General features: G+C 36.3%; 121 protein-coding genes and 8 pseudogenes (1 of these 129 running past the window's edge). 97 read left to right on the top strand and 32 right to left on the bottom strand.

Annotation, left to right across the window (positions count from 1 at the left end):
• Together O1A01_RS23890 and O1A01_RS23885 are read right to left on the bottom strand one after the other, a co-directional pair.
• A protein-coding gene (locus O1A01_RS23890; protein WP_066421819.1) for a hypothetical protein crosses the window boundary here: on the bottom strand, positions 1-380 show its 5' portion. 49 nt of this gene lie to the left of the window's left edge; only the first 380 of its 429 coding nucleotides appear in the window; the start codon lies at positions 378-380; the stop codon falls past the left edge of the window.
• Between the two features lie 2 nt (positions 381-382).
• Positions 383-574 carry a helix-turn-helix transcriptional regulator gene (locus O1A01_RS23885; RefSeq protein WP_066421821.1) on the bottom strand — a complete coding sequence of 64 codons (192 nt, stop codon included), beginning with the start codon at positions 572-574 and terminating at the stop codon, positions 383-385.
• Positions 575-641: 67 nt separating this feature from the next.
• Here O1A01_RS23885 and O1A01_RS23880 point away from each other — a divergent pair, with 67 nt between their 5' ends.
• Both O1A01_RS23880 and O1A01_RS23875 read left to right on the top strand, forming a co-directional pair.
• Positions 642-1,517, top strand: coding sequence for a class I SAM-dependent methyltransferase (locus tag O1A01_RS23880; RefSeq protein ID WP_270065208.1), 876 nt, complete (start codon positions 642-644; stop codon positions 1,515-1,517).
• Between the two features lie 147 nt (positions 1,518-1,664).
• A pseudogene (locus O1A01_RS23875) lies at positions 1,665-3,131 on the top strand (IS1182 family transposase); the annotation flags it as partial.
• Between the two features lie 172 nt (positions 3,132-3,303).
• Here O1A01_RS23875 and O1A01_RS23870 read toward each other — a convergent pair.
• Positions 3,304-3,759, bottom strand: a complete 456-nt coding sequence (locus O1A01_RS23870; RefSeq protein WP_270065207.1) for a VOC family protein — start codon at positions 3,757-3,759, stop codon at positions 3,304-3,306.
• A 333-nt stretch (positions 3,760-4,092) separates the two neighbouring features.
• Here O1A01_RS23870 and O1A01_RS23865 point away from each other — a divergent pair, with 333 nt between their 5' ends.
• The 8 genes from O1A01_RS23865 (at position 4,093) to O1A01_RS23830 (ending at position 12,915) form a co-directional block, all read left to right on the top strand.
• The gene (locus O1A01_RS23865) at positions 4,093-4,719 is read left to right on the top strand and encodes a TetR/AcrR family transcriptional regulator (RefSeq protein WP_066420268.1); all 627 of its coding nucleotides are present in this window, start codon (positions 4,093-4,095) and stop codon (positions 4,717-4,719) included.
• A gap of 19 nt (positions 4,720-4,738) precedes the next feature.
• On the top strand, positions 4,739-5,146 hold the full coding sequence (gene spx / locus O1A01_RS23860) for a transcriptional regulator Spx (RefSeq protein ID WP_270065206.1): 408 nt from the start codon (positions 4,739-4,741) through the stop codon (positions 5,144-5,146).
• 30 nt (positions 5,147-5,176) lie between these two features.
• The gene (locus tag O1A01_RS23855) at positions 5,177-5,830 is read left to right on the top strand and encodes an NAD(P)H-binding protein (protein WP_270065205.1); all 654 of its coding nucleotides are present in this window, start codon (positions 5,177-5,179) and stop codon (positions 5,828-5,830) included.
• 236 nt (positions 5,831-6,066) lie between these two features.
• On the top strand, positions 6,067-6,639 hold the full coding sequence (locus tag O1A01_RS23850) for a TetR/AcrR family transcriptional regulator (protein WP_066420278.1): 573 nt from the start codon (positions 6,067-6,069) through the stop codon (positions 6,637-6,639).
• Positions 6,640-6,724: 85 nt separating this feature from the next.
• The gene (locus O1A01_RS23845) at positions 6,725-8,968 is read left to right on the top strand and encodes a YhgE/Pip domain-containing protein (protein ID WP_270065204.1); all 2,244 of its coding nucleotides are present in this window, start codon (positions 6,725-6,727) and stop codon (positions 8,966-8,968) included.
• Positions 8,969-9,904: 936 nt separating this feature from the next.
• Positions 9,905-10,942, top strand: a complete 1,038-nt coding sequence (locus O1A01_RS23840; RefSeq protein ID WP_270065203.1) for a Delta(5) desaturase DesA — start codon at positions 9,905-9,907, stop codon at positions 10,940-10,942.
• A 174-nt stretch (positions 10,943-11,116) separates the two neighbouring features.
• Positions 11,117-12,241, top strand: coding sequence for a sensor histidine kinase (locus tag O1A01_RS23835; RefSeq protein WP_066420287.1), 1,125 nt, complete (start codon positions 11,117-11,119; stop codon positions 12,239-12,241).
• Positions 12,242-12,321: 80 nt separating this feature from the next.
• Positions 12,322-12,915, top strand: coding sequence for a response regulator transcription factor (locus O1A01_RS23830; RefSeq protein WP_066420288.1), 594 nt, complete (start codon positions 12,322-12,324; stop codon positions 12,913-12,915).
• 116 nt (positions 12,916-13,031) lie between these two features.
• On the opposite strand, the gene O1A01_RS23825 is transcribed toward O1A01_RS23830, so the two are convergent.
• Positions 13,032-13,331: a hypothetical protein gene (locus O1A01_RS23825; RefSeq protein WP_270065202.1), complete on the bottom strand. Its 300-nt coding sequence runs from the start codon at positions 13,329-13,331 to the stop codon at positions 13,032-13,034.
• A gap of 161 nt (positions 13,332-13,492) precedes the next feature.
• On the opposite strand from O1A01_RS23825, the gene O1A01_RS23820 reads away from it, so the two are divergent.
• Positions 13,493-14,182: a DUF421 domain-containing protein gene (locus O1A01_RS23820; protein WP_270065201.1), complete on the top strand. Its 690-nt coding sequence runs from the start codon at positions 13,493-13,495 to the stop codon at positions 14,180-14,182.
• Between the two features lie 218 nt (positions 14,183-14,400).
• On the opposite strand, the gene O1A01_RS23815 is transcribed toward O1A01_RS23820, so the two are convergent.
• From O1A01_RS23815 to O1A01_RS23770, 10 genes are all read right to left on the bottom strand, one after another.
• Positions 14,401-14,952, bottom strand: coding sequence for a hypothetical protein (locus tag O1A01_RS23815; protein WP_270065200.1), 552 nt, complete (start codon positions 14,950-14,952; stop codon positions 14,401-14,403).
• Between the two features lie 158 nt (positions 14,953-15,110).
• Positions 15,111-15,518, bottom strand: coding sequence for a DUF6516 family protein (locus O1A01_RS23810; protein ID WP_270065199.1), 408 nt, complete (start codon positions 15,516-15,518; stop codon positions 15,111-15,113).
• Positions 15,496-16,266 (bottom strand): hypothetical protein, encoded by a 771-nt coding sequence (locus tag O1A01_RS23805; RefSeq protein ID WP_270065198.1) that lies wholly within the window; start codon positions 16,264-16,266, stop codon positions 15,496-15,498. The genes O1A01_RS23810 and O1A01_RS23805 overlap by 23 nt, the downstream gene beginning before the upstream one ends.
• A 239-nt stretch (positions 16,267-16,505) precedes the next feature.
• Positions 16,506-16,826, bottom strand: a complete 321-nt coding sequence (locus O1A01_RS23800; RefSeq protein WP_270065197.1) for a thioredoxin family protein — start codon at positions 16,824-16,826, stop codon at positions 16,506-16,508.
• A 91-nt stretch (positions 16,827-16,917) separates the two neighbouring features.
• Positions 16,918-18,093 carry a M20 family metallopeptidase gene (locus tag O1A01_RS23795; protein WP_270065196.1) on the bottom strand — a complete coding sequence of 392 codons (1,176 nt, stop codon included), beginning with the start codon at positions 18,091-18,093 and terminating at the stop codon, positions 16,918-16,920.
• Between the two features lie 19 nt (positions 18,094-18,112).
• On the bottom strand, positions 18,113-18,871 hold the full coding sequence (locus tag O1A01_RS23790; protein ID WP_270065195.1) for an amino acid ABC transporter ATP-binding protein: 759 nt from the start codon (positions 18,869-18,871) through the stop codon (positions 18,113-18,115).
• A complete protein-coding gene (locus O1A01_RS23785) occupies positions 18,840-19,499 on the bottom strand; it encodes an amino acid ABC transporter permease (RefSeq protein ID WP_066420305.1) in 660 nt (219 codons plus the stop codon). The genes O1A01_RS23790 and O1A01_RS23785 overlap by 32 nt, the downstream gene beginning before the upstream one ends.
• A 538-nt stretch (positions 19,500-20,037) precedes the next feature.
• A complete protein-coding gene (locus O1A01_RS23780) occupies positions 20,038-20,796 on the bottom strand; it encodes a basic amino acid ABC transporter substrate-binding protein (RefSeq protein WP_270065194.1) in 759 nt (252 codons plus the stop codon).
• 473 nt (positions 20,797-21,269) lie between these two features.
• Positions 21,270-21,443, bottom strand: a complete 174-nt coding sequence (locus O1A01_RS23775; RefSeq protein ID WP_270065193.1) for a hypothetical protein — start codon at positions 21,441-21,443, stop codon at positions 21,270-21,272.
• A 44-nt stretch (positions 21,444-21,487) separates the two neighbouring features.
• Positions 21,488-22,090: a hypothetical protein gene (locus tag O1A01_RS23770; protein ID WP_270065192.1), complete on the bottom strand. Its 603-nt coding sequence runs from the start codon at positions 22,088-22,090 to the stop codon at positions 21,488-21,490.
• A gap of 400 nt (positions 22,091-22,490) precedes the next feature.
• On the opposite strand from O1A01_RS23770, the gene O1A01_RS23765 reads away from it, so the two are divergent.
• Genes O1A01_RS23765 through O1A01_RS23755 form a run of 3 tightly spaced genes read left to right on the top strand, consistent with a single transcriptional unit; the run spans position 22,491 to position 24,462 of the window.
• Positions 22,491-23,315 carry a flagellar hook-basal body protein gene (locus O1A01_RS23765; protein ID WP_270066461.1) on the top strand — a complete coding sequence of 275 codons (825 nt, stop codon included), beginning with the start codon at positions 22,491-22,493 and terminating at the stop codon, positions 23,313-23,315.
• A gap of 15 nt (positions 23,316-23,330) precedes the next feature.
• Entirely contained in the window at positions 23,331-24,164 is an 834-nt protein-coding gene (locus tag O1A01_RS23760; protein ID WP_270065191.1) for a flagellar hook-basal body protein, read from the top strand.
• 19 nt (positions 24,165-24,183) lie between these two features.
• Positions 24,184-24,462, top strand: coding sequence for a DNA-directed RNA polymerase subunit beta (locus O1A01_RS23755; protein WP_270065190.1), 279 nt, complete (start codon positions 24,184-24,186; stop codon positions 24,460-24,462).
• A gap of 94 nt (positions 24,463-24,556) precedes the next feature.
• Here O1A01_RS23755 and O1A01_RS23750 read toward each other — a convergent pair whose 3' ends face one another.
• From O1A01_RS23750 to O1A01_RS23735, 4 genes are all read right to left on the bottom strand, one after another.
• Complete coding sequence (locus O1A01_RS23750) at positions 24,557-24,745, bottom strand: hypothetical protein (protein ID WP_270065189.1); 189 nt, start codon at positions 24,743-24,745, stop codon at positions 24,557-24,559.
• 159 nt (positions 24,746-24,904) lie between these two features.
• Positions 24,905-25,171, bottom strand: a complete 267-nt coding sequence (locus tag O1A01_RS23745; protein WP_270065188.1) for a YesK family protein — start codon at positions 25,169-25,171, stop codon at positions 24,905-24,907.
• Between the two features lie 98 nt (positions 25,172-25,269).
• Positions 25,270-26,178, bottom strand: a complete 909-nt coding sequence (gene murB, locus O1A01_RS23740) for a UDP-N-acetylmuramate dehydrogenase (protein ID WP_270065187.1) — start codon at positions 26,176-26,178, stop codon at positions 25,270-25,272.
• A gap of 11 nt (positions 26,179-26,189) precedes the next feature.
• Positions 26,190-26,531 (bottom strand): hypothetical protein, encoded by a 342-nt coding sequence (locus tag O1A01_RS23735; RefSeq protein ID WP_270065186.1) that lies wholly within the window; start codon positions 26,529-26,531, stop codon positions 26,190-26,192.
• Positions 26,532-26,639: 108 nt separating this feature from the next.
• Here O1A01_RS23735 and fabZ point away from each other — a divergent pair, with 108 nt between their 5' ends.
• A complete protein-coding gene (gene fabZ, locus O1A01_RS23730) occupies positions 26,640-27,068 on the top strand; it encodes a 3-hydroxyacyl-ACP dehydratase FabZ (protein ID WP_270065185.1) in 429 nt (142 codons plus the stop codon).
• Between the two features lie 237 nt (positions 27,069-27,305).
• Positions 27,306-27,572, top strand: coding sequence for a hypothetical protein (locus O1A01_RS23725; protein WP_270065184.1), 267 nt, complete (start codon positions 27,306-27,308; stop codon positions 27,570-27,572).
• A gap of 490 nt (positions 27,573-28,062) precedes the next feature.
• Here O1A01_RS23725 and O1A01_RS23720 read toward each other — a convergent pair whose 3' ends face one another.
• Positions 28,063-28,521 carry a hypothetical protein gene (locus O1A01_RS23720; RefSeq protein WP_270065183.1) on the bottom strand — a complete coding sequence of 153 codons (459 nt, stop codon included), beginning with the start codon at positions 28,519-28,521 and terminating at the stop codon, positions 28,063-28,065.
• Positions 28,522-28,844: 323 nt separating this feature from the next.
• Here O1A01_RS23720 and O1A01_RS23715 point away from each other — a divergent pair, with 323 nt between their 5' ends.
• The 8 genes from O1A01_RS23715 to O1A01_RS23680 all read left to right on the top strand — a co-directional run bounded on the left by O1A01_RS23715 (position 28,845) and on the right by O1A01_RS23680 (position 36,184).
• On the top strand, positions 28,845-29,588 hold the full coding sequence (locus O1A01_RS23715) for a YveK family protein (RefSeq protein WP_270065182.1): 744 nt from the start codon (positions 28,845-28,847) through the stop codon (positions 29,586-29,588).
• Positions 29,578-30,285 carry a CpsD/CapB family tyrosine-protein kinase gene (locus O1A01_RS23710; protein ID WP_270065181.1) on the top strand — a complete coding sequence of 236 codons (708 nt, stop codon included), beginning with the start codon at positions 29,578-29,580 and terminating at the stop codon, positions 30,283-30,285. Before O1A01_RS23715 ends, O1A01_RS23710 begins: the two co-directional genes overlap by 11 nt.
• A 153-nt stretch (positions 30,286-30,438) precedes the next feature.
• The gene (locus tag O1A01_RS23705; RefSeq protein WP_270065180.1) at positions 30,439-30,579 is read left to right on the top strand and encodes a hypothetical protein; all 141 of its coding nucleotides are present in this window, start codon (positions 30,439-30,441) and stop codon (positions 30,577-30,579) included.
• Positions 30,580-30,599: 20 nt separating this feature from the next.
• Positions 30,600-32,444, top strand: coding sequence for a polysaccharide biosynthesis protein (locus tag O1A01_RS23700; protein WP_270065179.1), 1,845 nt, complete (start codon positions 30,600-30,602; stop codon positions 32,442-32,444).
• Between the two features lie 451 nt (positions 32,445-32,895).
• Positions 32,896-33,255 carry a four helix bundle protein gene (locus O1A01_RS23695; protein WP_270065178.1) on the top strand — a complete coding sequence of 120 codons (360 nt, stop codon included), beginning with the start codon at positions 32,896-32,898 and terminating at the stop codon, positions 33,253-33,255.
• A 99-nt stretch (positions 33,256-33,354) separates the two neighbouring features.
• Positions 33,355-34,236, top strand: a complete 882-nt coding sequence (gene galU / locus O1A01_RS23690) for a UTP--glucose-1-phosphate uridylyltransferase GalU (protein ID WP_270065177.1) — start codon at positions 33,355-33,357, stop codon at positions 34,234-34,236.
• 181 nt (positions 34,237-34,417) lie between these two features.
• On the top strand, positions 34,418-35,545 hold the full coding sequence (locus O1A01_RS23685) for a DegT/DnrJ/EryC1/StrS family aminotransferase (RefSeq protein WP_270065176.1): 1,128 nt from the start codon (positions 34,418-34,420) through the stop codon (positions 35,543-35,545).
• Between the two features lie 3 nt (positions 35,546-35,548).
• Positions 35,549-36,184 carry a sugar transferase gene (locus tag O1A01_RS23680; RefSeq protein ID WP_270065175.1) on the top strand — a complete coding sequence of 212 codons (636 nt, stop codon included), beginning with the start codon at positions 35,549-35,551 and terminating at the stop codon, positions 36,182-36,184.
• 252 nt (positions 36,185-36,436) lie between these two features.
• On the opposite strand, the gene O1A01_RS23675 is transcribed toward O1A01_RS23680, so the two are convergent.
• A complete protein-coding gene (locus O1A01_RS23675) occupies positions 36,437-37,870 on the bottom strand; it encodes a DDE-type integrase/transposase/recombinase (protein ID WP_270065174.1) in 1,434 nt (477 codons plus the stop codon).
• 163 nt (positions 37,871-38,033) lie between these two features.
• Here O1A01_RS23675 and O1A01_RS23670 point away from each other — a divergent pair, with 163 nt between their 5' ends.
• From O1A01_RS23670 to O1A01_RS23625, 10 genes are all read left to right on the top strand, one after another.
• Positions 38,034-38,570, top strand: coding sequence for a GNAT family N-acetyltransferase (locus tag O1A01_RS23670; RefSeq protein WP_270065173.1), 537 nt, complete (start codon positions 38,034-38,036; stop codon positions 38,568-38,570).
• Positions 38,557-39,504 carry a 1-aminocyclopropane-1-carboxylate deaminase/D-cysteine desulfhydrase gene (locus O1A01_RS23665; protein WP_270065172.1) on the top strand — a complete coding sequence of 316 codons (948 nt, stop codon included), beginning with the start codon at positions 38,557-38,559 and terminating at the stop codon, positions 39,502-39,504. Before O1A01_RS23670 ends, O1A01_RS23665 begins: the two co-directional genes overlap by 14 nt.
• Positions 39,491-40,498 carry an ATP-grasp domain-containing protein gene (locus O1A01_RS23660; RefSeq protein ID WP_270065171.1) on the top strand — a complete coding sequence of 336 codons (1,008 nt, stop codon included), beginning with the start codon at positions 39,491-39,493 and terminating at the stop codon, positions 40,496-40,498. Before O1A01_RS23665 ends, O1A01_RS23660 begins: the two co-directional genes overlap by 14 nt.
• A gap of 3 nt (positions 40,499-40,501) precedes the next feature.
• Complete coding sequence (locus O1A01_RS23655; RefSeq protein WP_270065170.1) at positions 40,502-41,668, top strand: glycosyltransferase family 2 protein; 1,167 nt, start codon at positions 40,502-40,504, stop codon at positions 41,666-41,668.
• A gap of 41 nt (positions 41,669-41,709) precedes the next feature.
• Positions 41,710-42,513 (top strand): glycosyltransferase family 2 protein, encoded by an 804-nt coding sequence (locus O1A01_RS23650; RefSeq protein WP_270065169.1) that lies wholly within the window; start codon positions 41,710-41,712, stop codon positions 42,511-42,513.
• A gap of 100 nt (positions 42,514-42,613) precedes the next feature.
• Positions 42,614-43,525 (top strand): glycosyltransferase family 2 protein, encoded by a 912-nt coding sequence (locus O1A01_RS23645; RefSeq protein WP_270065168.1) that lies wholly within the window; start codon positions 42,614-42,616, stop codon positions 43,523-43,525.
• Between the two features lie 31 nt (positions 43,526-43,556).
• Entirely contained in the window at positions 43,557-44,732 is a 1,176-nt protein-coding gene (locus O1A01_RS23640) for an O-antigen polymerase (RefSeq protein WP_270065167.1), read from the top strand.
• Entirely contained in the window at positions 44,722-46,074 is a 1,353-nt protein-coding gene (locus O1A01_RS23635) for a lipopolysaccharide biosynthesis protein (protein ID WP_270065166.1), read from the top strand. The genes O1A01_RS23640 and O1A01_RS23635 overlap by 11 nt, the downstream gene beginning before the upstream one ends.
• Positions 46,019-46,744, top strand: a complete 726-nt coding sequence (locus O1A01_RS23630) for an acyltransferase (protein WP_270065165.1) — start codon at positions 46,019-46,021, stop codon at positions 46,742-46,744. The genes O1A01_RS23635 and O1A01_RS23630 overlap by 56 nt, the downstream gene beginning before the upstream one ends.
• Before the next feature lie 64 nt (positions 46,745-46,808).
• Positions 46,809-47,975 carry a nucleotide sugar dehydrogenase gene (locus O1A01_RS23625; RefSeq protein WP_270065164.1) on the top strand — a complete coding sequence of 389 codons (1,167 nt, stop codon included), beginning with the start codon at positions 46,809-46,811 and terminating at the stop codon, positions 47,973-47,975.
• A 978-nt stretch (positions 47,976-48,953) separates the two neighbouring features.
• On the opposite strand, the gene O1A01_RS23620 is transcribed toward O1A01_RS23625, so the two are convergent.
• Together O1A01_RS23620 and O1A01_RS23615 are read right to left on the bottom strand one after the other, a co-directional pair.
• Positions 48,954-49,880 carry an IS3 family transposase gene (locus O1A01_RS23620; protein WP_157729300.1) on the bottom strand — a complete coding sequence of 309 codons (927 nt, stop codon included), beginning with the start codon at positions 49,878-49,880 and terminating at the stop codon, positions 48,954-48,956.
• On the bottom strand, positions 49,781-50,107 hold the full coding sequence (locus tag O1A01_RS23615; RefSeq protein WP_270065163.1) for a helix-turn-helix domain-containing protein: 327 nt from the start codon (positions 50,105-50,107) through the stop codon (positions 49,781-49,783). The genes O1A01_RS23620 and O1A01_RS23615 overlap by 100 nt, the downstream gene beginning before the upstream one ends.
• Positions 50,108-50,350: 243 nt before the next feature.
• Between O1A01_RS23615 and istA the strand changes: the two genes are divergently transcribed.
• Genes istA through O1A01_RS23600 form a run of 3 tightly spaced genes read left to right on the top strand, consistent with a single transcriptional unit; the run spans position 50,351 to position 52,719 of the window.
• On the top strand, positions 50,351-51,640 hold the full coding sequence (istA, locus tag O1A01_RS23610) for an IS21 family transposase (RefSeq protein ID WP_270064575.1): 1,290 nt from the start codon (positions 50,351-50,353) through the stop codon (positions 51,638-51,640).
• Positions 51,633-52,400 carry an IS21-like element helper ATPase IstB gene (gene istB / locus O1A01_RS23605; protein ID WP_066417888.1) on the top strand — a complete coding sequence of 256 codons (768 nt, stop codon included), beginning with the start codon at positions 51,633-51,635 and terminating at the stop codon, positions 52,398-52,400. The genes istA and istB overlap by 8 nt, the downstream gene beginning before the upstream one ends.
• Before the next feature lies 1 nt (position 52,401).
• Positions 52,402-52,719: a hypothetical protein gene (locus tag O1A01_RS23600; RefSeq protein WP_066417896.1), complete on the top strand. Its 318-nt coding sequence runs from the start codon at positions 52,402-52,404 to the stop codon at positions 52,717-52,719.
• Between the two features lie 832 nt (positions 52,720-53,551).
• On the opposite strand, the gene O1A01_RS23595 is transcribed toward O1A01_RS23600, so the two are convergent.
• Positions 53,552-53,830, bottom strand: coding sequence for a helix-turn-helix domain-containing protein (locus O1A01_RS23595; RefSeq protein WP_270065162.1), 279 nt, complete (start codon positions 53,828-53,830; stop codon positions 53,552-53,554).
• 258 nt (positions 53,831-54,088) lie between these two features.
• Between O1A01_RS23595 and O1A01_RS23590 the strand changes: the two genes are divergently transcribed.
• The 3 genes and pseudogenes from O1A01_RS23590 (at position 54,089) to tnpA (ending at position 57,440) form a co-directional block, all read left to right on the top strand.
• Complete coding sequence (locus tag O1A01_RS23590; protein WP_270065161.1) at positions 54,089-54,769, top strand: hypothetical protein; 681 nt, start codon at positions 54,089-54,091, stop codon at positions 54,767-54,769.
• Positions 54,770-55,072: 303 nt separating this feature from the next.
• Positions 55,073-56,539 (top strand): annotated as a pseudogene (locus O1A01_RS23585) (IS1182 family transposase); the annotation flags it as partial.
• 418 nt (positions 56,540-56,957) lie between these two features.
• Positions 56,958-57,440, top strand: a complete 483-nt coding sequence (gene tnpA, locus O1A01_RS23580; RefSeq protein ID WP_270065160.1) for an IS200/IS605 family transposase — start codon at positions 56,958-56,960, stop codon at positions 57,438-57,440.
• Positions 57,441-58,226: 786 nt separating this feature from the next.
• Here tnpA and O1A01_RS23575 read toward each other — a convergent pair.
• Positions 58,227-59,563, bottom strand: a protein-coding gene (locus O1A01_RS23575) for an IS3 family transposase (RefSeq protein ID WP_270065159.1) whose coding sequence is annotated in 2 segments (ribosomal slippage) — positions 58,227-59,182 and positions 59,182-59,563 — 1,338 coding nt in all. Because the reading frame shifts where the segments join, the coding sequence is not laid out codon by codon here.
• 302 nt (positions 59,564-59,865) lie between these two features.
• Here O1A01_RS23575 and O1A01_RS23570 point away from each other — a divergent pair.
• On the top strand, positions 59,866-60,180 hold the full coding sequence (locus O1A01_RS23570) for a hypothetical protein (protein WP_270065158.1): 315 nt from the start codon (positions 59,866-59,868) through the stop codon (positions 60,178-60,180).
• Between the two features lie 3 nt (positions 60,181-60,183).
• Entirely contained in the window at positions 60,184-60,543 is a 360-nt protein-coding gene (locus O1A01_RS23565) for a hypothetical protein (protein ID WP_270065157.1), read from the top strand.
• 714 nt (positions 60,544-61,257) lie between these two features.
• Here the strand turns inward: O1A01_RS23565 and O1A01_RS23560 are convergent.
• Both O1A01_RS23560 and O1A01_RS23555 read right to left on the bottom strand, forming a co-directional pair.
• Positions 61,258-62,661, bottom strand: coding sequence for an IS110 family RNA-guided transposase (locus tag O1A01_RS23560; protein ID WP_094366217.1), 1,404 nt, complete (start codon positions 62,659-62,661; stop codon positions 61,258-61,260).
• A gap of 215 nt (positions 62,662-62,876) precedes the next feature.
• Complete coding sequence (locus O1A01_RS23555; protein ID WP_270065156.1) at positions 62,877-63,467, bottom strand: hypothetical protein; 591 nt, start codon at positions 63,465-63,467, stop codon at positions 62,877-62,879.
• A 151-nt stretch (positions 63,468-63,618) separates the two neighbouring features.
• Between O1A01_RS23555 and O1A01_RS23550 the strand changes: the two genes are divergently transcribed.
• The 43 genes and pseudogenes from O1A01_RS23550 to O1A01_RS23335 all read left to right on the top strand — a co-directional run bounded on the left by O1A01_RS23550 (position 63,619) and on the right by O1A01_RS23335 (position 93,226).
• The gene (locus O1A01_RS23550) at positions 63,619-64,083 is read left to right on the top strand and encodes a hypothetical protein (protein WP_066419914.1); all 465 of its coding nucleotides are present in this window, start codon (positions 63,619-63,621) and stop codon (positions 64,081-64,083) included.
• A 136-nt stretch (positions 64,084-64,219) separates the two neighbouring features.
• Entirely contained in the window at positions 64,220-64,705 is a 486-nt protein-coding gene (locus tag O1A01_RS23545) for a hypothetical protein (RefSeq protein ID WP_066419913.1), read from the top strand.
• 403 nt (positions 64,706-65,108) lie between these two features.
• The gene (locus O1A01_RS23540) at positions 65,109-65,429 is read left to right on the top strand and encodes a rhodanese-like domain-containing protein (RefSeq protein WP_066419911.1); all 321 of its coding nucleotides are present in this window, start codon (positions 65,109-65,111) and stop codon (positions 65,427-65,429) included.
• Between the two features lie 20 nt (positions 65,430-65,449).
• Positions 65,450-66,022, top strand: coding sequence for a sulfurtransferase TusA family protein (locus O1A01_RS23535; protein WP_066419910.1), 573 nt, complete (start codon positions 65,450-65,452; stop codon positions 66,020-66,022).
• A gap of 16 nt (positions 66,023-66,038) precedes the next feature.
• Positions 66,039-66,428, top strand: a complete 390-nt coding sequence (locus O1A01_RS23530) for a DsrE/DsrF/DrsH-like family protein (protein WP_066419909.1) — start codon at positions 66,039-66,041, stop codon at positions 66,426-66,428.
• 15 nt (positions 66,429-66,443) lie between these two features.
• On the top strand, positions 66,444-66,680 hold the full coding sequence (locus O1A01_RS23525) for a glutaredoxin family protein (protein WP_066419908.1): 237 nt from the start codon (positions 66,444-66,446) through the stop codon (positions 66,678-66,680).
• 13 nt (positions 66,681-66,693) lie between these two features.
• On the top strand, positions 66,694-67,830 hold the full coding sequence (locus tag O1A01_RS23520; protein ID WP_066419907.1) for an MBL fold metallo-hydrolase: 1,137 nt from the start codon (positions 66,694-66,696) through the stop codon (positions 67,828-67,830).
• An 11-nt stretch (positions 67,831-67,841) separates the two neighbouring features.
• Entirely contained in the window at positions 67,842-68,069 is a 228-nt protein-coding gene (locus O1A01_RS23515) for a sulfurtransferase TusA family protein (RefSeq protein ID WP_066419906.1), read from the top strand.
• A gap of 60 nt (positions 68,070-68,129) precedes the next feature.
• The gene (locus tag O1A01_RS23510; RefSeq protein WP_066419905.1) at positions 68,130-68,909 is read left to right on the top strand and encodes a sulfite exporter TauE/SafE family protein; all 780 of its coding nucleotides are present in this window, start codon (positions 68,130-68,132) and stop codon (positions 68,907-68,909) included.
• A 344-nt stretch (positions 68,910-69,253) separates the two neighbouring features.
• Positions 69,254-69,634 (top strand): rhodanese-like domain-containing protein, encoded by a 381-nt coding sequence (locus O1A01_RS23505; RefSeq protein WP_066419900.1) that lies wholly within the window; start codon positions 69,254-69,256, stop codon positions 69,632-69,634.
• A 13-nt stretch (positions 69,635-69,647) separates the two neighbouring features.
• The gene (locus O1A01_RS23500) at positions 69,648-69,911 is read left to right on the top strand and encodes a metal-sensitive transcriptional regulator (RefSeq protein ID WP_066419899.1); all 264 of its coding nucleotides are present in this window, start codon (positions 69,648-69,650) and stop codon (positions 69,909-69,911) included.
• Positions 69,910-70,098, top strand: a pseudogene (locus O1A01_RS23495) (DsrE/DsrF/DrsH-like family protein); the annotation flags it as partial. The gene O1A01_RS23500 and the pseudogene O1A01_RS23495, both read left to right, overlap by 2 nt.
• Positions 70,099-70,143: 45 nt before the next feature.
• Complete coding sequence (locus O1A01_RS23490) at positions 70,144-70,506, top strand: rhodanese-like domain-containing protein (protein ID WP_066419897.1); 363 nt, start codon at positions 70,144-70,146, stop codon at positions 70,504-70,506.
• A 15-nt stretch (positions 70,507-70,521) separates the two neighbouring features.
• The gene (locus tag O1A01_RS23485) at positions 70,522-70,818 is read left to right on the top strand and encodes a rhodanese-like domain-containing protein (RefSeq protein WP_066419896.1); all 297 of its coding nucleotides are present in this window, start codon (positions 70,522-70,524) and stop codon (positions 70,816-70,818) included.
• Between the two features lie 59 nt (positions 70,819-70,877).
• Entirely contained in the window at positions 70,878-71,453 is a 576-nt protein-coding gene (locus O1A01_RS23480) for a sulfurtransferase TusA family protein (RefSeq protein WP_066419895.1), read from the top strand.
• Positions 71,454-71,471: 18 nt separating this feature from the next.
• Complete coding sequence (locus O1A01_RS23475; RefSeq protein WP_066419892.1) at positions 71,472-71,705, top strand: glutaredoxin family protein; 234 nt, start codon at positions 71,472-71,474, stop codon at positions 71,703-71,705.
• Positions 71,706-71,717: 12 nt separating this feature from the next.
• Positions 71,718-72,110, top strand: coding sequence for a DsrE/DsrF/DrsH-like family protein (locus O1A01_RS23470; RefSeq protein ID WP_066419891.1), 393 nt, complete (start codon positions 71,718-71,720; stop codon positions 72,108-72,110).
• A gap of 51 nt (positions 72,111-72,161) precedes the next feature.
• Entirely contained in the window at positions 72,162-73,289 is a 1,128-nt protein-coding gene (locus tag O1A01_RS23465; protein WP_066419890.1) for an MBL fold metallo-hydrolase, read from the top strand.
• A 27-nt stretch (positions 73,290-73,316) separates the two neighbouring features.
• Positions 73,317-73,544 carry a sulfurtransferase TusA family protein gene (locus O1A01_RS23460; RefSeq protein WP_016204393.1) on the top strand — a complete coding sequence of 76 codons (228 nt, stop codon included), beginning with the start codon at positions 73,317-73,319 and terminating at the stop codon, positions 73,542-73,544.
• A gap of 50 nt (positions 73,545-73,594) precedes the next feature.
• A pseudogene (locus O1A01_RS23455) lies at positions 73,595-74,370 on the top strand (sulfite exporter TauE/SafE family protein).
• Positions 74,371-74,423: 53 nt separating this feature from the next.
• Positions 74,424-74,771 (top strand): DsrE/DsrF/DrsH-like family protein, encoded by a 348-nt coding sequence (locus tag O1A01_RS23450; RefSeq protein WP_066419888.1) that lies wholly within the window; start codon positions 74,424-74,426, stop codon positions 74,769-74,771.
• Positions 74,772-74,785: 14 nt separating this feature from the next.
• Positions 74,786-75,166 carry a peroxiredoxin family protein gene (locus O1A01_RS23445; RefSeq protein WP_270065155.1) on the top strand — a complete coding sequence of 127 codons (381 nt, stop codon included), beginning with the start codon at positions 74,786-74,788 and terminating at the stop codon, positions 75,164-75,166.
• A gap of 322 nt (positions 75,167-75,488) precedes the next feature.
• A complete protein-coding gene (locus O1A01_RS23440; protein ID WP_066419886.1) occupies positions 75,489-75,881 on the top strand; it encodes a rhodanese-like domain-containing protein in 393 nt (130 codons plus the stop codon).
• Positions 75,882-76,104: 223 nt separating this feature from the next.
• Positions 76,105-76,767, top strand: a complete 663-nt coding sequence (locus O1A01_RS23435) for a hypothetical protein (RefSeq protein WP_066419885.1) — start codon at positions 76,105-76,107, stop codon at positions 76,765-76,767.
• Positions 76,768-76,786: 19 nt separating this feature from the next.
• Positions 76,787-77,512 (top strand): cytochrome c biogenesis CcdA family protein, encoded by a 726-nt coding sequence (locus tag O1A01_RS23430; protein WP_084380655.1) that lies wholly within the window; start codon positions 76,787-76,789, stop codon positions 77,510-77,512.
• Complete coding sequence (locus tag O1A01_RS23425) at positions 77,509-78,069, top strand: peroxiredoxin family protein (protein WP_270065154.1); 561 nt, start codon at positions 77,509-77,511, stop codon at positions 78,067-78,069. The genes O1A01_RS23430 and O1A01_RS23425 overlap by 4 nt, the downstream gene beginning before the upstream one ends.
• A gap of 26 nt (positions 78,070-78,095) precedes the next feature.
• Positions 78,096-78,695, top strand: coding sequence for a class I SAM-dependent methyltransferase (locus O1A01_RS23420; RefSeq protein ID WP_066419883.1), 600 nt, complete (start codon positions 78,096-78,098; stop codon positions 78,693-78,695).
• Positions 78,696-78,744: 49 nt separating this feature from the next.
• Positions 78,745-78,894, top strand: coding sequence for an SHOCT domain-containing protein (locus O1A01_RS23415; RefSeq protein WP_157076699.1), 150 nt, complete (start codon positions 78,745-78,747; stop codon positions 78,892-78,894).
• Between the two features lie 239 nt (positions 78,895-79,133).
• A complete protein-coding gene (locus tag O1A01_RS23410; protein ID WP_270065153.1) occupies positions 79,134-79,427 on the top strand; it encodes a hypothetical protein in 294 nt (97 codons plus the stop codon).
• A 123-nt stretch (positions 79,428-79,550) separates the two neighbouring features.
• Positions 79,551-80,459 (top strand): annotated as a pseudogene (locus O1A01_RS23405) (IS4 family transposase); the annotation flags it as partial.
• Positions 80,441-81,523: an MFS transporter gene (locus O1A01_RS23400; RefSeq protein WP_270065152.1), complete on the top strand. Its 1,083-nt coding sequence runs from the start codon at positions 80,441-80,443 to the stop codon at positions 81,521-81,523. The pseudogene O1A01_RS23405 and the gene O1A01_RS23400, both read left to right, overlap by 19 nt.
• A gap of 73 nt (positions 81,524-81,596) precedes the next feature.
• A pseudogene (locus O1A01_RS23395) lies at positions 81,597-82,032 on the top strand (NAD(P)/FAD-dependent oxidoreductase).
• A 502-nt stretch (positions 82,033-82,534) separates the two neighbouring features.
• Positions 82,535-82,777, top strand: coding sequence for a hypothetical protein (locus O1A01_RS23390; RefSeq protein ID WP_270065151.1), 243 nt, complete (start codon positions 82,535-82,537; stop codon positions 82,775-82,777).
• A 142-nt stretch (positions 82,778-82,919) separates the two neighbouring features.
• Positions 82,920-84,181 (top strand): annotated as a pseudogene (locus O1A01_RS25470) (putative bifunctional diguanylate cyclase/phosphodiesterase).
• Between the two features lie 445 nt (positions 84,182-84,626).
• Positions 84,627-86,417, top strand: a complete 1,791-nt coding sequence (locus tag O1A01_RS23375) for an SLC13 family permease (protein ID WP_270065149.1) — start codon at positions 84,627-84,629, stop codon at positions 86,415-86,417.
• 920 nt (positions 86,418-87,337) lie between these two features.
• A pseudogene (locus O1A01_RS23370) lies at positions 87,338-87,973 on the top strand (reverse transcriptase domain-containing protein); the annotation flags it as partial.
• Positions 87,974-88,139: 166 nt separating this feature from the next.
• The gene (locus O1A01_RS23365) at positions 88,140-88,421 is read left to right on the top strand and encodes a hypothetical protein (protein ID WP_270065148.1); all 282 of its coding nucleotides are present in this window, start codon (positions 88,140-88,142) and stop codon (positions 88,419-88,421) included.
• Between the two features lie 80 nt (positions 88,422-88,501).
• Entirely contained in the window at positions 88,502-88,726 is a 225-nt protein-coding gene (locus tag O1A01_RS23360; protein ID WP_270065147.1) for a hypothetical protein, read from the top strand.
• A 193-nt stretch (positions 88,727-88,919) separates the two neighbouring features.
• Positions 88,920-89,885 (top strand): RNA-dependent RNA polymerase family protein, encoded by a 966-nt coding sequence (locus O1A01_RS23355; protein WP_270065146.1) that lies wholly within the window; start codon positions 88,920-88,922, stop codon positions 89,883-89,885.
• Between the two features lie 126 nt (positions 89,886-90,011).
• Positions 90,012-90,137 carry a hypothetical protein gene (locus tag O1A01_RS23350; RefSeq protein ID WP_268874269.1) on the top strand — a complete coding sequence of 42 codons (126 nt, stop codon included), beginning with the start codon at positions 90,012-90,014 and terminating at the stop codon, positions 90,135-90,137.
• 105 nt (positions 90,138-90,242) lie between these two features.
• The gene (locus O1A01_RS23345) at positions 90,243-90,356 is read left to right on the top strand and encodes a putative holin-like toxin (RefSeq protein ID WP_220096662.1); all 114 of its coding nucleotides are present in this window, start codon (positions 90,243-90,245) and stop codon (positions 90,354-90,356) included.
• A gap of 575 nt (positions 90,357-90,931) precedes the next feature.
• Positions 90,932-92,458, top strand: a complete 1,527-nt coding sequence (locus tag O1A01_RS23340) for a YifB family Mg chelatase-like AAA ATPase (protein ID WP_066415165.1) — start codon at positions 90,932-90,934, stop codon at positions 92,456-92,458.
• Between the two features lie 6 nt (positions 92,459-92,464).
• The gene (locus O1A01_RS23335; protein ID WP_066415162.1) at positions 92,465-93,226 is read left to right on the top strand and encodes a transposase; all 762 of its coding nucleotides are present in this window, start codon (positions 92,465-92,467) and stop codon (positions 93,224-93,226) included.
• 146 nt (positions 93,227-93,372) lie between these two features.
• Here O1A01_RS23335 and O1A01_RS23330 read toward each other — a convergent pair whose 3' ends face one another.
• Positions 93,373-93,543, bottom strand: a complete 171-nt coding sequence (locus O1A01_RS23330) for a hypothetical protein (RefSeq protein WP_157076631.1) — start codon at positions 93,541-93,543, stop codon at positions 93,373-93,375.
• A gap of 387 nt (positions 93,544-93,930) precedes the next feature.
• Between O1A01_RS23330 and O1A01_RS23325 the strand changes: the two genes are divergently transcribed.
• A complete protein-coding gene (locus O1A01_RS23325) occupies positions 93,931-94,350 on the top strand; it encodes a YbjN domain-containing protein (RefSeq protein WP_270065145.1) in 420 nt (139 codons plus the stop codon).
• Positions 94,351-94,675: 325 nt separating this feature from the next.
• On the opposite strand, the gene map is transcribed toward O1A01_RS23325, so the two are convergent.
• Together map and O1A01_RS23315 are read right to left on the bottom strand one after the other, a co-directional pair.
• A complete protein-coding gene (map, locus tag O1A01_RS23320; protein WP_270065144.1) occupies positions 94,676-95,422 on the bottom strand; it encodes a type I methionyl aminopeptidase in 747 nt (248 codons plus the stop codon).
• 260 nt (positions 95,423-95,682) lie between these two features.
• On the bottom strand, positions 95,683-96,105 hold the full coding sequence (locus tag O1A01_RS23315) for a hypothetical protein (protein WP_270065143.1): 423 nt from the start codon (positions 96,103-96,105) through the stop codon (positions 95,683-95,685).
• Positions 96,106-96,280: 175 nt separating this feature from the next.
• On the opposite strand from O1A01_RS23315, the gene manA reads away from it, so the two are divergent.
• Positions 96,281-97,231 carry a mannose-6-phosphate isomerase, class I gene (gene manA / locus O1A01_RS23310; RefSeq protein ID WP_270066459.1) on the top strand — a complete coding sequence of 317 codons (951 nt, stop codon included), beginning with the start codon at positions 96,281-96,283 and terminating at the stop codon, positions 97,229-97,231.
• 65 nt (positions 97,232-97,296) lie between these two features.
• Here manA and O1A01_RS23305 read toward each other — a convergent pair whose 3' ends face one another.
• Positions 97,297-98,049, bottom strand: a complete 753-nt coding sequence (locus O1A01_RS23305) for a MurR/RpiR family transcriptional regulator (RefSeq protein WP_270065142.1) — start codon at positions 98,047-98,049, stop codon at positions 97,297-97,299.
• A gap of 262 nt (positions 98,050-98,311) precedes the next feature.
• On the opposite strand from O1A01_RS23305, the gene O1A01_RS23300 reads away from it, so the two are divergent.
• The 5 genes from O1A01_RS23300 (at position 98,312) to O1A01_RS23280 (ending at position 108,440) form a co-directional block, all read left to right on the top strand.
• The gene (locus tag O1A01_RS23300; RefSeq protein WP_270065141.1) at positions 98,312-100,285 is read left to right on the top strand and encodes a fructose-specific PTS transporter subunit EIIC; all 1,974 of its coding nucleotides are present in this window, start codon (positions 98,312-98,314) and stop codon (positions 100,283-100,285) included.
• 15 nt (positions 100,286-100,300) lie between these two features.
• Positions 100,301-102,964 carry a glycoside hydrolase family 38 N-terminal domain-containing protein gene (locus O1A01_RS23295; protein ID WP_270065140.1) on the top strand — a complete coding sequence of 888 codons (2,664 nt, stop codon included), beginning with the start codon at positions 100,301-100,303 and terminating at the stop codon, positions 102,962-102,964.
• Between the two features lie 15 nt (positions 102,965-102,979).
• On the top strand, positions 102,980-104,674 hold the full coding sequence (locus O1A01_RS23290) for a sugar phosphorylase (protein ID WP_270065139.1): 1,695 nt from the start codon (positions 102,980-102,982) through the stop codon (positions 104,672-104,674).
• An 80-nt stretch (positions 104,675-104,754) separates the two neighbouring features.
• A complete protein-coding gene (locus O1A01_RS23285; protein WP_270066458.1) occupies positions 104,755-105,894 on the top strand; it encodes a glycerate kinase family protein in 1,140 nt (379 codons plus the stop codon).
• A 2,228-nt stretch (positions 105,895-108,122) separates the two neighbouring features.
• Entirely contained in the window at positions 108,123-108,440 is a 318-nt protein-coding gene (locus O1A01_RS23280) for a hypothetical protein (RefSeq protein ID WP_270065138.1), read from the top strand.
• A gap of 268 nt (positions 108,441-108,708) precedes the next feature.
• On the opposite strand, the gene O1A01_RS23275 is transcribed toward O1A01_RS23280, so the two are convergent.
• Entirely contained in the window at positions 108,709-109,206 is a 498-nt protein-coding gene (locus O1A01_RS23275; RefSeq protein ID WP_270065137.1) for an LURP-one-related/scramblase family protein, read from the bottom strand.
• Positions 109,207-109,744: 538 nt separating this feature from the next.
• Here O1A01_RS23275 and O1A01_RS23270 point away from each other — a divergent pair.
• The 4 genes from O1A01_RS23270 to O1A01_RS23255 all read left to right on the top strand — a co-directional run bounded on the left by O1A01_RS23270 (position 109,745) and on the right by O1A01_RS23255 (position 113,895).
• Positions 109,745-110,701, top strand: a complete 957-nt coding sequence (locus O1A01_RS23270) for an ABC transporter ATP-binding protein (RefSeq protein WP_270065136.1) — start codon at positions 109,745-109,747, stop codon at positions 110,699-110,701.
• Positions 110,694-111,656: an ABC transporter permease gene (locus tag O1A01_RS23265; RefSeq protein WP_066415123.1), complete on the top strand. Its 963-nt coding sequence runs from the start codon at positions 110,694-110,696 to the stop codon at positions 111,654-111,656. The genes O1A01_RS23270 and O1A01_RS23265 overlap by 8 nt, the downstream gene beginning before the upstream one ends.
• A gap of 125 nt (positions 111,657-111,781) precedes the next feature.
• Entirely contained in the window at positions 111,782-112,486 is a 705-nt protein-coding gene (locus O1A01_RS23260) for a response regulator transcription factor (protein WP_066415122.1), read from the top strand.
• 2 nt (positions 112,487-112,488) lie between these two features.
• Positions 112,489-113,895, top strand: a complete 1,407-nt coding sequence (locus tag O1A01_RS23255) for a sensor histidine kinase (protein ID WP_270065135.1) — start codon at positions 112,489-112,491, stop codon at positions 113,893-113,895.
• Between the two features lie 258 nt (positions 113,896-114,153).
• Here O1A01_RS23255 and O1A01_RS23250 read toward each other — a convergent pair whose 3' ends face one another.
• A complete protein-coding gene (locus O1A01_RS23250) occupies positions 114,154-114,939 on the bottom strand; it encodes a cupredoxin domain-containing protein (protein ID WP_066415119.1) in 786 nt (261 codons plus the stop codon).
• Between the two features lie 110 nt (positions 114,940-115,049).
• Between O1A01_RS23250 and O1A01_RS23245 the strand changes: the two genes are divergently transcribed.
• The gene (locus O1A01_RS23245) at positions 115,050-115,220 is read left to right on the top strand and encodes a hypothetical protein (protein WP_157076629.1); all 171 of its coding nucleotides are present in this window, start codon (positions 115,050-115,052) and stop codon (positions 115,218-115,220) included.
• Positions 115,221-115,343 lie beyond the last annotated feature (123 nt).

Here is a 115,343-nt window from a genome sequence, read left to right as displayed (position 1 = left end):
ACCAGAAATAATAACAAGCTAGCAATTAATGAAACCATTACACTATCAAATATCGGACGCCCGACTATTAAGGATGCAATCATCATGGTAATAAAAAAACTAAGTGAGCGTGTTAAATTACGCTTTTTTGCCGTTTTTATTTCGTCTTCTGAAAACACATTCGCATATTCAATACCAGAAAGTACATAGCGTAAGAAAGTATAAAATAAGAAAACTAGGAATGGGGCAAGCAGTAAAAATAACGGCTCTATATTTGTATTTAAATATAAGATAATCATGATAAAGGATGAAATAAATTGAAGTACAGCCCCTTCCACGATAAACTTAGAAATTTCCCGCTGTTTATATTCATCATTGGATAACCATTGTAAAACACTCACTCTTATTCCTCCCAAAATAAATCATTTAATGTTTTGTCTAAAGCTTTAGCGATTGAAATACATAATTGAAGACTTGGATTGTAATCTCCTTTTTCAATTAAGCCTATCGTTTGCCGAGTGACGCCAATTATTTTAGCTAACTCTGTTTGTGTTAAACCCTTTTCCATTCGAGCAATTTTAATACGATTAACCATTGTTTTCTCCTGTGTGTATGATATATATTGCATTTGTCATTTATATATTACATTGGTATTTAACAAAATGCAAGTGTGGACAGAGGGACAGGTACCGTGGACAAGGGACCTGTCCCTCCGTCCACAAAAAGGGATTCAATCCATTTTTATAGAAGTAAGTATTAGAGAAACGACGGAGGAAGTGATCTTAATGCTAAAATATACAGAAATGAACGCGAGAACAATTGATAAATGGGTGGAAGAAGGTTGGGAGTGGGGGAAGCCGATTAGCCACGAAATTTTTAAACAGGCACAAAATGGTGATTGGTTTGTACTTTTAACCCCTACAAAGCCTGTGCCTAAAGAGTGGTTTTGTGAAATGAAGGGGGCAGAAGTGCTCGGGCTCGCTTCTGGCGGCGGCCAGCAAATGCCAATCTTTACTGCACTCGGAGCAAACTGTACTGTGTTAGACTACTCAGAAAAGCAGCTTCAAAGCGAACATGAAGTAGCCGAACGAGAAAACTACAAAATTACAACAGTAAGAGCGGATATGACAAAACCGCTACCGTTTGAAGACGAGTCTTTCGATTTAATTTTTCATCCAGTATCAAACTGTTACGTCGAGGATGTACTTCCAATTTGGAAAGAATGCTATAGAGTATTGAAAAAAGGCGGCATTTTACTTGCTGGACTCGATAATGGCATGAATTATCTTTTCGATGAGGACGAAACAACGGTAAAATACAAACTACCATTTAACCCTTTAAAGGATAAAGAATTGTATGACGATTGTATTAAAAACGACTGGGGAATCCAATTTTCCCACACAATCGAGGAACAAATCGGTGGGCAACTACAAGCAGGCCTCATGCTAACTGATATTTTCCAAGATACAAACGGGGCCGGCAAACTACATGAACATAATGTTCCAACATTTTATGCCACCCGTGCAGTTAAAAAATAATGTGGACAGCGGGACAGGTCGAGACCACTGAAAAACCCCTCCTAATAAATGTAAATAAATAAAAAAAAAACCTTCCTTTATCAAAATTTGGTATAATTAGAAACGACCAAGAATCTAATTATCAAACGAAAAGGAAGGTTTTCTTCTATGCTTAAAGAAAAAGATATGCAGTTAAGCATCTACTCCGAATTATACTATAAAATCCCCAAAAATCATACACTCAAACTTGTCAGAGAAGCAGTTGATTTTTCTTATATTAACAAAGTACTGGAAAAATCGTATTGTAAATACTATGGTAGGCCTGCCAAAGAACCAGAAATGATGGTTAAATTACTCGTTCTTGGATACCTTTATAATCTTTCTGACGAAAGAGTAATAGAAGATGCTTCCCTTAATCTAGCTTATATGTACTTTCTAGATATTAATCCTGAAGACACACTACCACACCCCAGCCTGTTAGCCAAGTTTAGAAAACACAGACTACAGGATGTCTCGTTAGATGATATTATAGCCCTATTTGTTAAACAATGCGTCGATAAAGGGATTATCAAAGGTAGTTCCGTAAGTATTGATACCACTCATACAGAAGCTAACACGTTCAAAGCTACACCCGAACGGGTGATGAAAAGATTAGTTAGTAAGATGTTTAAAACATTAAAAGAGGAAGTAGAAAAAATTCCAAGTGATATCAATCAAGAAATCCCGGATTATAAAGAAATTGAAGACCCTAAAGTTGCGAAAGAAACAATGAAAGCCTATGTTGAAGAAACTATCACCACAGTAACAGAAAACGTAGACGTAGAAACTACACCCAAGACAAAAGCAGTGATTGAAAATGCGAAAGAAATACTATCCGACCCAAAGTTTTTAGCCCAAAAAGGGGTACGTTCTATTGTTGACCAAGAAGCAAGAGTTGGGCACAAAAGTAAAACTTCCAACTTCTTTGGATATAAAACAGAATTTATGATTACAACAGAAGATAGAATTATTACTTCCGTAAGGGTAGGCAATGGGGCATACGTGGACGGTAGTTTTTTTGACGAGCTATTACAACTCACTATAAAGTCTGGTATTTCGGTTGAAGAACTATATGGAGATAAGGCATATTTCAAAAAAGTAATTTTGGACAAATTAAAAGAAATAAAAGCAGCTGCCTACATACCTGTAAGTGAAATGGCTTATAGAATTAATGAAGAGTTATTTAGTTATAACAAAGACGCTGATCAATGGAGTTGCGAACAGGGGAATACGACTATAAAAAAATATTATAAGAACACCAAAAACAGACAATCGTACAAATATTACTTTGATAGAGAAAAATGTAAAGCCTGTCCAATCAGGACAGATTGTATTAAAGGAAAAAATGTTGGAAAAATCTTAGAAGTTGGAATCAACACACCAGAATTCTATGAATATAGCCAACAACAAAAACAACCAGAGTTTAAAGAAAAGTATAAAAAGAGAGCATGCCAAGAATGGAAAAACGGCGAAATGAAATGCTTTCACGGGCTAGATCGTGCCAGGGGGTACGGTCTCAAAAGCATGTCTACACAAGCAAAATTAACTGCATTAGCAGTTAATATAAAGAGGATAGGAAAGATCCTATCCTCCAAAACAGGGTAAAAAACACTGGTTAGCATCAAAATAGGACAACATTTTCCTTATTGAGGGGTAAAAGTTGTCCTTATTATTTTTTTTGTTTCAAAAAAAGGGACTTTTTCAGTGATTTCGGACAGGTCCCTTGTCCCACCAAAACTAGGTGGGAAAGGGACCTGTCCACGCCTCCCTACATCAACAACTCTTCCCATTCCTCAACCAAAAACTTCTCCTGCCTGCCTTTAAGTACAGGTGGTACATCTACAAAACACATAAACTCTAAACTATTTCCATCTGGATCTTGAAAATAAACGGAAGCATTGCCTTGATTAGGTCGGACGAACGGCTCAACGGAAGTCCGTTTTCCAAAAGGGACGGCCTTAATATTTCTTTCTTCCAGCCAGTTCAAAGAATCCTTCATAAATTCATAATCTACCCGGAAGGCAATGTGCCTTAGCGACGGGTGATAAGGAGTTTCCACTTCTTCTCCTTCCCAAAGCCCCAACCAACTTTTCTCCTTCTCGATCCAAAAAAAGGCGGTGTCTTCATCTTCCCATGCCAATTCTAGGTTTAAACTTTTGTAAAACTCTTTCGCCTTCTCAAGATTGCTAACCGGTAAATGTGCCTCAAATAATCCTTTAATCATCGTATCTCCCTCCAATTATTGTTCTACTAATAGCATATCAACAGTTGAATGGATACTCTTCGGCCATTGGTGAGACACTATCTCGGTAATTAGTCTTAGATGAGGCGGAGTGACTTCCCGAACGTAATTCGAACCCTTTTAGTTTCTAAAAAAATGTGCGGTTGAGGGCTGTCGTTCCGCCTTAGAATTTCCAAAAAATGTGTGGACGCGGAACCTGTCCCTCCGTCCACGGTATGTGTCCCGGTGTCCACGCTTGACAAGTGACACGGTGTCACATTATATTGTTAATAGACATATGACACGGTGTCATATTATTAAACTGAGGTGTTATCGTTGCCAAAACAAACGTTTTTTAATTTGCCTGAACATAAAAAGAAAAAACTTCTAGAATCAGCGGAAATGGAGTTTGCTAGAGTGCCTCTATTTGAAGCTTCTATCGCAAATATAATCAAAATGGCTGGCATATCTAGAGGTAGCTTTTATCAATATTTTGAAGACAAAGATGATATATATATTTATTTAGTAGATGAAAAGGTAAAAACGGCCATCATATACTTTATCGGTTTATTAGAAAAACATAATGGTGACCTTATTGAGGCACTAACAGAAATGTATTATTACTTCTTATATTCATTTTCCGATGAGGAAGAAAAGCATCTTTTAAGAAACGCCTTACTTTTTACAACATATAGAGTCGAAAGTTCGTTTACTAGTATGTTGGAGAAATACTTGCAAAACGAACACTTCAAGCTAGTGGAAGGATTGATTAATAAAGATCGCCTAAATATAAGTGAAGATAAAGACTTGTTACATATCTTCAAACTAGTCTCTGGATTAGCCTTTAACAATCTGATTGAAAAAACAGTGAAAGGGCTAACGGATGAAGAGGCGATGGAATCCTTTAAACGTAGTATGTACTTAATAAAACATGGCATTTACAAGCAAGAGAACGAAAAATAAAAATAGAGGTGTGAGTGAAATGGCTGTAACGATATATGGACTAGGATGTAAGTCGACAAAGAAAGCAAAACAATGGATGATCAACAACCAAATTCCTTTCGTGGAGCGAGATATTAAGAAAGAACCACTAACTGTTCCGGAACTTCAAGACATATTACGATTGACGATGGAAGGGACAGATGACATTATCGCAAAACGATCAAGTCACTATCAAAAAGTAGAAGTAGATTTTGATGATCTATCACTAGTAGAATTACTTGAAATGATTCAAGAACAACCTAAGTTTCTAAAAAGCCCGATTATAGTAGATAGGAATAAACTGCAAGTTGGATATAATGCAGACGAAATTCGACAGTTTTTACCGAGAAAAACTCGTAAGTTCCAGTTGTTGAATTGGACACAAGACCTTAAACCAATCGAATGGTAATAAAAAGCGACTATATGAAGGGGGAAAATAATGCGAGCATTAATAATAGGCGCAACAGGCGCAACCGGTAAAGACTTACTAGATTTATTATTAAAAGACGATTCGTTTCAACAAATAGACATTTTTGTTAGACGTGACGTTGACATTCAACATGAAAAATTAAACATACATGTTATAGACTTTGACAAGCCTGAACAATGGAAACATTTAGTGAAGGGTGATGTGTTGTTTTCTAGCTTAGGAACAACTTTGAAAGCAGCGGGAAGTAAAGAAGCGCAATGGAAAATAGATTACGATTACCAATACGAGTTTGCGGCGGCAGCTAGAGAAAATAATGTGAACCATTTAGTGCTAGTATCTTCCGGTTTTGCATCACCGAATTCGCGTATTTTTTATACAAAAATGAAAGGGCAACTGGAGGAAGCGGTAAAAGCTTTAAACTTTCCAAAGCTAACAATCTTCAACCCACCTGCATTAATACGAAAAAACAGTGATCGAACGAATGAAGTTACCGGAGTGAAGCTCATCCAGGCTCTTAATAAAATCGGCCTATTTCGCTCTCAAAGACCGCTATCAACCGAAACATTAGCTCAAGCCTTAATTAATACGGCGAAAAATGAGGGAAACGGCATGGCTGCGATTAGTGGTGAAGAGATTTGGAAGTGGGCTGGAGTGAAAGGGTAGCTAAATAGAAACGCGGAGTTGCTGAAAAGTTAGCTTCTGCGTTTTCGTTTTTTTAAAAAGCTACACTCGTACTTCTTCCAATCCGACAACTTGGAATTTCCAAAAAATGTGTGGGCGAGGGACCTGTCCCTCCGTCCACGGTTGAAAAGAAATGAGGATGATGGTAAAATCACATAGTAAATAAACTGACCGTTTTTCTCATTTGGTCACGAGCGTAGCAATCGGGGGTGGAGTTAGTGTCAGTAGATCGTAAAAGACAGATTTTGGAGGCGGCGGAGAAGTCGTTTTCGATGTTTGGGTATAAGGCGACGACGATGGATCAAGTGGCGAAGATGGCGAATGTCGGCAAAGGGACGATCTATCTTTTTTTCAAAAATAAAGAAGAGCTGTTCGATGAAATTATTTCAGCTCTCATTACTGATATGAAAACGATAGCGGAAGAAGAAATCGATGATAATCTTACGTTCAAAGAAAATGCCCATCGTGTGTTATATCGATTACTTGAATTTCGAAAGTCGCACCAGCTCACGATTAAACTTTTTCAAGAAGAAAGAGACATCGGAACAAAAGCGGTTGTCGACGTAGTGCAACGACTAGAGCAGGCCATTATTCAATATATGAAGGTGATTATACAAAAGGCGATGGACGATGGTGAAATTAAACCGTGCAATCCAGAAATTACGGCTTTTGTCATGATCAAGCTATACGTATCCCTCATTTTCGATTGGGAACGAAACCGTGAAGCATTAGAAAAAGAAGAGATCGCAAAACTGTTCGAGCTTTACTTTTTTGACGGATTAGCAAACTAGGGCTATTAGAGTGAGCCCTCTTTATTTTCACTAAAATGACCAAATGAACAAAATGGTCATAAATTTCAACAGGAGGAAAACACATATGAAAGAATCTTTATTTTTAGCAGAATTAAAACAAATTTTTCGAAACAAAAAAATGCTCGTTTCGATAATTGCGGTGATGATCGTCCCGCTTATGTATGCAGGTATGTTTTTATGGGCGTTTTGGGACCCGTACGAACAGATGGAGCAGTTGCCGGTTGCGATTGTTAATTTAGATGAGGGCGCTGAATTTGAAGGGACCGAATTGCAAATCGGAAACGAATTAGTGGAAAAGCTCCGAGAGAATAAAGTGTTCGACTTTCATTTCGTCGATCAAAAAGAAGGCTATGCTGGACTAAACAATCAGCAGTTTTACCTACTAGTAGAAATTCCGCCGAACTTCTCGGAAAACGCAACAACATTACTGGAAGACGAGCCTGAAAAATTAACACTAAAATACGTCCCGAATGAGAGTGCCAATTTCCTTGCTGGGCAAATAGGGGAAACGGCGATAAATGAAATTAAAGCAGAGATTTCTAAAAATGTAACGGCAACGTATGCAGAGACGTTTTTTGACCGAATTACCGAAATGGCAAGTGGGTTAGAGGAAGCGAGTGACGGGGCTTTTCAAATAAATGATGGAGCCTCGAAGGTAACGGATGGCTCGAAATCTATCGCAGAAAACTTGCAACTACTCGCAGAAAAATCAATCGAGTTTAACAATGGAGTGAACAGTGCGTCCTCTGGTGCACAATCGCTAACAAAAGGAACCGAGCAAATCACTACTGGCCTCGGTACGATTACGGAAAAAATGCCACAACTCATAAATGGTATGGGTGAACTGAAAAATGGTGTCGAACAAATACAACAACAGCTCCCAGCTCAAATTGCGGGGCAAATGACGACTCAATTAGAAGGTAGCATAGACGGATTAAATCAAAGCATCGATGAATTTAATGGTGCCCTTAGCACACAACTTTCAGCTGGGTTAACAGAGGGCATCGCGGACTCTCTTTCAAAAGCATTAGCCGAGCAAACCATTGCGTCCCAAGCAGCGCAAATGGAACAGCTGAAAGAAGCGCTAATCGGAAATAAAATTTTACCGGAAGATCAAGCCGTCGCTTTTATCGGACAAATGGCAGCAGGGTCTCCGACGAAAGACCAACTAGAAAACCAGTTTCAACAACAGTTGCAAGCACAATTGAGTACACCAATTTCCTCAGAAGTTCGCTCTGGAATGAACGAAGGTTTTGCTCAATTTAAAACAGAACTAGGCAGTCAATTATTAGGAAGTACAGCTGGTTTAGAGGAAAAAATTCAAGGAAACACCGATCCAGTCTTTGGTCAGTTATTAGCGGGAGTGGATGCATTACAAACTGGGCAAGGCGAGTTGCAAAAAGGTGTTCAACAGTTATATGACGGCTCGACTGAACTAAATAGCGGAGCGAATGAGCTATCGAACGGAATGAATCAGCTTTCCAGCGGGTCGTCCCAACTACTAGATGGGACAAATCAGCTTGCAGCAGGGTCGAAAGAGTTACAAACGGGTGCTTCCGATTTAACTGCTGGTACCGAGGAGCTCGCGGACAAACTGTCAGAAGGAGCAGAAAAAGCAGGCTCTGTCCAAGGAAACGAAAAAACGTACGACATGATGGGGCAACCTGTTCAAGTCGAAAAAGGCGAAATTAATAAAGTGCCAAACTACGGAACAGGCTTTGCACCATACTTTATCTCGCTAGGGTTGTTCGTAGGGGCCCTACTACTTTCTATTGTGTATGCGTTGAAAGAACCGGCAATCCAACCGAGAGGCGCACTACAATGGCTGTTCAGTAAGTTCGGCGTCATTGCAGGGGTCGGCATCATTCAAGCATTTTTAGTAGATGCGATATTACTTTTCGTATTAAAAATAGAAGTAACAAGTGTCCCACTATTTATCGTGACGTCCCTTATTACGAGTTTTACATTCATTGCACTAGTCCAAATGCTCGTAACGATATTAGGAGATCCAGGCCGATTCATCGCGATTATCGTCCTAATCCTCCAATTAACGACGAGCGCTGGAACGTTCCCGTTAGAATTAATTCCAAATGCATTACAACCAATTAGCGCACTGCTACCAATGACATATTCCGTCCAAGCGTTCAAAGCAGTCATCTCAAGCGGCGACTACTCATTCATGTGGCAGCAAAATGCAATTCTTCTAACATATATGGCAGCGTTCATGACAATCACGTTTATCTACTTTAAAGTGAAAATGAAAACAACAAAAATGAAAGAGGAAAATGTAATAGCGGTAGGGGAATAAGTGTGACTCCCTCATTTAAGGCAAGCGGAGGAAAACGAGATGTTTTTCTCCGCTTTTTTTGTATTGTTGTCAAAAAAGATGCGACTTTGCGGTATGCGAACCTCGTTATGCGCCACGAGAAGTACTATATGTGCCAAGCGCCATCCCTGTTACTTATGTCCTTTTCCAAAAAATGTGTGGACGACGGACCTGTCCCTCCGTCCACGGCATGTGGAAGGCGGCGCCGAACATGTAGGTGGATAGCACGGTTAAGGGTATAACGATAGCATTTCTTTTCTTTAGTAGGTGTGTGTATAGATACATTTTGAAATATAGAAGCCACGTCCATAATAAGTTCCAGCCATATTGATAGGTGATCATGTTCAATCTTAGTGCAAGCCATTCAACCAATGTTGAGTATATGGCCCATTTAATCAAATATGGAGTTAAATGTTTCTTTGGCAGTTTACATAAAAATAAAAGCAGAAATAATGGCGTAGTAAAGATAACATTAATAATTCGAATAAATAGCATACTGAAATGAGGGTCACGAAAATCCCAGACAAGCTTTCGGTGACAGAGTAAATAGTACACAGCATTCATACCCATGACATAAAGAATTGCATCTGAATGCTTTTTTACCTTTTTCCAACTATGGTTTTTACAATTTAGGAGAAAAAATATGAGAATAAGTAATATATGCTTCATCCAAACAGCCCTTACGTACATGATTTTCTTTTAGTTTTTCCTAGTGGGCAAAATTTTTACAGGCAAAAATTACCATTGCATATCCCCGAATCCTCAAACCCCCATAATCTCCAACAAACACCCGGCTCGTCCCAACCAATATGACATTTATCACATCCACATATATGACATTTATGACTTATAAGACCTGCCCCTAATACTTATACTTATATTTAGATAAATGAAAGTCTGTAAGGAGGAATTTCAAACATGTCACAAGCAAAAAAGATTTCAGAACTGAAAAAAGAAGTTGCCCCTTTTGAAAAAACAGATACGAAGGCGAGCGTCCTTCAACTAATTAATACAATAATACCGTTAATTGCACTTTGGACGATAGCCTATTTAACATTAAGCGTTTCATACTGGATCACACTGCCGATCGTAATTTTGGCTGCTGGGTTCTTAGTAAGAACGTTCATCATTTTCCATGATTGCTGTCATCAGTCGTTTTTCAATAGTAGAAAGGCGAATGACATCGTTGGAACTATTACAGGAATTTTAACACATGTACCTTACCGTCAATGGAGATATACACATAACGTCCATCACCGCACAAGTAGTAATTTAGACGAGCGCGGCACTGGTGATATGTGGTTATTAACAGTAGAAGAGTATGCAGAAGCACCTTGGCACCAAAAGTTTGCATACCGCGCATATCGTAACCCGCTTGTCATGCTTGGACTAGGTCCGATAGCAGTATTCTTAATACAATATCGATTCAATCGTCGAGGGGCAAAAGCGAAAGAACGTATGAACACGTACATTACGAACATCGGTATTTTCTCGCTACACGGTGGGATTATCCTATTCCTAGGTTGGGAAGCATTTCTACTAGTACAATTACCGGTCGCACTTATTGCTGGTCTGATGGGAATTTGGTTGTTCTACGTACAACATCAATTCGAAGATTCATATTTCGAGCATGATGAAGAATGGAGTTTCGTACAAGCAGCTGTAGAAGGAAGCTCTTACTACAAGCTACCGAAGCCATTACAATGGATCACTGGTAACATCGGCTTCCACCACGTGCATCACCTAGCACCACGTGTACCGAACTACATGTTAGAAAAAGTACACAACGCAAGTGAGCCGTTACAAAAAGCAACAACGATTACGCTAAAAACGAGCTTAAAGTCGATTCGTTTCCGCCTATGGGACGAAGAAACAAAATCATTCGTAACGTTCGGGGAAGCAAAGAAAATATTGAAGCAACGTGACTCTATGGTCAACGCAACCGAAAACGTGTAAAATAAAGTAAGAGAACTTCGTCGATTGCTCATACGCAATCGGCGTTTTTGTGAACATACAAGTGGACAGCGGGACACATACCGTGGACGCGGGGACAGGTCCCGCGTCCCACCAATAACTGGATGGACAAGGGACCTGTCCCCCTGTCCACATGGAAGGAGTTGAAATACGACGATGAAACTAAAAGAGAGGTTTCGAAAGAATACGGGGTTAAGTCCGTTCGTATGGATCGTATTTTACATTCTTCCTTTTTATTTTATTTTTCCAACATCATCGATTCCCCAAATTGTGTTTGGGATTTTAATGATTATCTTATTTTTCGTCTTTTACGTATTATCGTTCGTTGCGAAAGGATGGCTCGTTTATTTTTGGACGAGTTTGCAGATTGTCATATCCACCATTATGGGGATTTTCTTTAGTTACATATATTTCTCATTATTCCTTGCCTTTTTTATCGGCAATTTAAAAAATCGCGTTGCGTTTTGGATACTGTACGGAATTTTAATTGCGACAACGGTCGGCTCTATTAACGTCGGCTTCATTTTAAACAGCCGTGTTTTTGTCACGCAGCTTCCATTCGTCATTCTTAGTACGCTTGCGGTCATTCTTTTACCAATCGGCACGTACAACCGCAATAAAGAAGAAAAGCTGAAAGAGCAGCTCGAGAATGCAAACAAGCGAATTGCCGACCTTGTGAAAATGGAAGAACGTCAACGAATATCCCGTGACCTTCACGACACGTTAGGCCAGAAGCTATCGCTCATCGGAATGAAAAGTGACTTAGCAAGTCGCCTTATTTCAAAAAATCCAGCGCAAGCACAGATCGAAATTAAAGACGTCCAACAAACCGCTCGCATTGCCTTAAAAGAAGTACGCGAACTCGTCACAAAAATGCGTGGCACCCGACTGGACGATGAAATTAAACGAATCTACCAAATTTTAAAAACCGCACAAATTAAGTTTCGACTCAAAGGTGACACTCATTTGAAGAACACCACGCTCATCGCAGAGAATGTCGTATCGATGTGTTTAAAAGAAGCAGTCAACAATGTTGTCAAACATAGCCAAGCAACAGAATGCACGATAACGATCAATCCGAAAGAAAAAGAACTAGAAGTAACCGTTGAAGATAACGGAATAGGTCTCGGTGACCGCGACGAACGAAAAGTAGGCAACGGAATTCAAGGAATGCGAGAACGCCTCGAATTCGTAAACGGCACCCTCGAAATCGAATCCGAAAACAGCGGCACAACAATAAAAATAAAAATTCCGAAAGTCCAAAGAAAAATAGAAGAATAAATGGGACAGCGGGACACACACCGTGGACGGAGGGACAGGGAAAAAGTCCCACCAATTCCTGTAAAATGGAGGGGATGAACATGATTAATATCATCATTGCAGAAGACCAAAAGATGCTACTAGGAGCACTCGCAACGTTAATAGATCTAGAAGAAGATATGAAGGTAGTAGCCCGTGCTTCGAATGGGGAAGAGCTAGTCGCGCTAGTGAAGGAGCATAAACCAGACGTATGTATTACGGATATCGAAATGCCAGGCATGACAGGGTTAGATGCAGCAGAACAGCTAAAAGGGTCTGGCTGTAAAATGATCATCCTCACTACGTTTGCCCGCTCTGGTTATTTTGCACGTGCGATAAAAGCGGGCGTGAACGGCTACCTTCTGAAAGACAGTCCAAGTGAAGAACTTGCCAACGCCATTCGCCAAGTCGTGGCTGGCCAACGCATTTACGCACCAGAACTCATCGATGAAATGTACACCGAAGAAAACCCACTAACAGAACGCGAAACAGAAGTGCTTTCCCTCATGGCAGAAGGAAAAAGCACAAAAGAAATCGCCAAACAACTATTCCTAACAGCAGGCACAGTTCGAAACTATATATCCGTTATCCTCGACAAACTCGAAGTGAGCAACCGCATCGAAGCCATCCGAGTGTTCAAAGAAAAAGGATGGTAGGGGAGTGGACAGGGGGACAGATACCGTGGACGAGGAACCTGTCCCTCTGTCCCATTTTTGTCTACAATTAAAAAACAGCCGTAACGTAACCCCTACGACTGTTTACCACTTCAACCTCAAGGAACATAACGGTCTGGTATTCCGTAAAATCCTCTCATTTGCTGAATGACACTAAACAATTCTCTATCCTTCTCACCGGTATAAGCGTACTTTTCCATATCACCATATGCCTGAAATAGTAAGTTAACAGGGTTTTGCGAAACGTCTGGGCCTTGCCCTGCTGGATGGCTAACAACACCATCGATCTTGTCTATTTCTTCCGCCGGATACTGCTCTAAAGAACTCGCAATATCCTCCAGCTTACCTCTCAGTTCCGGAGGCGCATCTGGTGCATGTTGTAAAAAATCTTGGATCATCCTATACATTCTATCCTTTTTATCCACAATATCACCTTCCTCTTAATCTTATTATGGAAAGTTGAGGAAGCTATTATGTACTGCCAAGTGAAAATGCTAATGGGGGTATAATTCCACGCTCTTTCCTAAAAATAAGAAAAAGTATGCTCGGAGGTATCCCCATGTCGGTAATGGAAATGGTTATCCGCACAACGGTCGGTTTTTTAGTCCTATACGCTTTATGCCGTTTTCTTAATAAGAAACTAATTGCCCAAATGACTTTTTTCGACTTTGTTGCCGGGATTACGATCGGTTCCGTCGTGGCAAGCTCCATGCTAATGAAAGATGTTCCGGTTTATATCGGCATGATAGGATTAATATTATTTTGTTTTTATACGTTCCTATCTAGTATTATTGCGTTGAAAAGTATGAGAGGAAGAAAGATATTAGAAGATGAACCGACCTATTTAATAAGAGATGGCAAAATTCTTGAAGAAGGATTGAAAAAAGTAAGAATGACGGCAGATGGACTTGTGACAAATTTGAGGAAAAAAGGGTATTTTTACGTAGATCAAATAGAAATAGCGATGATGGAGATGGACGGATCTGTTTCCGTTCTACCAAAAGCTCCCTACATATACGCGATGCGAAAAGATATTTTTAACATTCAACCAAGTCGCGGACTAGCCCAAGCGTTCATCATCGACGGCCAAATTTTAACCAAAAGCCTAGAAGCACTAGGAAAAGACCGAAACTGGGTAAACAATGTCCTCCAGGCAAACAACATACAAAACGTAGACGAAGTATTCTTCGCCCAAATCGACCAACAAGGCAACGTCTACATCGACAAACGCGAAGACACGTTAAAATAAAAAAACGTGGACGGAGGGACAGGTCCGAAATCACTGAAAAAGTAGCTGTTTCCGAAAAATGATGTTTTTTAGGGGGGCAAATATGTCTCAGGACCACTCTAACGTCGCTTAGAAACAAATCTGGAGACCTGTTTTTTCAACATCATTTTTGCTTTTAAAAAAATTGGACTTTTTCAGTGGCCTCGGACAGGTCCCGCGTCCACACAGTTTCTGGAAATTTAAGAGAATGAACTTTTCCCAGCGTCCACCTTTTCCCACATAATATATACGTCTATATCATCCTCGTATTTTTTCAACAACTCATCTAAGTAAGCCTCAATCTTTACGTTAACCTGTTCTATTTCTTCCTCTGTTTCTGCATGTAAATCGAACATCCCGGTTATATGCAGGTTTGCAATCTGACCACGCCTTGACCGCTCTTTCCAATACACTTCATAATATTCCTCAACTGAAATGCCTAAATAATCGGCTTGCTTCTCGAAAAATTCTGAATTGCCACCGTAATCAGGAGGGGGATAAGCATGATCTAAGTAATCCATATACTCGGAAATATCATAATTATAACCTTCTGCTTCCTTTGCAATAAGTTCTTCCAACACATAGTAACGCACCCCATCAGGCAATCGGCCACCTTCCAACCCATAAAGGGCACGAACATCCTTCACGGTCACTTCCTCTCCAAAAATAATCGCCGCAACATCATCATCGTTATATTTCGGCGAACATGCCACCACAACAAATAAACATAAAACAATCCATATGTATCGCAAAAAATCACCTCTATAAATAAAATTCGATCTTTTTACGGAATTTCCTTCCAAAAATAAAAAAGAGCCGCATAAAGCAGCTTCCTTCTATCCTTTATTTCAGTTCGTTCGTGGCGTACTTAGAAAACATACGCGTACTTTTTAATAAATAATAAAATATTTTAAAGGCATTTGTACTCACGGTCTGGTTCACGCATTGTTGCTTGTTTATCAAATTGATCTTTCTTAAGGTGTAAGTGGAAGGGGTCAAATTTTCTAATGTAGTCTGGAGTGTCTGGTGGGTGGAAATGTGCATGGAACTTCATTAGTGTGCCTTTTGAATCCTCCCAGTCATAGAAGTATTCTATTATTTCGTTCGTGTCGTTATGTATGAATTCGATACACTTCAATGATGGAAGGTTTAGATCTAATTTAAATATAATACGTTTTGCTTGTACGGAGACACTAGGGCGGTGGTAACCAGGGATTTCGACACCAAAGATATCACGAACTTCTTCAATAATATCTTTGAAGTCTAACCTTTCCAGTTGCCTAAAATTACTTCGATTAATCCCTAGAGTTTTTGTCATCTTTCAACCTTTGTAGAAAAAACGACCACATTGCTGCATCCGTTTCTTCTTCCGAGTTTAACTGATTCCAATTTTTCTTTCCAAATACTGCGTTGAAATCTTGCCCGTTATATTTCTTTTTAAAATGCTCCAAATAAGCAACGATTTGTTCTTCTTCGCTTTTCATGTTCTGTTCCTTGCTAGCATCCCATTCCGCTTTATCTAATTCATATGTTTCAACTAGTTCTTTCACTTGATAACGCATACCAGATGGAGAATCAAACCAATATTCTGGGTGGATTCTCACCTTTTCATTGGGAACTTCGCGCTTTACTACTTCCATTTGGCCATTTGCATTGTACTTTAAAAAGCGGCCCTCTTTATTAATCCAGTTATTAATGGTATTCGTACTCACTCCAAAATAAGTAGCTAGTTCTCCTGTTGTATAACCTTTGAATTCTTTGGATTTAACCCCTTTAACGCTTAAAGAGGGTTTATAACTAACGGTAGTAGAATTTGAAGCGGAAACTACTAATACATTTCGTAACAATTCTACTAATACTTGTTTTGTGTAATGCTGATCATCTAATAAAGAAGCTTCTGAAATCTCAATGGAACTTGAAGCTATTAAGTTATTTATCGCTTTAATAAATACAAGACGAAACTGCTTATCTGTAAAACTTTCTTTCGCCCAATTTTCTAAATCCATCTCATTCAATAAGCGAACCTTGTCCTCATAAATTCTTTGTTCAATTTCAGTAATAGCCATATACATATCACCTCACACCTCCAATATAACAAAAACTACAAACAACTACAAGTAACTACAACTAATAAAACACAATACAAGTTTGGTCTCGATACGTACAAAATATACACAATGAAAAATGGACACCGGGACACACAGCGTGGACAGAGGGACAGGTCCCGCGTCCCACCAAAAAATGGATAAAACAAGGAGAACTGCTCTTTGTCCACACGAAAAAAGAAGACCTTACCACCGGCCCCTTACACCATCCCATAAATTTTACTAATCTTTTTATGCAACTCCTCCATATGTACAAATCGCGCCTCGCGGATCATTTCTTTTCCATCTACAAACAGCATCATCGCCGGTACGGTGAAAATCGAAAAATGCCCAGCAACTTCCTCGACATCGTCCGCACTAATAAACCCAAGCTCAATTTTCGGGAACTCTTTCAATAAATCCTCAATCTGTGGCAATAACGCATGGCATACCGAGCAGTTTGTACGCGACACGTACACAAAACTCAACGGATGCTGCTCGATAAACTCTTGCGCCATTTCAATCGATGTTAAAGTTAACATGTATTAATCTCCTTTCGTGTGGACACCGGGATAGATACCAGGGACACCGGGAAACACACCGTGGACGAGGAACCCATCCCCCTGACCAACACTACAAGGTGTTTTTCGATTTAAGAAATTCCGCTTTAATCTCATCCAGGAGAGATTTATTCGTTATTACTTCATATCCGGTTAAAGCCATTGTCTTTGCCCCTAAAATCATCGCTTCACGCGCTTTTTCACTCATCGCGGCTACGCGGAATTCGTGGGTATGACAAGCATAGCTTTCATTACATATTTTAATATATGGATGGATCGATGGAACGACATGACTCACATTCCCCATATCGAGAGAACCAGATCCTCCTCGATCTGTTAAAATCTCCTCTTCTTTCACTCCTAGGGAAATGAGCTCCTTCGTAAAAGCTTCTGATAGAGGTGTGTTAGTGACCATATCATCATATGAAAATTCATAGTAGGAAGATTTCATCGTTGTTCCTGTTTGGAGTGCTGCTCCTTCTGCACAACGTTTTACTTTATCTACTAGTTCATTTACATACTCTCGTTTAGCACCACGAACATAAAATTGAGCAACGGCATAATCAGGAACAACATTTGCCGCCTTTCCACCTTCTGTTATAATTCCATGAATTCTAGCATCAGGTGTAATATGCTGTCTTAACGCATTAATACTATTAAAGGTTTGGATAACAGCGTCTAAAGCGTTCACACCTAGGTGTGGGCTTGCCGCAGCATGGGATGACTTTCCAAAAAACTCAAATTGAATGGCATCCATGGCAAGGGAAGTTCCACTTTTCATGTAACGATCAAGGGGATGGACCATCATCGCTACATCTAGCTGATGAAACAAACCGGCTTCTGCCATCGTCACCTTTCCACCTTTCGTTTCCTCAGCTGGAGTACCAAATACAATAACTTTTCCACCAGTCTCATGGATGACTTTACTTAACCCAATGGCGGCAGCAATTCCCATCGTTCCAATTAAATTGTGACCACATGCATGTCCAACTTCAGGTAAAGCGTCGTATTCTGCCATGAAACCAATTGAAGGACCAGGCTTCCCGCTATCAAATGTTGCAGTAAATGCCGTTGGTAAATCACAAATGCCAATGTCGACCTGGAAGTCATGCTTTTGTAAAGCTTCCGTAAGGACAGCACAGGCTTTAAATTCTTCATGACCTAGTTCTGGATTTTCACCAATGTAGATACTGATATTGTAAAAATCATCTCGATATCGATCGATTTGCTCTATTATTGTTTCTTTCATTTTAATCACCCTAAAAATTTTATAAAACCTTCTCTAGAAACTCTTTCGCACGATTACTCTTAGGTGCAGTAAAAAATTCATCCGGTGCGGCATCTTCAACAAGACTTCCTTCATCTAGAAATAAGACTCGATCTGCCACTTCACGAGCAAATCCCATCTCATGCGTCACAATGGCCATTGTCATCCCAGTATGTGCTAAAGATTTCATAACCTCTAACACTTCCTTTACCATTTCAGGGTCAAGTGCAGAGGTTGGTTCGTCAAAAAGCATGACATCCGGTGCCATCGCTAGCGCACGAGCGATGGCAACCCTTTGTTTTTGACCACCGGATAAGCGGTTTGGATATTGATCTGCTTTTTCCGATAATCCTACTGATTTTAACAAATCTCGTCCTTTCGCTTCTGCCTCTTCCTTTGAAATACCTTTCACCGTAATCGGAGCATAGGTTACATTTTCAAGAACTGTTTTATGAGGGAATAAGTGAAAATGTTGAAACACCATCCCTACATTTTGACGGACTTTCATAATATTCGTCGCTGGATTCGTTATTTCCTCATTTCCAATCCATATCCGTCCGCTTGTCGGTACTTCCAGTAAGTTTATGCAGCGTAAAAAGGTAGATTTACCTGATCCAGAAGGTCCGACAATGGATATAACCTCACCTTTATTAATCGTTGTCGTAATCCCTTTTAATACATGGTGATTCCCAAAAGACTTTTCGAGATTGTCCACTTTAATATGAGCGTTATTCACTTCGACGCAACCTCCTTTCAACATATCTTCCTAGCACCGTTAGGCTCATTACTAATACATAATAGATGAGACCTGCAAATAATAATGGTTCAAACGCTGTATACGTATTAGCACTTACCACCTGTGCTCGTCGCATAATATCTAAGAAACCGATCGTTGACACAATCGCAGATTCTTTTGTTAATGTAATAAATTCATTTAAAAGTGCAGGTAAAATATTTTTGAGCGCTTGTGGTAAAATGATATCCTTCATCATTGGTTTATATGGAATCGCCAATGCTTCCGCCGCTTCACGTTGTCCTTTATCTACTGCTTGAATACCAGCACGAATAATTTCAGAAATATAAGCTCCTGAATTTAGACCGAATGCCAAGATTCCCGCTAAAAAGGCTGGGATATTATAACCAATTAATTGGGGTGTAGCAAAATAAATAATCATTAATTGTAAAATCAATGGCGTTCCGCGAAAGATCGATGTATATGCGTCTGCAAACCATCTTAAACCTTTTACATTACTAATTTTAAAAAGGGATAGAATGGTTCCGATGATAAATCCTAAAACAGCTGATACTAATACAAATAATAACGTGACCCATATTCCACTTAAAATAAATGGAATAGAAGGCACGATTTTGAAAAAATCCAAATTCATATAAATTCGGCAAGGATACCCCTACTTCAATCGTGTGAAGGGCGTAGCCCAACTATAAGTGGGGGAGAAATTGCCGTCAGATACGGTATGGTACGTTAAATCGTAAGATTTCGTACCATATCAAGTATCTGAAACTTCCACCTTGCCCCTCCTTTCTGATATAATTAAAGCATAAGAGAAAACCGTTGCGTAAAAGGCACTCTTATGAGTTCTTTGATAACTAAAGATAGGAGGTTGGTTGCAGGAATAACGTTGTAACCGTAAAATCTTTAGCGTAAGAAAAACCGTTTTAACGGTACTACTTTGGCATGACCATTGTAGTAGGGGCGAAGTCAACCGGTCCTTATGTTCCACCACCACGAAGGTAGGAGAGTGTTTCTCGTTCGCACTACTGGGTAGGAATAAGTGTAGTTGCTCTCTACGAGGGTAGAAGCACTGTCAAACTCTGACAGACGCAAGCCCCCACTTCAAACAAACAGTAAGGTTGTTAAGTGGTGGGTCGTTGACGCCTTACACCTCATTTCTTCTCTATTCTATTTTATTCCTCTTCTGCTATCCATTTTTGATGTAACTTTGCTAATTCCCCGTTTTCTTGCATTTCTGCAATGATACGGTTAAAGTCTTCAATTAGCTCACTACCTTTTGGGAATGCAATCGCCATTCCTGGAGTACCTTCACTTTCATCATCAAAACCTGCTAAATCTAGTTCTTTCACATATCCTTGACCAACAGCTTTGTCTAAGTAAACTCCATCAACACGACCTGATTTCAATTCTTGAATCATGTTAGGGACTTTATCAAGTACTTTAATTTCAAGGTTGATTTTCTCAGCTAATTTTTTAGCACCCTCTTCTTGAATGGTGCCAAGCTGAACAGCAATATGTTTTCCTTCTAAATCAGCCATTCCTTTTAATTCAGAATCCTTTAACGTTACAAACATTTCTCCAGAACGGTGGTATTCATCGGAAAAATCAACACTTTCTTTTCGTGTATCTGTTGCAGACATTCCAGATGCTACGAAGTCAACTCGATTTGCTTGAAGTGCTCCAACTAATCCATCAAAGTTCATATCTTGAATTTCTAATTCATACCCTAATTCAGTTGCAATATACTTTGCTAAATCAATATCAAAACCAACGATTTCTCCTTTGTTATCACGTGTTTCAAATGGTGGGAAATCTGCTGAAGTACCCATTAATAGCTTCTTTGTTTCTTCACCTTGTCCTTGCCCTTGTCCACATGCTGTTAATAATAAAATTGCGAAAACAGTTACCATTGTTAAAAATGCTTTACTCATTTAATCCATCCCCCTGAAAGTTATTTTATGTTTTTGCTTATTTATAATTATTCATAATAATGAATATTAACACATTCGTATGATTTTGCAATAAAAAATTTTCAGAAATAGTAAAGATGAATTATTCTGATTTTTCTATCTATAAAAATGATTTACTAACTGTTTTCTATAGCTGTAATAATTCCTTTCCTCATCTCTTTCGTGTATATGGTTAGTATTTTTATACACTTTTAAATCGAAGGTTCCTACCCCAAAAATGGGGCTTGTCCATTCGTATGTCTTGAAAAATTAATTTCCTTTCAAAAATAAAAAAAGAGCCGCCAAATGCGATCTCCTTTAAAATTCGATTAAATTCACCTACAAAGAAGCACCGTGTTCTCGGTAGTTCGTGGCGTACTTAGAAGTGGCCACTGGGACGGATACAATGGCCACCGGGACACATACCGTGGACAAGGAACCCTCCGACCGACCTCTTATCCATACAACGTCGTATTCGTATTACATGCCCGTAACTTCGCTTCATTGTACAGATTATCAAATCTAATTTTCGCGACTCTTCTTTGAGAAAGCGGCAATGATGTATCGTTCATCAGTTTGTAGTAATGATCTAATAATCGCTTCTCTTTAGCTGTAACAAGTATCTTCATCCTCATCACCTCTCTAGTAATATATTCATGTTCCCATTTCTATTCTACTTTCCCTCTTCCTTTTCTTCCGTTGTAGAAGCCTGTTTTTCCGCTTCATTTATGGTCATTTCCGGTGGAGGTGAGGAGGTTTCCTCTTCAACGACACTTGTTCCATTCAATTTATCTTCATACGAAGGGATGCTTCTTTTATTAAACTTATCTTCCTGTAGATATTGGATATAAGAAAAACCTGCATAACCAGCAAGAAAAGAGGTGGACATTAAAAATAAGGTACTGTCAGAGCCGGTAAGTTCCATCGTAGCAAACGCTAACGTGCCTGTTCCCATACCGACTAGTAAATCGCCTAGCACTCCTAACTCCACCGTAATAGGAGCAGATTCTTTATTTTCCCCAACTCTAAACCCTGCTAGAAAAACAATGAAACTGACAGCGAGTCCAACTGACCTCGGTATTAATAAAACCCAATCCTGTTTCGTATTTTTGAACGTAAACCGATGTCTAAAATTCATTAAAACAATCGGCATTTGAAGGGAACCGTTTGCCTTCAGGTGACCAATCAATGCCCCTAACAAACTAATAAGTACAGAAAAAAAGAAGAAGTCCCAATTAGATGAATACGGTTTTGTAAAAATATCGCTTAATCCCATCACTCCACCTCCTCTTTGGGGTACCGCCCAAAAATGACATTAAGTATTTAAAAGCTACCTTGTTTTGTTGTCTAGAACCGAAACTGTGTTAAACAGAATTCGCGGTATGTAGCTAATTAATCATATGCATGTTGTTCACAATTGATAACCTGTTGTCTAGAACCGGACGCTAATTAAAAAAAGTATTCGATACACTCAGCCAAACAAATCTCTGCCAACACTCGGACAAGGAACTTGTCCATCTGAACGAGCCAACGAATCTAAACCTGGACAGGGGGACACATACCGTGGACGAGGAACATGTCTCCACAAAAAATAAAAATTACATATATCGACAGCGTTTGTTTTGTACTATAATAGATAGTAGAAAAGTATGGACGAAATTGATGAGGTGAGTAATATGTTACGTGGGTTGTATACGGCGACGGCAGGGATGATGTCACAGCAGCGTCGCATGGAGACGTTATCGAACAATATGGCGAATGCGAATACGCCTGGATATAAAGCAGATCAAACATCATTACGCGCGTTTCCGGAACTCTTACTACACGCGACTGGAAAAACAGAAGTGCCAACGACAAAGCGATTAAACTTACCATACGCGCAACCAATCGGTGGGCTTAACACTGGTGTGTACGTGCAAGAACTTGCACCACTATTTGCGCAAGGAGATATTCAGCAAACTGGAATTGATACGGACCTTTCTATCATCCAGCAGGAAACTACTGGAGCGGTCTTTTTCACAGTCGAGCAAACAGACGGTACATATCGCTACACGCGTAACGGGAACTTTGCCCTAGACTCTCAAGGCTTCCTTACAACGAATGACGGCCTTTACGTGTTAGATGAAAATTTCAATCGAATTCAAATAAATGATCGTTCATTCCAAGTGCAACCAGACGGAACGCTACTCGTGAACGACCAACCAGTAGCACGCCTTGGTTTAACATACACAGAAAATCCGAATGAACTTGTGAAAGAAGGGAACGGCTTATTCCGTCTTCCACAACAAGAAGGCGAAGAGGAACCGCAACAGCTTCCACTAGCAAATAATGTAGTCTTCGAAATTCGCCAAGGTTTCCTCGAGCGCTCAAACGTCGACTCTTCCCGAACGATGACCGAAATGATGGCGGCTTTCCGTGCGTTTGAAGCGAACCAAAAAGTCATTCAAGCGTACGACCAGTCAATGCAAAAAGCAGCGAACGAAATCGGAAGAATCAACTAGTAGGAGGTACATGCAATGAATCGCGTATTACTAAATGCATCCAATACGATGAATCAGCTTCAACAGCAGCTTGACCTCATCGGACATAATATCGCTAACGTAGATACAGTAGGCTATAAAAATCGCCGTGGCACGTTCCAAGAGCTATTGGCGCAACAATATAACAACCAACCACTTCAACGATACGAAGGTGGCCGCAACACACCAGAAGGAATTCGAATCGGCGTTGGGGCAAAACTAGCACAAACACAGCTACAGCTAACACAAGGTAGCATGAAACCGACAGAGCGCATGCTCGACTTCGCATTCACAACAGAAGACCAATTTTTTGCGGTCCAATATACATCCGAAACAGGTCAAGAGGAAGTTCGCTACACGCGTAACGGTTCTCTTTACTTATCACCAATTAACAACAACGAAGTAATGCTCGTGAACAGTGAAGGGCACCCTGTGCTTAACACAGCAGGTGAAACAATTGTATTCCCAGAATCAATCACAGAAGTACAACTACAACCAGGTGGAACGCTAACAGCATCGTTACCAAACGGTGGGGCACTCGCTTCAGAACTAGCGGTGGCGCAAATCATTCGACCGCAACTTCTTCAAGCAATGGGCGGTTCTCTATTTGCTCTACCAGCGGAAAATATCGGCGAAGACGCGCTCACCTATTTACAAGGAGCGGGACGTAACGCTATTAGCTTACAGCAAGGGATGCTCGAACAATCAAACGTTGACCTTGCAAATGAAATGACGAACCTAACGATTGCACAACGCTCATATCAATTTAATGCAAGATCGATTCAAATGGCCGATCAAATGATGGGGCTTGTGAACGGAATGAAATCGTAAAATAAAGGTGTGTTCACACATGGCAGAAAAACAAAATGCGCAATCGCGCGAACAACGTAAAAAAGACAAACAAAACGAAAAAGAGCTCGCCAAACAGCAAGAGCTTGAAAAAATAAAAAGACCACGTATGAGGGTAATCCCAATTTGGATACGTATCATCCTTGTTGCGGCCTTCTTCTGTGTTGCCGTCGTAGCCGGGGCAATGTTTGGCTACGGAATACTCGGAGACGGTGCACCAATGGATGTACTGAAAAAAGAAACGTGGGAGCATATTTTAGACCTCGTACGAGTAGAGTAGTATTAATGTAGAAAAATGAATACAAACATAAAAAACGCTTGAGGCTATTGTCCCCAAGCGTTTTTACTATTCCCATATCGGCCAACTGGTCATACTATTGCGCCACTACAGTCGATAAATCGGCCAACTGGGCAAGTTTTTGCGCCACCACAATCGATAAATCGGCCAACTGGGCAAGTTTTTGCGCCACCACAATCGATAAATCGGCCAACTGGTCATGCTTTTGCGCCACCACAGTCAATAAATCGGCCAACTGGTCATGCTTTTGCGCTACCACAGTCAATAAATCGGCCAACTACATGTTATTATGCCACCACAATCGATAAATCGGCCAACTGGTCATGCTTTTGCGCCACCACAGTCAAAATATCGGCCAACTAGTCATGCTTTCGCGTCACCGCAATCCAAATATCGGTCAACCACCTTCGCTTTTACGCTAGAGCTACCGTACTTTCCCTTTAATTTTGGAATAAACGAAAACAAACAATCCACTAAGAAGTCCTAATCCGATAATCCAAACGGAAATAAATGCGTATGCCATTCCAGCCCAGCCGCCAATGATGAAAATACTTGCTACTAAAAGAGTGATCCCGATTTGGAATACAAGATACGGAATGAAATACTTCCTATGCTTCACATAAAAAAATTTAAAATAAAACAAACCTAAAACAAATAGTGCTACACTACCAAACCATATGACGTATTCCATCCCGATACCCCCTTCAAAATAGCTAAACGCTCATTGCCTCTGTATCAGTTCAATCCAGTCTTTAGGGTAAAGCGCCTTCGGCGCCGAATGAATGAATCTTAATCTTCCCCGATAATTTTCACTTCCGTCTCCAAATCAACACCGAACTTTTCCTTCACCGTCTTTTGCACGTGGGCAATTAACTCCAAATAGTCAGTAGCTGTAGCGCCGCCGACATTTACAATAAACCCAGCGTGCTTCGTTGACACTTGTGCGCCACCAATTTGTTGCCCTTGCAAGCCAGCATCTTGAATGAGCTTCCCTGCAAAAAGCCCAGGTGGTCGCTTAAACACACTACCACAAGAAGGATATTCTAACGGTTGCTTCGACTCGCGTTGGAACGTTAAGTCATCCATTTTAGCCTTAATGTCCTCATAAACGCCAGCCTTCAATTCAAACGTCGCTTCCAACACGACAAAGCCTTCGCGAGCTAATCTGCTAGAACGATACGCAAGATCCATCTCTTCAACTGGCATCGTAACAAGCTCTCCAGCCCCATCAATCACAATCGCTTCTTTCAACACATCGCTCACTTCGCCACCGTACGCACCAGCGTTCATATACAACGCCCCACCGACAGACCCCGGAATTCCACAAGCAAATTCTAACCCAGTTAAACGATGCTCCAACGCAAACCTTGATGTTTCAATAATCGCTGCTCCACTCTGCGCAACAATCCTCCCGTCATCCTCTAACCGAATTTCATCCAACCCTGTTAAAATCATTACAATCCCACGAATACCGCCGTCGCGAACTATTAAATTCGAGCCATTTCCTAAAATCGTCACTGGAATCCCAGCATCAAGCGCATACTTATATACTGCATGCACTTCCTCATACGAAGTTGGCGTTACGACATAATCACCAGGCCCACCCGTTTTCGTATAAGAAAAATTACTAAGCGGCTCATTCATCTTTACTTTTTCATCATCTATCAGTTTTATTAAATCAGTGTAAATTGTATCCATACACGCTTCTCCTAGTTGTCTAAATTAAATTCATCCAAAACCGGCAGCTCTTCCACAATACGATTCATCAACATTTCGAGCTGTACCTTTTTCGGATCGTTTTGTACTTGCACCATTTCTTCCTGGAGCAACTTCAACTTCTCTTCTAAACTTTTCTGCAACTCAAACAAGAAACCGTCTGCATTGCGGTCTCGCCTTTGCAAATCATTACAAAGCTCATCCACAATACCTTTTCGAATTTGCAATTGTTCTATTTCATTATATGCTTTATCTATTTTACCGTAAAACCGGTTTAATTCGTGTTCAATCTCGGTTTTCCATTTTTGAAGAATATCTTGTCGTACTGTTAACATTCTTATTCCTCCTTCTTCCCGTATATTATCATATTGTCGGAAATAATTGCGAAAAAACGTCGGTGTAATATATAATTAAAAGTAACTATTAGTAGGAGGTCATAATTTATGTTAGATATAAATGAAATAAAAAAAATCATTCCACACCGATATCCGTTCTTGTTAGTGGACAAAATAGTAGAAATCGAAGAGCTAAAACGTGCGGTTGGAATTAAAAACGTTACAGCAAATGAAGAGTTTTTCCAAGGTCATTTTCCAGACTACCCGGTAATGCCAGGCGTGTTAATCGTCGAGGCGCTAGCGCAAGTTGGGGCAGTGGCGATGTTAAAGCCGGAAGACAACCGTGGTCGGTTAGCGTTTTTCGCAGGAATCGATAACTGCCGTTTTAAAAGACAAGTTGTTCCTGGTGACCAACTTCGACTAGAAGTAGAAATGACACGGGTCCGAGGTTCGATTGGAAAAGGAAAAGGGGTCGCAACTGTGAACGGAGAACTAGCGTGTGAGGTAGAAATTACCTTTGCGTTGGGACCGAAGTAGTCTTTTGCACTATCCTAAGATAAATTGTCAGCTAAGAGGATTATTCGACGTAGTAGACAATTTAAAGTAGATAGTATAAGTGCGACTAAGCCTCTGTCTGCGCTTTGCTTGCCAATCGGCAAGTCTTCTTTAAAAAAATTACGTTTTTCATGCAAACTTTTTTCTTGATTGGGGAATATAAAAAGAGACCAAGCAGTCGGGTCTTTAAATTGTTATCCATGAAAGGAGAAAGATACGATGAACAAGTTAACGAAGCTTTTAGGTGTATCCGCATTAGCAGCAATGGTATTAGCAGGTTGTGGAACAGACAATCAAGACGTGCCACCACCAGAAGAGCAAGCGCCAACAGAAGTTCCTCAAGATGATACTGGTTTAGAGCAACCGGGTACAGATGATCAAGGTACAGATGGTGGCGGTATGGAAGGTCGAGACGATAGAACAACACCAGAAGAAGAGCATCCGATGGATGAGGATGAGGATGAGGAAGAGGAAGAAAATCAGTAATTATTAGTTGGGTAGCTGTTAGTTGGTTAGTTGGGTAGCTGTTAGTTGGTTAGGCTAATAGCTAACAGCTAGCAGCTAACAGCTAGCGGCTAACAGCTAAAAGCTAACAAATCTGGTTAGTTGGTGAAAATTTCCGACTAGCCTTTTTGTGTTTGGGTAGTTACTAGTTGGTTAGCTATTAGTTGGTTAGTTACTAGTTGGTTAGGCTAACAGCTAAAAGCTAAAAGCTAACAACTAACAGCAAACAAATCTGGTTAGTTGGTGAAAATTCCCGACTAGCCTTTTTGTGTTTGGTTAGTTACTAGTTGGTTAGTTACTAGTTGGTTAGTTGGGTAGCTATTAGTTGGTTAGGCTAACAGCTAAAAGCTAACAGCAAAAAAGTTGGTTAGTTGGTTAGTTACTAGTTGGTTAGGCTAAAAGCTAACAACTAAAAGCTAAAAGCTAGCAGCTAAAAGCAAACAACTAACAGCTAACACCTAACACCTAACAGCTAATTATAATCCCACAAAATCCTCCAATCCTTTTCTTCCTTTAAAACGTAAACGTATTGGACAAATTGGAAGTGGCCGTATTTGCCTCGGTATGTTTTGGTGACGGTGAATTCGTAGGTGTCGCCAATCGGTTCGCCGTCTTTTTGCATTTTCCAGTTCGTTTTCTTTTTGCCGCCGTCTATTTTGTAGGTGAACGTTTCAGCGCCGAAATGACCGATGAAGGTGTGTGCTCTATCTTGTATGTAGCTTCCTTTTTCGAATCGTTGGTGCATCGCTTCGTGGAGCAATTCCCACGACTTGCCGAATTCGCCTTTTTGTTCGTACGTATAAAATTGATCAACGATTCTTTTTGCTTTGGCGCTTTCCGGTAAACAAGCGCGAGCGAATAGAAAAATAAGCAAAATAAAAAGAATAAAAATAATAATAGGTGCAGCGGGTAATTGTCGTCTTCGTCTCATGATGTGTTCGCGCTCCTTTAGCTCGTTAAATTAAAAGAATCCATTTTAACGTTTGTACTAAAAATATGTACAACTAGTAGGGAATATAACTTACAATTCGAACTTCGATATCATTCGACACTCATTCGACAAAGGTCGACTTTGTTGTCAAATATTGTGCTTAATTGAAAGCGCTTTTTTACAAATAAAGACTTTCAATACGAAATAATAGGTATTACAATGTAGATATGCGACAAAGTTTTCATTATAATGATTAAGTATGACAAAAAGAGTGAAAATTTTTTTGTCTATCAATATATCGATTTTACTACTTGGAGGGCGACATGGAAGAAACGATTAGTCTAAAAGAACTATTTCAAACGCTAAAAAAACGTCTATGGCTCATTATAACAATTACCGCGATTGCAACAGCGACGAGTGGTTTAGTGAGCTTTTTTTTATTAACACCAATCTATCAATCTTCAACTCAATTACTCGTTAACCAAACAAAAACAGAACAAGGATTTGTAGACGTTAACCAAATCCGATCCAACATTGAAATCATTAATACGTATAACGTCATTATTAAAAGTCCAGCAATCTTAGACAAAGTAAGTCAACAAGTTGGTGGCGGCGAATCTTTTACTAGCTTAAACAATGCAATAACAGTTGGTGCAGAAGGTAATTCACAAGTTGTAAAAATTACAGTTCAGCATGAGGACCCAGTAATGGCTGCCAATATTGCGAATACAACGGCGCAAGTGTTCCAAGCGGATGTTTTAACATTAATGAACGTGGACAATGTAAATATTTTATCGCCGGCACAAGTAAGTGATAATCCAGTACCAGTAAAACCCCGTCCGGCGTTAAACATGGCAATTGCCTTTGTAGTTGGCTTAATGGCTGGTGTAGGACTAGCATTCTTATTAGAGTATTTAGACAACACAGTGAAAAACGAACAAGATGTAGAAAATATACTGGGGTTACCTGTATTAGGAACGATTACAGTGATAGAAGACAAAGATATTGAACAAGCCCAACAAGCAGCAAGAAGCTCGAGAGTGAGAGGTGAGTCAGTTGGTTCTTAAAAGAAAGAAAAAACAAACAGTAAAAGGAACGACTAGTCGTCATTTAATTACGGACAAGCTTCCAAAATCGCCAATCTCTGAACAATATAGAACGATTCGTACGAATATCCAGTTTTCATTTGTGGATACAGAAATGCGTTCCATTATGGTTACATCTTCTGGTCCAGCGGAAGGGAAATCAACGACAGCGTGTAACTTAGCGGTTGTTTTTGCACAACAAGGTAAACAAGTATTATTCGTTGATGCCGATTTACGTAAACCAACAGCGCATTATACGTTCCAGCAGGATAATTTTAAGGGGTTAACGACTTTTTTAACACGACAATCTGAATTTAATGATTCAATTAACCCATCTAGAATTCCAAACTTAGATGTGATGACAAGCGGTCCAATTCCTCCAAACCCGGCAGAACTATTAAGCTCAAGAGCAATGGAGGACTTATTAGCAAAAGCGTATGAAGAGTACGACATCGTGATTTTCGATACTCCGCCAGTATTAGCAGTAACAGATGCACAACTTCTAGCGAACCAATGTGACGGCACAGTTCTTGTTGTGGCAAGCGGCTCAACTGAAAAAGAAAATGCTGAAAAAGCAAAAGAAATGTTAGATTCAGCAAAAGCAAAACTGCTTGGTGTCGTTTTAAACATGAAGAAACAGAAAGATAGCTCGTATTACTATTATTATGGTGGGAAATAGTCTTGAAAAAGACTAGGTCCCTCTTTTTTGGAAGAATCATAAGTAATTATAACTAATGCATGATATAGTCCGAAAGACCTAACGGATGGTGTTGTCATGTCAGACTTTAGTTTAGTTTGAATATATATTATTTCGAGAGAAGGGTGAATACGTGTGAATAAGTTTAATACTTTACCAAAAACAATAAAGAAAACGATTCGTTACATACATCAGGACGCATCGTATGAACAGGCTCTCGAGATTAAGAAAATGTTGGATATGGCGATTGCTAGGAAGATGGAGAGTAGTAAATAGGGGAGGAAGGGGGAGTTACTATGACTTATCGTAAACGGTTATCTTCATTAATTGTAATTGATTCACTCATTGTTTTATCTGCTATTTATATTAGCTTCTGGTTATTAAACCCTCACTTTAACGTATTTAGCTCACAAGCTTTACTTTTTACTTCGTTAACATTATTGATTTGGCATCATTTGTTTGCTTATATTTATAAACTGTATTTTAAAGCGTGGGAGTATGCGAGTGTTGGGGAGCTTCTATCCATTGCGAAGGCTGTTACGTACTCCGTATTAATAACAGGTGTTTTACAATGGATTGTCGTTGGAGATATTTTCATCCGAGCATTAGTTATTACGTGGATGCTCCACATGTTATTAATAGGTGGTTCACGGTTCTCGTGGAGAATGTACCGTGATACGTTTATGCGTACGAATAAAGAGAAAAAACGTGCATTGATAATAGGTGCAGGTGCGGCAGGTACGATGGTAGCTCGTCAGCTTTTACAAAACCATGACGCAGAAATGGAACCTGTTGCGTTCGTTGATGATGATGAGCGGAAACAAAAGCTACAAATTTTAGGGATCCCTGTTGTTGGTGGGAAAGATTCAATTGAACAAGCTGTGGAGCAATACCACATTGATAATATCATCATTGCGATACCTTCGTTAAATAAAACAGAAATGCAAGCAATATTCGATGAGTGTAGCAAAACGAGTGCGAAAACTCAAAAGATTCCGATGTTAGAAGACTTAATGACAGGAAAAGTATCGGTTAATGAGTTTAAAGATGTCGAAGTGGAAGATTTACTTGGACGCGAGCCAGTTGAACTTGATATGGAGAGTATTTCGAATAAGATTACAGGCAAAGTAGTTCTCGTAACTGGTGCTGGAGGCTCGATTGGATCAGAGATTTGCCGTCAAATTTGTCAATTTACTCCGAGATCCCTTATTTTACTTGGCCATGGAGAGAATAGTATTTACTCTATCGAACTAGAGTTACGTAAAGAATATGACAATGTTATTGAAATATATACAGAAATTGCTGACATACAAGATCGCGATAAAATGTTCAAAATTATGGACAAGTATAAGCCTGATGTTGTATACCATGCAGCAGCACATAAGCATGTACCGTTAATGGAACGTAATCCGGAGGAAGCGGTGAAAAATAACATCTTCGGTACGAAAAATGTTTCAGAAGCAGCAGATGCAGCAGGTGTTGGGAATTTCGTATTAGTTTCATCTGATAAAGCTGTTAATCCGACGAATGTAATGGGTGCTACTAAAAGATTCGCTGAGCTTATTATTCAACAAGTAGCGGAAAAGAGTAAGACGAAGTTTGTTGCTGTTCGTTTTGGGAATGTGCTTGGGAGTAGAGGTAGTGTAATTCCATTATTTAAAAAGCAGATTCAAGAAGGTGGACCGGTGACAGTAACAGATCCTGAAATGACGCGTTATTTTATGACGATACCGGAAGCTTCGAGATTAGTAATCCAAGCGGGCACACTTGGTCGTGGTGGGGAGATTTTTGTGCTTGATATGGGGGAGCCGGTTAAGATAGTGGATTTGGCGAGGAATCTTATTAAGTTGTCGGGGTATTCGGTAGAAGAAATTGGGATTAAGTACTCGGGGATTAGGCCTGGGGAGAAGATGTATGAAGAGTTACTGAATGATGATGAGATTCATAAGCAGAATATATTTCCGAAGATACATGTTGGGAAGGCTGTCATGATTGAAAAGGAGATAGTTCAATACTTCTTAGCGAATTGGTTTGAGATGGATGCAGAGCAAATCAGAGAGTATTTGTTGGCTGTTGCGAATAATGAGCAGATGAAGTTGGCGCGTTATTTCAATGAAGATGTTAGAGTAGTTGTTGGTTAGTTGGTTAGTGGTTAGCTGTTAGGGGTTAGCACCCTTCGGGTTTTGCTAATGGCTAAAAGCTAACCAACTAAAAGCTAGAAAAGCTGTGATGATTGAGAGAATGTTCAATACTTCCTAACGAATTGGTTTGAGATGGATGCAGAGCAGATTAGGGAGTATTTGTTGGCTAGTTGGTTAGTGGTTAGTTGTTAGGGGATAGCACCCTTCGGGTTTTGCTAATGGCTGATAGCTAACCAACTAAAAGCTAGAAAAGCTGTGATGATTGAGAAGGAGATTGTGCAGTATTTCTTGGCTAATTGGTATGAGATGGATGCAGAGCAGATTAGGGAGTATTTGTTGGCTAGTTGGTTAGTGGTTAGCTGTTAGGGGATAGCACCCTTCGGGTTTTGCTAATGGCTAAAAGCTAACCAACTAAAAGCTACCAACTAAAAGCTTAAAAGGAGTTTTAATATTGTACCAAGATATTAATAAACTCGTTGTTTATCAAAAAGCGCACAAACTAGTTTTGGCAATATACAAAATTACTAAAAGCTTTCCAAAGGAAGAACAATTTGCTCTAACATCACAAATGAGACGAGCGGCTGTATCTGTTCCTAGTAATATAGTCGAAGGAAAGGCTAGAGGTTCGGTTAGAGAGTATAAGAGGTTTCTGTTAATGGCAAGGGGTTCGTTAGAGGAACTAAAATATCAAATATTGCTTGCAAGAGACTTAAAGTATATTGATGAAGTGAACTATTCTCATTTATTAAGTTTAGCGAATGAAGTTGGTAAAATGCTAAATGGGTTAATAAGTAGGTTGGTTAGTAATTAGTAGTTAGATGGTTACTGACTAGTTGTTATGTATTATCACCCTTCGGGTTTCCTAACCACCTAATAGCTAACCAACTAACAACCAAAAGGAGGTACTAAAATGGCAAAAGTAAGAAAAGCAATAATTCCAGCAGCAGGGTTAGGAACAAGATTCTTACCTGCAACAAAAGCAATGCCTAAGGAAATGTTACCAATAGTGGATAAACCAACTATTCAATACATTGTGGAAGAGGCAATAGCTTCTGGCATTGAAGATATTATTATTGTTACGGGTAAAGGGAAAAGAGCGATTGAGGATCATTTTGATAACTCGTTTGAGTTGGAGCAGAACTTAATTGAGAAAGAGAAATTCGATTTACTAGAGAAGGTTACGGAGCCTTCTAAAGTTGACATTCATTATATCCGTCAAAAGGATCCTAAAGGGTTAGGTCATGCGGTATGGTGTGCGCGCAAGTTTATTGGTGATGAGCCATTTGCTGTTTTACTTGGGGATGACATTGTTCAAGCTGAAACACCGGGGCTGAAGCAATTAATTAATGAGTATGACAGAACGTTAGCATCTGTTATTGGTGTGCAACCTGTACCTGAGAATGAAACACATAGATATGGGATTATTGAACCTTCGGTTCAAAATGGACGTAGCTATCAAGTAAACAATTTTGTGGAGAAGCCGGTTCCTGGTACAGCACCATCTAATCTAGCGATTATGGGGAGATATGTGTTAACTCCGGAAATTTTTATGTTTTTAGACAAGCAAGAGACTGGTGCTGGTGGGGAGATTCAGTTGACGGATGCAATCCAGGAGTTGAATCAAATTCAGCGTGTGTTTGCTTATGATTTTGAAGGTAAGCGGTATGATGTTGGGGAGAAGGCTGGGTTTATTAAGACTTCTATTGAGTTTGCGATGCAGGATGAGAAGTTGAGAGAGGAATTGGTTCCTTTCTTGAGAGAGATGTTGGAAAGTAGTAAGGTAAAAGCTTAAAAATAATATTAGTTGGTTAGTAATTTGGTAATTTAGGTTTTCTTAAAATTCCTTTGAGCTAACCAACTAATAACTTTAATGATAGTTGGTAGGTTAGTAGTGTGTTGGAAAATAGGATTATATTCCAATGAAGTACTAATTTACTAACAAAATCACCTATCTAATGGAAGAAGGTATGAAAATGAAGACTAACAAAGTAAATGAAAGAATCTTTCTGTCATCACCACATATGAGTGATGAAGGTTATGAAATGGAGTATGTCAAGGAAGCATTTGATACTAACTGGATAGCTCCTCTGGGAGCGAATGTAGATGGATTTGAAAGAGAATTAGCAGAAAAGGTTGGCTCAAATTCAGCAGCTGCACTTACTTCTGGAACAGCAGCGATACATTTAGCTTTAAAAGCTGCAGGAGTGGGCAGTGGGGACATTGTTTTCTGCCAATCACTAACATTCTCAGCTACAGCTAATCCAATCATCTATCAAAATGCAATCCCAGTTTTTATAGATAGCAACTATGAAACATGGAATATGTGTCCTAAAGCATTGGAAAAAGCATTCAAAAAGTATCCTGAAGTAAAGGCAGTCATTGTAGTTCACCTTTATGGATTGTCAGCGGATATGGATAAAATTGTAGAACTTTGTAAAAAACATAATGTTGTATTAATAGAAGATGCAGCTGAGTCTCTAGGAACTTATTATAAAGGAAAGCATACTGGAACGTTTGGTGATTATGGTATCTTCTCTTTTAATGGGAATAAAATTATCACTACTTCTGGTGGTGGTATGCTTGTTTCTGATAATGAAGAGAGGATTGCTAAAGCTAGGTTCTGGGCTACTCAATCAAGAGATCAGGCAAAACATTATCAACATAGCGAATTAGGATTTAATTATCGTATGAGTAATGTTGTTGCTGGGATTGGTAGAGGGCAGCTTAAGGTGTTAGATCAGAGAGTTGCAAAGAAGAATTATATCTTAGAGTTTTATAAGAGAGAGCTTGGTGGGCTTGAAGGTCTTGAATTCATGCCTAGTAATGAATGGGATGAACCGAATTACTGGCTAAGTTCAATTACGTTGACTGGTAAAGTACGACCAATTGATGTATTTAATGCATTGGAAACAGAGAATATTGAGTCAAGGCCGGTTTGGAAACCGATGCATCTGCAACCGTTCTTTGAAAAGTATGATTTTGTGGGTGAAGGTATATCGGAAAAGTTATTTGAGAATGGGGTTTGTTTGCCGTCTGATACGAAGATGACGGATGAGGACTTAGGAAGAGTTGTGGAGACTATTAAGGGGTTGTGGATTTAAACAATGCGAGTATTAAATTTATTTATCAAACGTATGATAGATTTCTTTGGAAGTTTAATAGGTGTAATCATTATTTCCCCAATTCTTATTATTATTGCACTATCCATTAAGCTGACTTCAAAAGGTCCAGTGTTTTTTAAACAAGAACGACTTGGCAAAGATGGTAGAGTTTTTAAGATTTTAAAGTTCAGAACGATGGTTGTTAATGCTGAAAAAATCGGCTCAGGTTTATTTGTGAAAACTGAAAGTGATAACCGAATTACAAAAATCGGAAAATTACTTCGTGCCACAAGCTTGGACGAACTTCCTCAACTTTGGAATGTTGTTACTGGTGATATGAGTTTGGTTGGCCCGAGACCTCCTGTACCTCATCATCCATATAAATTTGAAGAATATAGTGATTTTCAACGAAAACGATTCGAAATGAAGCCAGGTATGACTGGTTTAACGCAGGTCACCGTTAGAAATTCTGTTTCTTGGGATGAACGAATTCCGATTGATGTTAAGTATATCGAAACGTTTAATATTTGGTTAGACATTATGATTCTTTTTATGACACTGCAGAAGCTATTCAAAAGTGAAAGTATCTATACTCATAACAATGTAAAAGGGTCAGAGAAATCATCTAACATTAATTAAATTGGTAGTGTCAAAAGTTCTATGAAAAACTAGCACGGGTTCATACTACCTACCATTTATTAGGTGGAAATGCCACGCTATCGCTCTTGACAAACACACCAATGGTTTATTCAGAGGTCAATCAAGGGCGAAGGGAACAAAAGAAGGCATGCTAAATAAACCCTTGACTTTTTCCATTTTAAACCATTGGCAAGTTCGGTTTGTCAAGAGTTCGCTTCGCCGATAGCTGAATAGGGCTCAGCTAAACAAAAGTTAGGCTGACTGTTGTTGAATCCAGTCTTGAGCTAATCCAATAAGGGCTGTCCACCTCGCTGGCATGGTTGGTAGCTTTTCTAATTCTGGAATTGTTACGGGCACTTTACCTTCGAGTGAAGAATGTGGACGTAAGAAGTTAAAGTAAGCCACAAACAATGTCACAAAAGAAACAGATCCTTGTTCAGAACCAAAGCCGTGCGTCGATCGATAATTCCCTTTAAACGTGCGATTTAGTCTCTCGATGATTTGCTTGAGAGGTCGATACTCTCTGGAGACATCATCTTCATTTGTTAGCCCGATGACCTGTTTTACGTCAAACGATATGTGGTTTTCTGCGAAGAAATGCTGTGCCAACAAGTAAATAGGGTTACCATCTACTACAAATTGTAGGTTTTCTGGTATTTCTTTCAGTTTCACTAGTACTTCATCAATCGCTCGTATCGCTGTTGCGGTGTCGCGATTTGGCGACACTGGATACGAAAGAATGACTTTCTTGACCGCATCAAAAAAGAAAAACAGATAATGCCAACGACCGTTGACCCGGATGTACGTTTCATCCCCACAGAATTGATCCGACAGCTCATACGGAAAGTAGTCAATATAAGGCTTAAGCCATAACGCGACGCTGTTTTCGTAGTTTAGGATACTTTGATGGGAGACAGACACACCGTGAATATCCTTCATGATCGCTGCAGTTTTACGGGCCGATAATCCGTAATTGACATGATAGGTCAAGATGAGACCAAGCGTATGTGGGGAAACATACAATCTTGATAAATCGACTTTTGGCTGCTTTGGTGATTGTTTGGATAACGGTTGATAGTCGATGTGGAACTTCCGGTAAATGTAGCGAACTTTCAGCGATTGTGGATCTTCTTTAAACTGTTTTTTCTCTTTTTTGGTCATGGCATTCAAGTTCTTTTGATAATAAGAACAACGATCATTTTTACACTTAAACACGTGAAAATCTTTTCGTTCTTTAATTTTTTCTAGCGTTTTAAGACAGTGAGGACACTTAAGGATGGCCTCTTTCTGATAACGACTCTTTTTATTGAAAACACACGCACACACCTTACACTGATATTGTCCTTTTCCTCCGTTATTTGCGTACAAATACGCAGAAGGAGCACCACACTTCGGACAACATAAGGTAGACGGTACGGGCGTAGAATTCGCTCGACGCTGTACTGGTTTTAACGGTTTCCCTTTGGATTGAAGGTGTTCCGCTAATAAAAGCTGATAATCCAGCCTTTCTAGTTTTTCAATAATAGGTAAATCATCAATTTGAAGCTTTCGATAAGGCTGATTAACAGGAGCTTCTTTTGGTTTATCGAACATGCTTTTTCCAATCAATAGAGTAAGCAAAGTTCGAATAATTTGTTCTTGATAGTTTATAAAAGTTAATAAATAGGTTATAATTTGAGGGTACAAATTGTCACTTCCTTTTCTGGAATTGGGTGTGTGGTAACCTCAATTATCTACAGAAATCAGGGGGTGGCAATTTTTTTGCTTATAAAGCCCTCTAATATAGGATTTAATAACCAATTTCTATATAAAGTTTTGACAATACGATTAAATTGCGGGGGGTTATAATATGGAAATCGCCATTCGGAAATTTCAAGAAGAGGATATACCATATAAGGTAAAATGGATAAATGATGATAGAAATAATAAGTACCTCCATTATGATTTGCCTCTAAGAGAAGATAAGACCTTTCGGTGGTTCAAATCACTTGAAGGTAGAAACGATAGAATCGATTATACCATTACTTATGCTGGCGAACCTGCTGGGTTAATTGGATTACTGAATATTGATTTAAGTAGTAAGGGAGCGGAATATTATATTTGTCTTGGTGGAGACAAATTTAAAGGTAAGGGCATAGCAAACGTTGCAACGGACCTTTTAATCAGAAGGGCTTTTAAGGAATTTGGTCTTAATAAGATATATCTTTATACAGAAATAGATAATGTTCCAGCCCAAAAACTCTTCGAAAAGAGTGGCTTTGTAAAAGAGGGACTACTAAAAAATGATCTATTTTATAACGGAAAATATGTAGATAGATATATATATAACTTAGATGTAGAAAACTATATTCATAATGTAGGTGTAACTAAAATTGGAATTAAATAACTATCAAGTAACTCCAATTCAAAGGTTAAGTGAAAATCTAAATAACAACTCATATTATATAAAGCGAGATGACCTTATTCCCATTTCATTCGGAGGGAATAAAGCGAGAAAAGCAGTTCTTTTTTTTGAAGATTTAATCTTAGCAAAATCAGATTGTGTAGTTACGTATGGTAGCAGTAGCTCTAATCATTGTAGAGTTATAGCTAATATCGCAGCTGCAAAGGGTATACCATGCCATATTATTTCACCAACTGAATCAAGTTATCCAACCTCTAATAGTGAAATTATTAAATTGTTTGGTGCTTTTGTTACGAAGTGTCCTGTATCCCAAGTAAGTACTACGATTGAAAGAAAAATGGATGAATTAAGTGCAAAAGGTTACAATCCCTATTTTATCCAAGGGGGAGGCCATGGTGATATTGGGACACAATCTTATATTAATGCATATGAGGAAATTGTAGATTACGAAAAATCTTCAGGCATGTATTTTGATTATATTTTTCATACATCTGGAACAGGAACAACTCAAGCCGGACTTGTATGTGGGAAAATTCTAAATGACGATGAGAGAGAAATAATTGGAATTAGCAATGCACGAAAAAATCCTTATGGTTGTCAAGTTGTTCTTGAAAGTGTCAATAGTTATTTGTTGAGTCAGGATAAAGAACCAATCGTATCTGAAGCAATAGCATTTATAGACGACTATGTGCTTGATGGATACGGTTCCTATAACGACAAAATCTTACAAACTATAAGGGATGTTCTAATTAATGATGGTATACCAATGGATACAACTTATACTGGTAAAGCTTTTTGGGGCATGAAAGAGTATATCAAAAAGAATCATATAACGGATAAGAAGATACTATTTATTCATACGGGTGGGACACCATTGTTTTTTGATAAATTGGAGGATCTAAATGATGAGCGATGATTTAAACATACTTATATTAAGCTGTGGTACTAGAAATAAAATTGTGCAGTATTTTAAGAAAGAGTTAGATGGTAGAGGACTTGTAATAGCCACGGATTGCAGTGATTTAGCACCAGCCTTATATGAGGCTGATAAACACTTTATAGTCCCTAGAATGAATGATGAAGGATATTTAGATGCGATCCTCTCTATCTGCAGAGAGAATAAGATTAAAGCAGTCTTATCATTAATTGACCCTGAACTATGTCTTCTTGCAGAAAACAAACAGGCCTTTCTCGATATTGGTACGATTCCTATTGTATCAGATTTAGATGTTGTGGATTTATGTTTTGATAAATATAAAATGTTTGAGTTTTTAGTTCGGAATGGGTTCAAAACTGTTAGAAGCTATATAGATAAAGAGATTTTTTACAGTGACGTAGAAGCTGGATCAATAAACTATCCAGTGTTTGTTAAGCCTGTAAGAGGTAGTGCAAGTATTAATATAAGTAAAGTAACATCAAAAGAAGAAATTGAATTACTATTTAATAGATTTGATAATCTAATGATTCAAGAGTTCATGGATGGAACTGAATATGGCGCTGATGTTTATATTGATATGATTTCTAGTGAACCAGCTGCGATGTTTATAAAAGAAAAGATTAAAATGAGGGCAGGTGAGACTGACAAATCGGTTTCAATTAAGGATGAGCAGCTATTTGAAATAATCAGGAAGTTCGTAAAAGAGACTGGATTTAAAGGCATTATTGATATTGATATTTTTAAAGTCAATGGTGAGTATTATATCTCTGAAGTAAATCCTCGTTTTGGTGGAGGTTATCCTCATGCATATGAGAGTGGGGTAAACGTGCCAGAGATGATTATTAACAATATCTATGGAAATATAAATGTAGATACTATTGGTAATTATAATGAAGGTATTTATATGATGAAGTTTAATGAGGTAAAGATTATAAGAGATATAGTGGAAATCAGTTATAAGAGAGAGGTTTAGAACATGAAATTTGTCATACTTCTTATTTTTTATTTGAATGCCTTTATAATTTTCTGGGCTATGATTGGCTATCCACTTTCATTAAAAATTCTAAACCGACTATACAAACATAGAACCCTAAGAAAAGACTATACGTATGAGCCAACGGTGACAGTAATGATAGTTGCCCATAATGAAGAGAAAGTTATACAGGATAAGTTAGAAAATGTATTAAAGCTTGATTACCCAAGTGATAAGATCGAGTTTTTAGTGGCTTCAGATAATAGTACAGATAAGACTAATGAGTTAGTTAGAAGTTTTATAATTAATAATCCTGATTATAGAATTCGGTTATTTGAAGTAAAAGAGCGTAAAGGAAAAACAAATGCTCAGAATGAGGCGCAGAAAACTGTTGAAAGTGAAATTCTTGTTATGACTGATGCTAATTCTATGTTGGAAGTTAATTCAGTTAGAGAATTAGTTTCCGCATTTACTAGCGATGATATTAGTTATGTTAGTGGTAGATTGGTAATCATAAATAAAAATTATAGTGATGTTACAAATTCAGAAAACACATATTGGGATAGCGACACAAAATTAAGAAAGATTGAGAGTGATATTCAAACAATCACCGCAGGTAATGGTGCTCTTTATGCTTGTAGAAATGCTGACTATTATGACTTTGAACCAATAAAAAGCCATGATGGAAATATGCCAAGATACTATGCGTTGAATTGTAAAAAGGCTCTATATAATCCAGATGCCATAGCGTATGAAAAAGCTGGAGAAATTATTGAAGATGAATTTAAACGCAAAGTACGTATGAATCGTGGTATTCTAAGAAACATCTTACCTGATTTTCGTATTTTAAATATATTTAAGTACCGTTGGTTTTCTTACTTTTATTTAGGTCATAGAACGTGCAGATATTTATTATGGGTATCTCATTTAATTGTCTTTATAACTAATTCTTTACTAATCCAAGAGCACTGGTTTTATTTATTAATCTTTGTAGGACAGCTGTTATTTTATTTATTAGCAGTAGTAAAGGTAACTACCAAATCAAATAATAAATATTTAACTTTGATTTATTATTACTGTGTAACTATAGTTGCGCAATGGGTCGGGGTCTATAATATATTGTCTGGAAAGGCGAAGCCGTTTTGGGAGAAAGCTGAAAGTACAAGATAGGAGATTTTGAACTTATAGTTCAGAATTAAAAGGAGAAGTAAATGAAAGTAGAGTATTTAATTTCAACAATGTATAAAAGTGACTATAAATTTATTAATGATATGAATATAAATTCTGATGCAACAATAATTAATCAAACGGATTTTTATAAAAAACAGGAATATGAGACTAATCGGGGTAAAATAAAATTTATATCCACAACGGACCGTGGCTTAAGTAAAAGCCGTAATTTAGCTATTAAAAATGCTAGTGGGGACATTTGTGTACTTTGTGATGATGATATTAAACATTATGATAATAGTGTTGAAGTAATAAAAAAAGCATATCTAGAAAATTCGGAAGCAGATATTATTGTTTTTGCTTATCACACAAAAGGTAGGCACAAAAAGAATTTTACACAAAAGTCATCAAAGATAAATTACTTGAGTGCTATGAAAATTTCTTCTGTTCAGATCACATTTAAAAGGAAATCCATTTTAGAAAAGGGTATATTGTTTAATGAACAATTTGGAACAGGTTCATCAGTGTATCAATCTGGTGAGGAAAATATCTTTCTATTTGAATGCTTAAAAAAGGGACTTAAGATATATTATGAACCTCAGTACATTTTACAATTGGAAGAAAATGGAGAGTCATCATGGTTTAGAGGATTTAATGAAAAATATATGCTTGATAGAGGCGCAATTTTTACAGCAATGAGTAAAAAGTTCAGTTTAGCACTTATATTACAATTTGCCATAAGGAGATATAATTTGTATAAAAATTCCATGGGATTATTTATGGCTATAAAATATATGCTAAACGGTAGAAAGCGTTACTTGTCAATTGGTAAGAAAAATAAATAAACATAAAATTTGGAAATAAATGATTTTAATGAAACTAGTAAACAAGAATTATAAATTCAAAAAATATTAATAGATTAATTAATAATTAAGGAGCTATAGCATGAGTGATTCCCCCCTAGTAAGTATCATAATTCCAACATATAAAAGTAACGAATCTTTACAAGTAGCAATAGATTCAGTATTAAATCAAACGTATCAGAATATTGAAATCATTGTTGTGGATGATAATAATCCTGATACCCTATATAGAGATACCGCTGAACAAATAATGCTAAATTACAATAATAATACTAGGTTAATATACATTAAACATGAAAAGAATAAAAATGGAGCAACAGCTAGAAATACAGGATTTAAAGCTTCGAAAGGTGATTATATAGGTTTTCTTGACGATGATGATATTTTTATAAAAACAAAAATTGAAAAACAGGTAAAGTACCTAAACAGTAATAATAAATTTCATGCGGTCTATACATGGAGACATCAGCATGGAGAAATTATTTCATACGATAAAACTGGTGATTTGTCTGAAGAACTGTTATCACTGTCATTTACGCCATACACAAGTTCGATTATGTTAAAACGAGAATGTTACGATTACCTAAAAGGCTTTGATGAAAAATATAAACGTCACCAGGATTTTGAGTTTTTATTAAGATTCTTTGAAAAATATAAAATTGGTGTAATAAATGAGCCGCTAGTTGAGATTAGGGGTAACCAAGTAAATAACACATTAAAGGGCAGAGAATTAGAAAGATTAAAAGAACAATTTTTAAGTCAATTTATGTATCATATTAATAGAATAAATTATGCTCGTAAAGGATTTAAGAGCCTAGTGTTAGGTAGGCATTATTCAACAGTTTTTTGGAGTTATTGCAGGCAATTTAAATTACTTTCAGCGGTAAGAGTTTTTTCTAAATATTCCATTTTATCCGGCCCGGCATTCTGGCTAAGTATATTAAACTATTTGAAAAAATATTTGAGTAGAAGGATAAAATTAGAGAACAAGTGAAAATTTGTGTAAAAACTTTGGAGAGATATAAATGAAACAAAGAATTGATATAAACGCAGTATTGTTGGCGATATATATATGGATGTTTATGGTTCTTAGAATAGTTTGGTCTTTTAATCCTAATTATTCAACATTGATACTAGGAATACTAGCATTTACTATTGTTATTGTAAGCATATTAAAAAGTGAAAATTTTTCAAATCTAAGATTCTATAGGGGTTTGGCTTTAATTTCAATAATAATATTCTTTTTACTTTTAGATATTCTCTTTAGAAATAATGAAGTAATATTTATTAGATTATATGAATTTATTATATATGGAGTCATACCCATAGTACTATTCTCTCAGATTAAAAATTTTAAGTCTTTTTTTCAAACATATATAATCATCTCTATCATTATTTTTCTAGTTTATGTAGCGGATCCATTAAATAATTATTATTTTAGTGATGGGTATATGGTTTATGGATTTCAAGCAATGCTCCCAGCCTTTTTTGGGTTACACCTAGGAAGAAAAGTATTTAATTTTAAATTTTTATTAATTTTTGAGATCATATCCATTGCTATGATTATAATGTTTGGCAACAGAATGGCGGGTATTGCTGCAATTGTTTTCATTCTGATCATTGATATATTTTATAAGAAAAGAACATTGTTAAAGAGTCTGAAGTATTTCTCTTTTATGATAATTGGGGCTGTCTTAATCATAAACATAAAACCAATTATAGAGTTTATAACTAATTATCTAGCTGATAAAGGATACTCTAGTTATTCAATAAACTCAATGCTCTATTATTTAAACGGTACAATCGATAATTTAAGCTCTGGAAGAGATGTTCTATGGAACAGTGCTATAGAGTTAATTAAAGAAAGCCCCATTTTTGGATATGGCGTGGGGTATTTTGAAAGTGTAAATAACTTATACGTACACAATTTTATATTTGAAATTTTATTAAGCTACGGTTTATTAGGATTAATATTTTATTTATTACTTTTAGTTAGGGCAGTTTATAATATTACAAAAAGTGAAGGATATAAGAAATTATTCGGATTATTACTACTGTGCACCGCTTTTCCAAAACTATTTACAAGTATTTATATATTTATAGAACCTGCTTTTTGGATGTTATTATCTTTGGGATTGAATACTTCTCTTAAAAAATCGAAAAAAGGATTAATAAAAGAAGGAGAAGTTCATGAAAAGTAAATTTATTAATGGTATTGCAAAGTATAAAAAAGACTCATTAATTAAAGGATTTTCAGTTTTATTGAGCGGTACAGTACTAACACAAATAATATCACTATTATTATCTCCAATACTTACAAGATTGTATACACCTGAACAGTATGGAATAAATTCAATATATATATCTCTACTAACAATTTTTGGCGTGTTTGCAACTCTACGTTTTCAATCGGCTATTGCTATTTCTAATTCACATTATGAAAGAAAGGCCTTGTCAAAAGTAGCTGCATACTCTTCTATTATAATTAGTATTTTCATATTTATATTATTGTTGTTAACTAGAGACTGGATATTTGTAAAATTAAATTTACCAAACGATAATTGGTTATTAATGCTATTACCGATATCGATTTTATTTTTGGGTATATATGAGATACTTTTTCAAAATTTATTAAGTCATAATAAATATAAAAGTATGGTGAAGATTTCCATGGTAAAAGTGGCAACTCAAGGGTTGTCTCAAATAATTTTTGCATTTGCTCAGTTAGACTATTTAGGGTTAATCATAGGAAATTTAATATCTTATATTTTTCCAGTAATTATAATGTCTTCGATTATGTTAAAAGAAAGTAAAAATAAACCGAAAGTAACATTAGTTAAAGATGAATATTTTTCAATCGTTAGAAAATATATAGATTTTCCAAGATATGCGCTCCCTTCTCACCTTATTAATATTGCTTCTTATTCATTAATACCAATAGTGATTGCAATTTTATTCAGTGCTGAAGTTGCAGGATATTATGCACTAGCAAACAGATTAATTAATATTCCCATTAGTGCCTTTGGGAATTCATTAAGACAAGTTTATTTGCGTGAAGCAAGTACCGAGCTTTCTAATACTGGAAACATAAAATCTGCATTTTTCAAAACTTCCAAGATTCTATTAATTATATCATTACCATGTGCTATTGTTCTATTTGTCTTTGGACCGGTATTTTTTAGAATCGTATTTGGGGAAGAATGGGGGATTTCTGGAGTATACGTACAAACGTTGATACTACTATTTATTTCTAGACTTATTTTTGCTCCTTTAATTTCTACGGTTAATATTATCGGTAAACAAAGAACTGGGTTAATAGTAAGTGGTGGTTTACTTTTAAGTCTTTTATTAATTAGTTTTATCTTTGGATATTTTCATTTAAAAGAGATTTATTTATTCTTTATATTAATTTCAGTTTCATATACTTTAGTTTATTGTTTATTTTATTTTTTCATATACAAATTAATAAAAGGAGAATATATAGATTATGAAGTTAAAAAAGATAATTCGACAAATGATAATTCGACAAACACATCCGAATAGGTACAATTCAGAAGTTTATGTGAAATATTTAAAGTCAAAAGGATGTAAAATAGGTGAAGGGACCTATTTTTTTAGCCCATTAGATACTGAAGTAGATGTCAGTAGACCTTATTTAATTGAAATAGGAAAGTATTGTAAAATTACAAAAGGTGTTCATATACTGGCTCATGAAAGTCGTTCGGTACTTAGGATGAAGTATGGGAAAATATATAACAGTGCAAAACCTACTAAGATTGGGGATAATGTGTTTGTTGGGATGAAGACAATAATTTTACCTGGTGCAAATATAGGAAATAATGTAATTATTGGAGCAGGTTCTTTAGTGACAAAGGATATTCCCGATAATGTAATAGTAGGTGGAAATCCAGCAAAGGTTATAATGTCACTGGATGAATATAAAGAGAAAAGAGAAAAACTATTATTAGATGAAGCTATTTTTTATGCTCGTAGAATTAAAGAAAATACTGGGAGACTTCCTACTATCAACGAAATGGGAGATTTTTATCCGCTTTATTTCTCTGGTAGTATAAATGAATTAAATAATTTAGGAGTTTTTCCTCGATGTAATGGTGATGATAGAGAAGACTTTATCAAATCAATAAATAATAATCAACCTATGTTCAATAGTTTTAGTAGTTTTATTAATTTTGTTTTTAATAAAGAAGATTAAGATAATATTAGAGTTAAAAATAATAAATCAATGTTGATTTTTCAACTTTAGGAGATGTTTTTTTATGAAAATTACAATAGTTGGGACAGGTTATGTTGGTTTATCCAATGCTATATTATTAGCTCAACATAATGAAGTCATAGCTCTCGATATTATTCAAGAAAAAGTTGATATGATTAATAATAGGAGATCTCCAATCATTGATAGTGAGATAGAGGAATATTTAGCAACTAAAGAATTAAATTTAACTGCAACCACGGACAACTATATGGCATTCAAGGATGCCGAATATGTAATCATTTCAACACCTACCAATTATGATCCAGAAAAAAATTACTTTAACACAAGAACTGTCGAAGCTGTAATTGCTAACGTTTTATCTATTAATCCAGATGCAATAATGGTTATTAAATCAACAGTTCCGGTAGGCTATACAGAAACAGTTCGAGAAAAATTTGAGACAGAAAATATTATCTTTTCTCCTGAATTTTTAAGAGAAGGTAAAGCATTATACGATAATCTCTATCCTTCAAGGATTGTTGTCGGTGAACAATCTGAAAGAGCAAAAGTTTTTACTGATTTGTTAGTAGAAGGAGCAGCTAAAGAAAATATTGACGTCTTATTTACAAATTCAACGGAAGCGGAAGCTATTAAACTATTTGCTAACACATATCTTGCGATGAGAGTGGCATTCTTTAATGAACTCGACTCTTATGCAGAGGTAAGAGGATTGGATAGTAAGCAAATTATTGATGGAGTTGGGCTTGATCCACGTATAGGTAATCATTATAATAATCCATCCTTCGGTTATGGTGGATATTGTCTACCTAAAGATACAAAACAGCTATTGGCCAATTACGAAGATGTTCCAAATAATATAATGACAGCTATCGTAGATGCAAATAGAACCAGAAAAGATCATGTTGCTGAAATGATTATTATGAGGAATCCTAAAATAGTTGGTATTTATAGGCTTACGATGAAAATGGACTCAGATAACTTTAGACAATCAGCTATTCAAGGTGTCATGAAGCGAATAAAAGCTAAAGGTATTGAAGTTGTTGTATATGAGCCAGCACTTCATGAAGAGACATTCTATAATTCAAGAGTAATAAATGATTTTGAAGAATTTAAGAGGGTTTCAGATGTAATTGTTGCAAATCGATTATCTGATGACTTACGTGAAGTAGAGGATAAGGTTTATACAAGAGATTTGTTTAGTAGGGACTAAAAATTTTAATGATATATTAATATAATTTACTCAACTTTCGCACACTGAAATAGGCAGGTAGAGAATGGGACGGGGGGACAGGAAAGTCGAGTGGGACGGGGGGACAGGAAACTCGTACACACATTTTTTTACAATACTGTGAATAAGTGTGTGTGTAATATTCCTGTCCCCTCGTTTCATCTAATAGCAATTGTTATTTCTAATTCTGTAACCTTTGTAATGTATTATCAAATGCTTTGTTTATAGTTTCTTTTAATTCAATTAGAGTTTCTAGATTTAAAGTTGTAAGATTTAATGTAGCTCCTTGTGACTGCTAGAATAAAGTGTACAGTTTTTGCTCGATAAAATGAAATATATATTTACCCAAATATACCAGCAAATAATATAAACCTATCACTGAAGTGGGACGAGGGGACAGGAAAGTCGTCCACACATTTTTTTACAATACTGTTAACAAATGTGTGTATGATATTCCTGTCCCTTCGTTTCATTGAAACAAGTTATTTTTTGGGACATGGGGACAGGAAACTCGTGCACACATTTTTTGGAAGTTTAGTAATAAAAGTTCCAATAAATCTGACTCTTCTTATTCTGGGACATGGGGACAGGAAAGTCGTACACACATTTTTTTACAATATTGTTAACAAATGTGTGTATAATATTCCTGTCCCCTCGTTTCATATATCCGATGATATTGAAAGGGATTTTTTGCGAATTGAGAATCGCAGAAAAATTTTGAAGTTAAATCAGTTATTAAATGAGTTACAACAGAACTGCGATCCACAATTATTTGTCAGGTTAAGCAGGCTTAAAAATGACGTGCTAGAAAATAAAGCCGAATTTAATGATACCCAATTAAATGATTGGTTAAATGAACTTACTCAAATGTTAAAAAGGTGAAATTGTAAAAATGAATGGGAATTAAGGAAGGGACATGGGGACAGGAAATGATGTGACCCCCAAAAGTTAGAGTTTTTATTATGCAGCTAATTGGCTGGTATGGATGCGGAATTGAACCGGACTCATGCCATCCAATTTTTGCTTAATGCGTTTATTGTTATAGTAATCTATATATATATCAATCTTCTCTTTTAATACTTCAAACGAACACAACGGCTCTCCGTGATACATTTCTTGTTTTAGTATGCCAAAGAAGTTCTCCATTGGAGAATTATCCAAACAATTCCCTTTTCGAGACATACTTTGAAATATCTTATTTTCTTTTAGTGTTTTAACCCACTTTTTGTGTTGATATTGACATCCTTGATCAGAGTGAATAGTAGTTCGATACTTTGAATCTTTTACTATGTTTATTGCCTTCAAAAGAGGCTTCAACGTAAGGTCTAATGTTGGACTAGCTCCTATCTCGTAGGAGAGAATTTCCCCATTAAATAAGTCCATGATAGGGCTAAGATAAAGTTTAACACCATTCGTACATTTAAATTCCGTAATATCAGTAGCCAATTTTTGATGGCATACACTTGTTTTAAATCGTCGATTTAAACGATTTTTAGCTATCTTTCCTACATTGCCTTTGTAGGAGTTATACTTTCTAGTTTTTCTACTAAATTTTATACACTTAATCCCTAACTTGTTCATGATACGCTGTACAGCCTTATGATTAACCTTATATCCTTTGTTACGTAACTCTAATCGAACACGACGGTACCCAAAATTACCCCCATGCTCATTGAATATGGACAGAATCAAATCCTCTAGTTCCTGCTTTGGATTTTCCTTTTCCATTGCTTTTATATGATAATGGTAAGTGGATTCTGGAATACCCACTACTACTAAAACATCTTTTAATTTGAAGGTTTCTTTGAGTTCGAATGATAACGCTGCTTGTGCTTTTCGAGATAGCCTTCCGGATCCATCTGAAAAGCTCTTAACTTTTTTAGATATTCTACCTCTAAGCGCAGTAGTTCGTTCTCTCTTTCTAACCTTTGTTCATTCGTCATTTCTTCTTGTTTTTTCTTATTTTTAGACATGGGAGGCCGTCCTTTTTGTTTATTCAGGCCTTCCAATCCACCTCCAACAGTGACAGCTCTCATCCACCTAGATACGGTAGTTGAATTAGTTATACCAAAGTGAAGGGCGGTTTCCATAGCTGAAGAACCTGTTCTCTTCATAAAGCTTAATACATCTAGCTTGAATTGAACAGTATATGTTTCTGTGCTCCTTCTATTTTCTAAACCTTTTTCACCAAATTTCTCATAGGCCTTTATCCATCTATGGATCAATGATTTTGATTGAATGCCATACTTATTTGCCAGAGGGTATAAATGCTAACTTAAGAATGTACAAAAATGATTATTTAAAAATGTACAGCTTTGATAAGTTAATGGATAATATTCTAGAGGTGAAAGAATATTATGCATATGCAAATCAGTGTTAATACAGATATTGAAATTAAGAGTTTAGCAGACTTACCAAAATTAAAATTATTAATGGAGAGCTTAAAGATGAAAATCAATAAGAGTAAATTGGCCCGGGATATGGGTGTAGATCGGAGGACGATTGACAAATATCTAAAGGGATATAAGCCGAAAAGCACTCGTAAAAGAACATCAAAAGTGGATGAATACTATGAGGTCATAAAGTTGCTTCTGTCAGAAGGATCCATTCAAAAATTTTATTACAAGAGAGTTCTATGGCAATACTTGAAAGATAATCATGGCTTAGATTGTGGACAATCAACTTTTAGAAAATACATATCCAGTAAATCGGAATTCCAAAGTTATTTTAAATCAGAGAAGCGTAAGAGTACAGTTAGTGAAGTGGTCCGTTTTGAAACACCACCAGCAGAACAAGCGCAATTAGATTGGAAAGAAAATATTCGCTATATTACAAAAGACGGGGAAATCCTATATGTGAATGTATATGTATTATTACTTTCCTATTCAAGGTTTCGTACATACAACCTATCAATCTCTAAGTCTCAAAGTATATTATTGTCATTCCTTACGGAAAGTTTTGAGGCATTTGGAGGAGTGCCGAAAACCATTCTGACAGACAACATGAAAACGATTATGGACGAACCTCGAACAGAATATCAAAAAGGAAAAGTAAACGAGAAATTTTTTCAATTTTCTAAGGATATGGGATTTGAAGTAAAGCCCTGTATCGCTGGGAGACCGAGGACAAAAGGAAAAGTAGAATCACCAATGAAACTACTTGATGAAATTCACGCATATCAAGGAAAGTTTGATTATGAAGAGCTTTATCAATTTGTCCAAAAGTTATGTGATCGTATTAACAATAGCTATCATCAAGGAACAGGAAAAATCCCAATACTAGCAATAAATAAAGAAAGAAATCTCCTATCCCCATTACCACATGAACGAATAAGAGATTCCTATAGAATTGATCATACACCTGTAAAAGTAAATCCGTCTAATATGGTTACTTACAAATCCAATCAGTATTCAGTCCCACCTGGATACATCGGAAAAACGGTTCGTTTACAAGTATATGACAACCATATCTTTGTTTATTATAACACGGATTTAATTGTCCAACACCCTATTCGCCAGTCAAAAATTAATTACAAGCCGGAGCATTACGCTGATACATTAGCAAGAGGACTACCGTCCTCTACGAATATAGAAGAACTGGCAATGAAAAACTTAGAGGCAATTAATGAGGTGTATAAAAATGAATAGCAGCTATAACAAACTTGTAAAAAATTTAGAGTATTTAAAGTTAAAACAAATGGTCCTGCATCTCGATGAAACCATTGATTTTATGACCAAGAATGAATTGTCGTTTACAGACACTATGATCAAACTGACGGACTATGAAATTGACATGAAGGAAGTAAACATGGTGAGGTCAATGGTAAAAGTCGGTGCATTTCCGCATTTTAAGGAAATAAAAGACTTTGATTTTGACTTTCAACCATCGATTAATAAACAACAAATCTTAGACTTTACTACCTTACGGTTTATTGAACAGAAAGAAAATATCGTTTTTTTGGGAACAAGTGGAGTAGGGAAAACTCATTTAGCAACAGCGATTGGAATCGCAGCTGCCAAGAAAAGAACGAGCACCTATTTTATTAAATGTAATGATTTAATTCTAAATCTAAAAAAGGCGAAACTTGAAAATCGTTTAGAAACCAGGCTGAAACATTATGCGAAATACAAGCTACTGATTATTGATGAAATTGGCTACCTTCCAATTGACGCAGAAGATGCCAAGTTATTTTTCCAGTTAATCGATATGAGATATGAACAGAAGAGCACTATTTTGACAACAAATGCCAGCTTCAAAACATGGGGTGAAATATTTCAAGACCCTAAAATAGCCAATGCCATTTTAGACCGTGTTCTTCATCACGCCACAGTGGTTAATATTATCGGCGACTCATATCGGTTAAAAGATCATTTTAACAGGGAAAACAAAGTACAAGGAGATAAATAATATGAGTGAAATGGTATTAGAGGCGATAAAATTCTTTCGGTCGTACGGAGTAAAATGTGACGATGATGACAAATGGGTTCAGGAATGGTTGAATAGTGATCCAAGTAGAAAGGTTTCAAAAGAAGCCTTCTGTGAAGAAGACCTTTACGATTTTAATGAATGGTGTAGATGGAAAGGCTCAGTATATGAAAAAGGAATAGATGATCAAACAAAGATTGAAAGATTATTAGAAGAAATAAATGAACTTAAGAGTGAAATAATCGTTCTAAGGAAGCAAAATAATGAGTTAGAAGCTCGATTAAGGATGAATACTTTTTAACAACAGCTTCCCCCAATCTAACAAGGTTGGGGGAAAGAAAAAGTGTAAAAGTAACAAAAGTGTACATTCTAAAGTGAGCAAAAATGTACATTTTAACCTTGACATTTATAAGAGGGCGCAATCCGAGTTTTCCTTCTTGATACTCCTTAACCACCATTATCTTTAAATCTTCACTATATTTCCTAGTCAACTGACTCACCCCAAAGGTTAGATTTTGACTCTAACTTTTGGGGTTCACCACAAAACTCGTCTACACAGAAAATGGAAATTGATAATAACCCGAAAGGGCGATTACTCATGAATTCTCACAAAGAAAACCATGTGAATTAAAAGCGTCTAATAAAAACAAGCAAAGTTTCTATGGGACGGGGGGACAGGAAACTCGTCTACACAGAAATTGGAAATTTAAAAAAGCCCGAAAGGCAGTTTACTCTTGATTTCTCTAAAAGAAAACCATGTGAAATCAAAAGCGTCCAATAGAAACAAGCAATGTTTCTATTGGACGCTTTTATATAATTATGAAGTTTATGCTACTTACGCTTCCAACCTTCTACTTCCTTTATCCCCTGTATCTCTTTGTAAAGGGGGCAAGGAGTCGGTGGTTCTTAAAATAGTATGTTCATTAATGGGACGAGGGGACAGGAAAGTCATGTACACAGAAATTGGAAATTAGGCGCCTTACTCATGATTATTCTCAAAGAAAACCATCCGAAATCAAGACTACAATAGAAACAAGCAATGTTTCTATTGTAGTCTTTTATATTATTTTGAAGTTTACATTGCTAACGCTTCGATTGTGGTACTTCCTTTATCCATTATGACCTCGTTACCACTACTTCACCTCTTCGTTTTCATCTAATAACATAATGTACGGAAACATTTCTTCCTGAAATTCACCGAACAATTCTTCAGCGCCGTTTAATCCTAGTGCTTTTGAGATTTTAAGTAACGTGAAAATACTCGGGTTACTTTCTCCTCGTTCAATCTCCCCAATATAATTTCTATTTAGAGAAGCAAACTCGGCTAAGTCAGATTGATGCCAGCCTTTTGCCTTCCGTTTTTCTCGTATGATAGAACCAACGAATTTAGGAGATTCATTTATATCTAACATAGAAAAATCACTCCTTTCATTTTCATTAGTATTTAGAGTAAATATTCGTCTATAGACGGTATGGTGTACATGAGAAAGTATAGAAAAAAACACCATTCGTCTTTTGTTCAGAATGTTCCGCCTTGCGCAATCTACTTTTAAGTAAACAGTCTCGAAGATAAAATTGTAAACGAGCACATTGTTTCAGCACCTCTTTTTCAAATTAATTCAGAACATAATCTGAGATAATGTGCTCGTTTTTCCATTATATTTCGGAATGTGCAAAATCTTATTCATTTTATTTCAGATTTTATTGATAAAGAAAAGACCCTAAAACGGGTCCTCGACTTCCAAATAATTTTGTGGATACACTTGTACCTCATGGGACGGGGGGACAGGAAAGTCGTACACACATTTTTTTACAATACTGTTAACAAATGTGTGTATAATATTCCTGTCCCCTCGTTTCATAGAGATCGGAAAGAGAAAGCAGAAGAGGAACGAAAAGCACTCAAGCGTTTTATGAAAAACTTGAAGGCTTATATAAAAAGTGAACCAAAAGCCTTCCCAACTGCAATCTATACGGATGTTGTAAACCATGCGGCTGTTTATAAAGATGGAAGGATTGTGTATCATTTGCGTTTTGGTTTGGAATGGACAACCGACGAAGTGTATGCGACTTTTCAAGAACAATGTGAAAAACAGCGGTGGGCGAAGTTTAAAGAAAAACACGAAGCTCTTCTTAAAGGGCCAGAAGTAGCGGCTCTTCTTGAGTATTGCCATGAACCGAGGACAGTAAAAGAGATGTTTGCTTTCATGCAGGAAAGAATGCAAATCGGTAAAACCAAGCTTGTTGATAGAATAGTTATGCCATTGTTTAAAGAAGGAACGTTTGAACGCTTCCTGCAAAAAAGGGCACCGAACATTAGAGAATATGCGTATCAAGTAAAAGAAAGGTAAAATAGAATGAAATATAAGATTTGTTATTTGTTACAAGAACGGTCTTTTAAAAATGAATTTTATTGAATTTTCTTTGAGAATTGGTTTAATAAGCATTTCTAATGGGAATATAACTAATGAATATGTTAATAAAATTTACTAAAAAAATAACATTAGATGGGACATGGGGACAGGAAGAGACCACTGAAAAACCCCTCCTAATAAATGTAAATAAATAAAAAAAAAACCTTCCTTTATCAAAATTTGGTATAATTAGAAACGACCAAGAATCTAATTATCAAACGAAAAGGAAGGTTTTCTTCTATGCTTAAAGAAAAAGATATGCAGTTAAGCATCTACTCCGAATTATACTATAAAATCCCCAAAAATCATACACTCAAACTTGTCAGAGAAGCAGTTGATTTTTCTTATATTAACAAAGTACTGGAAAAATCGTATTGTAAATACTATGGTAGGCCTGCCAAAGAACCAGAAATGATGGTTAAATTACTCGTTCTTGGATACCTTTATAATCTTTCTGACGAAAGAGTAATAGAAGATGCTTCCCTTAATCTAGCTTATATGTACTTTCTAGATATTAATCCTGAAGACACACTACCACACCCCAGCCTGTTAGCCAAGTTTAGAAAACACAGACTACAGGATGTCTCGTTAGATGATATTATAGCCCTATTTGTTAAACAATGCGTCGATAAAGGGATTATCAAAGGTAGTTCCGTAAGTATTGATACCACTCATACAGAAGCTAACACGTTCAAAGCTACACCCGAACGGGTGATGAAAAGATTAGTTAGTAAGATGTTTAAAACATTAAAAGAGGAAGTAGAAAAAATTCCAAGTGATATCAATCAAGAAATCCCGGATTATAAAGAAATTGAAGACCCTAAAGTTGCGAAAGAAACAATGAAAGCCTATGTTGAAGAAACTATCACCACAGTAACAGAAAACGTAGACGTAGAAACTACACCCAAGACAAAAGCAGTGATTGAAAATGCGAAAGAAATACTATCCGACCCAAAGTTTTTAGCCCAAAAAGGGGTACGTTCTATTGTTGACCAAGAAGCAAGAGTTGGGCACAAAAGTAAAACTTCCAACTTCTTTGGATATAAAACAGAATTTATGATTACAACAGAAGATAGAATTATTACTTCCGTAAGGGTAGGCAATGGGGCATACGTGGACGGTAGTTTTTTTGACGAGCTATTACAACTCACTATAAAGTCTGGTATTTCGGTTGAAGAACTATATGGAGATAAGGCATATTTCAAAAAAGTAATTTTGGACAAATTAAAAGAAATAAAAGCAGCTGCCTACATACCTGTAAGTGAAATGGCTTATAGAATTAATGAAGAGTTATTTAGTTATAACAAAGACGCTGATCAATGGAGTTGCGAACAGGGGAATACGACTATAAAAAAATATTATAAGAACACCAAAAACAGACAATCGTACAAATATTACTTTGATAGAGAAAAATGTAAAGCCTGTCCAATCAGGACAGATTGTATTAAAGGAAAAAATGTTGGAAAAATCTTAGAAGTTGGAATCAACACACCAGAATTCTATGAATATAGCCAACAACAAAAACAACCAGAGTTTAAAGAAAAGTATAAAAAGAGAGCATGCCAAGAATGGAAAAACGGCGAAATGAAATGCTTTCACGGGCTAGATCGTGCCAGGGGGTACGGTCTCAAAAGCATGTCTACACAAGCAAAATTAACTGCATTAGCAGTTAATATAAAGAGGATAGGAAAGATCCTATCCTCCAAAACAGGGTAAAAAACACTGGTTAGCATCAAAATAGGACAACATTTTCCTTATTGAGGGGTAAAAGTTGTCCTTATTATTTTTTTTGTTTCAAAAAAAGGGACTTTTTCAGTGATTTCGGACAGGAAAGTCGTCCACAGATTGGGACGGGGGGACAGGAAACTCGTCTACACAGAAATTGGAAATTAGTAATAGCCTGAAAAGGCGTTTACTCATAAATTCTCTCAAAGAGAATCAACCAAAATCAAAAGGCTCCAATAGAAACAAGCAATGTTTCTATTGGAGTTTTTTGTAAAAAGAAAACCCTAGGCTAGGCCTAGGGTTCCAAAAAGCTTACAGCGAGGTATTAAAAAAACTCTTCCGAGATGCTAAAATATTTTTGGTTCGCCAACCAAAATATCAGCATTCGGAGGAGTTTTTTATGTCAAAAGACACTAATAGTTTAGCACACACAACTTGGAATTGTAAGTATCACATTGTATTTGCACCAAAATATAGAAGACAAGTTATTTATGGAAAAATCAAAAAGGATATTGGAGAAATACTACGAACTTTATGTGAAAGAAAAGGTGTAGAAATTATAGAAGCAACGGCGTGTAAAGATCACGTACATATGTTAGTTAGTATACCACCAAAAATAAGTGTATCTTCATTTGTAGGCTATTTAAAAGGGAAGAGTAGCTTAATGATATTTGATCGTCATGCAAACTTAAAATATCGCTATGGGAATCGAAAGTTTTGGTGTACTGGATACTATGTGGATACCGTTGGAAGAAACAAAAAGGTAATAGAAGAATATCTTCGCAATCAAATACAAGATGATATAGTCGCAGAACAAATAAGTATGATGGAATATATAGATCCATTCACAGGAGAAGAGGTAAAGAAAAAGAAAAAGAGATGAGTGGAAGGCCTTTGAGGTCTGGCCGGTAACAGTAGTGCAACTGGCGAACCATTCAGTAGCCCTTTAGGGTTTGGCCAGCAACAAAGGCTTCCAGCCGCAGAGAAAACCACCCGTTATCACGGGTGGTTTTTATTTAATACATATGAATCTTAAGATATTACTGCTTCAACCTTCGTATTTTCTCTGTTCAACGGGCGTGATGTAAAATAGTTTGGATTTTTGAAGGGAAATAGGGAGTTCGACCCGTTTTTTTATTATTTTATTAATAAATTCTTCTTTTTTACCATTTGGGACGGGGGGACAGGAAACTCGTCTACACAGAAATTGGAAATTAGTAATAGCCTGAAAAGGCGTTTACTCATAAATTCTCTCAAAGAGAATCAACCAAAATCAAAAGGCTCCAATAGAAACAAGCAATGTTTCTATTGGAGTTTTTTAATATATATGAATCTTAAGATATTAATGCTTCAACTTTCGTATTTTCTCTGATCAACGGGAGTGATGTAAAATAGTTTGGATTTTTGAAGGAAAAATAGGGAGTTCGACCTGTTTTTTTTATTATTTGAATCAATTTCATAATTGCTTCTTTTAAAAAAATCTAGACTGTCCCTAACGGGATTTAATTCCGTTTTTAAAAATTAAGCTGCTTGGTTTTGCTGATTATCCATCATCTTTCTAATGCGGTCTACGGCTAATTTTGAAGCATTATAGACAAGTGTGATTAAATCATGGGACGAGGGGACAGTGATCTGTACCCCATGTCAAGGACATTTATAATAAGGGACATTAAGCCGCACTTAAAAGATGATTCCTGTATTCTACAGGAGTCATCTTATTTAAATTCCACTGATATCTTGATTCGTTATAATACTTCATATAACTGCTAACTTCCTTTTTAAGCTCTTCTAAGTTCTGGCATTCCTTAATATCAGCTTCATCTTTAAAATGACCAAAGAATGACTCCTGGAGAGCGTTATCCCAACAGTTTCCTCTTCGTGACATTGATTGGATTAACCCGATTTTCTTCGCTTTCTTTTGATAAATTGGACTTGTGTAATGAACACCTTGATCCGAATGAATAATCGCATCTTTGAAGAGTTTAACTTTCCTCTTTTTCTTTAATTGATTTAGTGTTTCCGTAGCTAAATCCATCTTAAATTGAGTTGATAGATTAAAAGCTAAAACTTCGCTGGTTGAACCGTCAATTATGGTAGATAAATAGGCTTTCTGTCCCTTTCCATAATAAAGAAAGGTAATATCAGTAAATAACACTTTCCAAGGGATCCCTTGTTTAAATTCACGGTTTACACGATTAGAGACAACAGTGTGCTCTTGCGTTGCTTTCATAATTCTCCGGTATGGATTGGCTCTTCGGATAGGACAAACGATATTATACTTTTTCATAATTCGACGAATACGTTTTAGGTTGTAGTTGATTTTTAATTTACCGGCCAATGTCATCTTGATTTGTTTTGCGCCTTTTTTATATCGTTTATTTAAATTCCTAGCTTTTAAGATCCATTCTTTAAGTGCTTCATCCTTTTTCTCACGTAGTTCTCGTCTCTCTTGAGAGGCTTTTGAAAAAAAGTTATAGTAACCAGAGCGTGACACACCAGCGATTTTACATAGATAACTTACCATATGCTTTAAATTAAATTTCTCAATAACGTAGCGAATTAGTTCAAACTTTCGAGCCGAAGAAACTACTTGTCTGTTTTCAGCCCCCTTTCCATCATTTCTAGCTTTTTTAATAATTCGTTTTCGGCTTTTAGGAGTTGAATTTGTGCTTCCAACTTTGCATTCTTTTCTTCTAATGATAGTTCTTTTTTCTTCCTACCATGCCCTGGTTGTTTACGCGCATCACTCAAGGCACCAATCCCTTGTTCTTTGTAGACTTTACGCCACCTGTAAGCAGACTTTCGTATTCTCGAACCCCCTAGTAAATCCACATCAAAGCCATGATCTCTAAAGATTTCTCTAGGCAACTTGCCATCTCTATCTTCGGCAATAAAAATCCGTCTGAATTCATCTGTATAGGTAATAACTGTTGACGTGACTGACTGTACATAAGGATGTTTTTGCAGCTCTTTCATTTCTTTTTCCGTAAATGATTTTTGGTTCATTTTTACTCTCTCCGCATCATCGTTTTTTCCTATTATACATCATAAAAAAGTACCCTATAGAGGGTGTCCCTTAATTAAGGTGTCCACTCTATAGGGTACAGTTTACAGGAAAGTCGTCTACACAAAAACTGGAAATTAAATGGGACGAGGGGACAGGAAACACTAGCGTTGCATAACTTTCAAAAAAATCCATAATTTCATTAATTATGGATTTACATTTAATAAAAAAACTCCTATTGTAGAATGTGTGACCTTGTTTTGTTCCCTTAAACAAACAAGTCATCTACAAAGGAGCTTTAAAAATGAATAAAGATAGTATAGAACGTGAAATGCTTATTTGTCTATGTTTATCACTTCTTCCTACTGAGGATTTTTGGGACATAGGGACAGGAAAGTTGTACACACATTTTTTTACAATACTGTTAACAAATGTGTGTATAATATTCCTGTCCCCTCGTTTCATTTTTTCAGAATTACTATTGAAAGAAGTATCTTCGTTGCTGGTCGATGCTTCGATGTTTGAGATTACTTATGTAGACGGGACTACTGCTAATTACAACTATACGACAGATAGTAGTGGACGGATTACTGGGATTGATAAGGTGGAGGAGGGATAGTTCATGAGTTATGATCAAAATTTTAATAATACTTTAGCGATCTGGACCGCATTTGGTGGCAGAGGTGAACTTATTCTTCCTATCCCTACCTTGAACTGGCAAAGAAAATATTATAACGACTTTGGGTACAGTCAATATGGAAGCGAGAGGCAAATAAACGTCCACGATAATGGGAACGTGCAAATCGCGGTGTATTATGCGAAAACACCTTATATGTCTTATTACAATAAAACAACAAGGAAATGGACAGTGGTAGATGTTTCTTGGTGGGCCCATGGGGAGCCTGAAATTCTTTATGCAGGTGGTGGTGTGTTTAAGGGACATGGGGACAGGAAACTCGTCTACACAGAAAATGGAAATTGATAATAACCCGAAAGGGCGATTACTCATGAATTCTCACAAAGAAAACCATGTGAATTAAAAGCGTCTAATAAAAACAAGCAAAGTTTCTATGGGACGGGGGGACAGGAAACTCGTCTACACAGAAATTGGAAATTTAAAAAAGCCCGAAAGGGAGTTTACTCTTGATTTCTCTAAAAGAAAACCATGTGAAATCAAAAGCGTCCAATAGAAACAAGCAATGTTTCTATTGGACGCTTTTATATAATTATGAAGTTTATGCTACTTACGCTTCCAACCTTCTACTTCCTTTATCCCCTGTATCTCTTTGTAAAGGGGGCAAGGAGTCGGTGGTTCTTAAAATAGTATGTTCATTAATGGGACGAGGGGACAGCGTATAATGGCAAATAAGTCAATCACAATTTTTCACTTAAAAAAGGCCGACTTTAAGTAAAACCTCACATTTCCATTTTTTTGAAGGTTCAACTATCACAAAACTTATATAGAACTTCTCTAGGGCGTGAAAGGATCTTGCTTTTTTCATCCTACATTGATACCGCCTAGTGAATATAAACTTAGATTTCACGTATTATTCGTACTTATAGGACAAGATCCATAACGCTGTCCCGCGAGGTCTCTTTGCCTCAGGAAATTAATTCAATGTGATCTAACGTCCTAGAGAAGTTCCATGTTCGAAAATTAACTATCCCGCTATAAATATATTTTCTCTACAAATAATTAACTAGCGCATTTAATGGATGAGACATGTGTTTCAAAGAATTTTTTTACATTCGTTTTACGGATTTTTTTACTAATCTCTTCGAGAAGGACATATTTTTTATCCTCTGTTTGATAGAGAGTACGGTTACGAATCATAGCGAACGCAAGTCTAATCATTCTGTTACCTAAAGCAATATATGCTTGACGCGAATGTTTTCCTCTTTCCCTCAATTTCTGGTACCGTTGGTGCATCTCAGGGTTATTAACAGCTAAGGACCTTCCAACTTGATATACAATATTTCTAAAAGATCGCCTACCTTGTTTGGAAACTCCGTAATAAGATGGTCTGTTATCTCCTGACTGCTTGACGATAGGATTTGTACCAGCCAATTTAATCAGTTGTCCAGACTCATCAAAATCAGAGAGTTCTCCCATTTCCGCCACTAATTCTGCACCTGTTACTAATCCAATTCCTTGTACAGAAAGAACAACTGCGCCATCCATCACTACAAATAAATCTTCTATCTTGCGTTCTAAAATCTTTATTTGATTGTCTACAAAATCAAGCCTATCTAATTTTTGAATAAGCAAGAAAATATCAGCATCTAGCTGTTCCTTAGGAAGGGAGATGGAACCTTCTGCAAATTCTAACAAGAGTTTAATAGATTTATCTCGGAGTTTTAAGTTCTCACGTATTGATAAGTCTCTTAATCCTTCTTCCCCTAACTTTAAGATGTCGGAGGGATGAGGATAGTGCCTCATTAAATATCTAGCTGCTTTACCAAATACATTAGTCAAAGGTTTAGCAAAGCTTTTTTTCCCATTAACCCATACTGTTTTCCCCTGGTACTCTCGAAAGATATGATCCATATGCATTAGGATGAGGTTCTTCGTTTTAGTTCTCTCTGAAATTAGTTCTCTCCTGGCTCTTGTTAACTTTCGGAGTTGAAGTATCTCCCCTGTAGGTAACTCGTTAGAGGTACCCCTACCATGAATGATAGATTGAACAATCGCCATTAAGTCCAGATTATCCGTCTTAGACCAATTCAATAATGCATCTCTTTCTTTGGCAGTAGTAGCTGCATTTATTGTTCGTACATGATACCCCTCAAGGTGACATTTAAAGACTAAATGTTCGTAGTAATGTCCAGTAGTTTCAATGCCGACCACCACTCGCGTATTAGCTCTTACTTTATGTCTTCCAATAAGAGTTTTTAGCTTAGTAAAACCAGACATAGAAGCATCTATATCAAATGGTTTTTCTAATATTTCTCCATAAAACGAAGCAATCATAGCTTTGGGAGTATATTTAGCTGCATCAATCGCTACAATTAAAATATTCTCTACTCCAGTCTCTCTCACAAATTGCGCCCATCGACTTCCAATCTTACCTTGAATATGATTTAATGTTGAATATACCATCGTTTTCATCTCCTTTGGTAGGGAATGTAGTTTGGAAGTTCTGTGATAGGTACTTCTATTTTACAATGAAAACGGTGGTTTTTTATTGTAATTAACTATTTACTATACTAGGTACCTCGTTCACTCTCCAAAAAATAATGCCAGAAAAGATAAAACTGAATGACTGAGTATGAGTACATGAAGCACTAAACAGATGCTAGAGGTTATGTGCTGACTTATTTAGTAACATCATAAAAATAGGTTGAGAGGATATTTCCCTTGTTTTCTAGTTCTTCTTTTAGTTCGGTTGTTAACATGTAGTTCTCTAAATTGGATAAACAATTGATGATACCCTCATAATGGTTTTCGAAAGCAGATCTCCATTTGTTCAACCGATCCTCTAAAACAATTTCTATTGTAATTTCTTTAATCTTTTCCTTTTTATGTTTTACGCCTACTGCATTTTCTATATATAATTTATCCATCAATTCATTGTTCTTTGTGTATTTATTATACTCACCTGTAATTTGTTTTAGTTGTTTTTGAGTTAATGTATATTCTTCTTTTAATTCATGTAAGTATTCTTGTTCATAAGTGGTATCTAATCTGTTTATATAATCTATTTTTTCTTTTTTAGGATTTTTTATGGTGATAATGGAATCTTTATTTACCTTGTCGTTTTCAACAATAATAATTTTTTTGCTTATTAATGCTGCTTCATCCTGTTTTAGATTAGGATGTATTATTCGCCTATACTCCTCTACAATCCCTTCCTCTTTCGATGAATTTATATGGATTGTACGAATACGGTAATCTTTATTTTCCATACCAAACCCCCCCTAGTTCATACGTACTATTTAATGAGGTTGTCATATTCTTAAATAGACTAAAAAAGTGCAGAATCCCCGCAGATTACATTTATTTACCACCCAAACAAGCCAAACGACCCCCTTATAATGATATAAGGGGGTCGTTACATTGAGAAAAGGATTTTTACTATTACTTGTCATTTTTTTGACAGGATGTGTTGCAGAGCCAGAAATTAAAGTAGATGGTGTGAATGATGGGGATATCTACATAAATGATGTCACCATTCATATAGATGATCAACTAGCAGGTGACTTTACGATGTCATTAAACGGACAGGAAATACAGAACGATCATTTAGTCACAGAGAATGGCGATTATGAATTAGTGATAAATGCAAAGAACTACTGGAAAGAAAAGAATGAAACCATTCAGTTTAAGTTGGATGATGTGCCACCATTATTACCTGCTTTTTATCCTGAATTACAAGAAGTGTATTTTCAATTTGTCGATTTTTCTATTGTGGAAGAAGCGGGGGTAACCTATTCTGCTACGATTAATGGGACACCTGTAAGTTTAAATGATAGATTCGAGGAAGAAGGCACTTATACGATAAAGATACAAGCAATGAAATAATATAATTTAACCCAAAAAATTTGTTATTGACATATCAGAAAAAACTTTATGCAACGCTAGTGAGAAAGATAATTATAAGGGAAGAGAATAACTAATTTATTCTCTTCCCTTTATTATTTAAGAAAGAGGTATGATAATGAGAAAAATTACATACATAATGTGGGGGTTATTAATTTTACCATTGTTAACTAGACCACTAATAGGAAAGAAACATTTTTTTCGATTTTTACCATCTGCGACTTTTGTTTCTTTACTTCTAGCGCTAATGAGTGAAATAGCTCAATCAAGGAGATGGTGGAAGGTGAAAATCAATTTAATACCTGATCTAACAACTAATGTTTCCTTTGTGCTGAGCACCTTTTTTGTAGGAACGTTATGGGTATTTAAATATTCATATGGGAATTTTTCGAAGTATTTATGTGCAAATATTATTTTGGATTGGTTATTTTCATATCCTTTCACCTCCTTGTTTCAAAAACTTAATGTCTTTAAATTAATTCGTTTTAAGCAACATCAAATTTTTCTAACATTTATTTCATTTTCACTTATCATATATTGGTTCCAGAAAAAAGTTGAAGAATATGTAGGTAAGTCAAAAGTTGAAGAGATAAAAACCCTGTAGCACAGGGTTTTTATTTATATACAGATGAATAGGTTTTCCAACTTTCTTCTAAGTTTTTAGCGTTATAGCCTATATTCGTTTAAATTCTAGTGGCTAAGTAACCTCGAAGTCCTACCAGACAAACCCCTTTTTCCAATAAAACAATCTCATCCATTTTTCTCAACCTTGCAGCAGTTGTTGCTCCCTCTGCACCAATTATAATTATTTTTTATTCATGTTTATCACTCCATTTCTCGTAACATCATAATTGGTATTTCTATAACACCATTGTGGAAATTTGTGATGTGATTACAACTCGGAACATTTTGCTGGATTTATATGGTTGCTGTATATAAGACATATTTAACCGAAATAGGCGAATTCTAATTATGACTTGTATTACTTCAACATAAGGAGTGACGAAATGCATACTAAGTCAAAAGTTGATGAAATATTACCTGAAGAAGTATCAAAGAAAATAGATGAAGGAAAAGCAAAAAGTATTATCGATGTACGTGAACATGAAGAAGTAGCGCAAGGGAAAATACCAGGTGCTTACCATATTCCTTTAGGAGAGCTTGAAGATCGGCTAAATGAAATAGATTCTGAAAAAGAGCACATTATGGTATGTCGATCAGGAAGTCGGAGTGGGAAGGCTTCAGAGTTTTTACAAGATAAGGGGTATAAAGTGAAAAATATGGTTGGTGGGATGTTAAATTGGGAAGATGAAGTTGAAAAACCGTAACCCAAGAAGGAGGAATCTCTATGGAAGTTACAGTTAATAGGGTGTTAGACGCAAAGGGACTGGCTTGCCCGATGCCAATTGTAAAAACAAAAAAAGAAATGAACACTCTTGAACCGGGTGAAGTGATGGAAATTCAAGCAACTGATAAAGGTTCAACAGCTGATTTAAAAGCTTGGGCTTCTAGTACCGGTCATCAGTATTTAGGAACTGTAGAAGAGGGCGAGACCTTAAAGCATTATCTTCGAAAAGCTCGTTCCGAAGAAGAAAAACCTGAAGCAAAGCATTCGGATGTGGTTCATTTAGATGAATTATTAAATAAATTAGATGGTAATGAAGAAGTAACTGTTTTAGATGTGAGAGAACCGGCTGAATATGCATTCGGTCATGTGCCAGGTGCCATCAATATCCCTCTTGGTGAATTAGAAAATCGGTTTGAAGAACTAAACAATGTAGACAATCTACATGTCATTTGTAGAACGGGTAGTCGCAGTGATTTTGCTGCACAAAAGTTAACCGAAAAAGGCTTTAGCAACGTTAAAAATGTAGTTCCTGGAATGATAGACTGGACAGGCCCTATCGATAAAAATCATTAAACAGGGAGGAATAAAAATGAAAGTAGCTATAATTGCCTCAAACGGTGGGATGTTTGATGCCTATAAAGTATTCAATATTGCAACGGCTGCAGCTGCTACTGATGCTGAAGTGGGAATTTTTTTTACATTTGAAGGCTTAAATCTCATTCATAAAGAAGGTCATAAAAATTTGCCAATGCCTGCAGGAACAGAACATTTTCAAGAAGGATTTAAAAAAGCAAATGTTCCACCAGTTGAAGAACTTGTTGCAATGGCGAGTGAAATGGGTGTGAAAATGATTGCGTGTCAAATGACAATGGATGTTATGAGTCTTGAAAAAGAACACTTTGTAGGAGGGATTGATGTTGGCGGTGCAGTTACTTTTTTAGCGTTTGCTAAAGATGCTGACGTAACGCTAACGTTCTAAAAGGAGTGAAAATTTATGAGTAAAGATGTAACAGTTTATACGACTAACACTTGTCCCTATTGTGTAATGGTAAAAAAATTTTTAAATGAGCAAGGTGTAGCATTTAAAGAAGTAAATGTGCAAGAAAATCCTGCAGCAGGAGATAAATTGGTTGAAACAACAGGTCAGATGGGAGTCCCTCAAATTGAAATTAGTGGTGAGTGGGTTTTAGGATATGATCCTGAAACGATTACTCAACTTTTAGAAAAGTAAAAGGAGGAGAAACATGGGAACAACAACAGCTCTGAAAACAATATCTGTTAAAGATTTAGCCAAGAAAGTAATTAATCATGAAGATCTTTTCATCCTTGATACCCGTAATACAAGCGATTTTGACGATTGGAAAATAGAAGGACGCAATATAGAGGTAATCAACTCTCCTTACGTTGAGTTATTAGAAGGAGTCGATTCCATTTTAGATAAACTACCAAAGAGCAAAGAAATTTATGTTATTTGTGCAAAAGGAGGCGCATCAGAATTTGTCGCCGAACAAATAATGGAACAGGGGTTTACAGATGTTTACTCAGTAGAAGGCGGAATGAAGGCTTGGAGTGAACACCTTGAGCCAATAAAGATTGGTGATTTGAAAGATGGAGGAAGCATCTATCAATTTGTACGGATTGGAAAAGGCTGCCTTTCCTATTTAATTGAGTCTGACGGAAAAGGGGCAATAATTGATACTAACAGAATGTTGTCTCCATACGAAGAGATGATAAAGAAACATAATATTACGTTAATCCATGTATTAGATACTCATTTGCACGCTGACCATATTTCTGGTGGTAGAGAACTTGCTGAAAAACATGATGCCATGTATTATTTACCACCAAAGGACGCTGGTGAAGTCACATTTAACTATTCACAAATTAATGACGGTGATGAATACAAGGTTGGACAGACAACGATAAAAGCCATTTACTCTCCAGGGCATACCATTGGTAGTACATCTTTCGTCGTTGATGATCAATATCTATTAACAGGTGACATTTTATTTATTGATTCTATTGGTCGCCCTGATCTTGCAGGTAAAGCTGAAGACTGGGTAAGAGATTTAAGAAATACACTTTATCAACGTTACAAAGAGCTCGCTGAAAACCTTCTAGTGTTACCTGCCCATTACATGGGAATTAACGAAATGAATGATGATGGAAGTATATCTGAAAAACTTGGCGTGCTATATCAACAAAATCATGGATTAAAAATTAATGATGAAGCTGAATTTAGAAAAACAGTCACAGAAAATCTACCACCTCAGCCGAATTCATTTCAAGAAATTCGTGAGACAAATATGGGTAAAGTCAAACCAGAAGAAGAACAACAAAGGGAAATGGAAATTGGACCAAATCGCTGTGCAGTGAGATAGGAGGAAAAGAGATGGAATCCACAAAAGTATTAGATGCAAAAGGGCTAGCTTGCCCAATGCCAATTGTAAAAACAAAAAAGGAAATGGATGCATTAAGTTCAGGGGAGGTTCTTGAAATTCATGCAACCGATAAAGGGGCAAAAAATGATTTGGCCGCATGGGCACAATCGGGTGGACATGAATTACTAAAAGACGAAGAAGAAAATGGCGTTTATAAATTCTGGTTAAAAAAAGGATAGAGCTTAGGGGAGGTACCTTTAAACGGTAACCCTCCCCCTTTTGAATGGAGGAAAAGGAAAGTGGATATCGCTTTTATCGTTGTTATATTCCTTATCGGTTTTATTGGAGCCTTCATATCTGGAATGGTAGGAATTGGTGGATCGATTATTAAATATCCCATGCTTTTATATATTCCACCACTGTTTGGATTAGCTGCATTTAGTGCACATGAGGTGTCTGGAATCAGCGCAATTCAAGTTTTTTTCGCCACAATAGGTGGAGTATGGGCTTATCGAAAAGGCGGGTATTTGAATAAAACGTTAATACTATACATGGGTGTTGCCATACTAATTGGAAGCTTTATTGGTGGATACGGCTCAAAGCTCATGACCGAAAGTGGAATTAACTTAGTATATGGAATTCTAGCATTAATCGCCGTTGTGATGATGTTCTTGCCTAAAAAAGGAATCGACGAAATCCCTCTTGATCAAGTGAAGTTTAATAAATGGCTCGCAGCCGTTCTTGCACTAATCGTCGGGGCAGGGGCAGGGATTGTTGGTGCAGCTGGTGCATTTATTTTAGTTCCTATCATGCTCGTAGTGCTAAAAATTCCAACTAGAATGACGATAGCGACTTCTTTAGCTATTACGTTTATATCGTCAATTGGTGCAACTGTTGGGAAAATCACAACGGGTCAAGTCAAATATTATACAGCGTTAATCATGGTTGTAGCAAGTCTAATAGCTTCGCCACTTGGTGCTAATTATGGAAAAAAAATAAACACCAAAATCTTACAATGGATTTTGGCATTACTCATATTAGCTACTTCAATTAAAATTTGGTCTGATATTTTATTTTAAGGCACTTTATTACTTTCAACGTATGTCTCAAGTGCAGGATGATATTCCTTTTGAAAATGATTATCTGGACATGATTTTATTACAATTTGAGAGTAATGAGTTCTTTTTATCGCTGACTAACGAAGATTAGGGATTAGGACAGCGAAATTACGAAGGAACAAGATGCTTTAAGAAGGCTTAAATCTTTAAAATAAAAAAACATCCTCATAATAAATTGTTATACACGCTCATGGGTAAATACTTCATGGGCTCATTTTAAAATTAATTTTAGAGTGTTGACAACATACCCCGTATGGTATATTATAAGTCTTGTCACCCACTGAAAGTTTAGGAGGACAGTCAACATGGTGATTGTAATGTTTGGTTTATTAATAGTTGTCGGATACCTGATTACTATAAGGAATTTTCCAATTCTAGGATTAAATTATATAGATAAGAAAGAACTAGATTTAACAACATTGATTAAAGTAGATGTTAGGGACTATAATGAGTCTTATAAAAATCCCGTAAAGGGCTCAATCAATGTTCCAGTGGCATACTTAAAAAGATATTACATGGAAATACCAAGTGAAAATCTAATAGTAGTTGCTTCGAATCGACTTGAAAAGAATGTTGGCATTCGTTTCTTACGTACAAAGGGCTTTAAGGTGGTTGGATATACAATTACTAATGAAGAAAAAACTGTATTAAAGGAAAATCAGTTAAATAAAGAAAGTTATTGCTAAAGGGGGGAAACAGATGGAATACAATGACCAAATGAAAAATAGAGTAAAGCGCATTGAAGGCCAACTTAGAGGAATCTTAAGAATGATGGAAGAAAATAAAGACTGTAAGGATGTTATTACTCAGTTGTCTGCAGCAAGAACTGCAATTGATCGGACAATTGGAGTAGTCGTCAGTTCTAATTTAGTGGAAGGTGTTAGAAACGCTGAAGAAATAGGTGAGAAAAATACAGAAGAACTATTAAAAGAAGCTGTCAATCTGCTTGTAAGAAGTAGATAATAATGCAATGCCACTTTCAGACTTAATTGAAATGGCAAAAGAACAAGATGTAAAGCTCGTTGCTTGTACAATGACAATGGATTTATTAGGACTTCACAAAGAAGAACTTTTAGATAATATCGAGTATGCAGGTGTAGCTGCGTATTTAGCTGATGCAGAAGATGGAAATGTAAACCTATTTATCTAAACACATTAGGGGGATTCTCCCCTACATAAAAAGGAGGGAGTAAGTTTGGAATATCTAAATTATTTAATCATTGGACTCTTTCTGTTATTTATCATTAAACGAATCATCCCGGCTAAAGGTGTTAGACAGATTACAACAACAGATTTAAAGAATGAATTAAAAGATAGGAATAAACAATTTGTTGATGTACGTACTCCTGGGGAGTTTAAGGGAAGAAACATTAAAGGGTTTAAAAATCTCCCACTCCAACAACTTGCTCAAAAAGCGGAGAAGGAACTATCAAAAGACAAAGAAGTAGTTGTTATATGTCAAAGTGGAATGAGAAGTCAAAATGCTACTAAAATATTAAAAAAATTAGGATTTACGAACGTGACAAATGTAAAAGGTGGTATGAGCGCCTGGAGATAAAAAGGAGGAGAGAAAATGAAGCAATTAACAGCTAAAGATGTAGAAACACTGTTAGTAGAAGGTCAACCATTAAACCTAATTGATGTTCGTGAAGTAGATGAAGTTGAAACTGGGAAAATCCCAGGAGTGATCCACATTCCACTAGGCTTATTAGAATTCCGTATGCATGAATTAGATAAGTCACAAGACTATATCATGGTTTGTCGTTCTGGTGCACGTAGTGGTCGCGCCTGTCAATTTCTTGAAAGTCATGGGTTTAAGGTAACCAACATGACAGGTGGAATGCTTGCATGGGAAGGCGAAACAAAATAAGGTGATTTTTTTTAGAATTGAATATACCCACAAGGGTAATAAACAGGAGGTTTTTATAAATGGATTCATTAAAAACAGATCTTTTATTAGATGCAAAGGGTTTAGCTTGCCCAATGCCTATCGTAAAAACAAAAAAGGCAATGAATGAGTTGCAAGCGGGTCAAGTTTTAGAGGTTCAAGCAACAGATAAAGGGTCAAAAGCTGATCTTGAAGCATGGGCAAAAAGCGCTGGTCATCAGTATCTAGGCACAATTGAACAAGGAGAAGTGTTAAAGCATTACCTTAGAAAATCTTCCAATGATGGAACAATTGAAAGAAAACATCCTAACATTACAAGCAATGAAGAGTTGGAGAAAAAACTAGATGTTAACGAGAATATTGTTGTTCTCGACGTGAGAGAAGCAGCGGAGTACGCATTTAATCATATCCCTAACGCTATCTCTATTCCCTTAGGGGAGTTGGAGAATCGTCTTTCTGAGCTTAATACAACTGATGAGATTTATGTGGTGTGTCGAACTGGAAACCGTAGTGATCTCGCAGCTCAAAAATTAGCTGAAAAAGGTTTTGCAAATGTGATTAATGTTGTGCCAGGGATGAGTGCTTGGTCAGGCAAAACCATTAGCGTAAATAAGTAAAGGAGGGAAATAATTCATATGAGCACAGTAACGGTATACACAACCACACGCTGTCCATATTGTGTTATGCTAAAGAACTTTTTGGCAGATCAAAATATACCTTTTAAAGAGGTAAATGTTGAAGTAAATCCAGAAATTATGAACCAACTAGTCGCGAAAACCGGACAAATGGGTGTTCCTCAAACAGAGGTAAATGGTAAGTGGGTAATTGGTTATGATCCAAATAATATAATGCTAGCATTAAGAAACTAGGAGGAATTAGGAATGAGTAAAGTAGCAATCATTGCAAGTAATGGTGGATTATTTGATGCATATAAAGTGTTTAATATCGCAACAGCTGCTGCAGCATCTGATCAAGAAGTTGCCATATTCTTTACATTTGAAGGATTAAACTTAATCCACAAAGAAGCAAATCAACAGCTTCCAATGCCAGAGGGAAAAGAGCACTTTGCTGAAGGGTTTTCCAAAGCGAACGTGCCAGCTATACCTGAGTTAGTGGCAATGGCACAAGAAATGGGTGTCAAATTCATTGGGTGTCAAATGACAATGGATGTGATGGGATTGGAAAAAGAAGCATTTGTGGATGGAATTGAAGTAGGTGGAGCTGTAACCTTTTTAGAATTTGCAAAAGATGCAGAAGTAACTCTTACGTTTTAGTAGGAATTAATTATTTTTTTGAGTTTAAATATACCATAGGGGGTAAATGATATGACTGTAAAGGCTATGACTTCAAAAGAAGTAACAAAAAAAGTATTTAATAAAGAACCATTATTTATTCTAGACGTTCGTAATGAAAGTGACTTTCAAGATTGGAAAATTGAAGGAGAAAACTTCGACTATTTTAATATTCCGTATTTCGAGTTACTGGATGGAGTGGAAGGAATCTTAGATAAGATCCCGGCTAATCAAGAAGTTTTAGTAGTTTGTGCAAAAGAAGGATCTTCATTAATGGTGGCAGAGATGTTATCAGAACAAGGCATAACGGCTTCTTACCTGCAAGGTGGGATGAAAGCGTGGAGTGAGCACTTAGAGCCTGTGAAGGTTGGAGATTTAAACGATGGAGGCGAAGTGTATCAGTTCGTTCGTATCGGTAAGGGCTGCTTATCTTACATGGTTGTCTCAAATAGCGAAGCTGCAATTATCGATGCAACTCGTATGACTGATGTTTATCTTGATTTTGCAAAAGAAATCGGAGCTACGATCACTCATGTATTTGATACTCATCTTCATGCTGACCACATTTCTGGTGGAAGAGTCATTGCTGAGAGAACAGGTGCAACGTACTGGTTACCTCCAAAAGATGCGACAGAAGTAACATTTGACTACGAGGCTCTAGAAGGTGGAAATGTAGTGACAATCGGAAATACGGCGATTGATATTCATGCGCTATATTCACCAGGACACACAATCGGTTCTACATCGTTTGTTGTGGATTCTCAGTTCTTATTATCAGGTGATATCTTATTCATCGATTCAATTGGAAGACCAGATTTAGCTGGAATGGCAGAAGATTGGGTAGCAGATTTAAGAGAAAGTTTGTACACACGTTACAGAGAGCTATCAGAAGATTTAGTTGTTCTACCAGCACACTTTATGATCATTGATGAATTGAATGAAGACGGTAGTGTATCAGAAAAATTAGGAACACTATTTGCAAAAAATCACGGTCTAAACATTGAGGACGAAAATGAATTCAGAAAACTAGTAACAGAAAACCTACCACCACAACCAAATGCTTATCAAGAAATTCGTGAAACTAACATGGGGAAAATTAACCCAGATGATGAAAAACAACGTGAAATGGAAATTGGACCAAACCGTTGTGCGGTTCGATAAAAATTAATTCTTAGGAGGAATAATGACATGGAAGCAACAAAAGTATTAGATGCAAAAGGGTTAGCATGTCCAATGCCAATTGTAAAAACAAAAAAAGCAATCAATGAATTAGCATCAGGTGAAATTCTAGAAATTCATGCAACTGATAAAGGTGCTAAAAACGACCTAACTGCTTGGGCAAAGTCTGGTGGTCATGAATTAATTAAACATGAAGAAGAAAATGATGTATTTAAATTTTGGATTAAAAAGGGTTAAAAATAAGGGGAGCCTATTAAGGTTCCCTTTTTTCAAAAGGAGATAACAGAATGGATTTTGCATTTATTATTACCATTTTTTAATAGGATTTATAGGTTCATATATATCTGGAATGCTAGGAATTGGCGGGTCTATTATTAAGTACCCTATGTTATTATATATTCCACCATTATTTGGATTAGCTGCATTTACTGCACATGAAGTTTCGGGTATAAGTGCAATTCAAGTATTCTTTGCAACCATTGGTGGAGTCTGGGCTTACCGAAAAGGTGGATATTTAAATAAAACGTTAATTATGTATATGGGTGCTAGTATTTTAGTAGGTAGTTTTGTTGGAGGATTCGGGTCAAAGTTAATGTCTGAAGGAGGCATTAATTTAATTTATGGGATACTCGCTTTAATTGCAGCAGTGATGATGTTTATTCCGAAGAAAGGGATAGACGATATCCCATTAGATCAGGTGAAATTTAATAAATGGCTTGCAGCAATATTAGCACTTATTGTAGGTGTGGGTGCTGGGATCGTCGGGGCAGCAGGAGCCTTTTTATTAGTGCCAATCATGTTAGTTGTATTAAAGATTCCAACAAGAATGACAATTGCTTCTTCACTGGCGATTACGTTTATTTCATCAATTGGAGCGACAGTAGGTAAAATTACGATCGGACAAATAGACTATTTCCCAGCTTTTATAATGATCGTTGCAAGTTTAATCGCTTCCCCATTGGGAGCAATGGCTGGAAAAAAAGTAAATACAAAAGTGTTACAAGTCATTTTAGCGTTATTAATTGGAGCTACTGCCGTTAAGATTTGGTTAGATATTTTGTAAAAACAGGGAAAAATAAAGTGTATTCATAGTAAGTTCTGAAAGAAGGGATTAAAATGATGAACAAGAAATTTGTTTATTTTGTATCGTTAAGCTCAAATGTTCCCTATGTGTTGAAGAAATCAATCGAAATGGTTGAACAAAAAAATGAAGTCGCCATATTTTTTGATCTTGATGGAGCCCGTGTTTTAGATAAACGTTATTTTAAAAAAATGACGAGAACTCATGGAGGGGATCTCTCCTTACTTTTCAACTTGGCTTTAAATGCGGGAATCAAACTGTATGGTTGTCAAATGAATGTGTTAATTGCAGATGGTTTGGAACTAATAGATGGGGCAGAGTTAGCGGGCGTTGTTACCTTTTTAGAAGCAGCCTACCAAGCTGATGCTGTTTTAAGTTATTAAGAGGGGGACTAAACATGAACACGAAAAAAGTTGTCGTATTAGCGCTTCATGATGAATTAGAGTCTGCTTACCCACCCTTAAATGTTGCTGTTGGAGCTGCTTCATCCGGGGCTGATGTGATCTTAGCCTTCTCACGAAAAGGAGTAAACATTTTAGATCAAAAATACATTCCTATTCCATCGGATGGAATTGAATACTTGTCTAATGCTCTAGCAGATTTTAACGCACCTTCAATTAACGATTTACTTGAAATAGCTGTTGAATCTGGCGTTAAATTTTATGTGGTGGACTTAGATATAAAGGACCATACGCAATTTAAGTACCCAGCTGAGCAAGTCTCCATTAAATGGCTTTTAAATGAGGCGGTTTCAGCGGATTTGTTTGTACATTTTTAAATATTGAGGAGGAATTTAACGTTGATTAAAATTACAGATGCTGCGATTTCAAAAATAAAACAAGAAGTTAAAGATTTAAAAAAATCATTTATTCGTCTTGCAATGGGCATCGGTTGAGGGGGACCTCAGCTTCATCTGACTCTGGAAGAGTCAGCTTTAGAAAATGATGAGATTATTGAACAAGATGGTATAAATTTTTTTAGTACATGAAACAAACAAACCTTATTTTAATAATGTCAAAATTGATTATACCAAGACCCTATTCGGTGATGGGAAATTTATTGTCCTTACACTATAAGTATATCTGAAAGAAGGAGTTTTTTTGAAGATCAAATCTATAGCATTTTATCTACCATTTATCATTTTAGTATTGTATTTTGGTTATACCCAGTTTGAAAATAAAAGTATTAAAACAATTTCAATTAATGAATTGGAGCAAAAATTACAGGAACCAAAATCCAGTAACATAATCTTTGTAGATGTACGTGAGCCTCATGAATATGAAGCAGGTCATATTAAAGGGATGAAAAACATACCACTTAGCACATTGAAATCTGACTATAGAAGTCTTTCTAAGGATTCGGAAATCGTTTTATTGTGCAGAAGTGGGAAACGAAGTCTTAAAGCTGCAAACATTTTAAAAGATTTTGGTTATGGTAATGTTGTAAGTGTCAGTGGCGGTATTCAAGACTGGCAGGGAGAAATTATAAAATAATTATGGAGTAGGCTGAAAATATGGATAAAGATCATAAAGACTGTGGTAAAGGTAGTTGAGGAATTACCAACAAAAAATCTCGGTCATTTTTTCCACCCATATGACCTGGGATTTTAGTTTGGCTCCTGGTAGGAGTCATCGTCTTAATTCAAAGAATGTTTTAAGAAAAGGGGCTAAACAGCCCCTTTTTTTGTAAACTTCAGGCAATCTTTAGGAGGTACCTATGGATATCATTCAAATCGGTTCATTTACGATTCTTCTTAAATGGTTTCTTCTTGGAGTGGCCATTCTATTTGGACTGGTTCTTATAAAAGTATTGCCGCTACACTTACCGAATAGGGCACAAAATAAGGCAGTATTCGACTTATTAATTAATAGCGTGTTTTTAGGCTTTTTTATTTGGAAAGGTAGCTTACTTCTATTGGAACCATCATTAGTAATAAAAACTCCTTTGTCGTTGTTGTATTTTACTGGAGGAAGTAGTGGTTTAGTCTTAGCTATTATTTTTTCAATCTCCTACTTTATTTATAGAGCTAGGAAATTAGATATTTCAATGCTAGTTACTTTGAAATGCTTATTACTATTTAGTTTTTCAGTGCTATCTGTATATCACTTTTTATCTGCCACCTTTGTAGAGGATAATTTGATTTACCATGTACTTATCGGCATTTATTCGTTGACTAATTTCATACTCATCCTAGTTAAAAGGATTCTATCCTCATATAAGTCATTTTTTTCTGTCATCGTATTATTTTCATTCTACAAAATAATACTCTCATTGATTCTAATCAATGAAAATACGATCTTTATTTTCTCGATAGAGCAGTGGTTTTTTATAGGCTTAATTATCGTGTCTCTATTCTTTTGGGATAGAAAGCTTCAGTAGAAAGAAGGGTGGGAAAGAATTGGAGAATATCACAATATTTTTTGCATTAACTGCAGGAGTACTTTCATTTTTTTCACCATGTGTGTTTCCATTAATTCCTGCATATGTTGCCCATTTAACCGATGGGTCAGTAAAAGATGGAAAAGTAAATACACAGAAAAGTGTACTGTTTTCTCGTTCAATTAGTTTTATCGTTGGATTTAGTATTGTATTTGTGTTATTAGGAGCTTCAGCAAGTGTTGTAGGACAAATGTTTTTAGATAATAAGAAATTGATTCAAATGATAGGTGGATTCCTCATCATTATTTTTGGATTGCAGATGCTTGGTGTATTTAAAATAAAGTTTTTGATGACTGAAAAACGGTTTGATTATAATGGGAAGTCCAAAGCTAGTTCTCTAAAATCATTTATCCTTGGTTTAGCATTTGGATCAGGGTGGACACCTTGTGTAGGACTTGCTTTATCGTCCATTTTATTACTGGCTAGTTCAACTGAAACGATTTATTCTGGCATGTTTTTGTTATGGATATACGCCTTAGGGCTAGGCATTCCTTTTCTTCTGTTATCTATCCTTGTGACATACTCTTTAAACGTTGTTAAAAGAATCAATAAGGTTTTACCAAAGCTTTCGCTAATTAATGGAGTAATTCTTATCATAATGGGATTGTTATTATTCACTGGTCAAATGGAAAAGATCAGTGCTTATCTCTCTACATTCACGATTTTTAAAGGAGTGGGATTATGAACAAACAAATACTCGTCTTAGTAGGTTTGATTGGTCTTTTAGGATGGGGAGTATATGACTATGCATTTTCAGAAAAAGACAATATGAATGACACCTCCCTTAACAGTCGAATAGAAAATAATGATTTAATTAGTGGAATAAAAGAAGGGAATTTGGCACCTGAATTTCAACTCCAGACTTTAGAAGGAAGAGAAGTAAAGCTTTCTGACTATAAAGGAAAGAAGGTCATCCTAAATTTTTGGGCAACTTGGTGTCCTCCGTGTAAAGCTGAAATGCCTCATATGCAAGAATTTTATCTGCAAAATGAAAATGTAGAAATCTTAGCAGTTAATTTAACTACTGCAGAAAAGAACACAAACGATATTGGAAAATTTGTAAAAGATTATGGATTAACTTTTCCAATACTGCTTGATACTAAAGGCGATATAGGAGAAACATATCAAGCTTTTACGATCCCAACAAGTTATATAATTGATTCACAGGGGATTGTTCGAAAGAAAATTGTCGGACCGATGGATAAGGAAATGATGGAGCAATTAATAAAAAGTATCGACTAACATAATTAAATCAAAGGAGACAATCTATGAATTCCTGGAATGATCGATTTAAAAATGAAAATTATGTTTATGGAACTAATCCAAACGTATTTCTTGCAGATATCCATAAAAAATTAAGTCTATCAGGAGATGCATTGGCTATAGCTGAAGGAGAAGGTAGAAATGCAGTCTACTTGGCGCAACAAGGAATGAATGTAACTGCATGGGATTATGCGCAATCCGGACTGACTAAAACAGAAAAGCTCGCCAAGGATAGAAATGTAACAGTTCAAACAAAGCTTGTAGACTTAAATGAAGCTAACTGGGATAAAGATCAGTGGGATGAATTGATTTGTATTTTTGGTCACTTTCCTGAGGCATTACGTAAAAAAACACTTGAAGGTGTTAAGGAAGCAGTTAAACCAGGTGGTTATTTTATTTCAGAAGTGTATTCGGTATATCAACTACCATACAAAAGTGGTGGACCACAAAATATAGAGCTGCTATACAAACCAGAAGAGTTTCTAAGCGTTTTTTCAGATTGGCGGATTGTTCACTTTTTTATGGGCGAGGTTGTAAGGAATGAAGGTGAACTTCATAATGGTTTGTCCCATGTTATTCAGTTTGTGGGGCAAAAAAGAGAATAAAATAATCTTTGGAATTGTCTTGAGCAACTCTTTTAGGTGGTGAATACAAGTGGTAAATACAATGGAGAATATGATGTTTTATGGTATGGGTGGATTACTTATGACCATTTTATGGGCAGTTATTTTTGTTGGTGGAGGCTATTTTGTATACACATTCATGAAAAATAAAGAAAACGGACATGAAGATAACACAAAATAGCCATAGTGGAACTAAAAAACAGTTGTTATGAATGCGTGAAGTGAGTGAATCTATAAATGAAAAATCCCATTTTTATTGTTTTATTTATGAATACCGTCTTTTCAGGTGTATTAGCTTTTTCAAACTTATATATAAACATTTTTTTATGGAATCAAGGAGCAAGTCTTTCTACTATAGGAGTATACAATGCCTCGGTTTTTGTATCTGTGTTCATAGGAACAATAATAGGGGCATATACGATGAGGTGGATAAATAGTCGAATGACATTTGTTTTATCTTCTTCCTTTCTACTTGCGGTGTTCGGATTACTCATAAGCAAAGAAGAAAATGTAATAGGTTATATTATCATTTTAGGTACTTTATATGGTACAGCCATAGGATTGTATTATTCTGGATTTAATCTTTATTCAATATTATTAACCAATCCCGAAAATAGGCAACTTTTTATGGGGATGGAGCAAATTATGAACAGGATAACTGCAGTTTTAACACCATTAATATTTTCTTATTTAATTCCACTAGTGTTGCATTAATTTAGTTTCACTATTAAAAATACTCAAAATGTTCACTAATTTAATTTTATGCAAAGAAAAAGTCCTTTATAATGGATAAGTCAGGTGGTAACCCGTCCAAATCCACTAAAAAAGGACCAGCGCATGGACAAGATTACACGAAAAACTTCATTTGGACAATGGTTTTCACCAATAAATATGAAATTTTTTGAAGATCAGCTGAAAACACAAAAATTAGATTACTATACGAAGAAATTAACGACAGAGTCATTCCTAAAGCTACTACTTTTTGCGCAGCTACAAGAAGTCGAAAGTTTGCATGCGCTAGGCGATTGTTTATTCGATGACCAACTTCAGAAAGGGATTGACCTTGAATCTATCAGTGTTTCTCAGCTGTCTCGGCGAATAAATGGGCTTAACCCCGATTTATTTCAACGTCTTTTTGTTGATTTAGTGGCACAAATTCATGCCAAAACACACGATACAAAACTTGTCATGCCTTTAAAAATCATTGACTCAAGCACATTACCACTGAATTTGACTAATCATAAATGGGCAAAGTTCCGGAACACAAAAGCAGGTGTAAAGTTGCATTTGCGCCTTGTTTTTATGGAAAAAGGCGTTTCCTATCCTGAAAAAGTTGTGATAACAACGGCAAAAGAACATGACCGAGGGCAGCTTGAAGTCATGGTAGATGCCAAGGAATGCATGTATGTTTTTGACCGTGGCTATCTCGATTATGAGCGATTTGACCGCATGACAGACGAGGGTTTCTTTTTCCTAACGAGATTAAAAAAGAATGCGGTTATTCGAGAAATATACAACTTTAACCTCCCGGAAGGTTCAACTGTGATATCCGATCAAATGGTGATAATCGGCTCCACGCAGAAACGAGCAGAAAGTTATTTTCGTCTTCTAAAAGTCGTTGATACAAAAGGCAATGTACTTCAATTAATTACAAATCGTTTTGATGTGAGCGCCGAAGAAATCTCTGAGATGTATAAATCACGCTGGGCAATCGAATTGTTTTTCAAATGGATCAAGGAGCAAGTCTTTCTACTATAGGAGTATACAATGCCTCGGTTTTTGTATCTGTGTTCATAGGAACAATAATAGGGGCATATACGATGAGGTGGATAAATAGTCGAATGACATTTGTTTTATCTTCTTCCTTTCTACTTGCGGTGTTCGGATTACTCATAAGCAAAGAAGAAAATGTAATAGGTTATATTATCATTTTAGGTACTTTATATGGTACAGCCATAGGATTGTATTATTCTGGATTTAATCTTTATTCAATATTATTAACCAATCCCGAAAATAGGCAACTTTTTATGGGGATGGAGCAAATTATGAACAGGATAACTGCAGTTTTAACACCATTAATATTTTCTTATTTAATTCTTTATTATGATTATCATGAAACATTTCGATTAATATTTGTTATGTTGATTATTCAAGTGATTATAAGTTTATTTACACCAAAATATAAAAGCAACTTTAATATTTCATCCTTAAAGTATAAAGATATATGGAAGGAGTATAAAGCTGTTCTCGTTTCTATAGTGGCTTTTGGTTTCTTTCAAAGTATAATTCAACTCGCATCCAGCATTCTCTTATTTCAATATGTTCAAAAGGAAACAATTGTTGGATGGTTAAACACATTGTTTGCAATTACAGGAATAGTAACACTTGTTTTCATAAGCCGTCCACGACTCGTTAAAAATAGAATGAAGGTAACGTATGTAGGGGCTATATTAGCAACCGTCATGACTATTTTTTTATTTTTCCCGAGTGTTTCAACATTAGTTATTTTTAATGTATTGGCAGCAATTGCTTTACCTCTAATATGGATCCCGGTAAGCGTTATTCATTATACGAAGATTAAAGAGTTAGCCTGTGAGTCAGAGGTGAATTGTGATATTGGATTGACGGCACACTATTTGTTAATTAGGGAGTTTATGCTCAATGTGGGGCGTACATCCTTTTATTTATTGCTTATTATGGGACTAGATTTTACCCAAGGATATCATTACATACCAATCTTTTTAGTTTCTTTGATTATTCCACTAGTAATATATATCTGTAATAAAGGTCTGTTTAGAGAACTAAGTTAATTGTTATGGGAATTGTTAGTGTAGTAACTCTTCCTATTTAGTCTTATTTTACTCTTGGGTAAATTAAGAAAAGATGGGATATGATAATCGTAATATATTAAAATCAGTGGAGGATATAATCGTGGAAAAAGTCGTTATTTTAGGAACGGGTCCTGCAGGTTTAACAGCTGCTATTTATTTAGCAAGAGCAAATATGAAACCAATTGTTATAGAAGGAGATCAACCAGGCGGCCAATTAACACTAACAACTGAAGTTGAAAACTTTCCTGGTTTTATTAATGGCATTATGGGACCAGAACATATGAGAAAACAAGCAGAACGTTTTGGAGCTGAATGTTAAGGCTGGAACAACAGAAACGAATATTCCTGGAGTCTTTGCATGTGGGGATGTTCAAGATAAAAAATACCGTCAAGCCATTACAGCAGCAGGTACAGGTTGTATGGCAGCTTTAGATGCAGAGAGGTACTTAGAAGGAAGTGCTGTACACGATTGGAGTAAAACATTGTAGTTAAGTGGATAGTAAAAAACATTACAAAAAATAAAAAAATAACATTGAATCTCGTTTTTAAAAATAATATGTTCGTTAAGTTATGTTAACTCCTATTTCTATTTCTTTAATCCCCATAAACAACTAATTATTATTAGGACAATAAGTTTATTAAGATAAAGTTAATATATATAAAATCAAGCTGCCTTCTGTGCAACTTTTTATTTTTTTAACGAGTCAATAATGAAAGCTCAGAAACTAGGTTTAAAAAGGAATTGATAACCGAAATTATTTACATAGAGTTTGTCTTGGTGTATTGACTTTAATGATATTGCCATCACTTAAATAGGCACTCTAATTTTAGTTTCTTTGATTGTGTTTTTTATTTCATATCTTTCACTTATGACTTTAAAGAATTAATCATTTACCTTTACAAAGTTAGTAAATTAATCTTATAATATAAATACATATACCCCTATAGGTATTTGGTTATGTTTAGTTTTTTGATTGGGGGATTTAAAATATGAACCGAACTACCTGGAGAGAAACAAGGAATTCATCGGAAGAAAATTACTATGAAACGGTATTAAAACATCTCTATAACACCATATTTAAGTTTTCAAAAAATAAAGCGGGTTATTGTGTATTTACTCTTTCTGAAGGAGGAATAGCAGATAAGATGGGTATGACTACTGAGACTCTTCTAAACAAACAGGTTAGGGAGGTATTTCCGTCTGATATTGCATCTGTTATAGAAAGTGCCTAAAACTTCTTTTGAGATCCAGTTAGATAATAATTACTTTCTTGTATATTTATCACCTATTGATGATGACGGCCGAATAATAGAAGTGATCGGAACCGCCATTGATATAACAGAACGGAAGATAGTCGAAAATAAAGTAAAGGAAATGGCGTTTCATGATGCACTTACGCAACTGCCAAATAGACGTTACTTGGAAAAATACGTTATGCAATTGATTGATAGTGAGGATAACCAGTCATTTTCAATTCTTTTCTTAGATATAGATCGTTTTAAATATATTAACGATACATTTGGCCACTTATTTGGGGATAAGGTCCTTATTGCCATCGCTACTCGAATAAGAGAAGTAATCGAGAGTAGGGATTTTCTATTCAGACAGGGTGGAGATGAGTTTATTATTCTATTGCCAAACCGGAATCGCCGACAAGTGACCCAACTAGTCGATAATATCCTTGAATCCTTGGAAAGCCCTTTTTTGATAGAGGGTATAGACATATTTGCCTCAATCAGTATCGGTGCTGCTATGTACCCAAATGATGGGGATCGAGTCGATGTCCTCATGAAACATGCTGACGCAGCTATGTACTTTTCGAAAAGGAAGGGAAAAAATAAGTTTCAATTTTACCAAGAACATGTAGATATGAATTTAAGAGAAAAATTTATCATAGAAACCGATCTTCGTAAAGCTATTCAAGAAAATCAACTAGAACTATTTTATCAACCACAAGTTGAAATTCATACAGAGAAAATTCTTGGATTTGAAGCCTTGCTGCGGTGGAAGCATCCAAAGTTTGGGTATATCAGTCCCATTGAATTCATTCCTATTGCAGAAGAGACGGAATTAATTATTCCAATTGGAAAGTGGGTACTGGAAACGGCTTGTAATCAATTAAAGGAGTTGAACGATAAAGGCTTCTCGTCATTAACATATCTCAACTTCAATTTACTCAAACCAATTTCATTGGAATTATACAGAACATCTTGTCAGATTGTGATATGTCTAGTGGAAAACTTGAACTTGAAATGACAGAATCTATCATGGCGGACTTTCCCCTAGCAGAAAGGATACTTTATCAATTAAATGATTTAGGTGTGAAAATTAGTATTGACGATTTTGGTACTGGATATAGTTCGTTAAGCTATTTAAGTAGGTTGCCTGTTCATAAGTTGAAAATAGATCAATCTTTTTTAAATCCTTTAAGTAACCGTAATAAGACTATCGTAAAAACAATTATCGGGTTAGCAAAAAATTTAAATATGGAGATAATTGCAGAAGGTGTTGAACATGAAGAGCAGGTTTCTTTTTTGATTCAACAAAATTGTGATCAAGCTCAGGGATATTTTTATGGAAAGCCGATGCGAGCTAAGGCTGTTGAAGAACGATTGGCTATGTATTTGCATAATTAGGTTGTCTTTTAACCCTACAAAATGGCTGAAGTATCGAGTTACTAGTCAAATACTGAAGAAGATAGTGTATTTTGAAGTTCTAGATTTTAAAAAAGCAGGTTATGATGGATTTTGCTTTTCTTATTTCCTTTTGGCTTTTAGTTTCGACTATCTATACAAATAGATTCACACAAATGAGTAACCTCATTGGTTTATTATGGAGATTTAAATTATCATATTTAAAACCTCAAAAAGTGAATTCTAAAAAAAAACTGTAGGATTTCAAAAAAGGGGTAAGAATAGTAGAGAATGAAAATGATTCTAATTGTTGTTCGATAAGATAATTTTTACAAGAAACTTCCCTTGTAAAGTTTTAAAAAATACTATTTCACAAGACATATTTATAGATAATTAAAGAAATAAAAATTATGAATGTTGTAGAAAAAATGAAAGGGGCTCATACATCGTGACACTTGACATTTTAATTACTTTTGGAGTTCTGATATTAGCTATAGTACTGTTTGTGACGGAAAAGTTACGGACAGACCTTGTTGCAGTACTAATTATGGTTATCCTTCCTTGGACTGGAGTTATTACTGCGTCAGAAGCATTCATGGGATTTTCCTCAAATGCAGTTATTTCTGTAATTGCAGTTATGCTTATAGGCTATGGGGTTGATCGCTCCGGCATTATGACAGTTGTGGCTGAATTCATTACAAAGCGAGTTGGAGTAAAAGACAAAAATGTAATGGTTAGTACTTCAGCAACGGTTGGTATTATTTCTTCTTTTATGCAAAACATTGGAGCTGCAGCACTTTTTCTTCCTGCTCTTCGGAAAATCGGTAAAAAAGCAAATATACCTGCTTCCAAATTGATTATGCCAATGGGGTTTGCAGCTATACTTGGTGGAACCATTACAATGGTTGCATCAGGTCCACTTATCATCTTAAATGACTTACTTTTAAAAGCGGGAAATGAACCGTTCAATCTTTTCAGTGTTACACCAGTTGGTCTTGCTTTACTTGGTGCGGGTTTACTATACTTTTATCTTTTAAGTGACTGGGTGCTTCCTAAAGCCCAAGGAAAAACAAAACCAAGTGTAACTGAGGTAATTCGTAAAACCTATGAATTACCTGAAGATATTTATGAATTGGACGTTACTGCAAGTAGCTCTCTAAATGGAAAATCTATTGAGGAACTTGACATTTGGAAAAAATACTCTATTCATATTATTGCCCTAAGTGAAGAAGGAAGCCATATATATAGTCCGTGGCGCAAAACACGTCTTCAAGCAAATCAGACCCTTGCAGTTTTAGGCAATAAAGATGCTGTCACCACTTTTGCCAATGATCATCATGTTAAGATGAAAGATGAATTGACCATTTTCTCAAATTTAGAGAATGAAGATCATGCAGGTTTTGCAGAAATTGTGATACCACCTAGATCCGAGGTAATTGGCAAGAAACTTGAAGAAATAGGTTTTAGAAAAAATTACAAATTAGAACCCATTGCTATTATTACACGGGAAGGAGAAAAACATGATATAAAGGAAGTTCCTTTCGAATCAGGTATGCTGATGATAGTTTTCGGTACCTGGGAGAATATAGCCAGTATGAAAGCAATTCGAGATTTTGCTATTATTACAGACATTAATCCTCCTGAACTTGATGCTAAAACCGATAAGAAGAAACACGCGTTATTTTCTATTGCGGTTGCACTTGGTCTTGTATTATTTGGATTCCAGCTTTCACTCAGCTTTTTTACAGGGGCTTTACTAATGATTCTCCTGGGTGTTATTCCTAAAAAAGAGATTTATCCAGCAATTGATTGGAAAACAGTATTTCTTCTTGCAGGGTTAATTCCTTTAGGAACAGCCTTTGAAAAAAGTGGTGCCGCTGAGCTTACTGCGACATTTATTGTTAACCTTGTTGGTGGTTGGGGAACATTAGCCATATTAATGGTTATCGGAATTTTAACAATGTTTTTCTCTCTCTTTATGTCAAATGTAGCGGCTACCGTGCTGTTAGTACCACTTGTAATTATGATGGCAAATTCCTTTGGAATGGATCCCACTGGTCTTGCTTTATTAGTAGCTATATCGGCTTCTAACTCCTTTCTTTTGCCAACTCATCAGGTGAATGCTTTCCTCATGAGTTCAGGAGGATACAGAAATGCTGATTTTTTAAGAGCTGGTAGCATTATGAGTCTTATCTTTCTTATTGTTTCAGTTTTAATGATTTACCTTTTCTACATTTAAAGTTTGAAAAAGATTAGTTTAAAACTATATATTTAGAAAGAAGTGTCTGCCTTAACGTAGTTTGTGGGGTAGATACTTTTTTTAACTTTTTTTCGCCAAATGTATGGCGAATATAGTATAAAGGGAAGATCCTTTAAGTAAAATCGCATATAGAATTTCTTTGCTGCACAGTACAACCAGTGGGACACGTTTTCCCTATAAATGATTAATCCATGAAATGGGAGGATTACTAATTCTTTTAGTAATTACAACTAATTTATCGAGAAATGGAATGAAAGCCGTCAAGTTGAGCTGAAACATTTCCACTGATACTCCTACATGCGAAATATGATAGTAGCCATAAATTGTATGAAACTAGGTGAAGTCGGCTGAACAATACCTAAGTGACATTCTTTCATAAGGTAATGGATAGGTCGGGTGGCTGAAAAAATAATCATGGTGAGAATGTCCACTGTGACTGACGAATTTGCGAATGTACGGGTCTAGAACTGTACTCTTTCGAAAGACAGAGGATACAAATGTATCATGAGATACCGAAAAGTAAAATATTGGTTGTATGAAATTCGGGATAGAAAACAATGATTCTATAATCTCATAGGCTTAAAGCAAACACCTAAAATTATTAGAGATAGCTAGATATATTGGAACGTGGTAAGCAAGGAACTGTTATTTAAAAATCTACTAATGGACAGTTGCATATAAAGTTCTTCCGAACTGAAATTGCTTTATCCTTGTGAAAGTAGGGGTACAGTACCTTTGAAGCGTGTAATGAACGTGGAGGGATAGCCCCAAGTCTTGTAAATCCTAAAATTATAATCTAACTAGATGAAGTTCAAAGGGTCAGGTAGGAACGTGGGTTTAACACTTCTAGGGGGTGTCCACGATTGAACGCTAATTTGCGATATTGGGAATACTATAACATGCAGGAAACATTCGATAAGTTATATGAAGATAGCAGGCATGGTCAAAGTTTTAGCAAATTATATGACATTATCACATCCGAAAGTAATATCCTTCTAGCATATAGAACTATTAAGAGTAATAAGGGTTCGACAACAGCTGGTACTGACAACTTTATCATTGATAACTACAAAGTTATGCGTAAAGAAGACTTTGTAAAACACATAAAGAATCAATTGAAAAATTATAGACCAAAAGCAGTTAGGAGGGTTTATATTCCTAAACCCAACGTTGACAAGAGACCTCTTGGAATCCCATCTATGCTGGACAGGTTGATTCAACAAATGATAAAACAAGTCATTGAGCCTATTTGTGAGGCGAAGTTTTACAAACATAGCTATGGGTTTAGACCATTAAGGAGCACACATCATGCGGTATCCAGAACTATGTCGCTAATCAATAGAAATAAACTTCATTACTCTGTGGATATTGATATAAAAGGATTTTTCGATAATGTTAATCACTCGCTATTACTTAAACAGCTATGGAATATTGGAATTAGAGATAAAGCACTTTTAAAAATAATATATAAAATACTTAAAACTCCAATAAAAGGAGAAGGAATACCCTTGAAGGGAACACCGCAAGGCGGATTATGCAAAGCTTCGCATAATCCACCTTATGCAAAGAAAGTTATTATGCAAAGTAATTCTTACAACCCCTTATATTTGTTAAAAATTTAATTGTTTTACTTTGCATAATATCCCAACCTTAAAGTTAGAAAACTATGTTTTCAATTTTTTAAGGTTAGGAGAAATATTAATGAAAAAGAAAGTTTTAAAGGAACTAATACTTGATCTTGAACAGGAACTTATAAGATTAGGTTATACCAAAGGAAGCATGAATTTCTATAGGAGACGGTGGAAAATGCTGCTTGAGTTTGCGGGGGATTTGGATGAACTGTATTATACTGAACACCTTGGATTAAGCTTTTTAGAAAATTGTTTCAATATCCTTGAAAAAGATCTTGATGGGACACTTACGCAAAGCGAAGTTCAGAACCTAAGAGTCATTAGAATGTTGGGGGATTTTCAACTACAATAGTTTGTAAAAAAATCAGTAAGATGTTTAGCGAAATTAGTTGGATTCATAAGTGTCACCAGCGAGTTTAGGAATCAAATCAGATGACGGTACGGACTTTGAGAACTATATTTGCATTTATCGGTTCCATGAAAAAATCTCTTCAGTTCATCCTCTGTATATATATGAGGTACATATGGCTCTCTGTTGACTTAGCTAACGGTATTTTAACTATTAACAATTCAAAGAAAGATAATAGTAGATTAGTAACGATGACTGATGGCTTCAATGTGATTTCCGGGAATACATCAGCTGTTAGCCTAAGGTAGTAGGCTGTTTCAGCAAATGAATCATGACCTAGATAGACTCTGCTTTCATGGCTTGCTGAAATGAAATAAGAATTAAATATTATGCAAAGTAAATCGTACTGAAATCCCGTAACCGCGAGGTTTTAGTTGATTACTTTGCATAATGTTGTACTTTGCATAAGGTGGAATTCTATCACCCTTATTATCAAACATAGTGCTGAATGACTTAGACCAATGGGTTGCAGGACAATGGGAAAACTTCCTAACAAAACGCACGTATTCCCATAATTTTAGCAAGTGTAATGCATTAAGAAACACTTCTAAAATGAAAGAAGGGTATATAGTAAGGTATGCAGATGATTTTAAAATCTTTGCAAGAGACCCACATTCAGCTAAGAAATGGTATCATGCCGTGCGTCAATATCTAAAAGACAGGCTTAAACTAGATATCTCTCATGAGAAATCAAAAGGAAAGTCTGAATTTCTTGGATATACCTTATACGCAATTAAGAAAAGTGACAAATGGGTATGTAACTCCAATATTCGGAAAAAGAAAAAACTAGAAATTAAGACAAAAGCAAAAGAGCTAATCAAAAAAATTCAAAAATCACCAACAGCTCAGAATGTTCTTTTATACAATTCCTTTATCTTAGGTATACACAACTATTTCAAATATGTAACCAATGTTAATCTCGATATGCAAAGAATAGCCTACGACTTATCAATGACCTTATATAATCGTTTTAAAAATATAGGAGTTAGAGAAAGACCTATAAATGCACCTCCATCATATGAAAAATTCTATAAGAGTAACTACACAACCTATAAAATTTGTGGAATCTACTTATATCCCTTGGCTGATATACGAACAAAGGTAGCAAAAAGTTTTAGTAATAAACGTTCGTTTTATAGCAAAGATGGGCGAGAATCAATACACAAATATTTAGCGCCTGAAATATCTTATGAAATTCAAAAACTACTTATTTCAAACATACCAAACGGTACAATGGAGTACTTAGATAACAGAATTTCAAGGTATTCAATGAAAATGGGGAAATGTGAAATTACTAATGAATTTATTTATGCACATGAAGTTCATTGTCACCATTTCAAGCCAAAAAAGCTTGGTGGAAAGGGACGGGGGGACAGGAAAATCGTCTACACAAAAATTGGAAATTAATAATAGCCCGAAAGAGCGTTTACCCAAGATATTTCCCTCATAGAAAACTCAATCAAAAGCAAAAGACACCAATAGAACAAGCACTAAATCTATTGGTGTCTTTTCTACATAATAATGAGGTTTACGATGCCAATTGTAACCGTCAATTGGTTTAATGAAGCGATGAACGAAGGGATTATAAAGTCGTTCACTAAGAAAATGAAACTCTTAGATGGTATTATCTTAGTTACTGAAATATTTAATATTAAGTAATTATAACTAGACAAAAGGAACAAGTGTTCCATATAATATTTTTAGCAACTACATAAAGCGGATGGGCGGTTGACCATCTCCTTACGGTAAGGAGGTGGGGTAAAAATGGTGACATATGAAGCAATGAACATGCTATTTCATTTTGGTATGTTGATTATAGCGTTAATAACAGCGACTGTAACAGTAATCACACTTGTCATCCATAGAAAAGAGAAATAACCGCCCCCAAGACCAATGAGTAGGCGGTTTATTTCTCGTCTAATTAAAACTTGGTCAGCCGCTCTTCAAGCGGCATGTAGTTGTGTTGAACGTGTGTTCTCAGCACACGTTCTTTTTAAGTATTGTCTTTATGAATAAATTATATAATTTTCAAATAGATTAATGCAACTAGTTTTGTGTGGAAAGGGACGAGGGGATAGGTTAAAAAGTCGTTCACACAGAATAATGGAAATTAGCAGGTGGTATCTTAGTTTCTAAATATCAAGCATAGCTTTAAATTAATCACACATATCATCCTAGAAAAGCGAAATAAAAACTGGAATCTAGTATAACCTTTCTTCAATTGCTCCATAGCCTTATATCCTAAAAGCAATGGCCACCCTCTAAGAGAAAAAACTAGCCTACACACGTAAATTAATATTATTGTCAAAATTTTTAATGAAATAGTTGACCTTTAGTCCATCATTTATTAAAATAAATATAGAACAAACGTTCTAAAACTATCCTTATTCTCTCTTCAAACTCTCCCACTACATCAGTCAGTTTTTCTTTATTTGCTATAAGGAGGAAAATCTATGACAGAAAAAATCACTACAATAGGATTAAAAGGAATGGAAGGCTATCGTGTGACGGTCGAAATTCAATTAATAGAAGGTCCGGAATGTGTTGTAATTGTAGGCTTACCAGATGCATCTGTGAAAGAAGCAAAGGAAAGAATTACAGCTGCACTTCATACTTTTAAGCAAGGATTAGAAGAGAAGGTGGTAATCAATTTATCACCAGCCGAGCAAAAAAAGAATGGTCCAATGTTTGATTTGCCAATGGCTATCGGCTTACTTTGTGCCATGAACATCATTCATGATCCTATAAATGAACACACTGGTTTTATCGGTTCGCTTTCGTTAGATGGGACGATTCAGCCTGTCGAAGGAATGTTACCTGCCATAATTGCAGCCAAAAAAATCGGACTAAAACAGCTATATTTACCATTTGACGAACATTTACCCTCAATAGAGTTTTCGGACTTAGAGCTAATATATGTAACGAGTTTACAAGATGTAATGGATCATTTATCTGGTCAATCTATATTCTCTTTTCATAGAAAAAAAGAGATGAAAATCGAGCAAAAAGTACATGCAGTTACATTCGAACAAATCATTGGCCATGAGTACGCAAAAAGAGCGTTAGAAGTAGCAGCTGCTGGAGGTCATCATTTCTTTATGTCAGGTCCCCCAGGATGTGGTAAAAGTATGTTAGCAGAAAGTTTTGCGTCGATCATGCCTAATTTAACGAGCGAAGAGCAGTTAGAGGTGATGAGTTTATACCATTTAAGTGATGTCGCGTTAGAAGACGCTAACAACAGGCCGTTTCGTACTCCGCATCATTCTGCATCAAGTGTTTCGATCATCGGTGGTGGACAATATCCAAAACCAGGCGAAATATCCCTTGCTCACCATGGGGTCCTCTTTTTAGATGAGATAGCGGAATTCAGCAAGAAAACATTAGATATGCTTCGACAACCAATTGAAACCGGTTATGTAACAATTAGTCGAGCGAATGCTACTGTAAATTATCCAGCCCAGTTTACGATGATTGGCGCGATGAACCCTTGTCCTTGTGGTTACTTAGGAGCTACTAACTATTATTGTACTTGTACAAAAAGGCAAGTTATCGCGTATCAAAACAGGCTGTCAGGACCAATTCGGGACCGGTTTGATATTTTTCTTTCTCTTCACGGAGTTAATTTTAACAACTATCACAAGCCGAGTGAGACATCCAAAGACGTTCAACAAAGGGTGAAGTATGCAAGAAAAATGCAAAGGGAAAGGTATGGTAACAATATAACAAATAGTCGAGTCTCCTATGATACACTCCTTCAAACAAGTCCACTTCAACCTTCCCAACAACAAATGCTGCGGCATATAGCTACAAAACAGCAACTTAGTAATCGGACACAAATTAAAATTATTCGGTTAGCGAGAACCATTTCAGACTTAGCACAATCCGACACTATCACAGACCAAAGTCTATGGGAGGCTGTAAAATTAAATAGCCGCCAATCTTCTAGTTCTGTAATCGGAAGAATAGGAACTGCTAGGTGATAGAATATGCCGAGAGAAAAAAGGAAGAAAAGTAAAACAGGAATTTACCATGTAATGTTAAGAGGAATCAATCAACAAACAATATTTGAAGACAAGGATGATAAGAGGAGATTTCTAGAAACATTAGCGAAGTTTAAAGAGGTAGGTCAATATGTTATATATGGATATTGTCTCATGGACAACCATATACACTTATTAATAAAAGAGACAGAAGAACCTTTGTCTCTATCTATTCAAAGGGTTATTTCTAGTTATGTACATTGGTACAATAGTAAATATAGTAGGTGTGGTCATCTATTCCAGGAACGTTATAAAAGTGAAGTAGTAGAAGATACAAAATATTTTCTCGTCGTTCTTCGATATATTCACCAAAATCCACTAAAAGCTGGTCTAGCTAAAACTATACTAGATTGTAAATGGACAAGTCTCAAAGAATATCTATATAAGCCAAAATTAGTTGAAATTGAGTTAGCCCTATCGAGATTTTCTCATGATCCAAAAGTGGCGCGGAATCTATTTTTAATATTTATGAGCCAAGACAACCAAGATGAATGTTTAGATTATTATAATAAACCTACTGATGAGGAAGTTAGGGAATACTTGAGAGAGTTAGGCATTGTCAACAGCTCTAGTTTACAAAGAATGCAAAGAACAAGGAGAAATGAAATACTCCGCCAACTCAAAAAAGTGGAAGGAGTATCACTTGGGCAACTGTCAAGAGTAACAGGTATATCCAAAAGCTTAATACATCGGGTGGTAAGCCGCTGAGAATGATCTACACAGGTATTGGGCATTAATAATAGCCTAAAGGGTGCTTACTCAAGATTCACCTCAAGAATCATAAGGCAGAAAAAGCAATGTTTCTATGGACTTGACTATCATTCTTAAATAGAAAGCAACCATAAATGGAATGCCTAGACGTCAATCTCAAATATACTTGAAATATTATTTACATTTATATACACATCTCTATGTAGTTGATAGAAACCAAAGTTGTCAGCTTTTTTGCCTATATAGTAAAAGAAATCCTTTGTTGACATACTTAGTTCGTGTGTTTCTCCACCAGCCATTTTAATGATAATCATTCGTATTCCCTCCTTTATTAATAGTTATTCCTAATATAAAGAGAGTATGCATAGAGACGATAGATTAGCTCAAAAGACGGGGGACGAAGGGACAGGAAAGTCGTCTACGCTAATATTGGAAATTAGTAATAGCCCGAAAGGGCGTTCACTCCATGAGGGCACTCCTGATAAGTTATCTTCTTTTAATTTTCATTTGTAAATACATTTAAAATATTTTCTGGAGTTTGGGACTCTGCCAATCTTTCAAGAGTAACACAGAGGTTTATATTTCCCGTCATCTCAAATGTGTACAATATTCGGAAAATGTACTTTATAAAAAGGGAGAATAGCACTATAATAGAAACTAGGAATATAGTATTTTAGTATTTTATATAGGGGGAAAGATGCGTGTCTAACGTCATGATTTTCAAAAATTATTTACAGAAACAAAACATTTTCATGGAAGAAGTAAAAGAAGATAACGGTGGTGTTTTTTTTAGAACTAGACAAGGTTTCGATAATGGCGGTGCTGTAGTAATAGTAGTTGCTTTTAATGATAGAGAGGATTTAATTGATTTACAAATCTTTGGTGTTGCTAGTATAAAAAACCCTCTAAAGAAGGAAGCAGTACATAACCTAATTAATGAGTTAAACGTAAATTATAGATTTACAAAATTTATGGAAGTAGATGGAAATGTATCAGCGCAATATTCTTATAGTATAGGACAAGGTGAATTAGATCCAGCGTTTTTGATGGATTCACTTCTAATGCTATTACGTTCTGCGGAAGATAATTATCCTAAGTTTATGAAATTACAATGGGCATAAAAAAGAAGGTGGCTAACGCTGATAAAAAGTTAGCCACCTTTTTTTTGTTATTGTATGAGGTGACAGAAAAGTCGTTCGCACAGATATTGAAATTTAGTATAGCCCGTAGTGGTGTTCACTCAAGATATCCATCATGAAAAACTCCTTTTTCCCCTTAATTTATACTCGCTATTAGTAGTGTCGTCTATGTAAATTCGTAAATCAGAATTCCGTCCTCCAACGCCATGATAATTTTACAAAACTAATTTAGCAGTGTTTTTTTCGCGCAATAAAAAACACCAATCTCCATAGAGTTGGCGTTTTAGAAACTGGGAAAAGGATGGCTTCACTGTGCTGTTAATATGAATGGACCGTCTTTCGTAATTGCTATAGTGTGTTCGTATTGTGCGGATAGACTACTATCAAATGTTTTCGCTGTCCATCCATTTGAATCTACATACGTATACCATTCTCCCTCATTTACCATTGGTTCGATCGTTATAACCATTCCTTCTTTTAATGGAAGCCCATCGCTTGGTGAACCGAAATGAAAAACTTCTGGTTCCTCATGGATAGTTGGACCAATGCCATGACCCGTAAATTCCCGAACGACAGAAAAGCCTTGTGATTCTACATAAGATTGGATCGCATGCCCTATATCACCTAGTGTATGACCAACATGTGCCTGTTCAATCCCTTTATATAGAGATTTTTTCGTTACTTCGATTAACTTCTTCGCACTGGCACTAATCGTCCCAATTGGATACGTCCAAGCTGAATCAGCGAGAGCACCGTCTAAATTTACGACCATGTCAATGGTAACAATATCACCGTTCTGGAGTGGTTGTTTCCTCGGAAACCCATGGCACACTTCCTCATTAATGGAAGCACATATGGCATACGGATATCCTTTGTATCCTTTTTGTTCTGGTGTTGCACCATGCCTTTTCAAATAATCTTCTACAAAACTATTAATTTCTAATGTCGAGATACCAATATCAAGTATGTTGCGTAGTTCCTTGTGACACGAGGCTAGTAGTTTACCAGCCTCATACATCCGCTGAATTTCTTCATCTGATTTTATTGTTATCATTTCATCACCTACATTACTTCTAGAGCCGTTTACTTTATCATAATCAAATCGGTCTTGTAATGTACCTGTAGGAATAGCGATTTTTAATCCTCCACATTTCTAACTGGATGGCACTTGGCGCAGCTGCTTCACCAGGTCCATACCCTTATCCTTATCCGTACTATCCACAATATTAATTTAAAAGAATGGAAACCGTTATGAAGACGTGTTTCCATTCCTTCTAATTAATATAATGTTACTTAAAAAATTTGAAACAATTATTATCCGCTTAACTCCCTTAGCGCTCCTTTAATTTCATCATCAAATTCCACTTCCAAACTCATATCGTGTTCATACACATAGAAGATTAATACATTTTCAACTTCATAAACATGATAAGAAACAGTATCCATTGTCGCAGTTTTCTCCTCAAAGTCCTCTAAACCCTTTTCTCGTTCTTCCGCTGATTTATAATAATAGACGGTTAACAACTTTCCATCTAATTCAAAAGAGGAAGGTTTGACGCCATTCAGTTTCATTCTAAAAATGCTATCATTGTGAAAATTACTATTTTCTTTAATGTCCAACTGATGTTTTTCAAAAGAAGATACTACTTCATCCAGTGTTATAATATGAGGATTTGCTGATTGGCAAGAAGTTAGTAAGAAAACGATTGATATAAGAAAAAGAGTTACCTTATTCAATTAAACACCTCCTAAAATATTTGACGTAATAATAGATTAGATGTTTCAAGTGGGTTTAAATAATCACTCTTAAGAGCGAATGGTTGAGCTTACTAGTAAAAAGTTTACTTTTTTTTACGATGCAGATGAGGTACCATGAGTGTTATATCAAATGTAATACGATAAAGAGGTGTCAATAATGAATCAACCAATTTTTCTATCTCCTACTTTCCAAGAAAGAATTTGGGGTGGAACGAAACTTGCAACAGAGTTTAATTATAAAATCCCTTCAGACATTACGGGTGAATGTTGGGCAGTTTCTGGGCATCCAAACGGACAAAGTATCGTAAAAGATGGACCTTTCAAAGGAATGTCATTAGGGGATTTATATCAACAACATAAAGAACTATTTGGCAACTATAAAAGTGATGTATTCCCACTGCTAACGAAAATATTAGATGCAAATGATGATTTATCTGTTCAAGTTCATCCAGATGATGTTTATGCAAATAAATACGAGAACGGTGAACTAGGTAAAACCGAATGTTGGTATGTAATTGATTGTGAAAAGGATGCAGAAATCATTTTTGGCCATACAGCCAAAACGAAAGAACAATTAAGTGAAATGATTGAAAATGGTGAATGGGAATCACTACTAACACGGGTTAAGGTGAAACCAGGAGACTTTTTCTATGTACCGAGTGGGACTATTCATGCCCTTTGCGCAGGTGTATTAATTTTGGAAACTCAGCAAAGTTCAGATACAACCTATAGAGTGTATGACTATGATAGGAAAGATAAAGAAGGTAACACGAGAGAACTACATTTAGAAAAATCGATAGATGTAACAAAAGTTCCACATGAAGGAATCAATGTAAAACCGATCGTCAATGAACTAGACGGGGCAACTATTACAACATTTATTAAAGAGAAATACTTCTCTGTTTATAAGTGGGATATAACAAAAAGCTATAAAGCCAAGCAAGACAAGCATTTCTTGATTGGAAGTGTCATTGGAGGAGAAGGTCAACTGATTACAGAATCAGGTAGTTTCTCTATTGGTAAAGGAGATCATTTTATTTTGCCGAATGAGTTGGAGAGTTTTATCGTGGAAGGTAACGTAAGTCTTATTGTTTCACATCCATAATTTATTTTCAGGGCCGTTACATTCAACGGCCTTTTTGATTATATTGTGTACTTAGGAATTACTTATTAGGATTCTCTTAATTTTTGCATTAAATAGGATTCGAAGATAATGTCAATTAAGACTAATAATGTTGAACGTGCTGTTAAGTCGTACCCACCAAAAGTAACGCGCTCGACATTCGCACTGACTGCTGTTGTTACTAATGAGTTTAACTGGCTGTCAACGGTATTTGTAATGGCTGCGGTTGAAGTTTGATGATATCTTAACTTCTCTGCGATTTTTACTATTGTTTGTGTTTCTCCGCTTGAAGAAATGAATACTACCAAATCATTTTTCCCTACCATATTAGACAACAAGTCGATAATATGTGACTCGTAAACGTAAAATGTTGGTTTGTTTACTTGCATTAACAGTTTGCTTAAATATTCCCCCATCATTTTTGACAATCCAACCGCCACGATAATCACTTTATCTGCACTCATCATCAGATTTGTCATCTTATTAATATCGTCGATCGTTAGTTGAGATAGCATTGTGTTAATATCATGTTGGTGCCGATTTAATATGTTTTCATCACTTGGGATATAGTCTTTGTCTAATGTTTTTAATATGTACTTTAACTCGGTGAAGCCCTCTAAACCAAGTTTATGACACATACGAACAATCGTTGTCGTACTGACATTATTAATATCAGCCATTTCCGTAAGTGGCAAAGTTTTCGCCTCGTCTAAATGATCATCTATGTAATATAGTACGTGCTTTTCTGAATGACTTAGTGACGCAACCGAACTAGCAAAACGATCAATTACTCTTCCCAATTTTATATCTCTCCTTCGAAAGTTCCAATCAGTAAGTAAGTTCAATGTCCGTTAGAGACAATATTGCTCTTACTATATATTTTTAACTTCTAAGAGTCATAATACCACTTGTACATACATCCGTACAATTGTACATCACTAGTACAACTTCTCTTATATAAATCATGATATAACTAACATGTAAGCGATTTTACAACCGCTTTCAATAAAAAACAGCTGTTTACTTATTTTATTACTATATAAACGTTCAGGAGTGATTGTCATGGAACTAAAGAAGATGACAAATGAAAACTTACTCTTCCTTGATGCCACTTGGTCATCAAAAGAGCAAGTATTAGAACATCTTGTTGATGCTCTTTATGAAAACGGTAACTTAAATGCAAAAGAACCATTTTTACAAGCCGTATTAGATAGAGAAAAGCTATCTCCAACAGGAATGGAAGCAGGACTAGCCATTCCTCATGGGAAGTCAAAGGCAGTAAAACGAGCAGCTTTTGCGGTAGCAAAATTACGCAAGCCTTTAACAACATGGGAAAGTTTAGACCCGAATAATAAAGTAGACCTAATTTTCCTATTAGCAATTCCTGATACAGAAGCGGGGAGTACACACTTAAAACTTCTATCTGAATTAAGTACAAGGCTTATGGATCCAACTTACTTACAAAGCCTTCACGCTGTAAAAGACAAGGCAACATTCTTGAAAGCATTAGATGCGGTTAAACAAGAAAAAGTTACAGAACCAACTATCGAAGGCCCGCGTAAAAAAGTATTGGCCATTACAGCTTGTGCTGCAGGTATTGCCCATACGTACATGGCTGCGGAAGCGTTAGAAAAAGCAGGTCGTGAGATGGGTGTAGAAGTAATTGTTGAAAAACAAGGTGCAAACGGGATCGAAGATAAACATACGGCTTCGCTAATTAAAGAAGCAGACGCAGTTATTTTTGCTACCGATATCGCACCTAAAGAAATGGAACGTTTTAACGGTTTACCGTTTATTCGTACGAAGGTAGCGGAGCCGTTACGTAAAGCAAAAGATATGATTACAAGAGTTTTAGAAAATCCAGACGGCAAGGTAAAAGAAGCAGAAGATACAACAACAGAATCTAGTGAGAAAAAAGGATTTTTCGCGGAAATGGGTGCGGCAATATTAACTGGTATTTCTTATATGATCCCAGTTATCGTATCCGCTGGATTAATGATCGGTATAGCCAAGCTTGGCGCAATGCCATTTGGTTTAGTGCAAGAAATTAATCAACCAGAATATGCAAACCATACAAATCAACTTCTAGTAATCCTACACCATTTAGATAAATTTGGAGGCATGATATTTAAATTTATGTATCCTGTGTTTGGTGCCTTTGTAGCGTATGCCCTCGCCAATCGCCCAGGTTTAGTCTCAGGTTTTATTGGAGGGGCATTTGCAGCAGGTCTTCACTTTACATTCTGGGGAGTTGAAGGTGGAGTAGCTTCTGGTTTCTTAGGAGCTTTAGTTCTAGGTTTAGCAGCAGGTTATGTATCAAAAATAGCGAACGAAAAAATTAAGCTCGGGAAAAACTTCCAAGCGATGAAGCCGATGTTAATTATACCGGCTATCAGTGTTTTAACGATTTTCTTCTTAAACTTTTATTTTGTAGATCCAGTGTTTGGGGCACTAAATGCATGGTTAACAAACGTAATTGCTTCTGCTGAAAATTCTGGTGCACTTGTGCTTTCTTCTATCATTGCATCAGCAACAGCATTTGATTTAGGTGGACCAATTAATAAAGCAGCAGGCGCGATAGCAATCGGTCTTGCAGCGGACGAAATATTCCCATTAACAGCACGTGTTTTGGCGATTGTCATTCCACCGATCGGTCTAGGATTAGCAACAGTTATTGACCGTTATGTAGTAGGTCGTCGTGTATTCGATGCGGACTTACGTGTAGCAGGAAACACATCATTACTATTAGGATTTATCGCAATTAGTGAAGGAGCAATTCCATTCATGCTTCGTAACCCACTAATAACGATTCCTTTAAACATTATTGGTGCTATTTTAGGAGCTTGTACAGCTGTTCTTCTTGGTGCTGTTCAATGGTACCCTCTACCAGCCATTTGGGGTTGGCCGTTAGTTGAAAACGTATGGGCTTATTTAATTGGACTAGCTGTAGGTGCAGCGTTTATCGCATTCTCTAACATCTTTATCCGTTTTGCCTTATTAAAAAGAAAAGAACGTCAAGCAACTAATTCCAAGTAATTGGAGGAGAATCACATGACGAAATCAAAAAAAGTATACGTCGTACCACATTCCCATTGGGACCGTGAGTGGTACTTTACAATAGAAGATTCCAACGTATTACTAGTAGAAAACTTAGATCATTTAATAAACGTATTAGAAAATGACCCGGACTATCATGGCTATGTGTACGATGCGCAAATGTCGGTAATAGAAGAATATTTAAAAATTCGTCCTGAGCAGCGCGAGCGTCTTCAAACGCTTGTCGCTGCAAAGCGAATCTTCGTTGGTCCTTGGTACACGCAAACAGATTCTTTATTAGTAAATAAAGAGTCCATCATTCGTAATTTACTATACGGAACTCGCATGGCTGAGGAAATGGGGCATAGTCTAAACAATGGCTATTTACCAGACATTTTCGGACAAAATATGTACTTGCCTTCTATATTTGAAGGCTTTGGGATTGACTATAGCATTTTGCAACGTGGTATTTTCACCGACCAATTAAATGGTGACTTAAACTTTATTTGGAAATCTCCCGATGGAAAGCAAGTGAAGGCAAACAACATTTATTTCGGCTACGGCCCAGGGAAGTTTTTATCAGCAGATGATGAGTATCATACCGACCGTTTAGTGCCTTTGCTTGATAAATTAGCGGATATGAATGAGAGCACTGACCACTTATTGTTACCAGCAGGTGGAGACCAAGTGTTAGTTCGTGACCATTTTCCAACAACGGTGAAACAGTTGAACGAGAAAGATGAGAAATATGAGTACATTCTTTCGGACTATGAAACGTTCATGAAAGAAACGTGGGCAGCAGATGGTGCGAAATTTGATAATGTAATCGAAGGAGAATTAATCGCTTCTCAAAAATCACGTATCCATAACACGATTCGCTCCCAGCGTTATGATTTGAAAAAGCTAAATTATGAGGTAGAAAATAAACTATTGTATGTGCTAGAACCTTTAGCGGGAATAGGAAAAGCACTTGGGCTATCTTACCCACAAACATGGTTAGACTCTATGTGGAAAATGCTCTTTGATGTGCATGCGCATGACAGTATTGGTGGTTGTAACTCCGACGACACAAACCGTGACATTATCGTTCGACTAGAGAAAGTAGATCGAATAGCTAATGGCTTGATTAACATTGTGAAAAAACAAGTTACAAAAGCGATCGCAAACGGACTTGGACAAGAAAATATTTCGGTTATTTTAAATACGAACAGTAAACCATTCTCAGGCTTAGTAGAAAAAGTACTGTTTACAAAGCAAACAACATTCGATCTGAAGGATGTAAATGGAGCACCTATCCCATTTGAACTTATGAACCAAGAGTACATTAGTGGGGGAAAACAAATTGTTGTAACGGCTGATGGGGAAAAAGAAGTTGAAGTGCCAGGATATTATCGATCGGTCATTCAAGCAAGAATGGTGGAAGTTCCGGCAATGGGATATACAACATTACTTGTTCAGGAAGAAGAAACAGTAGTATCTAAACTAACCGCTACACAGGATACGTTTATCGAAAATGAGCTATATCGCTTATCGATAAATGGGAGTAATGTAGTATTAGAAAATAAGCAAACGAAACAAACGCTGGAAAACTTTATTCGCTTTGAAAATGTTGCAGATGCAGGAGACTCTTATGACTTCTCACCACTAAAGGGTGATGAACCAATTTACTTTAACGAAGCAGAAGTAACGAAGGTAGAAAAAGGTTCATTTGGTCAGGTGTTAACAGTTCGCTATACAACGGAACTGCCGGTCGCAATGAATGAAGAAGAAACAGTACGTAGTATAGAAAAAGCTGTATTTACTGTTGTGACAACGTTCACCCTCAATGCAGGGGAAGAATTGCTGAAAATCCAACATGAAATCGATAACACATGCAAAGATCACCGCATTCGTGTGTTACTTTCTACAGGAATGAAAGATGTGCAACATTCGTATGCCGATCAAGCATTTAGTGTGATCGAGCGTCCTGTAGTAAATCCTTATTTAGAAGGTTGGAAAGAAAATGGATTTGCAGAAGCACCAGTATCCATTTATCCATTGGAAAACTTTGTGGCCCTCTCAGACAAAAAGGCTACCTTTGCTACTATTACAAAAGGAATAAAAGAATACGAGGTATTACCAGATACGAACGAGTTAGCGTTAACTTTATTCCGTAGTGTAGGATTCCTTGGACGTGACAATTTAGAATGGCGCCCAGGACGTGCTTCGGGTATTAACAATAAAGTCGTGTATACTCCGGATGCACAATTACAACAAACGATGACTTTTGAATATGCAATTGTTTGGGCAGGTGAGGAACTAAATGTGACTAAATTGTTCCAACAAACAGACTTGTTCCGTACTCATTATGCAACGTACCAAAATCAAGCATTAAATACGTTTGAAGAACGATTAGAACGATTCGAATTGCCGTTGCCGATTGAAAAACTGCCTACGTCCTTCTCGTTATTTTCCATAAATAATGAACAAGTATTCTTAAGTACATGTAAGCAGTCATATGAAAAAGATGGTCTAATAGTTCGCCTTTTTAATCCAACAGAAGTAGAACAAAGCTTCCAACTTCACTCAGATTTATATACCGATATAACGATAACCAACCTTTACGAAAGTGAAATGGAAAAGATGACGGGAGCAATTACGATTGCACCGAAAGGTTATATCACATTAAAACTAACATAAAGGATGAAAACAGTTATGTGTAACGCTCTTTATGAAAAAATAGAACATTTATTAAAAGATGTATATGGGGAGAAGTACAACCCTTCCTACACGGAACAAATGAAAAAGCTTCTACAATCGTGGAAGGAAAAACCGTGGAAACAAGAAGAAGAGGTTAGTGAAAAAAATGTATACCTTATTACGTATGGCGATAGCATTTACGAAGAAGGAGTTCCAACGCTGCAAACGTTACAAAAGTTTTTGAGTAACTATGTAGGGGATAAAATAACAGATGTTCATTTGCTTCCAATGTTTCCGTACACGTCGGATGATGGATTCTCGGTAACGGACTACCGAGAAATTCATCCAGATTTAGGAGACTGGAGCGACTTAGAAAACTTTTCGAAAGAATACCGCATGATGTATGATTTTGTGGCAAATCACATTTCTAAATCAAGTGATTGGTTTAAAGGGTATGTGAATGGGGAGGAGAAATATAAAGATTACTTTATTCCATTTGACTCTTCATTCGATGCGTCTAATGTCGTTCGCCCACGTACTTCTCCTTTGTTTCATGAATACGAAGGAGTTCAAGGAGTTAAAACAGCGTGGACGACATTTAGTGAAGACCAAGTGGACGTCAATGTTGCTCATTTCCCAGTACTATTAGAAATGACAGATATACTCATTTCTTATGCGTACAAAGGTGGAACAAGCATTCGTCTTGATGCGATCGGTTTCTTGTGGAAAGAGTCTGGTACAACATGTATTCACTTACCACAAACACATGCCGTTATCCAACTATGGAGAGTTCTTTTAGATGAACTGAAGTTAAATACACAAATTATCACGGAAACGAATGTCCCACATAAAGAGAATATTAGTTATTTCGGTGACAGTACCAATGAGGCACATATGGTGTATCAATTTTCCTTGCCACCACTTGTCCTGTTTTCCTTAACTACGCATAATGCTAGCAAGTTATCTAACTGGGCAAAGACAATTGGTAAAGTATCCGAAACGGCAACCTATTTTAATTTTTTAGCAAGTCATGATGGCATTGGTATGCGACCGACAGAAGGAATTTTAACCGAAGACGAAAAGCAATTGTTAGTAGAAAAAGTAGAGAAAAATGGGGGACGTGTCTCTTACAAGTCGAATCCTGATGGTTCTCAATCAGTGTACGAACTGAACATCAACTATTCAGATGCACTAATCAATAAAGAGGAAGATGTATCTGAAAAACAACAAGTAGATAAAGTGCTTGCTGCGCATTCGATTTTATTATCTTTTATAGGCGTTCCAGCTATTTACTACCATTCTCTACTAGGCTCGCGCAATGATTACAAAGGGTTAGAAGAGTCCGGTATAAATCGTCGCATAAATCGTGAAAAGTTAGATTTTAACCGTATTATAGAAGAGCTAGAAACGGACGAGCGCCGTAAAGCGATTTTCGGTTCCTTAACTAAAATGATTGAAATACGCCAAGGGGAAAAAGCGTTTTCTCCATTTGCAAACCAAACGGTATTAGACTTAGGTGAACAGGTATTTGGTCTAAAAAGGGAAAACGAAGAAACAGGCGATATTGTGTACTTTGCAGTGAATGTGGACGCTACCGATACAGTTTGTTCCTTCGGTGAAGACGTTAGTGGAACAAACCTTCTGACAGGAGAACCGGTAACAAGAGATGTCACTTTAAAGCCTTATGAATTTATTTGGGTGAAACAATAGAGAAAAAGGAAGGAAGCGGTGAACTTTATAGTTTGCCGCCTTTTTTTAGAAAAATAGAGGCGGTGATTTAGTTGAAAAAAGTGGTAGTGGCACCTGATTCTTTTAAAGGGTCGTTATCGGCAAAAGGTGTCGGCGAAGCAATGAAACGAGGAATTCATACTGTGTTTCCATCTGCAAAGGTGGAAGTTCTACCAATGGCAGATGGTGGAGAAGGTACTGTAGATGCTCTTCTTTACGCCAATAATGGAAAAATAGAAGAGGTTGAAGTACATGGACCGATGATGGAACGAGTAATGGCAAAGTATGGAGTGTTTGAAAAGGACGGAGTACAATATGCGGTAATTGAATGTGCCGAGAGTACAGGGCTCACTTTAGTTCCTTACGAAATGCGTAATCCAATGATTGCGAATTCATTCGGCTTTGGTGAAGTTATATGTGATGCGTTAAGAAAGGGATATCGTCATTTAATTGTTACGCTTGGTGGAAGTGCTACGAATGATGGTGGGGTAGGAATGCTACAAGCTTTAGGATGGAAGTTTTATAATTCGGCGGGCGACTTGATTTCTCCGTTTGAAGGAAACGGACTAATTCATATAGTAGATTTCTCTGTTGAAGATGTATTGCCGGCGTTATTGGAATGTACCATATCCATTGCAAGTGACGTGATGAACCCGTTTTATGGGGAAAATGGTGCTGCGTTTATATTCGGTCCGCAAAAAGGAGCGAATGCAGAGCAAGTAATAGAGTTAGATGACCACTTAAGGCGGTTTTCAGATTTGGTAAAGGCTAAATTAGGTGTAGATCTTCAGGGGATACGAGGTGCAGGAGCTGCAGGAGGATTAGGTGGAGCTTTTGCAGGTTGTCTTGGTGCGAAGATGAAGTCTGGGGCTGAACTAGTACTGAACTTTACTGGAGCAGACGAGAAGATACGTGGGGCAGACCTTGTCTTCACTGGAGAAGGAAGCCTCGACAGCCAATCTATGTTTGGAAAAGTTCCAGTCGGTGTGGCAAAACTAGCAAAAGAACACGGTGTAAGTGTCATCGGAGTGGCTGGTAGAATGGATGAGGATACGAAGCCATTGAATGAATATCTAGACGCAGTATTTTCCATCCAAACACAATGCAGAAGTTTAGAAGACGCAATGAGATCGGATGTAACAAAAAAACAAATTGAAGTAACCGTAGAGCAAGTCTGCCGGGTGTTGGGAATAAATAATTAATAACAAAATTCAGGTGGTGCCTGTTAATGAATAAGCTTTGGGGTCTGTCCCTAAAGCTTATTTATAGTCCATGTGAACGAGGGAACGAATAATCGTCCGCACAGAATTGGAACGAACTCCCCTTGTATATGCCTTTCTCTACTTATAAATACGGAGAGATGTTCTTACAGTTTCATTGATAAGGAGATTTATTGGATTATTATAATGGTATGAGGCTAGAACTTAGACCTAAATTGGATAAGGTAGCCTTATTTACGGAAGACCAAAACATGGACGCAGAAATCCGACAAAGCGGGGAATGAAGGAGGGATCCGTGTTTCTTAGGAATTGGCGCTTTTTGTCGGTCAACTACCCGGCCACCATATTCGCTATTTAACGATATTGCTTATATGCTCTTCTCTCTGCATAGGTAGTACATAAATAGCAGGTCACTAATTTCCTTTTGCCGTCTGTATAAATTTTATAATCCCTTGTTTTTTTACGGCAAAAATGACAAGCGGATTTAAAGAGTTTAAATGGGAACATTGTTTTTCTCCTTTATAGCGTACTGAAAAATAAAGTAATACTACATTTTATTACATATTTCTACAGAAGTAGTACATATCCTCTTAAATTAAAAATAATTTCATAAAATTAATAGAATGGTAATCCTTATTAAGAGGGGCTACCATTCCTTTCGATCAACATAAGGTTACCGCTATTCTCCTTTTAACTCACCTGAAGCTTTTCTATCCTGCATTAATTTCTATTGACCTATTTTTTAATAAATCTTAAAATTATAATTACTAAAACCACAAATACAGTCGGCACTACCCCAATTAAAAAACTATAACCAAAAAAAACTGACGAGGTACCCGTGTCTATAGAAAAGATATGTGTATCTTCTCCCTGTGCCATTCGAGACGTTAAATCTTCTAGGTTTAATTTTTTCCCTCGATTTACAAGCATATTACCAAAAACGTATATTATAACTGGATAGACTAAAAGTAATAAGGAGTAAAGATAATGAATTTTTTTCATTACCAACTTATATACAAAAATAGTAGGTACAGTCAGAAGAATTACTACACTGATAGCAATAATTAAATACATTCCTAATATTAGAATAGCCCACAAAACTAAATCACCTCAATACCAACCTTAACATATTTTTGCAAATTAGGAATCAAGGTGGAACCGCAGAAATTGGAAATTATCGATAATGATTTAATGACATTATTAACAGCAAAAAAGACTAGGAGTCTATATACCTCCTAGTCTTTTCGGTGAATATTTATTCCTTGCGGTTGAACAGAGGTCGAAGGAAAAGCTTGGTGTGGGTTTTTTCAAATATGAGAGTTAGCTGATAAAAATGCATGATACATCAACTAGTTACACAGTGAGTGAATGGAGTGGTTATTTCCTAATTTTATAGTAGTAAAACTGAAAGACACTTGTTGGAGTCAGTTTTATTTTATAAATATTTTATTTTTACTTTTTCTAAATAAAATTAAAAGTAAAATCAATGCACCTATAAGAAAAATTGTTAAAGCCATTACTTCGCCGACAATATTTTGTCCGTATAAAAGAATGGGGCTAGTTACCAAAAGTATACCAATGATTCTAAAAATACTACTAAGCATTTAAACTACACATCCATTTCATCTACTAAATAATCATTGTATTTCTCTTTTTGATGATGGAAGCAATCATGCAAGAACAGAACTAGAGAAATTATCATGAATTCATTTCTTAGGCGACCTTAGGCTATTATATACATCCGTGCCGTTAAACTGTCAAGAAGTTGGGATATTATCCATCCAAAAAATAAGGACTCCGATAGAATAAGTCTATTGGAGTTCTTCCAGACTGTTTTTCGTCACTTTGTTGGGTTTTAAAAAAAGAGAGTGTGTTATAATAAGGGAATTAATGTTAAATGAAAATAGGAAGTGACTTGTTTTGATAAAGAATTTACCTGTGTTATTGTCCATGTTAGTAATAGGTTGTAGCACCACAACTATTGCTTTAGCTACAAATTCTCCACAGTTTATAGAATGGTTTCTATTGATAATAGGTGTAATTTTAACTATATGGAGTATGGTGGGCTTAATCTTACACTTAGGCATAAAAAGACTAAGTAACAATTGATATTTATACTATACATCTTAAGTTATGGACTGTTAGTTTATTAGAGTTATGACAGTAGTTAGTAAGAATGACTTACTTAGTTAGGGGCGAGGGGGACACGAATGAATACTCGTACTAGTATACTAGTATTTATGCTATTCCTACTTTTAGGTACTATCTTTTTTTCTTTGGGAAGTAATAATTTTCAACTTTCACCATTATTTATTATTGCGTCATTAACTTGCTTCATAACAATAGTAATGTTTTTCTTTCAAAAGAGAGAATCTAAGGCGATATTGACTATACTATTCTTGTATTTTTCTACCTTAACGTTTATTGTTGCACATGGTATAACAAACGCTATCGCTTACTTTATTGCCTTTATCCTTTTGATCGTATCTATTCTTAGTGGCATTTATCTTTCCTTTCGCAGAGTGTAAATGATGAGACAGGTTTTTCTAGTTTAAATCAGCTGAGTAAGGAAAAGAAAGTACTAGGGATTTCCATGTTAATTTTTTCGTTCGTTTCGTTTTGTTATTTTTACCAAGAATATAAAAAGCCCTCTGTTAATAACAAAACAGGTGGCAAATGGTTATCCGTTTTCTATAAATTTTCTATGCCCTTACTTTTCTATTCGCTATAGCTTCTGATAACCTCTAAGTCCACCTGCAGTTGGATATACGAAATTTGTAGTATGCTCGAGTCCTATTATGGCGTACTAGCAGAAGATGCTGCTGCTTCATCAGCCTTCACACAATCAATGGCTACAACGATTGCAATAATAATCTTTTCCATCTTTTCATCTACTATTTGAACCTTGTAGCTATCTCCCCAAGTGAACCACTCTTTATTAACCTTCCCAATCACTTTACCATGCTGTAATACTTGAAAATCCATGTCCCACCAATTTCCGATCACTTCTATTCCTTCCGCACTTATGGAGTAACGTGCTTTAAAGAATGACCATTCTTTATTAATGGTTACGACTTCACGACCATTTACCTCAACAAAAAATTTCGGTAAAAAACTAAATACCTTTTTCGTAATAAGTGCTACTTCCTCACGACTTGTATTCAACAAGGAAAATGTTTTAGGTATTTTCATGAAACTACCTTCCACATAATATACATCTTCCTGTTGAACATCTTTCACTGTGAATTTTTCACTAATACTGAATACTTTCTGCTTTATAAAAAGTTCTCTCATCCGAACTCTCCCCCTTGTGTATGCCTTTATCTACTTATATCTACTTATATATACGGAGAGATGATCTTACGGTTTCATTAATCAGAAGATTTATCGAATTATTATAATGACGTATGTGGCTAGAACTTAAACCTAGATTGGGTAAGGAAGACTTATTTACGGAATGCCAAGAACCAAAACATGGACTCGGGAAATCCGACCATCCGGGAATGAAGGAGGAATCCGTGTTTCTTAGGAATTGGCGCATCTCGCAGGTCATCCACCCGGCTACCATATTCGCTACTTAACGATATTGCTTATATGCTCTTCTCTCTGCATTGGTAGTACATAAATAGCAGGTCACTAATTTCCTTTTGCCGTCTGTATAAATTTTATAATTCCTTGTTTTTTTACGGCAAAAATGACAGGGGGATTTAAAGAGTTTAAATGAGATCATTGTTTTTCTCCTCATTTTTAATACTTTTTTAATAACTTTATAACTATTTTTTAGAATTTAGGTGACATAATATCAGTAGGAAATACGAGGGGGTAAAAAAATATGGAAACGCAAAAACAAAAGCAAAATAGTAACCAACAACAACCTATTTTACAAATAAAAAATCTTAAAAAAACAATTGGAAAAACAACGCTAATTCATGGAATAACGCTAGATTTATATCCAGGAGAGGTGTTTGGGTTTCTTGGACCAAATGGCGCTGGAAAAACGACGACTATTCGAATGATAGTTGGTCTAATGAGCATCACTAAAGGGGAAGTTATCATCAATGGCCATAGTGTTGAAAAGAACTTTGAGAAAGCAATTGCCAACATCGGTGGTATTATCGAAAATCCTGAAATGTATAAGTTTATGTCTGGTTACGATAACTTGATACATTATTCCCGAATGATTCCCGATATTCCAAAAGGAAAAATTGATGAAATTGTAAAATTAGTAGGTCTGAATGGAAGAATTCATGAAAAGGTGAAGACATACTCTCTTGGGATGCGTCAGCGTCTTGGGTTAGCTCAAGCTCTACTTCATTCGCCGAAACTATTAATTTTGGATGAACCGACGAATGGGCTAGATCCTGCGGGAATCAGAGAAATCAGGACGTATATTCGAAAAATTGCGGCTGAAGAAAACATAACTGTGTTTGTTTCAAGTCATCTCCTGTCCGAAATGCAACTGATGTGCGACAGAATTGGAATCATACATCACGGTAAGCTCATTAGCGTGGAGTCGGTGAAAAACTTGGTGGAAGATAATCAACAAATTTCTGTTCAATTTAAGGTTTCACCTTTAGAAAAAGCACTACAGTTTTTTAAAGAAGAATATCCGAATGAAGTAGCGAAAATAAGCGGGGAAAACTTAGTGATTGATACAGATGAAGAATCAATTACGGAATACACAAGGCTCTTCGTTAATAATGGCTTTATGATCAAGGGGATCTACGGAAAGCAGAAGACGCTTGAAGATAAATTTCTTGAAATAACAGGAGGAGAGCTGCATGTTTAATACTATTCGGTTAATTCAAAATGAAAATATGAAAATTTATAAGCGGTTAGGAACATGGGTAATGATTGCGGCGATATTTGGCATCGTTTTATTCGCAGGAATCGTCACAAAGTTCTTATTAACTAATGACACGACAGAAAACTGGCAACAACAACTCGAAATAGAAAATGCACAACTAGCAGAACAAATTACTGAGTATGAGAATATGCCAATGGTCGGAAGTCATGCTACAAGCCCTCTTATAGAGCAGCTCGCTATCAATGAGTACCGCTTAGTAAATGACATTCCGCCAGTGGAATCTGGGACACTTTGGGGATTTATGATCTCATCGCCAGATTTTACCGCGCTATCTTCTGTCTTTGTCATTGTCATTGCTGCAGGGATCGTAGCAACAGAGTTTTCGACAGGCACGATTAAGTTATTGTTAATTCGCCCGGTGAATCGCTCTAAAATATTACTTTCTAAGTATATCGCAACACTAATCTTTGCAATTGTCATGCTAGCAACGATATTCGTCTCTTCCGTTCTAGTCGGAAGTATCTTGTTTGGATTTGCTGGGATCGACTTGCCTTATCTGGTCTATCAAGGCGGAGAAGTGGTGGAACGAAACATGCTTACCCATATTATTAGCCTTTATGGGCTAAACAGTGTTGATATGATCATGATGGTTACTTTTGCTTTTATGATTTCTACAGTTTTTAGGAGTAGTTCTTTGGCAATCGGTCTCTCACTCTTTCTCTTATTTACAGGACAACAGCTTGTTATGCTTTTAAGTCAGTATGATTGGGCCAAGTATATTCTTTTTGCTAACACGAACTTAAGGCAGTATATTAGCGGAACACCAATAGTTGAAGGAATGACGATGACATTTTCAATTATTGTACTTCTCGTTTACTTCTTATGCTTCCACTTGATTTCTTGGATAATCTTTAATAAAAGAGATGTGACAGCATAATCAGCATCATAAAGAAACCTAGTTATGCTAGGTTTCTTTGTTTTTTCGGAGGCATAATAGAACTATGAGTTTGAAGGCGGAGGAAAATGAAGTTAGAGAAGATGACATGAAAGTGGGGAAGCCATATGAAGGAGAATATGATTTTAATTGTAGAGGATGAAAGAGAAATTGGCGAGCTAGTCAGAGATTATTTAAATGCAAATGGCTACCAGGTAATTATAGCTGAGGATGGGGAAGAGGGGTTGCAGAAGTTTAAACAAAGGAATCCGATGTTAGTCGTCTTAGATGTGATGCTACCAAAGAAGTCAGGGATTGATGTGTGTCGAGAAATCAGGTTAACGTCCAATGTTCCCATTATTATGATGAGTGCAAAAAAAAGTGAAACGGATAAAATTATAGGACTTGGGATTGGTGCAGATGATTATATAGCGAAGCCGTTTAGTCCCAGTGAGCTTGTAGCACGCATTAAAGCACAACTTAGAAGGTATACGGACTATTCGGAATTGAAACCAATGAATACGGAAAATGTTTTAAGAGTCGCCAATCTAGTTATTAATGTAAAGGGCCACACAGTTACCGTGTCTGGGAAAAAAGTAGAACTGTCAGCAAAGGAATTTCAGTTACTTCATTTCATGGCGAATAATAAAGGACAGGTTTTTTCAAAAGAGCAGCTTTTTGATACGATTTGGGGCTATGACAGTTATGGGGATATGAATGCGGTAACGGTGTATATTCGTAAAATCCGTGAGAAGATAGAAGACATCCCGTCCCAGCCTAAATTTATTGTTACAGTTTGGGGAGTAGGGTATAAATTTGATGGGAGTGTATAGTAATGGGACTGCGGCCAAGGCTGATTATTGCCTTTTTATCGATCATCATTTTACCGGTTGTTACGATTTTTGGTGCACTGTCCTTTTTTTCTTATCAGCTAGAACAGATAGAGGAAGAGCAAAATAATGAAATAGAATCTGTTCTAAAAGAAATCAATAAAACGGTGTTAGAAAGTTATGATGTTATTACTGATACGACTCAGTTTTACAAAGAAATCAAGCCAGTTTTACAACCCTATAATTTAGAGGTCATTGTGTCGTCACAGGAAGAAAGTGTCTTATTTCAATCTACTGATATTGTGCAAAATAATAGTAATAGTATGTTCACTATGAGACACTCACAGGTTCAGACGCTAGATGGAGAAATCCTAAACATTGAAATAAAGTCCAACTCACTGGATTTATCCTCTGAACTATCCTATAACAAGATAATTACTGTGATTGTTATCAGTTTTAGCAGCGGTCTAGTAGTTTTAATCCTATTAATTGTAGGATGGACGCTATATATTTCCAAAACGATTTTAAATCCACTTAAGCAAATCTATATCGCAACAGAAGAAATGCGCGAAGGAAATCTAAACTACAATATAGGTTACAATAAAAGGGATGAGATAGGTAGATTTATTAAAGGCTTCAATACGATGAGAGATCATTTGAAACAATCAATTGCGAAGCAGCAGTTGTATGAAAAGAATCGAAAAGAATTAATCGCTACAATCTCTCACGACTTAAGAACACCACTTCAGTCTATCAAGGGCTATGTAGAGGGAATCAATGATGGAATTGTACAAAATGAAGAGATGAAAAAGCGATATTTGCATGTGATTTTATCAAAAACCAACCAGCTAAATCGGTTAATTGATGACCTGTTTGAGTTTTCCAAAATTGATTTGGATCAACTAGTGATGGAAAAACAACTGGTGAGCAGTGATGAATGTTTCACTAATATCCTTCAAGATGCAGAAGTAGATCTGAAACAAAAGCAAGTACAGCTAGTCGTAAAAAGGCCAATTCCAGACGTTGTCATTAATATTGACCCTAAACGGATGGAACAAGTGTTTACGAACTTGTTGGATAATGCAATCCGATATGGAGCTTCTGAAATCGAGATTACATTTGCTGTGAATGTACATAAGATGACTCTAGAAATCTATATAATTGACAATGGAGATGGAATTGCTGAAGAAGACACGGAAAGAATTTTCGAACACTTTTACCGCGGAGAAAAGTCGAGATCTCGTGATCATGGGGGAACGGGCTTAGGACTTGCCATTGTCAAATCGATTATTAAAGCCCATGAAGGTGAAGTTTGGGCAGAAAGTAAGATTGGGCAAGGAAGTAAATTTGTTATTGTTATTCCAGTTAAGCTTGAGGTTACATACATTTATACCGGGAGCAAACCTGATTAAATAAAGGGAGCTTAGTTTGAATGAACTGTAATTAATGATCTCTTGCTGCACTACAGGAATGCTGTGCAGTTCAACCATACTCCGCAATTTTACTTTAGGGAGAGGACAAAGCGAGATGTTCACATATATTTTGGAAATTAGCAATATCCTGAAAGGGTGTTCCATCTTGACTGTTCTCAAAGAAAACCATCCGAAATCAAAGCCTCCAATGGAAACAAGCAATGTTTCTATTGGAGTTTTTGAAACGGACTATATGCATCACCTAGAACGAATCGTCAATTCTCCTTTAATCCCCTCATGATAATAATCGTGATGCGGTTTGCATTCATATGTGTATGTGCCCGGTTTTGCGTCTAATACAATCAACCCGGTCCTACCTTTTTCCATATGCACACTGGCGCCTAATTCAGGAAAGCTAAGTATATGGCAGTTGTTATTCGATTCGTTTTGGATGCGGAGAACAATTGGTGCACTTGCATATAACTCCATTGTTGCTGGTTCTACCGAATCGGGTTTCATCACAATCGTTGGTAGCTTCTCGATCGTCGTTGCATTAATACCAGTCACCCAATGTTGTTGAAGGTATAAACTAATCAAAAGTCCTATAATGGTGGCGCCATAAAATGCCCCTTTCACTAATGGGAAGAAAGAGAAGGCTTCATTCGTTTGTTGGATGTTTGCTTTCAGCGAAAAAATAGAAAACGTTAAAATGGCTAAAACAAAAATCGCGGTAAGAAAACTTATACCAATAAAAGGATTACTTGCTTCCAACATTGCGTTATATTCCGGATCAACATTTCGAAACATAGAGATGACGAGGGAAGGAATAGTAAGAACAGAAAAGAAAAGACCGTAAATGATCCCGAAAACCGGCACCCATTTCCACTTCACACACAATAGAACAATCGCAATTCCTCCTGCAAGTATTGCATTGATCATATGAATAGGTGGAAAATGCCTTAATATGAACAACCCAGCTATTAAAATTGTTACCACATTCAACCCAAGCAACGTTGCGGTAAACCTTGTATAGCTATTAATCATGGCATTGCTCCTTTCTTCCTATTAAATACGTAATAATGTATTCGACTGTTGGGATTATTATGCTGATTAATTAGATGGAACAGGGGAAAGGAAAGAAGGGGCAAAAAAACGTGTCTTTCGGGTTAGGCTCGCAAATAGAAAGAGATGATAATAAACAATTAGTCGTTTCATCTTCTTCATGGGATTGGGGGACAGGAGAGTCGTTTATGCAGTTACTGGAAATTATTAATATCCCGAAAGGGCGTTCATCCAAGATTTATCTCATAGAAAGCCTATTCTAAAATCAAAAAAACTCAATAAAACAAGCACTATATCTATTGGAGTTTTTTCTATATAATCTTGAAATTTCCGATACTAACGCTCCAACCTTTGTATTCTTGATCAGAATGAATAATAGTTAGATA

Origin of the sequence: Sutcliffiella sp. NC1, from assembly GCF_027594365.1 — a bacterium.
Classification (GTDB): domain Bacteria; phylum Bacillota; class Bacilli; order Bacillales; family Bacillaceae_I; genus Sutcliffiella; species Sutcliffiella cohnii.
This window is presented reverse-complemented; position numbering and strand designations above follow the sequence as displayed.

Excerpts from the sequence above, each read along its gene's own strand:
- O1A01_RS23885 (WP_066421821.1), bottom strand. The coding sequence starts at position 574 with ATGGTTAATCGTATTAAAATTGCTCGAATGGAAAAGGGTTTAACACAA.
- O1A01_RS23880 (WP_270065208.1), top strand. The coding sequence starts at position 642 with ATGCAAGTGTGGACAGAGGGACAGGTACCGTGGACAAGGGACCTGTCC.
- O1A01_RS23870 (WP_270065207.1), bottom strand. The coding sequence starts at position 3,759 with ATGATTAAAGGATTATTTGAGGCACATTTACCGGTTAGCAATCTTGAG.
- spx (WP_270065206.1), top strand. The coding sequence starts at position 4,739 with ATGGCTGTAACGATATATGGACTAGGATGTAAGTCGACAAAGAAAGCA.
- O1A01_RS23855 (WP_270065205.1), top strand. The coding sequence starts at position 5,177 with ATGCGAGCATTAATAATAGGCGCAACAGGCGCAACCGGTAAAGACTTA.
- O1A01_RS23845 (WP_270065204.1), top strand. The coding sequence starts at position 6,725 with ATGAAAGAATCTTTATTTTTAGCAGAATTAAAACAAATTTTTCGAAAC.
- O1A01_RS23840 (WP_270065203.1), top strand. The coding sequence starts at position 9,905 with ATGTCACAAGCAAAAAAGATTTCAGAACTGAAAAAAGAAGTTGCCCCT.
- O1A01_RS23835 (WP_066420287.1), top strand. The coding sequence starts at position 11,117 with ATGAAACTAAAAGAGAGGTTTCGAAAGAATACGGGGTTAAGTCCGTTC.
- O1A01_RS23830 (WP_066420288.1), top strand. The coding sequence starts at position 12,322 with ATGATTAATATCATCATTGCAGAAGACCAAAAGATGCTACTAGGAGCA.
- O1A01_RS23825 (WP_270065202.1), bottom strand. The coding sequence starts at position 13,331 with ATGATCCAAGATTTTTTACAACATGCACCAGATGCGCCTCCGGAACTG.
- O1A01_RS23820 (WP_270065201.1), top strand. The coding sequence starts at position 13,493 with ATGTCGGTAATGGAAATGGTTATCCGCACAACGGTCGGTTTTTTAGTC.
- O1A01_RS23810 (WP_270065199.1), bottom strand. The coding sequence starts at position 15,518 with ATGACAAAAACTCTAGGGATTAATCGAAGTAATTTTAGGCAACTGGAA.
- O1A01_RS23805 (WP_270065198.1), bottom strand. The coding sequence starts at position 16,266 with ATGGCTATTACTGAAATTGAACAAAGAATTTATGAGGACAAGGTTCGC.
- O1A01_RS23800 (WP_270065197.1), bottom strand. The coding sequence starts at position 16,826 with ATGTTAACTTTAACATCGATTGAAATGGCGCAAGAGTTTATCGAGCAG.
- O1A01_RS23795 (WP_270065196.1), bottom strand. The coding sequence starts at position 18,093 with ATGAAAGAAACAATAATAGAGCAAATCGATCGATATCGAGATGATTTT.
- O1A01_RS23790 (WP_270065195.1), bottom strand. The coding sequence starts at position 18,871 with ATGTTGAAAGGAGGTTGCGTCGAAGTGAATAACGCTCATATTAAAGTG.
- O1A01_RS23785 (WP_066420305.1), bottom strand. The coding sequence starts at position 19,499 with ATGAATTTGGATTTTTTCAAAATCGTGCCTTCTATTCCATTTATTTTA.
- O1A01_RS23780 (WP_270065194.1), bottom strand. The coding sequence starts at position 20,796 with ATGAGTAAAGCATTTTTAACAATGGTAACTGTTTTCGCAATTTTATTA.
- O1A01_RS23775 (WP_270065193.1), bottom strand. The coding sequence starts at position 21,443 with ATGAAGATACTTGTTACAGCTAAAGAGAAGCGATTATTAGATCATTAC.
- O1A01_RS23770 (WP_270065192.1), bottom strand. The coding sequence starts at position 22,090 with ATGGGATTAAGCGATATTTTTACAAAACCGTATTCATCTAATTGGGAC.
- O1A01_RS23765 (WP_270066461.1), top strand. The coding sequence starts at position 22,491 with ATGTTACGTGGGTTGTATACGGCGACGGCAGGGATGATGTCACAGCAG.
- O1A01_RS23760 (WP_270065191.1), top strand. The coding sequence starts at position 23,331 with ATGAATCGCGTATTACTAAATGCATCCAATACGATGAATCAGCTTCAA.
- O1A01_RS23755 (WP_270065190.1), top strand. The coding sequence starts at position 24,184 with ATGGCAGAAAAACAAAATGCGCAATCGCGCGAACAACGTAAAAAAGAC.
- O1A01_RS23745 (WP_270065188.1), bottom strand. The coding sequence starts at position 25,171 with ATGGAATACGTCATATGGTTTGGTAGTGTAGCACTATTTGTTTTAGGT.
- murB (WP_270065187.1), bottom strand. The coding sequence starts at position 26,178 with ATGGATACAATTTACACTGATTTAATAAAACTGATAGATGATGAAAAA.
- O1A01_RS23735 (WP_270065186.1), bottom strand. The coding sequence starts at position 26,531 with ATGTTAACAGTACGACAAGATATTCTTCAAAAATGGAAAACCGAGATT.
- fabZ (WP_270065185.1), top strand. The coding sequence starts at position 26,640 with ATGTTAGATATAAATGAAATAAAAAAAATCATTCCACACCGATATCCG.
- O1A01_RS23725 (WP_270065184.1), top strand. The coding sequence starts at position 27,306 with ATGAACAAGTTAACGAAGCTTTTAGGTGTATCCGCATTAGCAGCAATG.
- O1A01_RS23720 (WP_270065183.1), bottom strand. The coding sequence starts at position 28,521 with ATGAGACGAAGACGACAATTACCCGCTGCACCTATTATTATTTTTATT.
- O1A01_RS23715 (WP_270065182.1), top strand. The coding sequence starts at position 28,845 with ATGGAAGAAACGATTAGTCTAAAAGAACTATTTCAAACGCTAAAAAAA.
- O1A01_RS23700 (WP_270065179.1), top strand. The coding sequence starts at position 30,600 with ATGACTTATCGTAAACGGTTATCTTCATTAATTGTAATTGATTCACTC.
- galU (WP_270065177.1), top strand. The coding sequence starts at position 33,355 with ATGGCAAAAGTAAGAAAAGCAATAATTCCAGCAGCAGGGTTAGGAACA.
- O1A01_RS23685 (WP_270065176.1), top strand. The coding sequence starts at position 34,418 with ATGAAGACTAACAAAGTAAATGAAAGAATCTTTCTGTCATCACCACAT.
- O1A01_RS23680 (WP_270065175.1), top strand. The coding sequence starts at position 35,549 with ATGCGAGTATTAAATTTATTTATCAAACGTATGATAGATTTCTTTGGA.
- O1A01_RS23670 (WP_270065173.1), top strand. The coding sequence starts at position 38,034 with ATGGAAATCGCCATTCGGAAATTTCAAGAAGAGGATATACCATATAAG.
- O1A01_RS23660 (WP_270065171.1), top strand. The coding sequence starts at position 39,491 with ATGATGAGCGATGATTTAAACATACTTATATTAAGCTGTGGTACTAGA.
- O1A01_RS23655 (WP_270065170.1), top strand. The coding sequence starts at position 40,502 with ATGAAATTTGTCATACTTCTTATTTTTTATTTGAATGCCTTTATAATT.
- O1A01_RS23650 (WP_270065169.1), top strand. The coding sequence starts at position 41,710 with ATGAAAGTAGAGTATTTAATTTCAACAATGTATAAAAGTGACTATAAA.
- O1A01_RS23645 (WP_270065168.1), top strand. The coding sequence starts at position 42,614 with ATGAGTGATTCCCCCCTAGTAAGTATCATAATTCCAACATATAAAAGT.
- O1A01_RS23640 (WP_270065167.1), top strand. The coding sequence starts at position 43,557 with ATGAAACAAAGAATTGATATAAACGCAGTATTGTTGGCGATATATATA.
- O1A01_RS23635 (WP_270065166.1), top strand. The coding sequence starts at position 44,722 with ATGAAAAGTAAATTTATTAATGGTATTGCAAAGTATAAAAAAGACTCA.
- O1A01_RS23630 (WP_270065165.1), top strand. The coding sequence starts at position 46,019 with ATGAAGTTAAAAAAGATAATTCGACAAATGATAATTCGACAAACACAT.
- O1A01_RS23625 (WP_270065164.1), top strand. The coding sequence starts at position 46,809 with ATGAAAATTACAATAGTTGGGACAGGTTATGTTGGTTTATCCAATGCT.
- O1A01_RS23615 (WP_270065163.1), bottom strand. The coding sequence starts at position 50,107 with ATGAAGAGAACAGGTTCTTCAGCTATGGAAACCGCCCTTCACTTTGGT.
- istA (WP_270064575.1), top strand. The coding sequence starts at position 50,351 with ATGCATATGCAAATCAGTGTTAATACAGATATTGAAATTAAGAGTTTA.
- istB (WP_066417888.1), top strand. The coding sequence starts at position 51,633 with ATGAATAGCAGCTATAACAAACTTGTAAAAAATTTAGAGTATTTAAAG.
- O1A01_RS23600 (WP_066417896.1), top strand. The coding sequence starts at position 52,402 with ATGAGTGAAATGGTATTAGAGGCGATAAAATTCTTTCGGTCGTACGGA.
- O1A01_RS23595 (WP_270065162.1), bottom strand. The coding sequence starts at position 53,830 with ATGTTAGATATAAATGAATCTCCTAAATTCGTTGGTTCTATCATACGA.
- tnpA (WP_270065160.1), top strand. The coding sequence starts at position 56,958 with ATGTCAAAAGACACTAATAGTTTAGCACACACAACTTGGAATTGTAAG.
- O1A01_RS23570 (WP_270065158.1), top strand. The coding sequence starts at position 59,866 with ATGAATAAAGATAGTATAGAACGTGAAATGCTTATTTGTCTATGTTTA.
- O1A01_RS23565 (WP_270065157.1), top strand. The coding sequence starts at position 60,184 with ATGAGTTATGATCAAAATTTTAATAATACTTTAGCGATCTGGACCGCA.
- O1A01_RS23560 (WP_094366217.1), bottom strand. The coding sequence starts at position 62,661 with ATGGTATATTCAACATTAAATCATATTCAAGGTAAGATTGGAAGTCGA.
- O1A01_RS23555 (WP_270065156.1), bottom strand. The coding sequence starts at position 63,467 with ATGGAAAATAAAGATTACCGTATTCGTACAATCCATATAAATTCATCG.
- O1A01_RS23545 (WP_066419913.1), top strand. The coding sequence starts at position 64,220 with ATGAGAAAAATTACATACATAATGTGGGGGTTATTAATTTTACCATTG.
- O1A01_RS23540 (WP_066419911.1), top strand. The coding sequence starts at position 65,109 with ATGCATACTAAGTCAAAAGTTGATGAAATATTACCTGAAGAAGTATCA.
- O1A01_RS23535 (WP_066419910.1), top strand. The coding sequence starts at position 65,450 with ATGGAAGTTACAGTTAATAGGGTGTTAGACGCAAAGGGACTGGCTTGC.
- O1A01_RS23530 (WP_066419909.1), top strand. The coding sequence starts at position 66,039 with ATGAAAGTAGCTATAATTGCCTCAAACGGTGGGATGTTTGATGCCTAT.
- O1A01_RS23525 (WP_066419908.1), top strand. The coding sequence starts at position 66,444 with ATGAGTAAAGATGTAACAGTTTATACGACTAACACTTGTCCCTATTGT.
- O1A01_RS23520 (WP_066419907.1), top strand. The coding sequence starts at position 66,694 with ATGGGAACAACAACAGCTCTGAAAACAATATCTGTTAAAGATTTAGCC.
- O1A01_RS23515 (WP_066419906.1), top strand. The coding sequence starts at position 67,842 with ATGGAATCCACAAAAGTATTAGATGCAAAAGGGCTAGCTTGCCCAATG.
- O1A01_RS23505 (WP_066419900.1), top strand. The coding sequence starts at position 69,254 with ATGGTGATTGTAATGTTTGGTTTATTAATAGTTGTCGGATACCTGATT.
- O1A01_RS23500 (WP_066419899.1), top strand. The coding sequence starts at position 69,648 with ATGGAATACAATGACCAAATGAAAAATAGAGTAAAGCGCATTGAAGGC.
- O1A01_RS23485 (WP_066419896.1), top strand. The coding sequence starts at position 70,522 with ATGAAGCAATTAACAGCTAAAGATGTAGAAACACTGTTAGTAGAAGGT.
- O1A01_RS23480 (WP_066419895.1), top strand. The coding sequence starts at position 70,878 with ATGGATTCATTAAAAACAGATCTTTTATTAGATGCAAAGGGTTTAGCT.
- O1A01_RS23475 (WP_066419892.1), top strand. The coding sequence starts at position 71,472 with ATGAGCACAGTAACGGTATACACAACCACACGCTGTCCATATTGTGTT.
- O1A01_RS23470 (WP_066419891.1), top strand. The coding sequence starts at position 71,718 with ATGAGTAAAGTAGCAATCATTGCAAGTAATGGTGGATTATTTGATGCA.
- O1A01_RS23465 (WP_066419890.1), top strand. The coding sequence starts at position 72,162 with ATGACTGTAAAGGCTATGACTTCAAAAGAAGTAACAAAAAAAGTATTT.
- O1A01_RS23460 (WP_016204393.1), top strand. The coding sequence starts at position 73,317 with ATGGAAGCAACAAAAGTATTAGATGCAAAAGGGTTAGCATGTCCAATG.
- O1A01_RS23450 (WP_066419888.1), top strand. The coding sequence starts at position 74,424 with ATGATGAACAAGAAATTTGTTTATTTTGTATCGTTAAGCTCAAATGTT.
- O1A01_RS23445 (WP_270065155.1), top strand. The coding sequence starts at position 74,786 with ATGAACACGAAAAAAGTTGTCGTATTAGCGCTTCATGATGAATTAGAG.
- O1A01_RS23435 (WP_066419885.1), top strand. The coding sequence starts at position 76,105 with ATGGATATCATTCAAATCGGTTCATTTACGATTCTTCTTAAATGGTTT.
- O1A01_RS23425 (WP_270065154.1), top strand. The coding sequence starts at position 77,509 with ATGAACAAACAAATACTCGTCTTAGTAGGTTTGATTGGTCTTTTAGGA.
- O1A01_RS23420 (WP_066419883.1), top strand. The coding sequence starts at position 78,096 with ATGAATTCCTGGAATGATCGATTTAAAAATGAAAATTATGTTTATGGA.
- O1A01_RS23410 (WP_270065153.1), top strand. The coding sequence starts at position 79,134 with ATGAGGTGGATAAATAGTCGAATGACATTTGTTTTATCTTCTTCCTTT.
- O1A01_RS23400 (WP_270065152.1), top strand. The coding sequence starts at position 80,441 with ATGGATCAAGGAGCAAGTCTTTCTACTATAGGAGTATACAATGCCTCG.
- O1A01_RS23390 (WP_270065151.1), top strand. The coding sequence starts at position 82,535 with ATGAACCGAACTACCTGGAGAGAAACAAGGAATTCATCGGAAGAAAAT.
- O1A01_RS23365 (WP_270065148.1), top strand. The coding sequence starts at position 88,140 with ATGAAAAAGAAAGTTTTAAAGGAACTAATACTTGATCTTGAACAGGAA.
- O1A01_RS23360 (WP_270065147.1), top strand. The coding sequence starts at position 88,502 with ATGACGGTACGGACTTTGAGAACTATATTTGCATTTATCGGTTCCATG.
- O1A01_RS23350 (WP_268874269.1), top strand. The coding sequence starts at position 90,012 with ATGCCAATTGTAACCGTCAATTGGTTTAATGAAGCGATGAACGAAGGG.
- O1A01_RS23345 (WP_220096662.1), top strand. The coding sequence starts at position 90,243 with ATGGTGACATATGAAGCAATGAACATGCTATTTCATTTTGGTATGTTG.
- O1A01_RS23340 (WP_066415165.1), top strand. The coding sequence starts at position 90,932 with ATGACAGAAAAAATCACTACAATAGGATTAAAAGGAATGGAAGGCTAT.
- O1A01_RS23335 (WP_066415162.1), top strand. The coding sequence starts at position 92,465 with ATGCCGAGAGAAAAAAGGAAGAAAAGTAAAACAGGAATTTACCATGTA.
- O1A01_RS23330 (WP_157076631.1), bottom strand. The coding sequence starts at position 93,543 with ATGATTATCATTAAAATGGCTGGTGGAGAAACACACGAACTAAGTATG.
- map (WP_270065144.1), bottom strand. The coding sequence starts at position 95,422 with ATGATAACAATAAAATCAGATGAAGAAATTCAGCGGATGTATGAGGCT.
- O1A01_RS23300 (WP_270065141.1), top strand. The coding sequence starts at position 98,312 with ATGGAACTAAAGAAGATGACAAATGAAAACTTACTCTTCCTTGATGCC.
- O1A01_RS23295 (WP_270065140.1), top strand. The coding sequence starts at position 100,301 with ATGACGAAATCAAAAAAAGTATACGTCGTACCACATTCCCATTGGGAC.
- O1A01_RS23290 (WP_270065139.1), top strand. The coding sequence starts at position 102,980 with ATGTGTAACGCTCTTTATGAAAAAATAGAACATTTATTAAAAGATGTA.
- O1A01_RS23280 (WP_270065138.1), top strand. The coding sequence starts at position 108,123 with ATGAATACTCGTACTAGTATACTAGTATTTATGCTATTCCTACTTTTA.
- O1A01_RS23275 (WP_270065137.1), bottom strand. The coding sequence starts at position 109,206 with ATGAGAGAACTTTTTATAAAGCAGAAAGTATTCAGTATTAGTGAAAAA.
- O1A01_RS23270 (WP_270065136.1), top strand. The coding sequence starts at position 109,745 with ATGGAAACGCAAAAACAAAAGCAAAATAGTAACCAACAACAACCTATT.
- O1A01_RS23265 (WP_066415123.1), top strand. The coding sequence starts at position 110,694 with ATGTTTAATACTATTCGGTTAATTCAAAATGAAAATATGAAAATTTAT.
- O1A01_RS23260 (WP_066415122.1), top strand. The coding sequence starts at position 111,782 with ATGAAGGAGAATATGATTTTAATTGTAGAGGATGAAAGAGAAATTGGC.
- O1A01_RS23255 (WP_270065135.1), top strand. The coding sequence starts at position 112,489 with ATGGGACTGCGGCCAAGGCTGATTATTGCCTTTTTATCGATCATCATT.
- O1A01_RS23250 (WP_066415119.1), bottom strand. The coding sequence starts at position 114,939 with ATGATTAATAGCTATACAAGGTTTACCGCAACGTTGCTTGGGTTGAAT.